Source organism: Promicromonospora thailandica, from assembly GCF_024171955.1.
GTDB classification, from domain to species: Bacteria; Actinomycetota; Actinomycetes; order Actinomycetales; family Cellulomonadaceae; genus Promicromonospora; species Promicromonospora thailandica.
This window is the reverse complement of sequence record NZ_JAMTCS010000002.1, coordinates 346,314-459,557: the sequence shown is the minus strand read 5'-3', so window position 1 is coordinate 459,557 and position 113,244 is coordinate 346,314. Positions and strand designations below refer to the sequence as shown.

Sequence of the window (113,244 nt, the reverse complement as noted above, 5' to 3'; positions counted from 1 at the left end):
CGGCCCGGGCGAGGGCGGTGGTGGTGGTCAGGAGGGTGCGGACGCTCGTCGCCGACCGTTCGGCCTCCGCACGGGCCGCGACCAGCTCACGCTCGAACCGCGACCGTTCCCGGGCCTCGAAGAGCGCGACGCTGATGACGGAGCCGGCGCCGTCGTCCGTCCCGGCGCCGTCGTGCATCTCCGCGGACAGGAGGACGCGCCGGGGTGCGCCGCCCGCGCGCAGCTCGACCGCGATCTCCTCGACCCGGCCCTGCAGCCGGAGCAGCGGCACCAGGTGGGTCTCCCAGTAGATGCGGCCGCCCACGGACAGCAGCGCGCTCAGCCGGGTGCCGCGCAGGTCGTGCGCGGGACGGTCGCCGAGCCAGCGCCGGAAGGTCGCGTTGGCGTCCAGGATCGCGCCCGCGCCGTCGAGCCGGAGGAGCGCGACGGGTGCGGAGTCCCACGAGCGGGCGCGACCGGGGGGCGTCAAGGGGAGAGGTACTCGCGGATCGCGGCGGTCAGGGCGTCGGGCGCGCTGAGGTTGGGGCAGTGGCCGACCGCGTCGATGAGCGTGAACGCGCTGCCGGGGAGGTGCTCGTGCACGTAGCGGCCCACCTCGACGGGTGCGATCGCGTCCTCCCGGCACTGGACCACGAGGCTCGGCGTCCGCACGGCGGCGAGGTCGGCGCGGTTGTCGGAGAGGAACGTCGTGCGGGCGAAGCGCTTGGCGATCGCCGGGTCGGTGCGGCAGAACGCGTTCGTCAGCTCCTCGCCGAGCTGCGGCCGGTCGGGGTTGCCCATGATCACCGGGGCGATGAACTCCGACCACCCGAGGTAGTTGGAGTCCATGGTCTCCAGCAGCTCGTCGATCTCGTCCGCGGCGAACCCTCCGCGGTAGTCCTCGTCGTCGATGTAGCGGGGGCTGGGGCCCACCAGCACGAGCCGGTCGAAGAGCTCCGGACGGCGGCCCGCGGCGAGCAGGCCGATCATCGCGCTCACGGAGTGCCCCACGAAGACGACCGGCCCGAGCGCGAGCTCGTCCAGCAGGTCGACGACGTCGGCCGCATACCCCTCGAGGGACGAGTGCCGGTCGGGGTCGTACGCGGCGAGGTCCGAGCCGCCGGCACCCACGTGGTCGAACGTGACCACGCGGTGGTCGGCCTCGAAGGCGGGGGCGACGAAGCGCCACATGGACTGGTCACAGCCGAATCCATGAGCGAACACCATCGCGGGGGAGCCCTCCGGAGCGCCCGTGATCCTGACGCTGTGGCGGGTGGTGGCGACGGTCATGGCGCCAGTTTAGGTGGCTCCCGGGCACCCGCCGGTCGACGGCACGCGATGTCACCCGCGCCGGAGCGGGCGATCTCGGCCCGTCAGCGGTCGCTGCGAAGCTCCTCGTCCAGGCGCGCGTCCTCGTGGGCGGCGTCGACGTCGACCCGCGCGGCGCGCTCGGCGGCCCGGCGCTCGGCGCGCTCCGCCATCCACCGGGTCGCGGCGTCGCGCGGCCGGGTGAGCGTCAGGTAGGAGAGCGTCAGCGCGACCACCACCGCGACGACCGGCAGCAGCCAGCCCCGCAGCCCGGCCAGGTACAGCACGCCGAGGGCCGCGCCGAAGAGCGCGAGACGGAGCAGGGTGTAGATCACGAGGGGCACCCGTCCATGGTAGGCCGGGCCTGGATCACACCAGACCTCACACCAGACATCGCACAGGACATCGCACCGGACCGCGAAGGACCCGTGGGAACGCGGCGAAGGTCACGCCGAAGGCTGACCGGGAGGGGCCGACCCGCCGTAGGCTGGGGCTATGCCACGCGTACTTCTGATCCTGGCCGTCGTCGGACTCGCCGTCTACGCCCTGGTCGACGTCTGGGGCTCCGAGGAGGACGAGCGCGGCGGGCTGCCCCGCTGGCTCTGGGTGCTGCTCATCGTCCTGCTGCCCCTGCTCGGCGCCATCTCCTGGATCGTGGTGCGGGTGTCCGCGCGCCGGTCGGGGGCGGGACCCGCCTCCGGTCCCGGCGGCAGCCGCCCGCGGCCCCCGCGCCCGGGCTCCGGACCGCGCCGCCCGTCCGGCCCGGTCGCCCCGGACGACGACCCCGAGTTCCTCTGGCGCCTGGAGCAGGAGAAGCGCCGCCAGGAGCGCGAGACCCGCGCCCCGCAGGACGACGACCCGGAGCCCTGAGGGTCCGCTTCGAGAACGACCTCGGGTACCGAATCTGGCGTGATTCGGTACCCGAGGTCGTTTTCGCAAGAGGCCGGGCGTCACAGGCCCGAGTAGCTGTGCTTCCCGTTGAAGATCAGGTTGACGCCCGTGAAGTTGAACAGCACGCACGCGTAGCCGGCGACCACGAACCAGGCCGCCCGGGTGCCCGACCAGCCGCGCGTGGTCCGGGCGTGCAGGTAGGCCGCGTAGACCACCCACACGATGAAGCTCCAGACCTCCTTGGGGTCCCAGCCCCAGTAGCGGCCCCAGGCGTCCTCGGCCCAGATGGCGCCGCCGATGATCGTGAACGTCCACAGCACGAACGCCACGGCGTTGAGCCGGAACGAGAGCGACTCCAGGGCGGCGGGCGCCGGGGTGTGGTCGAGCCAGCCCCACCGGGCGCTGCCGAGCACCGGCGAGCCGTTGTCCCGGGCGTCGCGCAGGAGCTGCAGCACCGAGGTGACGAACGCGACCGTGAAGATGCCGGTGGCCACGATGGCGACGCCCACGTGGATCACGAGCCAGTACTTCTGCAGCGCGGGCTGCACGCCCGTGGCCTCGACGAAGAACCGGGTCTGCGCCGTCACGAGGAACAGCGTGCCCAGGAAGGTCACGAAGGCCCCGAGGAACCGCACGTCGCGGCGGGTGCTCACGATCGCGAACACGGCGACGGCCACGAACGCGCCCACCAGCGTGAACTCGTACATGTTGGCCCAGGGCGTGCGGCCCGCGGCGATGCCCCGCAGCACGATGGCGACCAGCAGCAGCACGGCCGCGAGCCAGGTCACCGACATACCGACCCCGGCGTACCGGCGGTTCACGGGCCCGGGCGCGCCGTCCTCCGGCGTGCCGTCGCGCGGCGCGTCGGCCACCCCACCGGCGGCCACCGCCACGCGCTCGCGCGTCGCGTCCCGCGCCTCGACCCGGGCGCCCGACAGGCGCGACAGGTCGATCGAGAACGCGATCAGCGCGACGGCCAGCGCGGTCGCGGCGCCCCAGACGAGCAGCACGCTCAGGTTTGCCAGCTCCATGTTCAGTCCTTCTCCGATCCGGTCCGGTCGGGCGCGGCCGGTACGGCCGGCACGTCCCGGGTCTCTGGCTCCTGCTCCTGGACCCGCACGGCCGCGGGCACGGCCTCCAGCGCGCGGTCCACCTCGGCCTGCAGGCCTGCGTCGTCCCCGCGGGCGAGGCCCGCGACCTCCACCACCGTTGCCCCGTCCGGCCCCGTGTACGCGCGCGCCCAGACGCGGCGCCGGGGCGTGAACAGCGAGACGGTGAGGCCCGCGAGCGCGAGCAGCGAGAAGACGAGCACGAACGTGAGGGACGGGTCGTGCCGCAGGTCGAGGGCCACGTAGCGCGGCAGGTTCTCGCCCAGGGTCAGGGTGCCGAGCCCGTCCGGGAGGTCGACGGTCTCGCCGGGCCGTGCCAGCACCTTGACGCGTTCGCCCTGCTCGTCGAGGGCGGGGGTGAGCGACGCCGTGTCGAGCTCGTACACGTTCTGCGGCGAGCCGTCGTCGAGGCCGAGGTCGCCCGTGTACACCTCGAGCACGAGCAGCGGGTCGACGGGCTGCGGGAACGCGGAGCGCACCGACCCGTCCTCGTTCGCCTCCGCGGTGGGCAGGAAGTAGCCGACGAGGCCGATCTGGTCGAGCCCGGGCGACACGTCGGGCACCTTCACCACGCCGCGGGACGTGTACATCGTGTCCTCGGGGATGAACGTGACCCGGCCGGCGAAGGCGACCTCGCCCTCGGCGTCGTGCACGGTGATCTCGGGGGCGAAGCCGTTGCCCTGCAGGTAGATCTTGGCGCCGTCGACGACGATCGGGTGGTTCACCTTGATCTGCTCGGGGCGCTGCTCGCCGTCGGGCTCGCTGACGGTCACGTGCGCCGTGAAGTCGCGTGCCTGGGCGAAGGCGACGGTGTCGCTCGCGAACTCCGACTCGAACCGGTCGAGCGTCATGGAGAACGGGACCAGCGACCCGGGCCGGAACCAGGAGCCCTTCTCGAAGGTGTCGTAGTCGACGACAGCGTTCGCGAAGCCGCGGCCCTCGGTGACGATGGCCTGGCCGCGGTAGTGCAGCAGCTGGCCGGTCGCCACGGAGACCAGCAGGCCCACGAGCGCGAGGTGGAACACGAGGTTCCCGGTCTCGCGCAGGTAGCCGCGCTCGGCGCTGACGGTCCGCGTGGCGGGACGGGCGCCGCGGGCGGCCTCCTCGCCCTGGTCCACGCGGAAGGTGGGCAGCCAGGGGAGGGTGCCGCGGAGGCGGGCGGCGACGGCGTCCGCCGCCTCCTGGGGCGAGGCCGTGGTGGTCGCCGTGGCCTTGGCCGGGAACCGGTGGAACCGGGAGGGGACGCGCGGCGGCCGGCCGCGCAGGGCGCGGTAGTGCGCCGCCGACCGCGGCAGGATGCAGCCCACGAGGGACACGAACAGCAGGATGTAGATGGCGGAGAACCAGACCGACGAGTAGACGTCGAAGAAGCCGGCCCGGTCGAGCCACTCCCCCGCGGTCGGGTGCTCGGCCAGGTACGTGATGACGCCGGCGGCGTCCTGGTTGCGCTGCGGCAGCACGGACCCGGGCACGGCGGCCACGGCGAGCAGCATGAGCAGCATGAGCGCCACGCGCATGGACGTGAGCTGGCGCCACATCCAGCGCAGCGTGCCGACCAGCCCCAGCACCGGGGCGCTCGGGCGGCCCGGCCGCGGCTGCTCGCCGGACGACGGCGCGCCCTGCGTGAACTCGTCCGCGATGCCCTCGGGCACGTAGGTGCTGTCACTGCTCGTACGGCCCGCCATCAGAGCACCGTCTCGAATCCGGTGACCCAGAGCTGCATGGCGCCCGTCAGCCGCGTCCACAGGCCGGTGACCAGCAGCAGCCCGACCAGCACGAGCAGCCCGCCGCCGATCCGCAGCGCGGCGAGCCGGTGCCGGCGCAGGAAGTCCATCATGCGCTCGGAGCTCTGCAGCCCGAGGGCCACGAGCAGGAAGGGCACGCCCAGGCCCACGCAGTAGGCGACGCCGAGCAGCGCCCCGCGGCCCGCGGAGGCCTCGTCGATCGCGAGCGCCTGCACGGCGCCGAGGGTGGGACCGATGCAGGGCGTCCAGCCCAGACCGAAGACGACGCCCAGCAGGGGGGCACCCCACAGGCCGGCGCGCGGTGTCAGGTGGAACCGTGCCTCGCGCTGCAGGAAGGGCACGGCGCCGAGGAAGCCGAGGCCGAGCAGGATCACCACGGCGCCGAGCACGCGCGTGATCAGGTCCTCCCAGCGCACCAGGAAGGTGCCCAGGCCGCCGAACGCCGCCCCGAACGAGACGAACACGGCGGTGAAGCCGAGCACGAACAGCGCCACGCCGCCGACGACGCGGCCCCGCGCGGGGCGGGGGCGGGTGGTCACGATCCCGGAGGTGGCCCCGGCCGACGCGGCGGCCATGCTGCTCACGTAGCCGATGTAGCCGGGCACGAGCGGCAGCACGCACGGCGACGCGAACGACACCAGGCCGGCCAGCACGGCGACGGGCACGGCGAGCAGCAGGGAGCCGCTGAACGCGGTGACGGCGAGACCGTCGCCGACGGCCGTCGCGACCGAGCCGGGGACCATCAGGTGGCCTCCGCCAGGACCTCGTCGACCAGCGCCTCCAGCGTGGAGCGCTCGGCCTGGCCGATGACGCGGGCGGCGACCTTGCCCTCCTGGTCCAGCACCACGGTGGTGGGCACGGCCTGCAGCGGCACGACGCCGTTGAGGCCGGCGATCACCGTCCCGGTGCGGTCCTCGATGCTCGGGTAGGGCACCTCGAAGGTGCGCTGGAACGCCTGGGCGGCGCCGGCGTCGTCCTCCGTGTTGATGCCGAGGAACCGCACGCCCTCCTTGCTCGTGGCGAGGTCCACGAGGTCGGGGGCCTCGGCGCGGCACGGCGCGCACGAGGCGTACCAGGTGTTGACGACGACGACGTCGCCCGCCCAGTCGGAGCTGTCGACGGCGTTGCCCTCGAAGTCGGTACCCGCCACGGCGACGGGTCCGCGGCGCTCCCCGGCGTCGTACGTCTGCACGGAACCGTCGCCCGAGACGTACCCCTGGCCCACGACGTCGCCCGCGCCCGACTCCTCGGGTGTGCACGCGGTGAGCGCCGCGACCAGGCCGACGACGATGCCGACGGCCACCACCCACTGCACGACCTTGAAGGTCTTCCCCCGCATCACGCGCCGGCGACCTTGCTCGCGCCGGGGTAGAGCTCCGCGGCGGGCTCCGTGTAGTGCAGGCCCACGAACCGGTCGTCCTCGAAGTGCAGGGACGTCAGGGAGGCGAGGTTGCACTGCCGGTTGCGCGGGTCGTGCCAGAGCGTGCCGCCCTCGAACGACCGGCGCGTGAGCCAGACGGGGAGCTGGTGGCTGACCAGCACGATCTCGTGGCCCTCCGCGGCGCGGCGGGCGTCCTCGACCGCGGCGCGCATGCGCGTGACCTGCTGCGTGTACGGCTCGCCCCACGACGGGCGGAACGGGTTCCACAGCAGGGGCCAGTTGCGGGGGCTGCTGAGCGCGCCGCCGCCGTCCGCGACGCGCTGGCCCTCGAGCCGGTTGTCGGCCTCGATGATGCGGTCGTCCGTGGCCAGCTCCAGGCCGAAGCCCTGGGCCACCGGTGCGGCGGTCTCCTGCGCGCGCTGCAGCGGCGAGGCCACCACGCGGACGACGTCGCGACCGGTGCTGGTGAGGTGGTCGGCGACGATCTTCGCCATCGCCTGGCCGCGGTCGGAGAGGCGGTACCCGGGCAGCCGCCCGTACAGGATGCCGTCGGGGTTGTGCACCTCACCGTGGCGCAGCAGGTGGACCGTCGTGGAGACCATGGCGCCCAGTCTCGCACCCGAGCCTGGGTACCCGTGAAATCGGGCGGTGTGGAGTACGTCTCCCGGCGGGGCGCTCAGTCGCAGAGCACCGTCAGGCCCTCCTCCGTGCCGCCCGCGGCGCGCGACGACGCGGCGACCTTGGCCATGACGCGGCCCAGCATCTCGAACTCCTCCGGTTCCAGCGCCTCGACGAGGATGCGCCGCACCGCGGACACGTGCCCGGGCGCCGCCGCCACCAGCGCCGCGTACCCGGCCTCGGTCATGGCGCAGTTCACGCCGCGCCGGTCACCCTCGGCGGCGCAGCGGGACACGAGCCCCCGCGCCTCCATCCGCGCGACGGTGTGCGTGAGCCGGCTGCGGGACAGCACCAGGCCGTCGGCGAGCGTCGACATCCGCATGGTGCGGTCCGGTGCCTCGGAGAGCTGGACCAGCAGGCTGTACTCCCCGAGGGACAGCGGGAGGGTGCGGTCGTGCACGGACCCCAGCGCCTCGACGAAGCGCGCGGTGCCCTCCAGATAGTGCCGCCAGGCGGCCTGCTGCTCCTCGGTGAGCCAGATATCGCGTTCCTCGACCGTCTGCGCAGCCATGTCACCACCACTTTCGTGCGAACGAGCCCTCTAGGAATACGTTACGGGACCAGTTATGTTGGATGTCACCGTGGGTAGTTGATCCCTCAACTATCCACCCAAACCGCCACATCACCAAGGAGTTCCCCCTCATGGCCACCCCGCTCCCCGCAGGCCTCACCGCAGGCGTGTACGAGATCGACCCCTCCCACACCGCTGCTTCCTTCTCCGTCCGTCACGCCGGTATCGCGAAGGTGCGCGGCAGCATCGCCGTCACCTCCGGCACCATCACGGTCGGTGAGGACCTGGAGTCGTCGAGCGTCACCGCCGAGCTGGACGCGGCCTCGGTGAGCACGGGCGACGCCGGTCGCGACGGCCACCTGAAGAGCGCCGACTTCTGGCACGCCGACGAGAAGCCGACCTGGACCTTCACGTCCACGGGCATCCGCGCCGACGGTGACGACTACCTCATCTCCGGCGACCTCACGATCAACGGCATCACCAAGGGCGTGGAGCTGGAGACCGAGTTCACCGGCACCGCCACGGACCCGTTCGGCAACAACCGCGCCGGCTTCGAGGCCAAGCTCGAGGTCAACCGCAAGGACTTCGGCCTCACGTGGAACGCCACGCTGGAGACCGGCGGCTTCCTGGTGGGCGACAAGGTCAAGATCGAGCTGGACGTCAGCGCCATCGCCAAGGGCTGACCCCGCCGCGCCTGACTGACGTTTCAGCAGGCTCGGGACGACCATGACCCACGTGGTCGTGGCCGCCCCGGGCCTGCTGAGCTGCTCTCCGGGACGGCGGCGTCAGAGCGCCGCGGCGCGGGTCGCCGCGTGGAAGGCCAGGATCTGCAGCTCGCCGCCGACGTCGACCGAGCGCACCACCACGTCGTCCGGCACCTGGAGCGCCACCGGCGCGAAGTTGAGGATCTCCCGGACGCCCGCGCCGACCACGGCGTCCGCCACGTCCTGTGCGCCGTGCGCGGGCAGGGCGAGCACCACCATCGAGACGCGCTCCCGCCGGAGCACCTCGGTCAGGTCGCGCACGTGCTCGACGGGCACGCCGGCCACCCGGGTGCCCACCACCTCCGGCGACGCGTCGAGCAGCGCCACCACCTGGAAGCCGCGCGTCGTGTAGCCGGAGTAGTTCGCGAGGGCGTGCCCGAGGTTGCCGATGCCGACGATGGCCAGCCGGTGCTCGGTCTCCAGCCCCAGGGCGACGGTGATGTAGGAGGCGAGCGACTCGACGTCGTACCCGACACCGCGCGTGCCGAACGAACCCAGGTAGGACAGGTCCTTGCGCAGCTGGGCCGAGCTCACGCCCGACCGCTCGGCCAGCTCCGTCGACGAGGTGAGATCCACCCCCTCCGCCGCGAGGTCGCGCAGGGCGCGCAGGTAGTACGGCAACCGGCCCACGGTTGCCGCCGGAACTGTCCCGTCACTGAGTTCGACCACGTGCTGCTCCCCTCCCCACGACCACCGTGTCGCGGGCGTACGCACACACTGCCTGGACGATCATGCCAGGAGGCGGGCCAGGCGCGCACCGTCCACGCGCCAGAAACCTTGCTGGATCCCGTCCACCTCGAGCACGGGCACGTACTCCCCGTAGCGGTCGCGCAGCCCGGGCGCGCTGTCGATGTCGACCTCCCGCCAGGCGACGCCCGCGTCCTCGCACACGCGCACGACGACGGCACGCGCGTCCTCGCACAGATGGCACGCGTCACGCGTGTACAGGACGACCCGGGGCACGGCAGGAGCTGTCACGCCCCGAGGTTACGACACGGCGGAGCCGTCACCGCGCGTGCGGCGAACGGTCGGTCGCCGGGAGCCGCCCGTCCGCCCACCGCACGCCCCAGGCCAGGACCAGGAAGACGACGGCGACCAGCGCCGCGTTGACGAGGGCGCCCGCGAGCCCGAGCTCGGTGACGTCGAGGAACGGGTACGGGTACCAGCCGGTCACGGCCCCGCGCACGAAGGTCCAGACCAGCCAGGCGACCGGGTAGGCCACGGACCACCACACCGTCCGCGAGGAGACGCGCGGCCGCGGCCCGGCGAGCAGCCAGACGACGACCGCCGCGACCGGTGCCACCCCGTGCAGCAGGGTGTTCGCCACGGGCCCGGCGCCCGCCAGCGGCGTCAGACCGCGCAGCACCGTGTTGTAGACGATGCCGGTCACGGCGATGCACAGGAGCGCGTCGAGCCGCAGCACCCGGAACACCGGGCCGTCCCGGCGCGGATCCCCGGCCAGCGCGAACGAGACACCCGCGATCAGCAGGTTCGACTGGATCGTGAAATAGCTGAACAGGCGGACGAGCCGCTCGGCGTGCGTGGGCGCGAGCCCGGGACCGTCGGTGACCGCCACCACGAGCTCCATCACGACACCGGTCAGGGCGGCCAGGCCGACCAGGAGGTGCAGGGCTCGCACGAGGAGGACGGCCCCCCCGGACCCGCTGTTGAACGTCACGACCCGGTTCTACCAGCGGCTCCGCGTGGGCGCCCGGGGAGAACGTGCGGGCCGTTCCACGCGGATAGAGTGGCCTCCATGCCGTCGACGCACCCCTCGTCCGCCACCGCGGCGTTCTTCGACGTCGACAACACGATCATCCGCGGTGCGAGCGCCTTCCACATCGCCAAGTCGGCGTACCAGCGCAAGTTCTTCGGGACCCGGGACATCCTCAAGTTCGCCCTGGTCCAGGCGCGGTACCTGCTCTGGGGCGAGAACCGGGAAGAGATCGACCAGGTGCGCGACCGTGCCCTCACCCTCATCGCGGGGCGCAGCGTCGCCGAGATCGCCACCCTGGGCGAGGAGGTGTGGGACGCCGTCCTGTCGCTCCGGATCTACCCGGGCACCCGGCGGCTGCTGGACGAGCACATCGCGGCGGGCCACCAGGTGTGGCTCGTGACGGCCACCCCGGTCGAGATCGCGCAGCTCATCGCCCGCCGCCTGGGCGCGACCGGCGCGCTCGGCACGGTGGCCGAGCACAAGGACGGCTTCTACACCGGCCGCCTCAAGGGCGACCTCATGCACGGCCAGGCCAAGGCCGACGCCATCGTCGAGCTCGCCGGCACCGCCGAGATCGACCTGGACGAGAGCTACGCGTACGGCGACTCCCTGAACGACCTGCCGATGATGCGGGTCGTGGGGCACCCCTGCCCCATCAACCCCGACCTGCGCCTGCGCCGGCACGCGCAGGAGGTGGGCTGGCCCATCCGCGAGTTCCGCGGCCGCTCGCAGCGCGCGGCGGGCCGGGGCGTGCGGACGGCGTCGTGGGCGGGTGCGGCCTGGGTCCTGGGCCTGGTCCTGCGCGCCGCCCGCCGCCGCCTCCGCGGCCACTGACCGGGGGCGCTGACCGGGGGGCACTCGACCCGCCGCCACGCGACAGCCACCGGCGCGACTGCGCGCCGGCGCGCCGGCGCGACTGCAGACTTCCTCACGGCTCGACGTCGACTGCAGACTTCGTCACGGCTCGACACCCCAGCGCCGTCAACAACTCTGCAGTCGACGCCCGCCGTGTCAGGAACTCTGCAGTCGACGGCTGGTCCTGGCGCGAGCTGCGAGCCCCGGACGCCCACAGGGACACAGCCACGGCCGGGCGCCGTGCAGCCCCCAACCATGAAGCAGCCGCCGGCACCCGCGACTGCAGACTTCCCCCGGCGACAGCCGTCGACTGCAGAGTTCCCCACGGCTCGACGCCCCAGCGCCGTCAACAACTCTGCAGTCGACGCCCGCCGTGTCAGGAACTCTGCAGTCGGCCGGGCGCGCAGCGGGCGGGGGTGCCGGCGCGGGCATGGAGAAGGCCCGGCCCCTCAAGGGACCGGGCCTGCTCGTCACGCGCCCGACGGCGCGCGCGTCACTTCTTGTTACGACGCTGGTGGCGCGTCTTGCGAAGCAGCTTGCGGTGCTTCTTCTTGGCCATACGCTTGCGGCGCTTCTTGATGACGGAGCCCATAGGTCCTCGCAATGTTCGATCGGTCGGCGGCGGCCCGGCGACGGGCCGCTCGGCGAAATGGTCCACGGTTGGTCCGGGACAGTGACGCCAGAGTGACGATGGCCGACCAACACGAAAAGTAGTCCGCACCTAGGTTACCTGCTTCGCCGCGAGGCCCGTAATCGGCGCGGTGTGAGGTGTGCCGGAGCGGGTTCAGGGCCGGGCCGCGAACCGTTCCAGGAGCTCGGCGTGCCCCGAGCACACGAGGAGGTCGTTGGCGGAGATCCGGGTCTCGGGCGTCGCGTAGACGAAGTCCGCGCCCGGCGACTTCACGCCGATCACCGTGATCCCGTACCGCTTGCGGATGTTCGACTGCGCCAGCGTGAACCCCTGCGCCTCCTTCGGCGGGCGCATCTTCACGATGGTGAACCCGTCCTCGACCTCGATGTAGTCGAGCAGCTTGCCGCTGACCAGGTGCGCCACGCGCTTGCCGGCGTCGGCCTCCGGGAAGACCACGTGGTGGGCGCCGATGCGGGTCAGGATGCGGCCGTGCTCCGCCGAGATGGCCTTGGCCCAGATCTGGGGCGTGCCCATGTCCACGAGGTTGCCGGTGATGAGCACCGACGCCTCGAGCGAGGAGCCCACGCCGACCACCGCGACGCCGAAGTCCCGCGCGCCGAGCTGCTCCAGCGCCTCCGGGTTCGACGCGTCGGCCTCGACCAGCGGCAGCCGGCCCGACCACTGCGCGACGAGCACCGGGTCCTGCTCGACGGCGAGCACGTCCTGACCCAGGCGGTCCAGGGTCGCGCCGATCGCCGACCCGAACCGGCCCAGGCCGATCACCAGCACGCCCGCATCGCGTTCGGGCTTCTTCTCCGGCACGGTCTTCCTCTCTCGCCAGGTCTGTCCGACCACGTCGTCCCAGGTCTGTCCGACCAGGTCGTCTCACCCGATGATCGGGCGCTCCTCGGGGAAGCGTACGATGCGCCGGCGGTCGCGGAGCGCCAGCACCGCCACGACGGTCACGGCGCCCGTGCGGCCCACGAACATGAGCAGCGCCAGGATGTACTTGCCCGAGTCGGGCAGGTCCTGCGTGATGCCCGTCGTCAGCCCGACCGTCGCGAACGCCGACAGCACCTCGAACAGGACACGCGACAGGCTCAGGTCGGTCACCTGGAGCAGCGCCACGCACGAGACGAGCACGATGCTCGCCCCGGTGAACACCACGGCGATCGACAGGCGCAGCACGTCCCGCGGGATCCGGCGGCCGAACGCCTCGATGTCCCGGTCGCCGCGCGCCTCCGCGACGATCGCGAGCAGCATGACGGCGAGCGTCGTCACCTTGATGCCGCCGGCCGTCGACGCCGAGCCGCCGCCCACGAACATCAGCGCGTCCTGGATGAGCCAGCTCGACTCGTGCATCGCCCCGATGTCGACCGTGCTGAACCCGCCCGAGCGCGGCATGATCCCGGCGAAGACCGACGCCAGCACCTTGTCGCCCAGGGCCAGCGGCCCGAAGGTCGCCGGGTTGGACCACTCCAGCACCAGGAGCAGCAGCGCGCCGACGACGAACAGCACCCCGCTGGTCACCACGGTCAGCTTGCTGTGCAGCGACAGCTTCTTGGTCCAGCCGCGCCAGCGCTGCCCGGGGCGCGGCCAGGCGCGCTGGATGTTCAGGATCACGGGAAAGCCGAGCGCGCCGACGAACACACCGAGGGCCAGGGGCAGCACGAGCGTCCAGTCCCCCACGTGCGGCATCAGGCCCTCGGCCGTGGGCACGAACCCCGCGTTGTTGAACGCCGAGATGCCGTAGAACAGGGAGTGCCACGCCGCCGTGCCCACGTTGCCCTCGATGACCACGAACCGGGGGAACAGCAGCAGCGCGATCGACAGCTCGAGCGTGGTCGCGGTGATGATGATGACGCGGACCAGGGAGCCGACGTCGCCCAGCCGGCTCGTCTTGGTCTCCGACGCCGTGAGGAGCTTCTGCGTCAGGCCGATCTTGCGGGACACGATCATGCCGAGCAGCGACGCGACGGTCATGATGCCGAAGCCGCCCACCTTGATGCCCGCGAGGATCACGATCTGCCCGTAGAGCGACCAGTAGGTGGCGGTGTCCTGCACCACCAGACCCGTGACGCACACGGCCGAGACGGCGGTGAAGAGCGCGTCGACCAGGCTGGCGCCCTCGCCGTCCGCCGTCGCGAAGGGCATCAGCAGCAGCACCGCGAACAGGCCGATCACGCACGCGAACACGGTGACGGCGAGCCGCGCCGGGGCCCGGAACGCCAGCTCGTCCACCAGCTCCCGGAGGCTGAACAGCCTGTGCCGCAAGCTCGGCATCCGCCCTGCTCCCTCCGTACCGTGACCCCTCGCGTGTCGACCGACGCCCTACTCTGCCACGCTCCCGGCCCCACGACCGCCCTGGACGCACCCCGCGGACGGGACGGCCCGCCCCGGGCCACGTCCGTTACCGTGGGCGGGTGCACCTCGCCCGTCTGGTCTGGAGCCCGCAGCTCCTCGAGTACGACTTCGGTCCCGGGCACCCCATGGCCCCGGCCCGCCTCGACCTGACCATGCGGCTCGTCGAGGCGCTCGGTCTGCTCGACCGCCTCGACGTGGTCGACGCCGAACCCGCCTCGGACGCCGTCATCGAGACCGTGCACGACGCCGACTACGTGGCCGCCGTCCGCCACGCCGGCACCACGCTGGAACCCGACCTGGCACGCGGGCTCGGCACCGACGACGACCCCCTGTTCCTCGGCATGCACGAGGCCGCCGCCCGGCAGCTCGGCGGTTCGGTCGCGCTGGCCGACGCCCTCTGGCGCGGCGAGATCACGCACGGCGTCAACGTGGCGGGCGGCATGCACCACGCGATGCCCGGCGCGGCGTCCGGCTTCTGCGTGTACAACGACGCGGCGGCGGCGATCCGTCGTCTGCTCGACCTCGGCGCGGAGCGCGTCGCCTACCTGGACTTCGACGCCCACCACGGCGACGGCGTCGAGGCGATCTTCTGGGACGACCCGCGCGTGCTGACCGTCTCGATCCACGAGGACGGCCGCACGCTGTTCCCGGGCACGGGCGCGTCGTCCGACGTCGGGCCACCCGGGCCTGCCGAGGGGACCGCCGTCAACCTGCCGGTGCCGGCACGCACCACGGGGGCCGCCTGGCTGCGGGCCATCGACGCCGTGGTGCCCGCCCTGGTGCGTGAGCACCGCCCGCAGGCGGTCGTCTCGCAGCACGGCTGCGACGCCCACGGCCGCGACCCGCTGTCGAACCTGAACGTCTCGGTCGACGCCCAGACCACGGCGCAGCAGTGGGCGCACGCGCTCGCGCACGAGCACGCCGACGGGCGCTGGCTCGCCCTGGGCGGGGGCGGGTACGCGGTGTCCGACGTCGTCCCGCTCGCCTGGGCGGCGCTCGTCGCCGAGGCCGCGCACACCCCGCTGGACCGCGGGTCGGAGCTGCCCGCGTCGTGGCGCGCCGCCGTGGAGGCGCTGGAGCTGGACGCCGCACGCACTCTCGGCACGGCCGAGGTGCCGTTCCGGAGCTGGCGTGACGGCTACGACCCGGCCGACGCCGTGGACCGAGCGGTCCAGGCGACCCGCCGGGCCGTCTTCCCCCACTGGGGCCTCGACCCGCTCCTGGACTGACCGGACTGATCCCGCCGAGCGTTCCGCCGGAGTTCAGGTCGCCGACACCTCGGTCCGGCAGCCTCGACGCATGCGCCGTCGTCTCGCCGCCCTGTCGGCCACGCTGCTGCTCCTGACCGTGCTCACGCCCGCCTCGGCCGTCGCGGGCGGCCACCGCCCGGGCGGAGGCCCGGTCACGGTGACCACCTCGGTCGAGACTCCCCCGCTGTACGACGACGAGGCCGGCGGCGACGCGTCCGGCGACGACCCGGCGATCTGGGTGCACCCCCGCGACTCGCGCCGCTCGCTCGTCGTCGTGACGGCCAAGGAGGGCGGCCTGCGGGTGTACGGCGTGGACGCGACGGAGCTGCAGTCGGTCCCGGCCACGCCGGCGCCGCGGGCCGACGGGGTGCCCGGCCGGTACAACAACGTGGACATCGCCCACGGCCTGCGCGTCGATGGCCGGACCAGGGACGTCGCCGTCGTCTCGGACCGGTACAACGACCAGGTGCGCTTCTTCGCGATCGACCCGGCTGGATCAGCGGCTGCGACCCCGCTCACCGAGGTCACCGCCCCCGAGCAGGAGTTCCTGTTCAGCCCGGACCGGGAGACGGTCGCCGAGGACCACACCGCGTACGGCCTGGCCGTCTACCAGCCGCGACGTGGCGAGGCCTCCGTGGTGGTCACGCAGGAGGGCGACACCACCGTCGCGACGGCCCGGATCACGACCGGGCCGGACGGCGTGGGCTACACCGACGTCGAGCACCTGGCGCTGCCCGGAGAGTTCCGCCTGCCCGACGGCACCACCTGGGTGCCGTGCGCGGAGCCGGGCGTGGGCCCGCAGCTCGAGGGGGTCGCCGTCGACCGCCGCACCGGCACGCTGTACGCCACGCAGGAGGACGTCGGCCTGTGGCGGCTGCCGCTCCCCCTGGGCTCGGGCGCGCCGCGGCTGGTCGACCGGGTGCGCGACTTCGGCGTGCACGACGTCTACGACCCGGAGACGGAGGAGTGCGCACCGGTGGACCCGGGCGCGCCGTCGTACGGCGGGACGAACCTGACCGCCGACGCCGAGGGGGTCGACATCTGGTACGGACCGGGCCGCACCGGCTCCGTGATCGTGTCCAGCCAGGGCGACGACACGTACGCCGTCTACTCCCTGACGGGCCGGAACCGGTCGCTCGGCACCTTCCGCGTGGCGGGCGACGGCGTGGACGACGTCAACGGGTCGGACGGGCTCGCCGTGTCGAACGCGCCGGTCGGCGGGTACCGGTCTGGCCTGCTGGTCACGCACGACGAGCCCGAGACCGGCCCGGACACCGACCCGGAGCGCGACGCGACGGGCTTCTCGTACGTCGCGTGGGGCGAGGTGGCAAGGGCGCTCCGCCTCCCCTGAACGCGTCAGGGGGTGCGGCGGCGAAGAGTGAGGACGCCGAGCAGCGCCGCGCCCACGATGAACAGGCCGATCACGCCGACGGCGCCGCGGATTCCCGCCCACTCGGCCCCCGCCGCGAGCGACGTCATCGCCTCGATCGCGTAGGTCAGCGGGAAGGCGCGGGACAGCCACTCGAGCACCTGCGGCATCTGGTCCCGGGGCATGAGCAGCCCGCACGTGATGAGCTGCGGGAACAGGACGGCCGGCATCATCTGCACCGCCTGGAACTCGCTCCGGGCCAGCGCCGAGGCGGCCAGGCCCAGGGTGCAGCCGAGGATCGCGTCGAGCAGCGCGACCACGACGACCAGCCCGAGCGGTCCCTCGACGTCCATGCCCACGAGCACGGCGAAGCCGACCACGACGAGCGCCTGGACCAGCGCGAGCGTCGCGAACGCGAGAGCGTAGCCCGCCACGAGGTCGCCCCGGCGGATGGGCGTGGTCATGAGCCGCTCCAGCGTGCCGGACTGCCGTTCGCGCAGCGTCGCCACGCTCGTGACCAGGAACATCACGATCAGCGGGAACAGACCTACGAGCATGGGGCCGAACTGGTCGAGCACCTGGGGCTGGTCGTCGAACATCCACGCGATGAGGCCGATCAGCAGGCACGGCAGCAGCAGGATGAGCGCGACCGTGCGGTGGTCGCCGCGGAGCTGGGCCAGCACGCGGCCCGCGGTGGCGAGGGTCGGGCTCATCGGACGTCCTCCTCGCGTCGGGCGGCCCGGTCGATCAGGGTGAGGAACGCGCGCTCGGCGTCGGGCGCCCCGGTGCCGGCCAGCAGGTCGTCCGGCGTGGTGTCCGCGACGAGCCCGCCCGCGCGCATGAGGAGCAGCCGGTCGCACTGCGTGGCCTCGTCCATGACGTGGCTGGAGACCAGGAGCGTGCGCCCCTCGGCGGCGAGCCGGCGGAACACCGCCCACAGGTCGCGCCGCAGCACCGGGTCCAGACCCACCGTGGGCTCGTCGAGCACGAGCAGCTCAGGGTCGCCGACCAGGGCCGCGGCCAGCGAGACCCGGGACCGTTCGCCCCCGGACAGCGTGCCGACCCGCTGCCTCTCGTGCCCACCCAGGTCGACGGTCGCGACGGCGGCCGCCACGGCCCGGGCGGGTGACGGCACGCCGGCCAGCGCCGCGAAGTACCGGAGGTTCTGGACCACGGTGAGGTCGGTGTAGACGCTCGCGTCCTGCGTCATGTAGCCCACGCGCCGGCGCAGCGCCGGCGTGCCGGCCGTCGCGCCGAGCACCTCGACGGAACCCGTGACACTAGCCTGCACGCCGACGACGCTGCGCATGAGCGTCGTCTTGCCGGACCCGGACGGCCCGAGCAGCCCCACGACGGACCCCGCGGGCACGGACAGGTCCAGGCCGTCGATGACCGGCCGGCCGCCGCGCACCACCCGCAGCCCGGCGATGACGACCGCGTTTTTCCTCATGTGATGAATTGTGCGCCCGCCCGGTGTCAGGACGCAAGGTCTCCGGTGAGGTACCGCTGGAGATTGGGGCCGACGAGCCGCGCGACCTCGCCGGGCGACAGCGACGCGAGAGGTTCCAGCCGCACCAGGTACCGGGTCATGAGCACCCCCGCCATCTGCGAGGCGACCAGCGAGGTGCGCAGCGGGGCGTCGACCGTACCGAGCGCCCGGACCACCGGCCGCAGGATCGCGGCCCCGATGAACTGCGGCAGCAGCCCGCGCAGCTCTGCGTCCGCGATGATCGCCGGCAGCACCACGCGCACGGTGTCGCCGTCGTCGAAGTCCCAGAGGCCGATGACCGCCTCCAGCAGACGCTCGCCGAGCGTCTCGACGGGGCCGTCGGTGACCCGCTCGACGACCGCGGCGGGCTCGATGCCCGCGACGCCGAGGGTCGCCGTGAGCAGGCGCGGCTTGTCGGGGAACCAGTGCCGCACGGTGCCGGGATCGACGCCGGCCCGGCGGGCGACGGAGCGCAGCGAGGCGGCCTCGTAGCCGCGCTCGACGAACTCGTCGCGCGCGGCGGCCAAGATCTCGGCGCGCGCGTCCTGCCCGGCGGGCCTCCTGCCGCGGCGCGGTGCGGGAGCAGCATCAGCCATCCGCCCATTCTCGCCCACCCCCAGAAACGCCGAGATAGAACCGTGGCGAGATAGAACCGTGGCGAGATAGAACTGCAGCGCAAGTCTGCGGTTCTACCTCGCCACGGTTCTATCTCGCCACGGTTCTATCTCGGCGGGGCGAGTGTCAGCGGGTGGCGGCCGCCCGCTTCTTGTTCCAGACGTCGAACGCGACGGCCAGCAGCAGCACGACGCCCTTGACGATCTGCTGCGTGGACTGGTCCACGCCCATGAGCGACATGCCGTTCGACATGACGGCCATGATGAGGCCACCGACCATGGCGCCGGTCACGGTGCCGATACCGCCGGTCACTGCGGCGCCACCGATGAAGCAGGCCGCGATCGCGTCGAGCTCGAACATGTTGCCCGCGCCCGGCTGGGCGGCACTCGACCGCGCGGAGAACACGATGCCCGCGACGGAGGCGAGGAAGCCCATGTTCACGAACATCCAGAAGTTCACGCGCTTGACCCGCACGCCGGACAGCTGCGCCGCGGCGAGGTTGCCGCCGATGGCGTAGACGTGGCGGCCGAACACGCTGTGCTTGGTGACCAGCGTGTAGGCCATCACCAGCACGGCCAGGATGATCAGCACGGCAGGGAGACCGCGGTACGTGGCGAGGTTCCATGCGAACCACATGACGACGGCGGCGATCACCACGATCTTCAGCACGAACAGCGCCGGCGCCTCGACCGTCTGGTTGTAGGCGATCCGGGCCCGGCGGGTGCGCCAGGCGTTGTACGCGAAGCCGAGCACGCCGATCGCGAAGATGACGAGCGTGAAGGTGTCGTAGCCGTAGCCGCCGAGCAGGCCGTTGAAGAAGCCGGTGGCGATGCTCGTGTACTCGCTCGGGAACGGCGAGAGCGAGACGTTGTTCAGCACCTGGAGCGTGAGGCCGCGGAACAGGAGCATGCCGGCCAGCGTCACGATGAACGCTGGGATCCCGACGTACGCCACCCAGAACCCTTGCCAGGCCCCGACCAGCAACCCGGTGCCGAGCGCCGCGAGCACGCCGACCCACCAGGGCATGCCGTTCCGCACGACGACGACGGCGGCGATGGCGCCGGTGAGCGCGACCACCGACCCCACCGACAGGTCGATGTGCCCGCCGATGATGATGATCACCATGCCGATGGCGAGGATCAGGATGTACGAGAACTGCAGCACGAGGCTGGTGAGGTTGCGCGAGCTGAGGAGCAGTCCGTTGGTGAGCACCGAGAACAGCACGATGATCAGCACGAACGCGATGTAGATACCGCTGGTGCGGATGTTCCGGGTGAGCAGGTCCCGGATGTTGGCGATGCCGGTCATGCCTTCGTCTCCTGCGTCTCCTGGGTCATGAGGGCCATGAGTCCTTCCTGGGTGGCGGAGGGCACGTCGACCTCGCCGGTGATGCGGCCGAAGGCCAGGGTGTAGATGCGGTCGCAGATCCCGAGCAGCTCAGGGAGCTCCGAGGAGATGACCAGCACCGCCTTCCCGGCAGCGACCAGCTCGTTGATGATGGTGTAGATCTCGTACTTGGCGCCGACGTCGATGCCGCGGGTGGGCTCGTCGAGGATCAGCACCTCGGGCGCGGTGTACAGCCACTTGGACAGCACGACCTTCTGCTGGTTGCCGCCCGAGAGCTTGCCCACCTCCGTCAGCACGTTGGGGGTGCGGATGTTCATGGACGCGCGGTACTCCTCCGCGACCTTGAGCTCCTCGTTCTCGTCGACGAAGCCGTTCTTCGCCAGCTTGCCGAGGCCCGCGGCGGAGATGTTGCGGCGGATGTCCTCGATGAGGTTGAGCCCGTACTGCTTGCGGTCCTCCGACACGTACGCGATACCCGACCGGATGGCGGCGGGCACGCTGTGCACGTCGATCTCCTTGCCGTGCAGGTACGCCTTGCCGCTGATGTCCCGGCCGTAGGACCGGCCGAACAGCGACATCGCGAGCTCGGTGCGGCCGGCGCCCATCAGCCCGGCGATGCCGACGACCTCGCCGGCCCGGACGTTCAGGCTCGCGTTCTCGACGACGACGCGCCCGGGCTGGGTGGGGTGGTAGACCGTCCAGTCCTCGACGCGGAGCACCTCCTCGCCGGGGTGCGACTCACGGTCGGGGTAGCGGTTGTCGAGGTCACGACCCACCATGCCGCGGATGATGCGGTTCTGGACCGCCTCGGACGACTCGCCGGCCGTGGCCATGTCGAAGGTCTCGATCGACCGGCCGTCGCGGATGATCGTGGTGCGGTCCGCGATCTCGGCGATCTCCGCCAGCTTGTGGGAGATCATGATCGAGGTGATGCCCTGCTCCTTGAACTGCCGGAGCAGGCCGAGCAGGTGCTCGGAGTCGTTGTCGTTCAGCGCCGCCGTCGGCTCGTCCAGGATGAGCAGGCGCACGTCCTTGGAGATCGCCTTGGCGATCTCCACGAGCTGCTGCTTGCCCACGCCGAGCGCGGAGATGGGCGTCGTCGGCGACTCGCTCAGGCCCACCCGCGCCAGCAGCGCGGACGCCTCGGCGTTGGTCTTGTTCCAGTCGATGGCCCCGCCCGTACGGCGGCGCTCGTTGCCGAGGAAGATGTTCTCGGCGATCGACAGGTACGGGACGAGGGCGAGCTCCTGGTGGATGATCACCACGCCCCGCGCCTCGGAGTCGTTGATCGTGCCGAACTGGGCGGTCTCGCCGTCGAGCACGATGTCACCCTCGTAGGAGCCGAACGGGTAGACGCCCGACAGCACCTTCATCAGGGTGGACTTGCCCGCCCCGTTCTCGCCGCAGATCGCGTGGATCTCGCCCCGGCGGACGGTGAGGTTGACGTCCTGGAGCGCCTTGACCCCAGGGAATGTCTTGGTGATGCCGCGCATCTCGAGGATGTCGGTCGGCGCCGAATCGGCCATGCCAGTCCTTGTCGCGTACTTGTCGCCAATAGTGATCTTGCGGGAGCCGACCCGTCGGCCCCGGCCCGGCCGGCCGGTGGTCGCGCGCCCTTGGGAGCGCGACCACCGGCAGGCGGGGCCGGGGCGTCAGCCGGGTCGGCCGGACCTACGAGGCGTCAGGCCTTACTCGTCGACCTGACCCGTCGAGACCTCTTCCTCGGTGAGGTAGCCGGAGTCGATGAGCTCCGCCTCGAGGTTGTCCTTCGTGACGATCACCGTGGGCAGCAGGTACGACGGCACGACCTTCACGCCGTTGTCGTACGTCTCGGTGTCGTTGGCCTCGGGCTCCTCGCCCTGCAGGTAGGACGTGGCCGCGGTGACGGCCTGCTCGGCCAGCAGACGCGTGTCCTTGAAGATGGTCGAGTACTGCACGTCGTCCTGGATCAGCTTGGCCGACGCCGCCTCGGCGTCCTGACCGGTGACGATCGGCATCGCGAGGTCGCCCTTGCCGTAGCCGGAGTTCTCCAGCGCCGTGATGACACCGCGCGAGAGCACGTCGGCCGGGGCGAGCACGCCGTCGACCGTCACGTCACCCTTGGTGTAGGTCGAGGTCAGCAGGTCCTCCATGCGCTTCTGCGCACGCTCCTGCTCCCAGCGCTGGATGGCGACGGTGCCGAAGTCGGTCTGCTCCGACGGCACGACGAGCGTCTCGTCGTCGAGGTACGGCTGGAGCACCGACATGGCGCCGTCGTAGAAGAACCCGGCGTTGTTGTCGTCGGGCGAGCCCGCGAAGATCTCGATGTTGAACGGGCCCTCGGGCGCGTCAGCGGCCTCCTCGCCGTTCTCGTCGAGGATGCCCAGGCCGGTCAGCAGCGAGGTGCCCTGCTGCACGCCCACCTGGTAGTTGTCGAACGTGACGTAGAAGTTCACGTTCTCCGAGTCGCGGATCAGGCGGTCGTAGGAGATCACCGGGATGTCCGCGGCGGCAGCGGCCTCGAGCTGGCTGCCCAGCGCGGTGCCGTCGATCGAGGCGATGATGAGCGCCTCGGCGCCCTTGTTGATCATCGCGTCGATCTGCTGCTGCTGGGTCGGGATGTCGTCGCCCGCGAACTGCAGGTCGACGTCGTACCCGGCCTCCTCCAGACCCGACTTGACGGCGTTGCCGTCCGCGATCCAGCGCTCGTACGTCTGGGTCGGCATGGCGACGCCGACCAGGCCGCCCTCCTCGCCGTCCCCGCCACCGGCACCGGCACCGCCGCCACCGCCGGCACCGCCACCGCCGCACGCAGCGAGCGACACGGCCACAGCGCCCGTCGCCAGCGCGGCCATACCGCGCTTGGCCCACAGCTTCCTTGCCATGACTTCTCCTCTTCGAGTGTGTGCCCGGGCACGTCTCTGCGACCCCGGCCGACTTCACTTTGTGAACGCAACAGATTGTGATCGCTCACAAGGCAGTTGGTCAAAACCGTGCCGGGTGAACGCCGCCACGAGCGATGACGGAGTTCACCGTAGCCGGGGTCGGCGACGAGCATCGGGAACCACTGGGATGGTTACGGCATCGATACCGTCAAGGGCTGGCACCGCCGGCCGGGCAGCGTGGGTCTCACGCCCGGGCGGGCGCGGCCGCCACCGGCTCGGTGCCGCCGTGCTGCACGCCGACGACCGAGCCGTCCTCGCCCGTCGACTCCCTGCCGACGATGCGCGAGTCCGGCACCACCCGCCGGAAGGGCGCCGGGTCGCCCGATGCCCCGATCCGCTCGACGAGCAGGTCGACGGCGGTCTGGGCGATCTGGTCCCGCCCCGGGTCCACCGAGGACAGCGCAGGCACGGCGAAGCGCGCGTCGTCGACGTCGTCGAACCCGATGAGCGCGACCTGCCCCGGCACGTCGACCCGGTGCGCGTGCAGCGCGTGGAGCGCGCCGAGGGCCAGGGCGTCGTTGAGCGCGAAGACGGCGTCGAAGTCGACGCCGTCGTCCAGCATGCGGCCCACGGCCTCCGCGCCGGTCGACCGGTGCCACGGGACGGCCTCGCGCACGAGCGCGGGGTCGTAGGACAGGCCCGCCTCGGCCAGGCCCTCCCGGTAGCCCTCGGTGCGCAGCGCGGCCGACCCGGCCCGCTCCCCCTCGTGCGCCCCGATCACCGCGATCCGGCGGCGGCCCAGCGACGCGAGGTGCAGCGTGGCGGCCTTGGCCGCGGCCACGTTGTTCATGGTCACGTGGTCGGCGGGCGCGCCGAAGACGCGCTCCCCGAGGATCACCAGCGGGAAGTCGACGGAGAACAGCCCGAGGTCGTCGGGGCCGAGCGCTAGCGGCGAGAAGATCAGGCCGTCGGTGAGGTGCCTGCGCCGCCCCGAGAGCACCTCGGTCTCGCGCTCGCGGCTCGCGCTGGTCTGCTCGATGAGCACGGTCCAGCCGGCGGCGTCGGCGGCGGAGATGACGGCGTCGGCCAGCTCCGCGAAGTACGGGAGCGAGAGCTCGGGCACCGCGAGGGTGATCAGCCCCGTGCGCCGGGTGCGCAGGTTTCGCGCGGACATGTTGACGCGGTAGCCGAGCTCCTCGATCGCGGCCTCGACGCGCTCCTTGGTGGCCGCGCGGATGTACGGGTACCCGTTCACCACGTTCGACACGGTCTTGATGGAGACGCCGGCGCGCTGCGCCACGTCGTGCATCGTCACGGCCACGCTGCCTGCCTCCGCTCCGCAAGTTTGTCCACAGGGTAGAGGACGGACCTCGCCGCCGCGTCGGCCATCGGCTACTGTGCAACGTTGTAGAACAGCCCCCACCGACCAGCGAGGAACAATGACGACCTCCCGCACCCGCGTCCTGCTGCACCCCGACTTCACCGTCGGCACCGTGGACCGCCGCCTGTTCGGCTCCTTCGTGGAGCACCTGGGCCGCGCCGTCTACACGGGGATCCACGAGCCGGGGCACCCGGCGTCCGACGAGCACGGGTTCCGCCGTGACGTCGCCGACCTGACCCGCGAGCTCGGCGTGACGACCGTCCGGTATCCCGGCGGCAACTTCGTGTCGAACTACCGCTGGGAGGACGCGGTGGGGCCGGTCGAGCAGCGCAAGCCGTTCCTCGACCTGGCATGGCGCACCGTCGAGCCCAACCTCGTGGGCACGGACGAGTTCCTGCAGTGGGCCGAGCGCGAGGGCATCGAGCCGATGATGGCGGTCAACCTCGGCACGCGGGGCGTCGAGGAGGCCGTCGCGCTGCTGGAGTACTGCAACGGGGAGGCGGGCACGCGCTGGGCCGACCTGCGCATCGCCAACGGCCGCGAGGAGCCGTACGGCGTCAAGCTCTGGTGCCTGGGCAACGAGATGGACGGCCCCTGGCAGATCGGCCACAAGGACGCGCACGAGTACGGCAGGCTGGCCCGCAACACGGGCGCCGCGATGAAGCTGGTCGACCCGACGATCGAGCTGGTCGTGTGCGGCTCGTCGTCCATGCAGATGGAGACGTTCGGCGCGTGGGAACGCACCGTCCTGGAGCACACCTACGACGTGGTGGACCACGTGTCCATGCACGCGTACTACGAGGAGGTCGACGGCGACCGCGCGTCGTTCCTCGGCTCGGGCACCGCGATGGACCGGTTCATCGAGCGGGTCGTGGCCTCGGCCGACGCCGTCGGGGCGCAGCGCCGGTCCGACAAGAAGATCACCGTGAGCTTCGACGAGTGGAACGTCTGGTACCTCACCACGCGGTTCCCGGGCGAGGAGAACCTGCCGATCCAGCGCGACGCTCCCCGCATCATCGAGGACGTCTACTCGGGGCTCGACGCCGTGGTCGTGGGAGACCTGCTGGTCACGCTGCTCAACCACGCCGACCGCGTGCCCGTCGCCTGCCTGGCCCAGCTCGTCAACGTCATCGCGCCGATCATGACCGAGCCGGGCGGTGAGGCCTGGCGGCAGCCCACCTTCCACCCGTTCGCGACGACGGCGCGGCTCGCCCACGGCGAGGCCCTCGACCTGCGCGTGTCCACCCCGGCCATCACCACCGCGGCGCACGGCGACGTGCCCTCCGTGACGGCGGCGGCGACCCTGGCCGACGGAGCCCTCGCCCTGTTCCTGACCAACCGCTCGGCCGAGCCGGTCGAGGTCGAGCTGGCGCACCTGGGCGCGTCGCTCGACGTCGCGGAGGGCTGGACCATGACCGCCGACCACGAGGCCGCCGTCGCCGGGCCGGAGCACGCGCGGAAGGTCGCGGCGGAGCACTGGGGCGCGTTCGACGTCGCGACCCGGGTCGCGACAGGCGACGGCACGACGACCACGGTGACGCTCGCGCCGGAGTCCTGGACGGCGCTGTCGGGCACCCTGGCCTCGCCGAAGTAGAACCTCCGCCGAAGTAGAACTGCAGCGAGATAGAACCAGGGCGAAATAGAACTGCAGCGAAGTAGAACTGCAGCCGGGCTCCGGTTCTATCTCGCTGCAGTTCTACTTCGCTGCAGTTCTACTTCGCTGCAGTTCTACTTCGGCGGAGGGGGTCAGGGTTCGCTGTCGAAGCCGAAACCGCCGTCGGCCTCCGCCGCACGCCAGAAGTCGCGCAGCATCTCCTCCGGCGTGTGCAGGTTGTGCCGGCTCGCCACCGGTTCCTCGTCGCCCGAGATCGCCTTGACCTCGTCGTGGATGCGTTCCATCGAGGTGTCGAGCGACCAGGCGACGTCGGAGGCGAGCTTGAGCGAGTCGGTCAGGTGGCGGGGCACGTCGCCGTCGTACTTGTAGTAGATCTTGTGCTCCAGGCTCGCCCAGAAGTCCATCGCGATGGTGCGCAGCTGGATCTCGACGATGACCTTCTCGACCCGGTCGGACAGGTAGACCGGGATCTGCACGATGAGGTGCAGCGACTTGTACCCGGTGGCCTTCGGGTGCTTGATGTAGTCGCGCTCCTCCAGCAGGGTCAGGTCCGACTGCGCCAGGAGCATGTCGCGCACCAGATAGATGTCGTTGACGAAGCTGCAGGTGATCCGCACCCCGGCGACGTCGAACATCTGCTCGCGCACGCCCTCGGGCGTCAGCGGGATGCCCTTGCGCCGGCACTTCGCGACGATCGACTCGAAGGACTTGAGCCGCGATCCCACGTGCTCCACGGGGTTGTAGTTCTGCATGTGCCGGAACTCGTCCCGCAGGATCGTGATCTTGGTCATGACCTCGTCGATGCCGAACTTGTAGGTCAGCACCAGACGGCGCAGGTCGGCGACCAGCTGGCGCAGCTCGGCGGGATCAGGCACAGGACGTTCCCGGACGTCCTCGGGCAGCTTGCTCACGGGACCACCGTACGGGCTGACGGTGGTCCCGTGGGTGCGAAACCCGCACCCGTGGCGACCCTAGGTGCGGCGCAGGCTCAAGGCCCGCTGGAGCAGCACGAAGACCAGGAGCAGCACGCCGATCACGATGCGGGTCCACCAGGAGCTCAGCGTGCCCTCGAACGTGATGATGGTCTGGATCAGCCCGAGCACGAGCACGCCCAGCACCGAGCCGAGCACGAACCCGGTGCCGCCCGTGAGCAGCGTGCCGCCGATGACCACCGCGGCGATGGCGTCGAGCTCCATGGCCACGCCGGTGAGCGAGTAGCCGGACCGCGAGTACATCGCGAACAGCAGGCCGCCGAGCCCGGCGCACGTGCCGCTCACCACGTAGGCGAGCACCTTGGTGCGGGCAACGGGCAGGCCCATGAGGAGGGCGGACTGCTCGCCCCCGCCGATGGCGTACACGGTGCGCCCGAACCGCGTGAGGTGCAGCACCAGGAAGGCGAGGCCGAGCACGATCAGCGCGATCAGCACGCTGGACGTCATGCGCCACTGGCCCGCGATCTGCACCCAGCTCGCGAGCCCCACGAAGGCCGGGTCGCCGATGGCGATGGACTCGGGCGCGATGAGGAAGCACAGCCCGCGGGCGAAGAACATGCCGGCGAGCGTGGCCACGAACGGCTGCACCTGGAAGTAGTGGATCATCAGGCCGTGCGCCAGGCCGATCACGGTGCCGACGCCGACGGCGAGCGGGAGCACCACGGGTACGGGCCAGCCCGCCTGCAGCAGGGCCGCGGTGACCACGGTGGACAGCGCGAGCACGGCTCCCACCGACAGGTCGATGCCGCCGGTGAGGATGACGAAGGTCATGCCGACCGCGAGCACCACGAGGTGCGCGTTGTTGATGAACAGGTTGGACACCACGGCGGGCGTCAGGAAGTTGTCGTACCGGGTGCCGCCCACGACCAGCATGAGGGCGAGCACCACGAACGTGCCCAGCACGGGCAGGTAGCGCCGGTCGAGGCGCACCGGCAGCGCCGCCGTCCAGCGAGCGGGGGCCGACGTCGTCATCCGGCCGTCACCTCCGTCGGGTCGGGGCGCGCGGCGGGCCGCTGCGCACCGGTGGTGGGCCGCCGGCGCACCGCGGTCAGCCGCTCCCGCATGCGAGGCGACTGCAGCAGCGTCACCGCGATGACGACCAGGGCCATGAACAGGGGCGTGACCAGCGGCGAGATGCCCAGCACGGTCACCGTGCGCTCGAGGGTCGCGATGACCAGCGCACCCACCAGGGTGCCGGACAGGTTGAACTTGCCGCCCGAGAGCGCCGTGCCGCCGATCACCACCGCGAGGATCGCGTCGAGCTCGATGAACAGACCGGCGTTGTTCGCGTCGGCCGCCATGGTGTCGGCGCTGATCAGCAGGCCCGCGAGCCCGGCGAACAGACCCGACGCGGCGTACACGGTCCAGGTCAGGGTCCTGGACCGTACGCCGGACAGTCGGCTCGCGGCCGGGTTGATGCCCGTGGCCTCGAGCAGCATGCCGAGCGCGGTGCGCCGCACCACGTACGCGACGACGGCGAACACACCGAACGCGAGGACGGCGGCCGTGGGCAGCCCCAGCCAGAACCCGGAGCCGAGCACCTTGAACGGCGCACTGTTGACCGTGGTGATCATGCCGCCCGTGATCAGCATGGCGACGCCGCGCCCCGCCGTCATCAGGATGAGCGTGGCGATGATCGGCTGGATGCCGAGCACGGACACCAGGAACCCGTTCCACACGCCCAGCACCAGGCACAGCGCCAGCGCCAGGCCGATCGCGGTGAGCACGGTGCCGGGGGCGGCGGGGTCCGGCGCCGACGCGAGGTGCGACAGCGCGACGGCCCCCGAGACGGCCACCACGGCGCCGACGGACAGGTCGATGCCGCGGGTGGCGATGACCAGGGTCATGCCGAGCGCCACGAGCAGCAGCGGCGCCGTCGTGCGCAGGATGTCGACCGGCGCCCCGAAGAGGTGGCCGTCCCGTACGGTGACCGCGAGGAAGCCGGGGCGGGCGACCGTGTTGGCGACCAGCAGCGCGACCAGGGCGGCCACCGGCCAGAACAGGTGATGCCGCAGCACGTCCCTCATGCCGCACCACCTCCGGCGATGAGGTCGACCACCCGGTCCATCGAGGCGCCGTCCCCGTCGATCTCGGCCACCTTGCGCCGGTCGCGCAGCACCGCGATGCGGTGCGAGATGCGCAGCACCTCCTCCAGCTCGGCGGAGATGAAGACGACGGACATGCCGTCCGCCGCCAGCTCCGCCACGAGCTTCTGGATCTCGGCCTTGGCCCCGACGTCGATACCGCGCGTCGGCTCGTCCAGCACGAGCAGCCTCGGGGCGGTGGCGAGCCACCGGGCGAGCAGCACCTTCTGCTGGTTGCCGCCCGACAGGTTGCGCAGCAGCGCCTCCGGGTCGGCGGGCCGGATGCCGAGCCGCTCGATGTACCCCGCGACCAGCTCGTCCACCTGGCGGCGGGGCAGCGGCCGCATCCAGCCGCGCTCGGCCTGGAGCGCGAGCACGATGTTCTCCCGCACGGTGAGGCCGTCCACGACGCCCTCCCCCTTGCGGTCCTCCGACGTGTACGCGATGCCGTGGCCCATCGCCACGCGCGGGTTCCGCAGCCGGGTCGGCCGCCCGGACACGCGGGCCTGTCCGACGTCGGCCCGGTCGGCGCCCGTGAGCAGGCGCGCCAGCTCGGTGCGCCCCGAGCCGAGCAGGCCGGCGAGCCCCACCACCTCACCCTCGTACAGGTCGAGGTCGAAGGGCTGGACCGATCCCTTGCGCCCGAGGCCCACCACCTGCAGCAGCGGCGTGGCGCCCGCCGGGCGCTCGGCGCGCTCGGCTGCCTCCTCGGCGGCCTCCAGGACGTCCATGGACCGGCCGATCATGTGCTGCACGAGCTCGGCGGCCGGCAGGTCGGCGGTGACGAACTCGCCGACCAGGCCGCCGTTGCGCAGCACCGTCATCCGGTCGGACACCTCGTAGACCTGGTCCAGGAAGTGGCTCACGAACAGGATCGCCACGCCCTCGTCCCGCAGGGAGCGCATGACGGCGAACAGGTGCGCCACCTCGTCGGCGTCGAGGCTGGAGGTGGGCTCGTCGAGGATGAGCACCTTGCAGTCCCCGACCGTGGCCCGGCAGATGGCGACGAGCTGCTGCACCGCGAGCGAGTGCGACCCGAGCGAGGACGCCGGGTCGATGTCGAGGCCCATCCGTCGCAGGTGCGCCGCCGCCTGGCGGCGCATCGCCCGCCAGTTCAGACCACCCAGCACGCGCGGCTCCGCGCCGAGCATGATGTTCTCCGCGACGGTGAGGTTCTCGCAGAGGTTGACCTCCTGGTACACGGTGCTGATGCCGTGGGCCCGCGCGTCCGCCGGCCCGCTGAACCGGTGCTCCGCGCCGTCGACCAGGATGGTCCCCGCGGTCGGGGAGTACACGCCGGTGAGGGCCTTGATGAGGGTGGACTTGCCCGCGCCGTTCTCGCCCATGAGGGCGTGGATCTCGCCGGGGCGCAGGTGGAGATCGACCCCGTCGAGGGCCGTCACCGGCGGGAACTCCACGGTGACGCCGGTCATCTCGACGACGGGCGGTGGTGTCTGCTGGGTCATCCTCGACCTTCTGTCAGCCGGGCGAGTCGGGACGGCACGCGCACGCGGAGCGCGCCGCCCCGGCCCTCGGGTCTGTGCGTCAGTACTCGCGGGTGGGCAGCGCTTCCTTCGCGGCCTCCTGGTCGAACGCCTGGTCCTCGACCACGATCCGCTTCTCGACCTCCTCGCCCGCGACGACCTTCTTGGCGATCTCCGCCAGGTCCGGCCCGAGCAGCGGGTTGCACTCGACGATGTAGTTGATCTTGCCGTCGACGAGCGCCTGCATGCCGTCCTTCACGGCGTCGACGGTGACGATCTTGATGTCCTCGCCCGGGGTCATGCCCGCGGCCTCGATGGCCTCGATGGCGCCCAGCCCCATGTCGTCGTTGTGCGCGTAGACGAGGTCGATGTCGTCGTGCTTGTTGAGGAAGCCCTCCATGACGGTCTTGCCCTCGGCCCGCGTGAAGTTGCCGGTCTGGCTGTCGATGATCTCGAGGTCCGAGCCCTCGATGGCCGACTCGAAGCCCTCCTTGCGGTCGATCGCCGGTGCCGCACCCGTGGTGCCCTGCAGCTCGACGACCTTGTAGCCCTCGCCGTCGTACTGGTCGACGACCCACTCGCCGGCCATCTGACCCTCCTTGACGAAGTCGGAGCCGATGAACGACTCGTACAGGCTCTCGTCCTCGGAGTCGACGGCGCGGTCCGTGAGGATCACGGGGATGCCGGCGTCCTTGGCCTCCTGGAGCACCGCGTCCCACCCGGTCTCGACCACCGGGGAGAAGGCGATGACGTCCACGCCCTGGGTGATGTAGGAGCGGATCGCCTGGATCTGGTTCTCCTGCTTCTGCTGCGCGTCGGAGAACTTCAGGTCGAAGCCGTTGTCCGCGGTCAGCGTGTCCTGGATGGACTTGGTGTTGGCGGCGCGCCAGCCGGACTCCGCGCCCACCTGGGAGAAACCGAGCGTGATGACGCCGTCGTCGGCCCCGCCACCACCACCGCCCCCGGTGCCGGACCCGGCGTCGGAGGCGCACGCGCCGAGCGTGAACAGGGCTGCCGCCGACACCGCCGCGAGGACGGAACGGGTGAGGGTAGTGCGTGCCATGTCTCCTCCTTGAGATCCCCGCACGGCGTCGTGCGGGTGCGAGCTGCGTGGTACCCACCTGGAATGTTAGCGCTCACAAAGTGCCAACAGATAGTGCGCGGCGTCACATTCGGGTAACGAGTGTGCCCCTTTTTCGCCCGCACGGGAACAGGATCACCACAACCGGTTCAACGTTGCGTCGATCCGCCGCGCAGGGGAGCCGGTTCATCCCGGGGGCGGATGTCCCGCACGGCCATCGATGGTCTGCTGGAGGCACGACGACGCGCCACAGGAGGACCCGTGCAGCTCAGCCTCGCCGAGGAGTACCTGCTCCTCGCCCTCGACGACACCTCCGGCCGCCCGCTGCTCAGCACGCAGTACCTTCAGCTCGGGCTGGCGGGGGCCGCCGCGGCCGACCTCGCGCTGCACGGCGTGCTGACCGTGTCGGACGGCACGGACGGCGGCCGCAAGGGCCGGTTCCGGTCGACCGGCCGCGCCGCGCCCGCCGACCCGGTGCTGCGTGACGTGCTCACGACCACGGAGGGCCGCACGCCGCAGGACGCCGTGGGGAAGGCCGGGCAGGGCACGACGGGCCGGCGCGTGCGCGAGACCCTGCTGGACCGGCTGGCCGCCGGCGGGGTGCTGCGCGCCGAGCAGGCGAAGGTCCTCGGGCTCTTCCCGACGACCAGGTGGCCCGCGCATGACGCGGCGCCGGAGGCCGCCGTCCGCGCCCGCCTGCTCGACGCGCTCATCGGCCGGACGGCGCCGGACGAACGGACCGCCGCCCTGGTCTCGCTCCTGCTGGCGACCGACCTGGTGCGCAAGGTCTACCCGGACCAGGACCGCAGGGCGCTGCGGCGGCGCGCCAAGGAGATCGCGGACTCGCAGTGGGCGGGTGCCGCCGTCAAGAAGGCGGTCGACGCTCTGACGGCGGCCACGACGGCGGTCCTGGTCGCCACCACCTCGGCCACGAGCTGACCCAGCCTCACCCCGCCGACTCACCCCGCCGAGGGTCAGAGGGGCTGGGCCAGGCGGTAGTACGCCGCGTTGTGCCGCACCTGGTCCGCGAACCCGCGGCGCGTGGTGTCCTCGTCGATGACCAGCAGCTCGGTGCGCGCGATGTTCGCGAACACCTCGAACGCCTCGAGGCCGGCGGCCGTCGACATGACCGTGTGGTGCGCGCCGCCCGCCGTCAGCCACGACTCGGCCGAGACCTCGAACGACGGCCGCGGCGCCCACACGGCGCGCGCCACGGGCAGGTTCGGCAGGTCGTGCGGCGGCGTGACGACGTCGACGACGTTCGCCGTGAGCCGGAACCGGTCGCGCATGTCGGCGAGCGAGACGACGACGGCGCCCTCGACGGCGTCCGCCGAGAAGACCATGCGCACCGGGTCCTCCTTGCCGCCGATGCCGAGCGGGTGGATCTCGATGCGCGGCGTCGACGTGGTGAGCGTCGGGCAGATCTCGAGCATGTGCGCGCCGAGGATCAGCTCGCGGCCCGGCGTGAGGTCGTAGGTGTAGTCCTCCATGAGGGACGCGCCACCCGGCAGGCCGAGCCCCATGACCTTGGCCGCGCGCACGAGCACCGCCGTCTTCCAGTCACCCTCGGCGCCGAAGCCGTAGCCCTGCTCCATGAGGCGCTGCACCGCGAGGCCGGGGAGCTGGCGCAGCGCGCCGAGGTCCTCGAAGTTGGTCGTGAACGCCTTGGCGCCCACGCCCTCGAGGAAGCCGCGCAGCGCGACCTCCTGGCGTGCGGCGTACCGCAGGGAGTCGTGCCGCTCGGCGCCCGCGCGCAGCTCGGGGGCGACGTCGTACCGCTCCTCGTACTCCGCGACGAGGGCGTCGATCGCGCTCTCCTCGACCGCCTCGACGGCCGCGACCAGGTCGTTCACGCCGTAGGTGTTCACCGAGACGCCGAACCGCAGCTCGGCCTCGGTCTTGTCGCCCTCGGTGACGGCGACGTTGCGCATGTTGTCGCCGAACCGGACCAGCCGGAGCTCGTGCGTCGCGGCCCAGCCGGCCGCGCCGCGCACCCAGGTGCCCACCCGGCGCGTGACGGCCGGGTTCGAGACGTGCCCCACGACCGTCGTCCGCGCGACGCCCAGGCGGGTGGCCAGGTAGGCGTACTCGCGGTCGCCGTGCGCGGCCTGGTTGAGGTTCATGAAGTCCATGTCGATGCTGTCCCACGGCAGCTCGACGTTCGCCTGGGTGTGCAGGTGCAGCAGCGGCTTGCGCAGCGCGTCCAGGCCCGCGATCCACATCTTGGCGGGGCTGAACGTGTGCATCCACGTGATCACACCCAGCACGCGGTCGTCGCCGTTGGCGTCGAGCATGGCCCGGCGGATCGCGGCGGAGTCCTTCAGCACGGGCTTCCACACCACGTTCACCGGCACGTCGGACGACGCGTCCAGCGCGCGGGCGACCTCCTGGGACTGCTCCGCCACCTGGGCGAGGGTCTCCTCGCCGTAGAGGTCCTGGCTCCCGGTGAGGAACCAGACCTCACGGTCCGCGTAGGGCTTGGTGCTCATGCCTGTCCTTCCGTGGTGGCGGGCTGCTGCCCGTAGACGTTCTGGTAGCGGTCGTAGAGGGAGTCGATGTGCTGCTGCTCGATGGGCACGGGCTCGCCGAGCTGGCGGGAGACGTGCACGGTGCGCGCGACCTCCTCGACCATCGCGGCGGCCTTGACGGCGGCCCGAGCGTCCTTGCCGATCGTGAAGGGGCCGTGGTTGCGCATGAGGACGGCGGGGCTGCGGTGCCCGCGCAGGGTCTCGACGATGCCGCGGCCGATCGAGTCGTCGCCGATGATCGCGAACGGTCCGACGGGCACGGGGCCGCCGAACTCGTCGGCCATCATCGTCAGCACGCACGGGATCTCCTCGCCGCGCGCGGCCCAGGCCGTCGCGTACGTGGAGTGCGTGTGCACGACGCCGCCCACCTCGGGCAGGTGCCGGTACACGTAGGCGTGCGCCGCGGTGTCCGACGACGGCGCGCGGGTGCCGTCCACGAGCGCGCCGTCGAGGTCGCACACGACCATGTCGGCGGGCGTCAGGGCGTCGTAGGAGACGCCGGACGGCTTGATGACGAACAGGTCCGCGCTGCCGTCGGGCACGGCGGGGTTCGGCACCCGCTGGGACACGTTGCCCGCCGTCCAGACCACCAGGCCCCAGCGCGGCAGCTCGGCGTGCAGGTCGGAGACGACGGCGCGCACGCGCGCCACCTCCTCCTGGACCTCGGGTGCGTAGTCGGTCAGGGTGGTGCCGCTCATCGGTCGCTCTCCTGCGTGTCTCGGGTGGGGAGCGCGGCGACGGCGGCCCGCTCGACCGCCAGGCCTGCCTCGTAGCGCTCCAGGAAGGCGGTGTAGCCCGCCACGTCGGCGGCGTCCGGCTCGACGACGTCGAGCTCGGCGTCGGCGAACACCTCGGCGGCCAGCCAGGTGCCCAGGTCACGGTCCGGGGCCTCGGCCCCGGCGGCGGACGCCCGGTACGCGGCCAGGACCGCGATGCCCCAGGCCCCGCCCTCGCCCGCCGTCCGGCCGACGGCGACCGGGGCGCCGAGCGCCGCGGCCAGCAGCCGCTGCGCCACGCCCTGCGTCTTGAACATGCCGCCGTGCGCGAACATGGTGTCCAGCCCCACCTGCTCCTGCGCGAGCACGCGCATGCCGAGGCTCAGGGTGCCGAACGCGCCGTACACCTGGGTGCGTGCGAAGTTGGCCAGGGTGAGGCGGCTGTCCGGCGTGCGCGTGACCAGGGGGCGCCCGGCCTCCAGGCCCGTGATCGGCTCGCCCGACAGGTAGTTGTAGGCGAGCAGCCCGCCGCCGTCGGCGTCGCCGTCCAACGCGGACCGCAGGAACGCCTCGAAGACGGCGCCCGGCTCGGCCGGGCGGCCCAGCGCGGCCGCGAACTGGCCGAACACGTCCGCCCAGGCGGCCAGCTCGCTGGCGCCGTTGTTGCAGTGCACCATCGCGACGAGGTCCCCCGCCGGGGTCGTGACGAGGTCGAGCTCCTCGTGCACGTGCTCCAGCGGGCGCTCCAGCACGACCATGGCGAAGATGCTGGTGCCGGCGCTGACGTTCCCGGTGCGGGGCGCCACCGAGCTGGTGGCGACCATGCCGGTGCCCGCGTCGCCCTCGGGCGGGCACAGCGGGATGCCCGGCCGGAGCGTGCCGGTCGGGTCGAGGAACGCCGCGCCCTCGGCCGTGAGCTCACCGGCGTCCGCGCCGGCCGGCAGGACGGCGGGGAGCAGGCCGGCGAGCGCCGGGACCCGGCCGGCCGCGCGCTCGTCGAAGGCGGCGAGCATCCGCTGGTCGTAGTCGGTGGTGGCCACGTCGATCGGGAACATGCCGGAGGCGTCGCCGACGCCGAGCACGTGCCGGCCCGTGAGCTGCCGGTGCACGTACCCGGCCAGCGTGGTCAGGTGCCGCACGCGCGGCACGTGCGGCTCCTCGTCGAGGACCGCCTGGTAGAGGTGGGCGACCGACCACCGCTGCGGGACGTTGTGCCCGAACAGCGCTGTCAGCTCGGCGGCGGCCCGCTCGGTGCTCGTGTTGCGCCAGGTGCGGAACGGCACGAGCAGCTCGCCGGCCTCGTCGAACGCGAGGTAGCCGTGCATCATGGCCGACACGCCGAGCGCCCCGACCGTGGTGAGCCGCACGCCGTACCGGCTCTCGACGTCGGCGAGCAGCGTGGCGACGGCCTCCTGCAGCCCGGTCCGGACGGCGTCGAGCGAGTACGTCCAGACGCCGTCGGCCAGCTGGTTCTCCCAGTCGTGGCTGCCGCTCGCCAGCGGGGCGTTGTCCGGACCCACCAGGCACGCCTTGATGCGGGTGGACCCGAGCTCGATGCCGAGGGCGGTGCGGCCCTGCGCTATCGCTTCCTGGAGCCCGCCGTGCGCCGCGCTGTCGTCCTGCCGCTGCACCATCGCCTGCCGCTCCGTCCTGCCCGCACCGTCGCGGGGCGTTGCTCGTACTCGATCTCGTGGATGTTAGCGCTCACACGATACCTGACTGCGCGGCTGCCACGAGTCGCCCTCGAGAACGACCTGCGGGACGGATCCGCACCGGAATCCGTCCCGCAGGTCGTTCTCGAGGAGGCCCCTCGGGCCCCTCGGCCTGTCAGCCGTTGACCGTGAAGCCCTGGTCGGTGCCGTAGGCGACGTTCTCCTCCTGCCAGGCGGCCAGGCCGTCCAGCAGCGAGCTGCGGTCGAGCCACGCCTGACCCACCGTGTCCGCGAAGATGCTGTTGGCGTACGACTGCCAGGGCAGGTACTGCCAGCCCTCGTTGACGTCGGCGGCGCCCGCGGCCAGCACCTCGTTGATCTTCTGGCCGCCGAAGTACTCGGACTCGTAGCCCAGGAACTCCTCCGACTCCAGGTGCTCGACCGTGGCCGGGAAGCCACCGGTCTCCATGAAGGCCTGGATGGACTCGTCGCTGGCGTTGAGCCACTTCAGGAAGCCCGCGGCGAGCAGCTTGTTCTCCGACGCCTCCGGGATCGACTCGGTGCTGCCGCCGTTCTCGGCGTTGGTCGGCGGGCCGTCGTAGGTCGGCATCGGGGCCACGCGCCACTTGCCGGCGCCGTCGGGCACGCCGTCCTCCAGGATGCCGGGCATCCATGCGCCCAGCGCCACCGACGCGATCGTGCCGTCGTTCAGCGCCGCGTACCACTCGTCGCTCCAGCCCGGGAGCTGGCAGAGCAGCTCGTCGTCGATGAGCGGCTGGTACATCTCGGCGAACCGGGTGGTGCCCTCGTCGGCCAGGTCGATGGTCACGGACTCGCCGTCGTTCTGGAACGGGGTACCGCCCGCCTGCCAGATCATGCTCGTCGTGAAGCCGGGGTCACCGGAGTCGTTGGCGAGGCACGTGTCGGCGTCGTGCTCCTTGATGGTGCGCGCCGCCTCGACGTACTCGTCCCACGTGGCCGGCACCTCGACCCCCGCGGCGTCGAACACCTCCTGGTTGTAGAAGAACGCCATGGGGCCGGAGTCCTGCGGCAAGCCCCAGATGCCGCCGTTCTGCGAGACCGAGCCCCAGGTCGAGGCCGTGTACAGGCTCTCGAGCTCGGCGAACCCGTACTGCGTGAGGTCCGTGAGCTGGCCGGGGAGCTGGAACTGCGGGATCGACTGGTACTCGATCTGCACCACGTCGGGCACGCCGTCACCCGCCGCGATCGCGTTCTGCAGCTTCGTGTTGGCGTCGCCGGCACCCACGGTGTCCACGAGCGTCACGTCGACGTCCGGGTACGCCTTCTCGAACTCCTCGATCTGCTTCTCGGCCTGCGGGGTCCACGTCCAGTAGGTGAGGCTGCCGCCCTCCTGGAGGGCCGCCTCGATCTCCTCGGCGCTCGCGCCCTCGCCGCCACCGCCGCCGCCGTCCCCGCCGCCCGAGCAGGCGGTGAGCGAGGCGGCGAGCAGCGCGGTCATGGCGCCGAGCGCGACACGGCGGTTGCGGGTGATGGTCATGGTCTTTCCCTCTTCCACGTCGTCGTAGTTCAGGTCTTCGAAGGTCGGGTCAGGCCTTCACGCCGCCCGCGCTCAGCCCGGACTGCCAGTACCGCTGCAGCAGGAGGAACGCGATGACGATCGGCACGATGGTCAGGAACGATCCTGTGATGACCAGGTTGAACACGGGCTGGGCCCCGATGCCGGAGGCGTCCGCGAGCCACTGGTACAGGCCCAGCGTGAGCGGGTACAGGTCCGGGTCGTTGAGCATGATGAGCGGGAGGAAGTAGTTGTTCCACGTGGCGACGATCGCGAACAGCGCCACCGTGACGATCCCCGGGGCGAGCAGCCGCAGGGAGATCGTGAAGAAGGTGCGCCACTCGCCGGAGCCGTCCACGCGCGCCGCCTCGAGGATCTCGGTGGGCACCGCCTCCGCCGAGAACACCCACATGAGGTACAGGCCGAACGGCGAGACCAGGGAGGGCAGGATGATCGCCCACACCGTGTTGGTCAGGCCCACCTGGCTGAACAGCAGGAACGTGGGGACCGCGAGCGCCGTCCCCGGCACGGCGATCGCCCCGAGGATGGTGGCGAACACCGCGTTGCGGCCGCGGAACCGGTACTTGGCGAGCCCGTAGCCGGCCGCCGTCGCGAGGATGGTCGCGCCGCCGGCGCCCACCACCACGTAGAGGAGCGTGTTGGCGAACCATCGCACGAAGATCCCGTCGTCGTGGGTGAGGACCTGCTGGATGTTGTCGAAGAGCGCGAACGGCCCGGAGAACCAGAGACCGAACGAGCTCAGCAGCTCCCCCTGGGTCTTGGTGATGCTGAAGAACATCCAGACCAGCGGCAGCAGCGAGTACACGATGAGGAAGCCCAGCAGCACCGTCAGCGTCACCGACTTGCGCGGCCGCAGGTACGAATAGCCCGCCATCACGCCTCCCTCCGGGTCCCGCGGAGCTGCACGATGTACGCGATCACGGCGGTGACCAGGCCCATCACGATGGCGACCGTGGCCGCGTAGCTCACCTGGTTGCCCACGAACGTGAGGTTGTAGGCGTAGATGTTGGGGGTGTAGTACGACGAGATCAGGGCCGGCTGGATCTCCTTGAGGATGTTGGGCTCGTTGAAGAGCTGGAAGCTGCCCAGGATCGAGAAGATCGTCGCGATCACCAGCGCCCCGCGGACCGCCGGCAGCTTGATGGAGCGCACGATGCGGAACTGGCCGGCGCCGTCGATGGCCGCCGCCTCGTAGATCTCGGTCGGCACCGTCTTGAGCGCCGAGTACAGGATCAGCATGTTGTAGCCGACGAACTCCCAGGTCACGATGTTGCCGATGGCCGTGAGGATCCATCGCTTCGTGTAGGGGTCCAGGAGCGCGAAGCCCACCAGGTCGTTGACGCTCGCCGTGAGGCCCAGCCGGTCGTCGTACATGTAGCCCCACATCAGCACGGCCACGACGCCGGGCACCGCGTAGGGCAGGAACAGGCCCACGCGGAAGAAGCTCCGGCCGTGCAGCCGGCCGCTGTCGATGGCCAGGGCCGCGACGAGCGCGAGGGCCAGCATGATCGGCACCTGCACCAGCAGGAACAGGCCCACGCGGCCCGCGCCGTCCCACAGCTTGGGGTCGGTCAGGGCGGTGACGTAGTTGGCGAACCCCGCGAACGTCGTCCCGCCCATGAGCTGGTTGCGGAACAGGCTCAGGTACATCGAGTAGACGAGCGGGGTCACGATCATCAGCGCGAACACCACGAGGAACGGCGTCACGAAGCTCCAGCCGGCCGCGGAGACGCGGCGGCTCGGTGGGCGGCGGCCTGGCACGGGCACACCCCTTCCCCCGGACGGCGTCGTCCGGACTCACCTGGACGTCGATGTCCCGGAAACACTGTCGCGCGGCACCGCACGACGACAGAATGTGAACGTGAACATCCTGTGCGCGGCGACTCTGCCATCCGCCGCGGACGGCTGTCAACGCCCTGTTCGGGACCGGCGCTACCGGCGCGGCGCCGCCGCGCTGCGGCGGACCACCAGCTCGGGTGCGATGAGCTCGGCCGCCGGGCCACCGCCGTCCACCGCCGCCAGCAGCAGCGCCACGCTGCGCCGGCCGAGGGCCACGAAGGGCTGCCGCACGGTGGTCAGCGGCGGGATGAAGTGGCCGGAGCCGTCGATGTCGTCGAACCCGACCACCGACACGTCGTCCGGCACGGACAGACCGCACTCCCAGAGGGCGCGCAGCAGCCCGAGGGCGAGCTGGTCGTTGGCCGTGAAGACCGCCGTCGGGCCGTCGCCCGCCTTGATCCGCTGCGCGAGGTCGAGGCCCACCGTGTAGCCGCTGTCCGCGGTCCAGCTCGCGACCACGGGGTCCGGCACGGGGAGGCGGTGCTCGGCGAGCACCGCGCGCCAGGCCTCCTCGCGCTCGACGGCGTCCAGCCAGTCCGGTGGTCCGGCGACGTGCAGGATGTGCCGGTGCCCGAGCTCGACGAGGTGCTCGACGGCGAGCCGCGCCCCGGCCCGCTGGTCCACGGACAGGGGGATGACCGGCACGTCGGGCCGCAGCTCGCGGGCCGCGATGAGGACGACGGGCACCGGCGCGCGGAACGACTCGACGGCGTCGGCCACGTCGGTGTGCGGCGCGATCACCACGATGCCCTCGACCGCCTGGTCCATGAAGTGCTCCAGGGCGTCGTGCAGGGTCTCGGCGTCGTAGCGGCGCAGCGTGGCGACGCTGACGTACCAGCCCTGCTCGCGCGCGGCCTCCTCGACGGCGATGAGCGTGCTCGACGGGCCGAACAGCGGCGACCCCGTGGTCACCACGCCCACCGTGGCCGACCGCGCCGTGACGAGGGCCCGCGCCGCGCTGTTGCGGCGGTAGCCGAGCTCGGCGATGGCCTCCAGCACCTTCTCGCGCGTGGCCGGGCGCACGCTGCGGTGGCCGTTGAGCACGCGGGAGACGGTCTGGTGGGACACGCCGGCGAGCGCCGCCACGTCGGCCATGGCCGGCGGCCGCGCCGTCGCGGGTCGGGAGATCGTCACCGGGAGATCATCCACCCAGCTGCACGGCCCGGTCGCGCGCGGCCGTCGCGGCGGCGAGGAACGCGGCCCGCACGCTGCCCTCGTCCAGCGCCCGCAGCGCGGCCGCCGTCGTGCCGCCCGGCGAGGTGACCTTCTCCCGCAGGAGCACGGGGTGCTCGCCCGACTCGTCCATCAGGCGGGAGGCGCCGAGCAGCGTCTGGGTCGCGAGGCGGCGGGCGACGTCGCGCGTCAGCCCGAGCAGCACGCCGGCCTCGGCGAGCGCGTCCGCCACGTAGAAGACGTAGGCGGGCCCCGAGCCGGAGATCGCCGAGACGGCGTCGAGGTCCTTCTCGGCGGCCCGCACGACCGCGCCCGTGCCGGCGAGCAGGTGCTCCACCGCGGCGAGGTGCGCCTCGGTCGCGGCCGCCCCTGGTGCGATCGCCGTGATGCCCGCACCGATCGCCGCCGGCGTGTTGGGCACGGTCCGCACGACGGGGGTCCCGGCGGGCAGGCGGTCCTCGTAGAACGACGTCGGGTGCCCGGCGGCGACCGTGACGACGACCGCCTGCGGGTCGACCGCCGGGGCGATCTCGTCGAGCAGCGCGCCGACGTCCTTGGGCTTGACGCCCACCAGGACGAGGCCCGCGCCCCGGACCGCGGCGGCGTTGTCGCTCGTCGTGGCCACCTGGTAGGTCTCGCGCAGGTGCTGGGCCTTCGTCTCGGTACGGATGGTGGCCACCACGTCGGACGCCGCCCAGCCCGCGGAGAGCGCACCCGCGAGCACCGCCTCGCCCATGTTGCCGGCGCCGAGCACCGCAAGTCGCTGGTTCACGCGGACATTGTCCCCCGCGGCGAGGTCACAGCGGGAACGCCGCGTAGAAGTCCTCCATCGCGTCGGCGGGACCGGTGGCCTGCAGCACCGCGGTGCCGTTCTGCCAGACGACGACCGCCGTGCCGGCGTCGCCGGGCACGATCGCGTAGCGGCCCACGACCTTGTTGCCGACCTTCACGTCCCCCTCCTTGTCGGCCTCGCCGGCGGCCTTGGTCCAGGCCGTGGCGGCGGTCGCGGCCTCGTCGGCCGTCGCCCACTGGCCCGCGCGGAGCGTGACCTCGCCCGGGCCACCGTCCGCGTACCCGGCGTCCCACGCCTCGAGCGCGCCCTGCTCCTTGGCCTCCTTCGCCGCCTCGAGCGAGCCGAGCGCGTACTGCAGCACCGAGGACGGCAGCGCCTTCTGGAACGCCGTCTCGTCCTCCGCGCGCTCCATCGCCTTCACGGTCGGCGTGGGCGCGGGGGCCGTGACCGTCACGGTGGGCACGGGCTCGGGCGTGCTCGCGGCGCGCCAGAACCCGGGCCAGACGAAGCCTCCGACGAGGACCGCCGCGAGCACCACGAGGAGCAGTCCGACGAGGACGACGAGGCGCCGCCTGCGGTACACGGCGGGCGACGTCTTCCTCGGCGCGACCGATGCGGTGGCACCGGTGCGCGGCGACCTCACACGCTGGTCCGACATGTCTGGCTCCCCTGGACTCCTGCCGCTGTGCTCCTGCTGCCGGGTACGGCGCGGCGGCTCAGTCGGCACCTTATGTCGCGCCACCGACATTCGCGCGGAGGCACGCGGCCTGGCCGCCCGTCCCGGTCCCGCGTGTCAGTGGTGGCACGTAGCGTGACGCCCGTGACCTCATCGACCTCCAAGCGGGCCCGGCCCGCCTACCGCTGCGCCGAGTGCGGCTGGACCACCGTGAAGTGGGTCGGCCGCTGCGGGGAGTGCCAGGCGTGGGGCACGGTCAGCGAGGACGGGGCGCCGGCCGCCGGCCCCCGCACGGCCGCCGTGTCCCCCGCCCGCGAGCCCGCGCGCCCCATCGCCGAGATCGACGTGGAGTCGGCCCGCGCCAACCCCACAGGCGTCGGGGAGCTGGACCGCGTGCTCGGCGGCGGCCTCGTGCCGGGCGCCGTCATCCTGCTGGCGGGCGAGCCGGGCGTGGGCAAGTCGACGCTCCTGCTCGCCGTCGCGAGCAACGTGGCGGACGGCGCGCTGGGGCCGGACGGCTTCGAGTCGCCGCGCACCGTGCTGTACGTGACCGGCGAGGAGTCCGCCGGCCAGGTGCGGCTGCGCGCCGAGCGCATCGGGGCGCTGTCGCCCACGCTGCTGCTCGCCGCCGAGACCGACCTCGGCACGGTGCTCGGCCACCTGGAGGCCAACCAGCCCGACATGCTCATCGTGGACTCGGTGCAGACCGTCGCGTCCGCCCAGGTGGACGGCGCCCCGGGCGGCGTCTCGCAGGTGCGGGAGGTCGCCGCGGCGCTGATCGCCGTGGCCAAGGAGCGGCAGATCCCGACGATCCTCGTCGGGCACGTGACCAAGGACGGCTCCGTGGCCGGGCCGCGCACGCTGGAGCACCTGGTCGACGTGGTCTGCCAGTTCGAGGGCGACCGGCACTCCCGGCTGCGGATGATCCGGGCGGTGAAGAACCGGTACGGGCCCACCGACGAGGTGGGCTGCTTCGACCTGTCGGAGGACGGCATCGTCGGCCTGCCCGACCCGTCCGGCCTGTTCCTGTCGCACGCCGGCTCCGGCGTGGCCGGGTCCTGCATCACCGTGACCCTGGAAGGACGACGGCCGCTCGCCGTCGAGGTCCAGGGCCTCGTGGCGCCCAGCCCGCTGAACAACCCGCGCCGCGCCACCAGCGGCGTCGACTCCAGCCGGCTCGCCATGATCCTGGCCGTGCTGCACCGGCACGGCGGGCTCCGGCTCGCGGACCAGGACGTCTACGCGTCCACGGTGGGCGGGGCGCGGATCACCGAGCCGGCGTCGGACCTCGCGGCCGCGCTCGCCCTGGTGTCGGCACGGACGGGCCGGCCCCTGCCCGGCGCGACGGTCGCCATCGGCGAGGTGGGCCTGGCCGGCGACCTGCGCCCGGTCACCGGGCTCGACCGCCGTCTGGGCGAGGCGGCACGGCTCGGTTTCGAGCACGCCGTCGTACCGCACGGCACGGGGGTCAAGGCGCCCGACGGGCTCACGCTGATCGAGGCGGCGCACATCCGGGAGGCCGTGGAGTGGGCGCAGTCGGCCGGGCAGGGGACCGACCGCGGGGGCGACGCGGCAGGCCGGCCGGGGAGCTGACGCGAGGATGGACACCGAATGACCGGTTCGTGAAACGAACGACTTGTGACCCGGCGCACAGCGTAGGATTTCTTCGTGGCCACGACCTCCTCGCACCCTGACGAGCTGCTCCGGGAGACCCTGGCCGCCGTCGCGCCCGGCACCGAGCTCCGCGACGGCCTGGAGCGCATCCTGCGCGGCCGTACCGGCGCGCTCATCGTGCTCGGCCTGGACCAGACCGTCGAGCAGATCTGCTCGGGCGGGTTCGCGCTCGACGTCGACTTCTCGGCGACGCGGCTGCGCGAGCTGTCCAAGATGGACGGTGCCGTCGTGCTCGACCGGGGCGCCACCCGCATCCGGCGCGCCGCCGTCCAGCTGCTGCCCGACCCGACCATCGAGACCACCGAGTCCGGCACCCGGCACCGCACCGCCGAGCGGGTGGCCAAGCAGACCGGCTTCCCGGTCATCTCCGTGAGCCAGTCCATGCGGATAGTGGCGCTCTACGTGGGCGGGCAGCGGCACGTCCTGGAGGACTCGGACACGATCCTCGGCCGCGCCAACCAGGCCCTCGCGACGCTCGAGCGCTACCGCGCGCGCCTCGACGAGGTGTCCGGCACGCTGTCCGCGCTGGAGATCGAGGACCTGGTCACGGTGCGCGACGTGTGCTCCGTGGTGCAGCGTCTGGAGATGGTGGGCCGTATCTCGGACGAGATCGCGGGCTACGTGATCGAGCTCGGCGTGGACGGCCGTCTGCTCGCCCTCCAGCTCGACGAGCTCATCGGCGACGTCGGCTCCGACCGCGAGTTCGTGATCCGCGACTACGTGCTGGGCCGCAAGGACCGCACGCTCGCGGACGTCCAGTCCGAGCTGTCGGACCTCACGTCCCAGCAGCTGCTGGACATGAGCCAGATCGGCCGCATCCTCGACCTGCCCGGCGGCGGTGACGCGCTCGACGCAGCCGTGGCCCCGCACGGCTACCGGCTGCTGTCGAAGGTGCCGCGCCTGCCCAGCACGACGATAGAGCGCCTCGTGGGCCACTTCAGCAGCCTGCAGAAGCTGCTCGCCGCCAGCGTGGACGACCTGATGTCGGTCGAGGGCGTCGGCGAGCAGCGCGCCCGGACCATCCGCGAGGGGCTGTCCCGGCTCGCCGAGTCGAGCATCCTCGAGCGCTACGTCTGACGGGGCCGGCCCGTCGCCGCGTGACCACCTCGGCGGGCTCGGTCAGGGGGTGGGCCCGGTCGGAGAAGCGGATGGAGACGGCGTCGGGGTGGCAGTCGGCGTCGGAGACGGCGTCGGCTCCGGGATCGTGTACGTCAGCCGCACCACGTCGCTCGCCGCGCCCTCGACCTCCGCGAGCGTGACCTGCGCCGTGTACGCGCCCGCCACGAGCCGCGGCTGCCCGGGCTCGCAGCCCGGCACGGACCGGGCGTCGGACCATCTCGCCTCGGTGACGTCGACGTCGCCCGGGCCGAGCAGCAGCAGCCGCTCCTCCTCCTGGTCCGCGCAGTCGGCCGAGGACCACACCCGTTCGGCCGTCGCCTCGCCGGCCTCCCCCTGGTAGACGGTCACGGCCAGGCTCCGGCGGGGAGCCTCCACGAGGCACTGCACCTCGCTCTCGTTGCGCACCGAGACGGTGAACCGCACCGGCACACCGGGCGTGACGGCGAGCCGGTCGGCGGCCAGGCCGACGTCCAGGTCCTCGGCCGTGCACGACGCCGCGGCGGCGTTCGGGTCCACGGGTGCCGGCGGCTCGATCTTGTCGGACACGATGGACGGCTCCGCCCGCGGCCACGTCACAGCCACCCCGGCGGCGCCGAGCGCGAGCACGACCAGCACGGCGATCGCCCGCCCGCGGCGCGGGCGCGGTGCGGCCGGCACCTCGTCCGGGCCCAGGGACCTGTCGGTTCGCTCCGGTGCACTGACCACCTGCTGATCCCCCTGGTGAAACGGTCCGGCGAGACGGCCTGACGTGCGGCGACGTCTCGCGCACCCAAAATACGACGTACCGCACCGCCCGGACGGCAGCCGCGCCGCCGAGTCGGTCACGTGTCCTGGTTCACCCCGCCGTCCCCTTCGGGCCGGGCCGCGTGCGCGGTGGGGCAGGATGGTGCCCCGTGACAGTGGTGGAGGCGGCACGGCGCAGCGAGGTGCGCTCCGTGGTCGTGGACTGGTTCGAGGGCGCCGCACGCGACCTGCCCTGGCGCGCGCCGGACCGGACGCCGTGGGGTGTGCTGGTCAGCGAGGTCATGCTGCAGCAGACGCCGGTGGTGCGCGTGGAGCCCGCCTGGCGGGCCTGGCAGGAGCAGTGGCCCACGCCCGCCGACCTCGCCCAGGCCCCGACCGCCGACGTGCTGCGCGCCTGGGGCCGCCTCGGCTACCCGCGGCGGGCGCTCCGGCTCCAGGAGTGCGCGCGGGCGGTCGTCGAGCGGCACGACGGCGTCGTCCCGCGCACCGAGGCCGAGCTGCGGGCCCTGCCCGGGGTCGGGGAGTACACGGCGGCCGCCGTGCTGGCGTTCGCCTACGGCAGGCGGTCCGTCGTGGTGGACACCAACGTGCGCCGGGTCCTGGCCCGGGCGATCGGCGGGGTGGCCCTGCCCGCGCCGTCGTACACGGCCGCCGAGCGCGCGCTGGCGACGGCCCTCGCCCCCGAGGACGACGCGGCGGCGGCGCGCTGGGCCGCCGCCTCGATGGAGCTCGGTGCGCTGGTCTGCACGGCGAAGGCGCCGCGGTGCGGCGCCTGCCCGGTCGCGGAGCTGTGCGCGTGGCGCCGGGCCGGGTCGCCCCCGGACGCGCACGCGGGCAAGCGGCGCACGCAGGCCTGGGCGGGCACCGACCGGCAGGTGCGCGGCCGGGTCATGGCACAGCTCCGGCAGGCGGACGAACCGACCCACCCCGCCGTGCTGGCCGGCCTGTGGGCCGACCGGGCCCAGCTCGACCGCGCCGTCGCCGGCCTGGTCGAGGACGGGCTGGCCGAGCAGGACGACGCGGGCCGCCTGCACCTGCCGCGGTAGCCCGCGGCGGGCCTACAGCTCCAGCAGCATCCGCGAGTTGCCGAGCGTGTTCGGCTTGACCCGGGCCAGGTCGAGGAACTCGGCCACGCCCTCGTCGTAGGAGCGCAGCAGCTCGGCGTACACCTCGGGGGTCACCGGCGTGCCGTCGATCTCGCGGAACCCGTGCGCGCCGAAGAACTCGACCTCGAAGGTCAGGCAGAACACCCGGCGGAGGCCCAGCGCACGGGCCCGCTCGACGAGCGCCTCCAGGAGCGCGTGACCCACGTGCCGGCCGCGCCAGTCGGGGTGCACGGCGAGCGTGCGCACCTCGGCGAGGTCGTCCCACATCACGTGCAGCGCCCCGCAGCCGACGGCGGGCGCGTCGGCCGGGGCGCCGGGGTCGGTCGCCACCAGGAACTCCTGCACGGCCTCGAAGTACCCGACCATCTCGTACGGCCGCAGGATGCGTTGGCGGCTGAGCGGCTCGACGAGGTCGCGGATGGTGCGCACGTCCGCGGGCAGGGCGGGCCGGATGACGGGCGCGGCGGGCGCCCCGGGTGTCGTCACGGCGCCACACTACGGCCACACCACCCGCCGGTGCGCCCGCGCCCGCCCCACGCGCGCGAGTCTTCCGTCGACCCACACCTTTCGCACGCCGAAAAGGGCAAATTGCCTGACCGAATCCCGGCGGAACGGGAAGTGAGCAAAAGAACATCCCGACACACCCCACGACACAGGGCAAAGGTCTTGCCAAGCAGCGGAATGCGTGGTGAGTTTGGCGCATGGCATCCACACGCCTGACCGCAGACGCACGGGCCCAAGCGCTGGCGGCCCTCGAGGCCAGCGTGAGCCCTTCGGCAGAGCTCGACGTGCTGGTGATCGGGGGTGGTGTCACGGGCGCGGGGACAGCGCTCGACGCGGTGACGCGCGGGTTGTCCACCGCAGTCGTCGAGGCGCAGGACTGGGCGCAGGGCACCTCCAGCCGCAGCAGCAAGCTGGTCCACGGCGGGCTCCGGTACCTGCAGATGCTCGACTTCGAGCTCGTGCACGAGGCGCTCACCGAGCGCGACCTGCTCCTGCGAGACCTCGCACCGCACCTGGTGCGACCGGTCCCGTTCCTGTATCCGCTGGAGCACCGTGTCTGGGAGCGGGCCTACGTCGGCACGGGCATCGCGCTCTACGACGTGCTCGCGACGCTCACCCCCGGCCGCCGTCCGATGCCCTTCCACCGGCACCTGAGCAAGAGCCAGATGGAGGCGAAGTTCCCCGACCTGGCGCACGACGCCGCCGTCGGAGCCGTCCAGTACTGGGACGCGTCGGTCGACGACGCCCGCCTGGTCGCCACCCTGATCCGCACCGCCGCGAGCTACGGCGCGCACGCCGCGAGCCGCACCCAGGTCGTGAGCCTGACGCAGGGTGCGACGGGCGCGGTGAACGGCGCGGTGGTGGTGGACCTGGAGACGGGCAAGGAGATCACCGTGCGGGCGCGGTCGGTCATCAACGCGACCGGCGTCTGGACCGAGGAGACCGAGGCCCTGGCCGGCTCGGAGGGCGGCCTGCGGGTGCTGGCCAGCAAGGGCGTGCACCTCGTCGTCCCTCGCGAGCGCATCCGCGGCAACGCGGGCCTGATCCTGCAGACCGAGAAGTCGGTGCTGTTCGTCATCCCCTGGAGCCGGTACTGGATCATCGGCACCACGGACACCCCGTGGGACCTCGACCCGACCCATCCGGTCGCCACGAGCGCCGACATCGACTACGTGCTCGACCACGCCAACGCCGTCCTGGCACACCCGCTGAGCCGGGAGGACATCATCGGCACCTACGCCGGGCTGCGGCCGCTGCTGCAGCCGGGCACCAAGGCGGGCACGAGCAGCGCCAAGGTGAGCCGCGAGCACACCGTCGCCTCGCCGACACCCGGCCTGACCGTGATCGCGGGCGGCAAGCTCACCACCTACCGGGTCATGGCCAAGGACGCGGTCGACTTCGCGATCGGCCAGCGGGCCGCCGCGCTGCCGTCGATCACGCACCAGATCCCGCTGACGGGCGCCGTCGGGCTGCGGGCCGTGCAGCGCCAGGCGCGCACGTGGGGCAAGCGGTTCGGCTGGTCTCCCCCGCTGCTCGACCACCTGCTGCACCGGTACGGCGCGAACCTGACCGAGATCGTCGAGCTGTGCGACGCCGACCCGTCGCTCGCCGTACCGCTCGAGCACGCCCCCGCCTACCTACGGGCCGAGGTGCACTACGCGGTGAGCCACGAGGGCGCCCTCCACCTGGAGGACGTCCTGGCGCACCGCACCCGCCTGGTCTACGAGGTGCCGGACCGCGGCACGGGCGCAGCCGAGGAGGTGGCCGCCCTCGTGGCGCCGCTGCTCGGCTGGGACGCGTCGGACACGGAGCGCGAGCTCCGGTCCTGGCAGGCCCGCATCGACGCCGAGCGCCACGCTGAGCAGGCTCCCGACGACGAGACCGCTGAACAGGCCCGCCTGACCACCCCTGACGTGGCGGCCATGCAGCCGCTCCGGAGCTGAGGAAAGACCCACACCGACCGACCGAACACGACCGCCGACGAGCTACCGCCCGCGGAGCCGCCGGGTTCACCCCCGTACGCCGACAGCGTTGTCGGCAGAAAGCGAGTCAGCGATGAACGCATTCTCGGACATCCTGGTCCCCGAGCTCCTCGGCACCATGATCCTGATCCTCGGTGGAGCCGGCGTGGTGGCCAACGCGATCCTGCCCAGGAACAAGGGGTTCAACGGCGGCTGGCTGATGATCAACTTCGGCTGGGGCCTGGCGGTCTTCGCCGGCGTGTTCGTGTCCATGCGGTCCGGCGCGCACATCAACCCGGCCGTCACGCTCGGCATCCTGTCCAGCGGCGCGGAGGAGTTCGCCGAGGGCGTGCCCGCCACGTTCGGCAACCTGCTGCTGTACTGGGTCGCCCAGCTCGTCGGCGCCTTCGTCGGCGCGGTCCTGGCGTACCTGGCCTACAAGCGGCACTTCGACCTGGACGCGGACCCGGCCGTCAAGCTCGGCGTCTTCTCCACGGGCCCGGAGATCCGCTCGTACGCGTGGAACTTCGTGACCGAGGTCATCGCGACCTTCATGCTCGTCTTCGTCATCCTGTCGTTCGCGAACTGGCCGGGCGACCTCGGCCCGCTGGCCGCCGCGCTGCTCGTGGTCGGCATCGGCGCCAGCCTCGGTGGCCCGACCGGGTACGCGATCAACCCGGCGCGCGACTTCGGCCCGCGCATCGCGCACTTCGTCCTGCCGATCCCCGGCAAGGGGTCCAGCGACTGGGGATACTCGTGGGTCCCGGTGGTCGGCCCGCTGGTGGGTGGCGCGCTCGGCGGTCTGCTCGCCGCCGCCGTCGCCTGACGCCCCGGCCACCACCCCCAGACCTCGACACAGACAAGGGAGTCAACACCGATGGCTGACTACGTACTCGCGATCGACCAGGGCACCACCAGCACCCGGGCGATCGTGTTCAACCACTCCGGGACCATCGTGTCCACCGGCCAGCTCGAGCACGACCAGATCTTCCCCAAGGCCGGCTGGGTGGAGCACAACCCGGAGCAGATCTGGGACAACACGCGTCAGGTGGTCGGCCTCGCGCTGACCAAGGCCAACCTGAACCACACCGACCTCGCCGCGGTGGGCATCACCAACCAGCGCGAGACCACCGTGGTGTGGGACAAGACCACCGGGAAGCCCGTCTACAACGCGATCGTCTGGCAGGACACCCGGACGCAGGCCATCGTCGACGAGCTGGGCGGCTCCGAGGGAGCGGACAAGTACAAGGCCGTCGTGGGCCTCCCGCTGGCCACCTACTTCTCGGGCCCCAAGGTGAAGTGGATCCTGGACAACGTCGAGGGCGCCCGCGAGGCGGCGGAGCGCGGCGACCTGCTCTTCGGCAACACGGACTCGTGGGTGCTGTGGAACATGACGGGCGGTCCCGAGGGCGGCGTGCACGTCACCGACGTGACCAACGCGTCGCGCACCATGCTCATGGACCTCGACACGCTGTCCTGGCGCGAGGACATCGCGGCGGACATGGGCATCCCGCTGTCGATGCTGCCCGAGATCCGCTCCTCCTCCGAGGTGTACGGCAACGGCCGCCCCCGCGGGATGGTGCCCGGCGTGCCCATCGCGGGCATCCTCGGCGACCAGCAGGCCGCGACGTTCGGCCAGGCGTGCTTCGACGTCGGCACCGCGAAGAACACCTACGGCACCGGCAACTTCATGCTGCTCAACACGGGCACCGAGAAGGTGCCGTCCGAGAACGGGCTGCTCACCACGGTCTGCTACAAGATCGGCGACTCCGCTCCCGTCTACGCGCTGGAGGGGTCGATCGCCGTCACGGGGTCGCTGGTGCAGTGGCTGCGCGACAACCTGGGCCTGTTCCACGACGCGCCCGACGTCGAGTGGTACGCCCGCAAGGTCGAGGACAACGGCGGGGCGTACTTCGTGCCGGCCTTCTCCGGCCTGTTCGCGCCGTACTGGCGGCCGGACGCACGCGGCGCGCTCGTAGGCCTGACGCGCTACGTCAACCGCAACCACATCGCGCGAGCGGCCCTGGAGGCGACGGCGTTCCAGACCCGCGAGGTCATGGACGCCATGAAGGCCGACTCCGGTGTGGACCTCACCGAGCTCAAGGTCGACGGCGGCATGGTCGCCAACGAGCTGCTCATGCAGTTCCAGGCCGACCAGCTCGGCGTGCCCGTGGTGCGGCCCGTGGTCGCGGAGACGACGGCGCTCGGCGCCGCCTACGCCGCGGGGATTGCCGTCGGCTTCTGGAAGGGCGAGGAGGACGTGGTCGCGAACTGGGCGGAGGACCGCCGCTGGGAGCCGTCGATGGACGAGACCGAGCGGGACCGCCTCTACCGGAGCTGGAAGAAGGCCGTGACCAAGACGTTCGACTGGGTCGACGAGGACGTCCAGTAACCCACCCGTCGCACATGTCGGACGCCCAGGTCGCCCCGGCGGCCTGGGCGTCCGGCACGTGCGGGGTCAGGGGGCCAGGAAGCGGCGGGCCGTGTCCACCAGCGTCTCGGTCTCCGCCACGACGGAGAACGCCTCCTCGGACGCCGCCCGGCCCAGGAACCCGTCGGTCAGCAGGTAGAGCCACGAGGTGATGCGGCCGGGGTCGAGGTCGGTCCGGATCTCCCCCGCCCGCTGCGCCCGTTCCACCCACGGAAGCATGAGGTCGCGCTGGGCCCGGGTGTCCTCGTCCAGCTTCTCCGCGACGTCCGGCTGCTGCATGATGCCGCCCACCGCGCGCACGAACCCGGGCATGCGGGGGTCGGCAGCGTCCTCGGCGCCGCTCCGGACGATGTCCAGGAGCACGCCGAGGGCGTCGGTGCGCCCGGCGTACCGCTCCGCGCGGTCCCGCACGTCGCCCACGCCGAGCGTCAGGATCGCCAGCAGCACGTCGCGCTTGGTCGGGAAGTAGTGGAAGAACGTGCCCGAGCCGATGCCCGCCTGCCGGCAGATCGCAGCGGTGGTCGCGCCGTCGTAGCCGTGCTGCGCGAAGACGGTCAGTGCGGCGTCGATGATGACCAGCCGGCGCGCCTCGTGCCGGGCCGGGTCAACGGTCCGTGCCACGCGCACCCTCGGTGGCCCGCCCGGTGGCCGACGCCGACCGGCGCACCTGGAGCCGGTCGTCCCGGACCCGGGCCACGAGCCCGAGCGCGTCCAGCTCCTCGTCCGCGCGCCGCCGCGCGGCGGCGTCCTTGCGCTCGGCGAGCCGACGGCGGAGCACCTCGTTCTCGCCCGCCGTGAGACCCGGTCGCCCGTCGATCCAGCGCTCGAACTCCCCCTCGTGCGGGTCGCCCTCGGACCAGGGCCAGTGGTGTGCCGTCAGCGCGTCGCGCACCCGCGCGCCGGACAGGGTGTCGACGTCGAGCCGGGCACGCAGCCCGCCGCCGGGCCGGAGCAGCACGAGGTCGTTCCCGTCGCGGAACGCGGCGCCGACGTCGGACCGCTCCACCCAGACCGCCCGCTCCTCCTGCTCGTGCTCCAGGTGGTCGCCGGCCACCGTCAGCACGGGGGCCTCGCCCACGACGACGACCGCGAGGAAGGCACCGCCGAGCAGGCCGAGGCCGCCCAGGATGCCGAGGGTCCACGGCAGCTCCAGGGTGCCGACCAGGCGTACCACGCCGGGCACCGGCAGCGGTGTGGCCCCGATGACGTCGGCCAGGCCGCGGGCGAGCGCGGGCGCGAACCAGCCCAGCACGAGGCCGACCGCGAGCGTGCCCACGCCGATCAGGACGGGGAGCGCGGCGGGCTGCCGCACCTGGGTGGAGGTCATGGACTCATTATTGGAGTAGCGACTCCAGGAAAACAAGACAACCTTCAGGGAGACCCACGCATAGTGAAGGCTACCGTTGTACCCTTCAACAATGCGGACGAGGACTGAAGGATGACCGCACACCCGACCCAGGTGTGGCCGGCGATCACGACCGAACCGCGCGAGTGGACCGCCGCCAGAGGCGACGGGCACCTCGACGTCTGGCAGCGCCACCGGTTCTCGCGGCCGTACCAGGCTGCGGTACTGCCGCGCATCGCGCACCTTCTCCCTGCCCTCTCCGGCGCCGCGAGCACCGCCGCCGAGGAGGCGACGGCGGACATCGCCAGGTTCGACGTGCAGATGGCCGCACTGCCCGTGGCGATGCCGGCCGTGCTTCTGCGCTCGGAGTCGTCGTCCAGCTCGCAGATCGAGCACCTGACCGCGGACGCACGCAACCTCGCCATGGCGAGTCTCGGTGTGGGCGCGAAGCAGAATGCCGAGCTGGTGGCAGCCAACGTCCGCGCGATGACCGAGGCGCTCACGATCGGTGACGACGTGACACCCGAGGCGATCCTCGCGATCCACCGGGCACTGCTGTCGTCGTCGGATCCCGACGTGGCCGGCCACTGGCGGACCGAACAGGTGTGGGTGGGCTCGAGTGCCCTGAGCCCGCACGACGCCGACTTCATCCCACCGCACCACGACCGGCTCGCCGACACGATCGACGACCTGGTCGCGTTCGCCGCCCGAGACGACCTTCCCGCGCTCGTCCACGCCGCGCTCGTCCACGCCCAGTTCGAGACGATCCACCCCTTCGTGGACGGGAACGGCCGAACCGGACGCGTGCTGCTGCAGTCCGTCCTGCGCAGGCACGGACTCATCCGCACCACCACCGTGCCGGTGTCCGCGGGGCTCCTGCGCGACCCCGAACGTTACTTCGACGCCCTGACGGCGTACCGGGCGGGCGACCCGGACCGCATAGTGGTCCAGGTCGCCGAGGCCGCACTGCTGGCCACGAACAACGGGCGGAGGCTTGCCGAGGACGTCGTCGAGCTCCGGACGGCCTGGCTCTCGCGGATCACGGCGCGCTCCGACTCCACCGCCTGGCGTCTCGCGGACGCGCTGTTCGAGCAACCGGTCGTCAACGCCGAGTACGTCGCGTCCACGCTCGGCGTCACCGATCGCGCCGCGCGGAACGCGATCGCCGTCCTCGAACGAGACGGCGTCCTGGCCCCGAGCACGTCCCAGCGTCGGCACCGCGTCTGGCAGGCGTCGTCCGTCCTCGCTGCCATGGACGACTTCGCGCGGCGTGCGGGCCGACGAGCCTGACCGATAGCGTTGGCCCGTGCCCATCAGCTACTCCCTTCCCGGGGTCCACGTCACCGACCACTCCGTCGACGTGCCGCTCGACTGGTCCCAACCCGACGGATCGCCCGCGATCTCCGTCTTCGCCCGCGAGCTGGTCGACCCGGCCCGCCGCACCGAGGACCTGCCGCTCCTCGTGTTCCTGCAGGGTGGCCCCGGCGGCAAGGGCCCGCGCCCGACCGGCCCGGACGGCTGGGTGGGTGCCGCACTCGAACGGTTCCGCGTGATCCTGCTGGACCAGCGCGGCACCGGCCGGTCCACCCCGGTCCGGGCCTCCGCGCTCCGTGCCCTCGGCACCGCGCAGCAGCAGGCCGAGTACCTGTCCCACTTCCGCGCGGACAACATCGTGCACGACGCCGAGCACGTGCGGCAGACGCTCTTCGAGGGCCGCCGCTGGACGTCGCTCGGGCAGTCGTACGGCGGCTTCATCACCATGACGTACCTGTCGTTCGCCCCGGAGGGCCTGAACGCGAGCCTGGTCACCGGCGGCCTGCCCGGGCTGACGGCGTCGGCCCGGGAGGTCTACGAGCGCACCCAGCCGCGCGTGGCGGCCAAGAACGAGCGGTTCCGCGCGCGCTATCCCCATGCCGTGAAGACGCTCGGGCAGATCGCCGACCGGCTGGCGTCCGGCGGGGTGACCGAGCCCGGCGGCGACGTGCTGACCACGCGCCGGTTCCAGACGCTCGGCATGGACTTCGGCATGAAGCCGGGGTTCGAGCGCGTGCACTGGATCGTCGACGAGGCGTTCGACTCCCCGCACGGCGGCCCGCTCAGCGACACCTTCCTCGCCACCGTCGCCGCCGAGACCTCGTTCGCGACCAACCCGCTGTACGCGGTGCTGCACGAGTCCATCTACGCCCAGTCCCACACGGGCCCCACGGCGTGGGCCGCCCAGTCGGTGCGCGACTCCGACCCCGCCTTCGCGGAGACCGCCCGCCCGCTGCTGCTGACCGGCGAGATGATCTACCCCTGGATGTTCTCGGAGATCCGGGCCCTGCGGCCGTTCGAGGGCGCCGCGCACGCACTGGCGGAGCGGCAGGACTGGCGCGACCTGTACGACCTGCACCGGCTCGCGGAGAACGAGGTGCCCGTCGAGGCCGCCGTGTACTTCGACGACATGTTCGTCGACGCGTCGCTCTCGCTCGAGACCGCCGCGCACGTGGGCAACGTCGAGCCGTGGGTCACCAACGAGTTCGAGCACGACGGCCTGCGGCTCGGCGACGTCCTGCCGAAGCTGCTGGACCGCCTGGACGCCCGCGGCGGCCCGCTCCCCTCGCCGAGGTAGAACCAGGGCGAGGTAGAACCAGGGCGAAGTAGAACCAGGGCGAAGTAGAACCGCAGCTCCCGCTGCGGTTCTACCTCGCTGGGGTTCTACCTCGCTGCGGTTCTATCTCGCTGCGGTTCTATCTCGCCCTGGTTCTACTTCGGCGCGGCGGGGTCAGTAGGTGTACGTGTTCAGCGTGCGCAGCGCCGCGAACGGGTCGCCGACGTCGTAGCGGTCGACCGCGAGGAAGTTCGGCTTCTTGCGGGCCGCCGGCTGGCAGAACCGCTGGGTCCGGTCCAGCAGCCGCTCGTTGTCCGTCCGCGCCGTCACCTCGACCGGCACGTCGCGGAAGTGGTTCATCACGAACAGCGGACGGAACCCGGTGCCGGGCTCCGTCAGCGGGATGTTCGTGCCCGCGTCGTACCAGCGGCTCCAGCACGACCAGTCGGAGGTGCCGATGCCCGGACCCATCGACCAGTAGTTCTCCACCGTCCACTCCCGCTGGTACAGCACGCCGAAGCTCTCCCGGGTCAGCCCCGCGGCCTCGTCGGCCGACCGGCTGTGGTCGCTGAGGATCAGCAGGCGGTCGTTCTCCGCGACGAGCTGCGCCATGGTGGGCCAGCCCTGCTCGCGGACGCCGGTGCGGTCGGGCCGGTAGAGCACGTCCGCCAGGCCGGTCACGCGGTCGAGCTCGGCGCGCAGCACCGCCGGCTCGACGTAGTCCTCCAGGAACACCGTGACGAACTGGTCGGGGTGTGCCCGCAGGAAGTCGACGATGCGCTGGAGGTCCACCCACAGCGCCACGGGCCGGCTGACCAGGGTGCAGCTGTTGTGGCAGAGGATGGCGCCGTCGGGCGTCTGGTGGATGTCGAGCTGGAACCCGCGCACGCCGTCCGCGAGCTGCTGCTCGATGCCGCGCACCTGGTTGGGCGCGAGGTTCACGAACGGCGGCGCGAAGCCGCCGTCCACCCCGTTCGCGTACGCGTTGTGCGCCGTGAGGAACGACATCTGGTCGAGCGTGCGGCGGTCGGCGGGCGGCATCGGGCGGGTCACCGGGCCCACCGGGGTCAGGTACCACGCCGCGAGCCCGTCGCCGCCGCCGAGCACCAGCCGGTCCGGGTAGTTCGCCCCGCCCGGCCGCGGCCCGACGGCGAGGTAGCGCTCGGTTCCCGGCACCTGGACCCGGTACCGGTCGGCACCGAGGTCGACGAGCTCCCAGGCCGCGCCCGGCTCCCCGCACCCGACGGTCACCGCCTGGTCGCCGGAGCGACCCAGGCAGCGGCCCGCGGTGTCCGTGCTCTCCAGCACGGTGGTCGCCCCCGTGCGCAGCGACCACTGCTGGTGGTCCTCGTCGCCCTGGGGCCGGTGCTGCTCGACGGCGCCCCCGGCGTCGGCCGCGTTCAGGCCGGTCGTGGCGCTCTGCAGGTAGTAGACCCCGGCGGGCGGCAGCTCCTGCCCGGCGGACGCGGCCAGGGCCGGCGGTGCGCCGACGGCGGCCGCCGTCAGCATGCCGGCGACCACGGAGGCGACGACGGCGGACGGACGTCGGGAGGCTCTCATCGGCGGGACCTTCCTCGGGGCGATCCGGACCGGCCGTGGTCGTGCGGGCCGGACGCCATCACACCAGCGCGCCGCGCCCCCTGTCATCAGTGATTCCCGCAGCCCTGCGGTCGGGGCCCGCGGCTCAGCGCAGCGACGGGATGGACCCCACGACGTAGCCCTCGACGTCGACGACGTCGCCCGCCGCGAGGTGCGGTTCCCCGGCCGGGACGCAGAGGGTGACCTGGAAGCCGTCGGTCTGCACGCGCGCGGCCGTGAAGCCCTGGCCGGTGCGGCCGACGGTGCGCTCCTCGACGGCCACCACCACGCCGGTCAGGTGCGCGGTCGCGTCGGTCGAGGCGGCGTAGGCCCCGACGGGCTCGAAGACCAGGCCGGGCGGGACGCCGTCGGACCGGCCGGTGACGCGGACGGCGTTGCCGAGCACCACCACCGACACGGGCGCCTCGATGGGCGGCACCGCCGCCCCGAGCAGGGAGAGCTCCTCGAGCTGGCAGGCGATCTCGGTGATCACCTCGTCCTGGTCGTTGACGAGCTCGGCGAGCACGAGGCCGCCGTCGACCGCCTGCGGCTCGGACATGACGGCGCCGGGCGCGGCGTAGAACGTGGGCGTGACGACGCGCACCAGGTCGCCCTCGGTGGTGATGACCAGGCGCGCGCCGGACGGGTCGGTCCAGATGTGCACGCCGACCTCGCCGTCCTTCGCGATGGTCTCCGCCTCCGAGCGGGCCGCCGCGACCATGTCGCGGAAGTCGCTGCGTCGCCAGACGTTCAGTCCGATGCAAGCCAGATTCGATGCCACGGTTGCCTACGCTAACCCGGAGCCGGGCCGACGACGCGGCGACAGCGTGCTGGGGTCAGTCCGGGGCGTGCTTGTCGAGGAAGGCGTAGACCTCGGCGTCGTCCACGCCCGGGAAGGCGCCGCGCGGCAGGGCCGCGAGGATCTGCTGGTGCATGCGCCCCGACGGCCAGGCCTCACCGGACCAGCGCTCGGTGAGCTGGGGCGCCGGGCGCTGGCAGCACGCCGGGTCCGGGCAGGTGGACGTGCGCCGCACCTGCGTGTCCCGCCCGCGGAACCACTTGGCGTGCGCGTACGGGACGCCGACCGTGATGGAGAACGCGCCCGACCCGCCGTCCGGCCCGCCAGACGGCGACATCGACCCCGTCTGCGTGGAGCACCAGAACGTGCCCGCGGGGGTGTCGGTGTACTGGTAGAACTCGGTGGCCCGGTCGCGCCGCTCGAAGGCCTCGCGCGCCGCCCAGCGGCGGCAGATGAGCTGCCCCTCGATGGCGCCCGTGACGTCCTGCGGGAACGGCAGGCCGTCGTTGGCGTAGCCGCGGAACAGCGCGCCGTCGGCCCCGACGCGCAGGAAGTGCAGCGGGATGCCGAGGTGGTGCGTGGCCAGGTTGGTGAGCCGCATGGCGGCGGCCTCGTGCGTGATGCCGAAGGCGTCCCGGAAGTCCTCGACGGCGAGGTCGCGGTCGCGCTTGCGCTCCTGGAGGAACGGCACGGCCACGAACTGGGGCGCGAGGCAGGCGGCGGCGAAGTAGGTGATCTCGACGCGCTGCCGCAGGAACTCCCCGTAGGACCGCGGCCGGTCGTGCTCCAGCACCCGGTGGGCCAGCGCCTGCAGCGCGAGCGACCGCAGCCCGTGCCCGCCCGGGGTCGACGCCGGGGGCAGGTAGATGCGCCCGTTGCGCAGGTCCGTCACCGAGCGCGCGGACCGGGGCAGGTCGTCCACGTGCAGCAGCGTGAACCCCATCTGCTCCGCCATCCGGGCCACCGTGCGGTGGGTCAGGGCCCCGCCCGTGTACCCGGCGGCCCGCACCAGATGCTCCGCCACGGCCTCGAACTGCGGGTAGTGGTTGTCGCGGGCCTCGCGCTCCAGGCGCAGCTCGGTGTTCGCCCGGCGCGCCTCCTCCGGCGTGGCGATGGCGAGCTGCTCGCGGCGCGCCAGCTCCTCGTGCAGGCCCACGAGCTGCTCCAGCACCGGCATCGGCAGCTTCTGGCTCGGCTTCACGGCCGGCACGCCGAGGGTGGTGAACAGGGGCGCGCGCTGCGCGCGGTCGAGCGCGATCTCCAGGGCCGCGCGGCGCGACGGCGGCTCGGGGCTGAGCAGCTCGCTCACCGGCACGTCGAGCGCCTCGGCGATGGAGCGCAGCAGTCCCAGGCGCGGCTCGCGGCGGCCGTTCTCCACGAGCGACAGCAGGCTGGGGGCCGAGCTCACCCGCTCCCCGAGCGCGTCCAGCGTGAGCCCGCGCGCCGTGCGCAGGTGCCGGATACGCCGGCCCAGCGTGATCAGGTCGGTCTCGAGGCCCGAGCTCGGCACGTCGCCCTCCGTCCGGTGGTGTGACGGCCGTCACCCGGGCGCACCCGGGACGGCCCAGCAGGAATCCGCTCCTTCACAATACGTGAAGATTCGCGATTCTTGACAGACCTAGCGCTGGAAATCGGGCGGATCTGCGCACCAGAGTGGAAACAGGCCCGCAAACGTGCCGCGCAGTCTGACGATCGGAGCGAACATGTCCGTCCTCGCGAACCCCCGCCGCACCCGGCTCGTCGCCGAGCTCGTCTCGGACGTGACCGACCAGACCACCGCGCACGCCGCGCCGGGTGCCGCACCGCGCACCGCACAGGACGTGCGTGCCTGGGTGGCAAGCATCGCGGAGCTCACGCAGCCGGACGAGATCGTGTGGTGCGACGGCTCGGCCGCCGAGAAGCAGCGCCTGATCGACCAGATGCTCGCGGCCGGCACGCTCGTCGCGCTGAACCAGGAGAAGCGACCCGGCTCGTACCTGGCGCGCTCGAACCCCGACGACGTGGCCCGCGTGGAGTCCCGCACCTTCATCTGCTCCGAGCAGGAGGAGGACGCGGGCCCGACCAACAACTGGGCGGACCCCACCGAGATGCGCGCCGAGCTGAAGGGCGTCTTCGCCGGCTCCATGAAGGGCCGCACCATGTACGTGGTGCCGTTCTCGATGGGGCCCGTGGGCGGCCCGATCTCGCAGGTGGGCATCGAGATCACCGACTCGCCGTACGTCGTCGTCTCCATGCACGTCATGACCCGGGTGTCGGACGAGGTGCTGCGCCTGATCGACAGGGGCCGGCAGTGGGTCCCGGCCGTGCACTCGGTGGGCGCGCCGCTGGCCGAGGGCGAGGCCGACGTCGCCTGGCCCTGCAACGACACCAAGTACATCGTGCACTACCCGGAGACCCGGGAGATCTGGTCGTACGGCTCCGGCTACGGCGGCAACGCCCTGCTCGGCAAGAAGTGCTTCGCGCTGCGCATCGCCTCCGCGATGGCGCGCGACGAGGGCTGGCTCGCGGAGCACATGCTGCTCGTCCGCATCACGTCGCCCGAGCAGCGGCAGTACCACCTCGCGGCCGCCTTCCCGAGCGCGTGCGGCAAGACGAACCTGGCGATGCTGCAGCCCACCATCCCGGGCTGGAAGGTCGAGACGCTGGGCGACGACATCGTCTGGATGCGCCCGGGCCCCGACGGCACGCTGCGCGCCATCAACCCCGAGGCGGGGTTCTTCGGCGTCGCGCCGGGCACCGGCGTCGACACCAACCCCACCGCCGTCGCGACCTTCGACCGCGACACCATCTTCACCAACGTCGCCCTGACCGACGACGGCGACGTCTGGTGGGAGGGTCTGACGTCCGAGCCGCCGGCGCACCTGGTCGACTGGCAGGGCAACGACTGGACGCCGGACTGCGACACCCCGGCGGCCCACCCGAACTCGCGGTTCACCGTGGCCGCCGCCCAGTGCCCCACGATCGCGGACACCTGGGAGGACCCGGCCGGCGTGCCGGTCGACGCCATCGTGTTCGGCGGCCGCCGCGCCACCAACGTGCCGCTCGTCGCGCAGTCCTTCGACTGGGAGCACGGCGTGTTCATGGGCGCCACCATCTCGTCGGAGCGCACCGCCGCCGCCGAGGGCGCCCTCGGGGAGCTGCGCCGCGACCCGTTCGCGATGCTCCCGTTCTGCGGCTACAACATGGCCGACCACTGGGCGCACTGGCTGGAGGTCGGGGCCGGCATCGAGGAGTCGAAGCGCCCGCGCGTCTTCCAGGTGAACTGGTTCCGCAAGGGCGACGACGGCGGCTTCCTCTGGCCCGGGTTCGGCGAGAACTCGCGCGTGGTCGAGTGGATCGTGCGCCAGGTCGAGGCCGGCCGCGGACTCCGCCCGGACGCCTCGGTCGCCTCCCCCGTCGGCGGCCTCCCGGCCCCGGGCGCCCTGAACCTGGACGGCATCGAGGTGCCGGACGCCGACCTGGCCGCCCTCTTCGACGTCCCCGCCGAGCCGTGGCGGGCCGAGGCGGACCTGACCGAGGAGTTCTTCGGGCAGTTCGGCGACCACACGCCCGCGGCCCTGCGCGCCCAGCTCGACGCGCTGCGGGAGCGGCTGGCGCGGTGACTTCGGCCGGCCGGCAGCGCGACCTCCTCGGGTGGCTACCCGTCGCGCCGCCGGCCGTCCGGACAGGTTTCCCCGGCCGGGTCGAGGCAGCCCGGCCGGGGATCTCTTCTGTCCCGGGCCTCTTCCGGCACCTCAGCCGCAGAGCATGCGCGCCGTGACCACCCGAGCCTTCCCGGCCCACGTGATGGTGCCCCGCGCACCGACGCACACGCCGTTCGCGCCGCCGATCGAGGCGGGGCCGGTGCGGTACCGGTAGTCGCCGCTCACGCCGGACGAGCCGTTCTTCGTCCAGATGTCGACCTTGGTGTAGGCCCACTTGCCCCAGCTCTGCCCCGCGTGCGAGGTCACCGCGCACTTCCGGCCCGAGCCGCGGTCGTGGTACACGTTCAGCCAGGCGACGGTGTGCGTGCCCGACTTGATCGCCTTCTTCACGATCCGCGTGCCGGGACAGGCCGAGGCCGCCGGCGCCACGGCCTTCGGGGTGGGCAGCGCCCGGACCGCGGCGGTCCGTGCCACCGGCGACGCGCTCGCGGGCGCCGCCACGGCAGCGGCGCCGGGCAGCGCCACCGCCAGCGCCGTGACCAGCGTCAGGGCTCGCCGCCCCCACGTCCTGTGCAGTGTGCTCATCATGTCTCCCCCGGGTCTGTTCCGATCCCTGTGCGTGCGGGTCGCACGCCCGGCCACCGTAGGGACGCGACCCCGGGACCGGTCCCGGCCCGACGACGGGCGACAATGGGCCCGTGCCGCACTCCGCTGACGCCCCCATGCCGCCCCCGCTCGCCCACGTCGTGTACTTCGAGCCCCGCATCCCGGGGAACACCGGGTCGGCGATCCGGCTCGCGGCCGTCACGGGCGCGCGGCTGCACCTGGTCGAACCCCTCGGGTTCGACCTCTCGGAGGCCAAGCTCAAGCGCGCAGGGCTGGACTACCACGACCTCGCCGTCATGGACGTGCACCCCTCGCTCGACGTGGCGCTCGATGCGCTGCCGGACGCCCGGGTCTTCGCCTTCACGACCCGCGCAACCACACGGTTCACCGACGTGGAGTACCGGCCGGGCGACGTGCTGCTCTTCGGACCGGAGCCCACCGGCCTGCCGCCGGAGGCCCTGGCGCACCCGCGCGTCACGGACGAGCTGCGCATCCCGATGCTGCCGGGCCGACGGTCGCTCAACCTCACGAACGCGGCGTCGATCGCGGTCTACGAGGTGTGGCGGCAGCTCGGCTTCCCCGAGGGCGCCTGACCCGCGCGGTCCCGTCGTCGTCCGCCGCTCGCTCCCCTTCGAGACCGAGGTCTCGAAGGGGAGTGGCTACGGGCGGACGACGAGGACGCGACCCGGGGCCAGCTCGTACCGCCCCGGGACCACGCCGGGGCTCGCCGGACCCGCCTGCGCCACGACCGTCACGGGCGGTTCGCCCACCACACGGTCCGACGTCGGGAACCACGCCCGCCCGGGGCTGACCAGGATGAGCATGCCATCGACCTGACCCGACGGCGTGAACGTGGGCGACCCGTCGGGGTACCGGCCGATGCCCGCCGCGGCGAGGCGGTCGGCGGTGGCCACGACGTCGGGCACGGCGACCCCCACCTCGCTCACCGCCAGCAGGTCGTCGGGGCCGAACGGGAGGGGCTGAGCCCCGGGGCCGGCCGGGCTCGAGGCCTTCGCCCCCGGCACGGTCCCGGCGCCCAGCGTCTGGGGCAGGTCACGGCGCGCGATGAGCTCCAGGACCGACCGGTCCGGTCCCGGGAAGTACAGCGACCGCGCGTTCCAGGCGGGCTGCGCCTCGAACTCGGTGCGGTCGCCGTCCGCGAGCAGGCCGGGCCCCGTCTCGAGGAACCGGCGCGCGGCGTCGAACCGGGCGTCGTCGACGAGGAACGCGAGGTGCTGGTCGCCCGGGGCGTCCACGTCCTCCCGGAACCGGACGACCGACGCCCCGACGGACACCTCCACCGCCCTGATCTCCGTGCGCACCGGGAGTCCGAGCACGGTCTCGTAGTACGCGGCGGTGTCCGCCAGGGACCGGGTGACCGTGTCGACGCTCGTGATCTGCATGCGGCCAGCCAACAACCTGAACAACGGTTGAGGTCAACCTACCGCCCACTCGAGTTCGGTCCCCTGCCTCGCCCCCGGCCGTGAGATCGGTCGGTTGCCTCGAGATCGGTCCATTGATGGACCGATCTCGAGGCAACTGACCGAAGTGGGCCCGGGCCGCGGCGCAACGGACCGAGCTCAGCGCAGGCAACCTAGGACAGCAGCCAGGACGCCGACCGGCGCAGCAGCGCCTGGTGTCCCTCCGCCGCGAACGAGCGGCTGTCGTGGCCCAGTGCCGAGTACACGGTGCGACCGCCGTGCGCCTCGTCGACCCAGAGGACCGGGTGCTCGGCGCCGTCGTCGTCCGTGGTGGTGCCCAGCACCCGCGCGGTCGGGCCCACCCGTAGCCGGCAGTACCGCTCGTCGAAGGCCTCGACCGCGTCCAGGCCCTCCGTGACCGGGTGTCCCTGCGCCAGCTCGAACCGTGCGGGGCCGATCGGCGGGTGCATCGACTCGCCGGGGATCCACCGGCCGCCCAGCACGGACTCCCACTCCGGGGCGTCGTAGAACGTGTTCACCGCCTGGTGCAGCCCGAGCACCGCGCCGCCCGCGCGCGCCCAGGCCGCGAGCCGGTCGTGGAAGGGGCGCCAGTCGTCGTCGGACCCGTCGAAGTCCGCGTCCCGCCGGCCCGTGCCGCTGTTGACCACCAGGAGGTCGTGCGCACCGAGGTCGTCCAGCGCGTCGCGGAACAGTCCGCGCACCTCGACCACGCCCAGGGCGCCGAGCACGCCGGCCACCGCGTGCGACGTCGCCGCGTGGTCGTGCCAGGGGTCCTCGTACCGCCCGCGCCCGGCGAGCACCACGATCCGTCGTGTCATGCCGCCGATCCTCCCATCCCGCAGCCGACGCCGAACGTAGGGTTCGTCGGCCGAACGCGCCTCATGCGCCGACGAACCCTACGTTCGACCCGGCGCTCGCCGAGTGTGTCGTCAGGGGACGATCAGGAGCTTGCCGCGGGGCGTGCCCGCCGCCAGCGCGCGGAACGCGTCGGGCGCCTCGGCCAGGGGGTACGTACGGTCGACCCGCGGGCGGACCGCGCCCGAGGCCAGGAGCCCGGCCAGCTCGTCGAGGTCGGCCCGCTGGTTGGGCCGCCAGGCGAACGTACCCGTGCGGACGCCCGCGAGGGCGCCCACCGGCGGCCCGAGCAGGGCGGTACCGAGGAACGAGCCGAGCCGGCGCGCGACGAGCACGTACCGGCCGCCCGGAGCGAGGCAGCGGCGGAACGCCAGGAAGGGGCGCGTGTCGGCGATGTCGACCACGACGTCGAACCGGCGCCCGCCCCGCGTGACGTCCTGGTGCGTGTGGTCGACGGTCTCGTCGGCGCCGAGCTCGCGCAGGAACGCGAGCTTGCCCCCGTGGTCGACGGCCGTGACGACGGCGCCACGGGCCTTCGCCAGCTGCACCACGAACGGCCCGACGCACCCGCCCGCCCCGTTGACCAGCACCCGCTCCCCCTCGCGGACCGGCCCGACGGAACGCAGGCTCTGCAGCGCGAGCGTCCCGGAGTGCGGCACGGTCGCGGCCGCCTCGAACGCGACGTCGTCCGGCAACGGCGTGAGGGCCGACGCCGGCACCCGCACCCGGTCGGCGAACGCCCCGTGGCCGCTGTCGAACAGGTCGGCCCAGACGCGGTCGCCCGGCCGGAGCGTCGTGACGTCGGACCCGACCGCCTCGACCGTGCCGGTCAGGTCGAGACCGACCCGGCGGTGGGCGGGACGGACCAGGCCCGTGGCGACCCGCGCCGCCCACGGCATGCCGAGCAGGTGGTCCAGGTCGGCCGTGTTCAGCGACGCCGCCGCCACCCGGACCACCGCGTCGCCCGGCCCCGGGACCGGGTCGTCGACCGTCGCGACGCGCAGCACGTCCGCGGTGCCGTACCGGTCGCGGACGAGCGCCCTCACGGCGTCCCCTCCACGTCGGCACGGACCCGCTCCAGGACCAGGAAGTCCGTGACGCCGAAGAGCCGCACCACCCGCCGGTCCCACGCCGACAGGTACGGCTGCGCCTCGGCGGGTTCGGCCAGGCGCGGCCTGACCTGGTGGGTCTCCCCGCCGGTCCGCAGCTCGGCGGCGCCCGCGGCCAGCACGTTGCGCAGCCAGTCGACGTCCGGGCCGTACGGGAGGAAGACGAGGAAGTCGCCGTCCATCGGGTAGACCCCGATCGGCGTCGAGTACGCCGTGCCGGAGCGTCGTCCGACGTGGTGGATCACCGACGTCCGCGTGCCGGGCTCCCCCGCGCCCGCGCGCAGTGCCGACGGACGGCCGAACCGGCCGAGCCGCCGGACGACGGCGAGGCCACGCCGGTTCTTGGTCCGCATGGACACGACCAGCCCGGTGAGCGCGACGAGCACGAGCACCACCAGCCCGCCGACCACCCCGAGGATCCACATCCACATGGCGTACCACCTTCCGGTCGACCTTACGCTGTAAGCCTTACGCCGTAAGGTAGGCCCGGGGGCGGGGGCCGTCAAGGGTGAGACCGACGTAGGATCGCGAGACGATGAGCACCCCGCAGACGAGCACCTCGCAGACCGCGCGCAGCACGCTGACGCGCGCCCGGGTGCTCGCGTCCGCCGTCGCGCTGGCCGACCGGGAGGGCGTCGGGGCGCTCACGATGCGCAGCCTGGCCCGCGAGCTCGGGATCGAGGCGATGTCGCTGTACCACCACGTCGCCAGCAAGGAGGACCTGCTCGACGGGGTGACCGACCTCGTCGTGCAGGAGATCCAGGCGGCCGTCGCCGGGATCGAGCCGGCGCCGGAGGACACACCGCCGTCGGACTGGAAGCACGCGCTGCGCCGCCGCATCCTCACGGCGCGCTCCGTGCTGCTGCGCCATCCGTGGGCGCCGGCGGTGCTCGAGACACGCACGGGCTTCAGCCCGCACGTCGTGCGCTACCACGACGCGCTCGTCGCGCTCCTGCGCCGCGGCGGGCTGTCGTACGACCTGGTGCACCACGCCATGCACGCCCTGGGCAGCCGGGCGCTCGGCTTCTCCCAGGAGCTCTTCGACCCGAGCGGGCCCGGCGGCGACCCGGCCCCCACCGCCGACGACGAGGCCCTGCTCGCCCGGATGGCGGACGAGGCCCCGCACATCGTGGCGATGCTCGCGGAGGTCGCGCACGAGGACCCGGAATCGACCCTGGGCTGGTGCGACGACCAGACCGAGTTCGAGTTCGGCCTCGATCTCATCCTGGACGGGCTCGAGCGGCTGGCGCAGCGCGAGGCGCGCTGAGCGTCAGCGCAGCGGGTCGAAGGGCAGGATCTCGCGCGGCGTGTGCCCCGTGGTGATCTGCTCGGCGAGCGCGCGTCCCGTCGCCGGCCCCAGCACGATGCCCCACATGCCGTGCCCGCCCGCCACGAAGACGCCGGGTGCGGCGGTGCGGCCCACCAACGGCAGGCCGTCGGGCGTGACCGGCCGCGAGCCGACCCACTCGTCGGCACGGTCGTCCAGGTCGACGCCCTCGAACAGCCCACGCACGGAGCTCACGATGGCGCGGACCCGGCCGGGCTGGAAGGGTTCGTCGGGACCGCGGAACTCCATGGTGCCCGCGACCCGCAGCCGCCCCTGGTACGGGGTGCAGGCCACACGCCGGGCCGGGAAGTACACCGGGTGGTCGATGGGCGGACCGTCGACCGGCACGCTGAACGAGTAGCCGCGCCCGGCCTGCACCCGGGTGCGGACGCCCAGCGGGCGCACCAGGTCGGGGAGCCAGGCGCCCGTGGCGACCACGACGGCGTCGGCCCGCAGGGTGTCGTGGCCCTGCACCTCGACCTCGGTGCCGCCGGGCACGGCGCGGACTGCCGTGACCCGGGCGTCGGTGAGCACCTTGGCGCCCCGCGCGCTGACCGACGTCGCGAGCGCCTCGACGTACGGGCCGGGCTCGATGTACCGCTGCCCGCCGAGCTCCCAGGTGGACCGCACGGCCGGGGAGAGGTGCGGCACGCGGACGCCGTCGGGCAGGCGCCTGAGACTGATCTCCTGGCCGGCCTTGGCGACGTTGCGCAGCTCGTGGACGAACGGGACCGACTCCCGCTCCTTCTCGAAGCCGATCACCCAGCGGCTGGGGTACGACGTGGCGTGCACGCCGCCGGCCTCGAGCTCGTCGTAGGCCTCGAGCGCCACCCGGTCGATCGGGGTGAGCGCGTCCATGGCCCGCCGCCAGGCGCTCGGCGTCGCGTGCGCCATGAACCGCGCGACGAAGGCCCACAGGGCGCCGTCGAAGCGGAAGGGGACGCTGAGGGCGGCGTCGGGGTCGAGCATCGCCTTCGGGCCGTAGGCCCAGAGGGACGGGTCGGCCAGCGGCATCGCCATGCCGGGGGTGAGCCATCCCGCGTTGCCCCACGAGGCCCCGGCGGCGACGCCGCGCCGGTCGAGGATCGTCACCTCCACCCCGCGCTCCTGCAGGTGCCACGCGGTGGCGAGGCCGACCATGCCGGCCCCGACGATGACGACGTTCTTCGTGTCTGGCACGTTGTTGCTCCCTCTCGCGCGCGTGCAGCCCCTTCCCGCGCCTCTCCCCGTCGAGCGGCGATGTGCCCATCGTCCGCCCGCCGGGGGGATTCGGCGCGACCTCCTCGTGAAATGACTGCGAACTCAGGGTGTGGGATCCGTCACTCCCGGGGCGTCAGCCGAGCGGACGCGCCAGGGGCTCGATCGCGGCGATCTCGTCGTCGCTCAGCGGGCCTGCCGCGAGCGCCGCGACGTTGTCCTCGAGCTGGGCGACGGAGGAGGCGCCGACGAGGGCGGAGGTGACGCGCTCGTCGCGCAGCACCCAGGCGAGGGCGAGCTGAGCGAGGGTCTGCCCGCGGCCGGCCGCGATCTCGTCGAGCGCCCTGGCCCGCCGCAGGTAGTCGTCGGTGAGGGCGGCCGACGAGAGGAAGGGCGAGTCGGAGCGGGCCGCCCGGGACCCCTCGGGGACCGCGCCGGCGAGGTACTTGCTGGTGAGCAGGCCCTGCTGCAGGGGCGAGAAGACGATGGTGCCGATCCCGAGCTCGCCGACGACGTCGAGCAGGGACTCGCTCTGGGGTCCGTCGTAGGCGTCGTCGTGCGCGGGGTCCTCGATGTGCCGGTTGAACATCGAGTAGGAGGGCTGGTGGATGAGCAGCGGCACGCCGAGGTCGGCCAGGATCCGGGCGGCGTCCCGTGTGCGGGCGGGCGAGTAGTTCGAGACGCCCGCGTAGAGGGCCTTGCCCTGCCGGACCGCGGTGGCCAGCGCACCCATGGTCTCCTCGAGCGGTGTCGAGGGGTCGGGACGGTGGTGGTAGAAGATGTCGACGTAGTCGAGGCCCATGCGGCCGAGCGACTGGTCGAGCGAGGCGAGCAGGTACTTGCGCGACCCGTGGTCGCCGTAGGGGCCGGGCCACATGTCGTAGCCGGCCTTCGTGGACAGCACGAGCTCGTCCCGGTAGGGCCGCAGGTCCGCGGCGAGGTGCCGCCCGAAGTTCTGCTCGGCGGAGCCGTACGGCGGGCCGTAGTTGTTGGCCAGGTCGAGGTGCGTCACGCCCAGGTCGAGGGCGCGACGCAGGACGGCGCGCTGGGTGTCGAACGGGCTGGTGTCGCCGAAGTTGTGCCAGAGGCCGAGGGACAGCGCGGGGAGGTCGAGCCCCGACCGGCCGGTGCGGCGGTACTGCATGGAGTCGTAACGGTCCTCGGCGGCGAGGTACCGGGGTGCGAGAGGCATGGCGCCATCGTGGCACGCCCGGCACGGCGCTCCGGACACCGCCCGCGACCCGCCGGTCGCCAGAGAGTCCGACATGTCCGTTCTGCGGCTCTCCTGTGCCACGATGCGCCTCATGTCTCAGCAGATCTTCGACCTGGTGGTGCGCCGGACGTGGCGTGTGCCGCTCACCGAGGTCTCGGCCGGCGACGCGGCGTCCGTCGCACGCCGGTTCGACGGCGTGCTCCTCCGCTCCGGGTTCGCCGCGTCGGGCCGGCTGCTGGGCTACGTCGGCTCCCTGGCTCCGCAGGACGCCCGGCTGGTCGCCGTCCGGGTGCTCGGCGTCGTGCGCGAGGCCGTCGGGGACCACGTGCAGCACACCGCCTACTTCGAGAGCTTCCCCGACAACGTGCCCGACACCCTCGACTTCTGGGTCTCGTGCCTCCGGGACGCGCTGCGCGGCACGCCGTCCGCCGAGCGGGCCGAGGAGGTCCTCGCGCGCGGGGCGACGAACCTGCTCAGCCTGCCGCGCTACGGCCGCTACCAGCACACCTACGAGGAGATGGTCGCGGCGCACGACGAGCTCCTGCCCGCCCTCACCGACCGGCGCACCGTGCTGGACGTGGGCGGCACGCTCGACGAGGAGGCCCACCGGCTCTACCTGCACCTGGCCGGTAGCACCACGCCCCTGTCGGACGACGACCTCGCGGCCCTCACGCTGCTGGCCGGCCACTGCGGGTCCATGGAGCAGCCCGCGGCGGTCCCGGTGCGGACGGCCCGCGCCGTCGTCAACGCGGCCCACGTGCTGTACGGGCGCGAGCCGCAGGTGGACACGGTGACCGACGTGCTGCGGCTGGCGTGCGCGCTGTCCGGCGGGGACGTCACCCTGGAGACGCCCACCCGGTTCCGCTCGCTGCCCCGGCCCGTGCGCCGCACCCTGCTCGGCGCCCTGGACCGCGTGGTCGGCGACTCCCCCGCCAGGCTGGGCGACGTCGCGCGGCACCGCGAGGCGTGGAAGCGGCTGGGTGAGCGGCTCCACCCGCACGAGCACCCGGGGACGCCGTCGGCCGCGCGTGTGTTCGCCGTGGCCCGCGGCGCGGAGGGGGCGGCGTCGCTCGCGGCCCGCGTCGAGCGGTCGCTCGCGACGGGCGCGCGCGACGAGGCGCTGGGCCTGCTCACGGTCGCGCCCGGGATGCTGGTGCGCCGCGTGGACCACCTGCTGCGCACGGCGGCCGACGACGCCGAGGCCGCCGCCGTGGTCGCCGCCGTCGAGAAGGCCCTGCCCGACGTCGCCGGCCGCGTGGTGCTGGGGCTCCGCGAGCATCTCGGCGACCGGGCCCGGCTCGGGTCCGCCGGCCGGCGGCTGTTCGTCAACCGGGCCGGCGGCGGGTGGAGCGCTCCCGACACCCGCGCGCCCCTGCCCGACGGCGCGCTCGCCGACCTGGTGGGGGCCTGCGACGCCGAGGTGCTCCGGCGCCTGCCCCGGCCGGGCGAGCTCGTCGTCGACCCGGACCTCCTGGGCGTGGCGCTGCCGCTGTCCGGTCGCGCCCGTCCGGGCGGCGTCGGCCTGCTGCCGCGCGGGTCGCGCACCCCCGTGACGGGCGACAGCCTGCGGTTCTTCGTGCACTGGCGGCAGGCGAGCCGGGACACGGACCTCGACCTGTCCTGCCTGCTCCTCGACCGCGGGCTGACGACCGCCGAGCACGTGTCCTGGACGCGGCTGCGGGGCGAGGGGTTCGTGCACTCCGGCGACCTCACCGAGGCCCCCGACGGCGCGACCGAGCTCGTGGACGTGCGGATCTCCGCGATCCGCCGGGACGTGGTGGTGCCCCAGGTACACGTGTACTCCGGCGAGACCTTCGACCAGCTCGCCGAGGGCTTCTTCGGGTTCATGTCCCGCGACCGCGCGCAGGCGGGCCTGCCGTTCGAGCCCGCGACGGTGCGCATGAAGTCGGACCTGGGCGGTGCGGGCCGTGTGCTGATCCCGATGGCGTTCCTGCGCGGGCCCGCGGGATGGGAGGCGCTCTGGCTGCACCTCAACCCGCGCGGTGCCTCGGGCCTCAACACGGTCGAGGGCCACCGGGTCACCACGCGCACGCTGCTGCGGGACGCGATCGCGCGCCGCCATGTGACCGTGCGGTACCTGGCGGACCTGCTCGAGACCGACGGCGTGCCGGTGCACGACGGCGTGCCCACCGGCCCGGGTCCGGTGACCTACCTCGGGTTCGCCGCCCCGGAGGGCCTGCCCGAGGGCTCCCGCGTCGTGACGCCCGAGAACCTGCTCGACCTCGTGCCCTCCTGACGCTAGGGTCGGGGCCGGGCGAGGCCATGCGGCGGCTTCCTTCTCACCCTCTCTGGATGAACCTAGTCGCCGCGCTCTCCTTGCCCACCGACATGCCCACGGACCTGCCGTTCCCTGGTGCGCCACGCGCACCAGGGAACGGCCCGGCTCAGCAGTACAGGTTGCCGCCGGGGTCCACACCCAGCGCGCTCGTGAAGCGCAGGTAGGTGTCGACGCGGCTCTGCACCTGGGCGGGGTTGCCGCCGTTGCACTCGATCGAGCCGTTGATGCTGCGGATCGTCTCGCCGAACCCGGCACCGTTCACGATGGCGTTGTGCGGCGTCATGGTGCCCGGACCGTTCTGGGTGTTCCAGTACCAGAGGCCGGTCTTCCAGGCGATGGCCGAGTTGGTCGCGACCAGGCTCGGGTTGTTCAGCAGGTCGATGCCGAGGGCGTCACCCGCCGCCTTGTAGTTGAAGTTCCAGCTGAGCTGGACAGGGCCGCGGCCGTAGTACTGGTCCTGGCCCGCCGGGCAGCCGTACGGCTGGTTCCGGTCGCAGTAGTGCGGGTAGTTGGCCGTGTTCTGCTCGACGATGTGGACGAGCCCGCCGGTCTCGTGGGAGACGTTGGCGAGGAAGGCCGCGGCCTCCCGCTTCTGCACGGTCTCGCTGCCGCTGTTCGCGAAGCCGGGGTAGGCGCTCAGCGCGTCGATCAGCCCCTGGTAGGTGTAGAACGAGTTCCGGTTCGGGAAGAACTGGTTGAACTGCGCCTGGCTCACCGGGAAGTCCTCGGTGCCGGGCGGGTCCGTCGGGTCGGTCGGGCCGCCGCCGCACGTGCCGACCCGCTCCCACACCCCCCACTCGCCGGTGGTACCGGGCGTCTCGCCCTGGGTCCACCACTTGGCCCGCCAGGAGGCACCCGCGTGGGTGACCAGGTTGCCGCCCACGTACACGGCGGTGCTGCTCCACGCGGGGGCGCTGCAGTCGGCGACGGCGGCCGGCGCCACCGGGGCGACGGGCGCGGCCGCACCGGGGACGGCCACGGCACCTGTGGTCAGGAGGGCAGCGACAAGGCTTGCGACGAAGAGCGGTATGCGACGAGATCTCATGGGGAACCACCTCGCTTCGGGTCCTGGGCCGCCGGACTCCGCGGCCGATTTGTTCAGGAACCTAGCAAGGTGCGTCGCCCCAGGGAGTGAGGGATTTCCACACGCACGACCCGTACGGGATGGCCTCTGCCTCGAGCCCGGGGAAGCGTCCGCAGCGCGACGTGTTAGATTTTCGCGCTTTTTTTAACACGTCCGCAGGACGTGTTAAGTCATCGAACATGTCCGGCTGACCCCGTCAGGCCGAGTCGCGCACCACCAGAACCGGCTCGAAGATCGACGAGCGCACCGCCGGCTCGTCGGCGTCGATCTGCTCCAGCAGCATGCGCGCCATCTCCTGGGCCATCTGCTCCACAGGCTGGCGCACGGTCGTCAGCCGTGGCCGGGTCTGCAGCGCGACGGGGCTGTCGTCGAAGCCGACGATCGCGACGTCGTCGGGCACGCGCCGCCCGTGCTCCTGGAGCACATGGATCGCCCCCTGCGCCATGAGGTCGTTCGAGACGAACACACCGTCGAGGTCCGGGGTGGCGGCGAGCAGCTCGGTCATCGCCGTCTCGCCGCTCTCGAACGTGAACGATCCCGCCACGCTCGGCACGAACGCGTGCCCCCGGCGGGCGGCGGCGTCGCGGAAGCCGTCGAGCCGGTCGCGCGCGGAGGGCACGTCGAGCGGACCCGAGATCACGCCGAGCGTGCGGCAGCCGCGGTCGAGCAGGTGGTTGGCGGCCAGGCGGGCGCCGTCCGCGTTGGCGAGGTCCACGTAGCTCGCCGGGATCGGGTGGCTCGGCCGGGCGAAGAGCACGATGGGGCTGCCGGTGCCGATGAGCGCCTCGGGCAGCGGGTCGTCGGCGTAGGTGGACACCAGGAGCGCCCCGTCCGCGTTGCCGAACCGCAGGTAGGAGACGACCTGGGCGCGGGTCTGCTCGTCGTCGGCGAACATCAGCACGGGGTGCACGTCGTGCGGCCGCAGGGTGCGCACGAGCGACCCGACCACCCGGCCGAAGAACGGGTCCGAGAAGACGCCGGACAGGTCGAGCTCGCCGTCGGGGTCGGCGTCGGCACCCGAGATGACGACGGCGACCGTGCCCGTGCGCCGCGTGACGAGGGACCGCGCGGCCCGGTTGGGCACGTAGCCCGTCTCGGCCACCGCCTCCAGCACGACCTCCTGGACCGCGGGCGCGACCTTGCGCTTGCCGTTGATCACGCGGGACACGGTCGCGCGCGAGACGCCGGCGACCTTCGCCACGTCCTCCAGGGTCGGCGCAGCGCGCCGCAGGTCCTTGCTCACAGAGCGACGGTAACAGAGTGAGAGCGCTCTCCACAGGGTGGTCGCGGGGTGAGGCGGAAGCAGATTCGCCCGAGCACACCCGCACGGCCAAACAGCCTGAAATCCCTGGAAAAACGATTGGCGAGCATCAAGAGTGGGTGCCCCGACACGGTCCGGACCCTTGACGCTGGCCTCGGCGCAGGTCGAGGATGAGGCGGGTAAGAGCGCTCTCCCAACTCGCGACGCACCGGAGCGCCGCGAGCGCAGGCTCAACGACGAACCGCGCCCCGGCCCTCGCACGGGCCGACGAGCGGACGGAGAGGAACACCATGACCACCACCGGACCCACCGGACCCACCGGCGCCCGGGCCGTGCGGCGCAGGCGTGGCAGGCGCGCCGGCGCCGCCACCCTGGCGGCCGGCCTCCTGGCCGCGGCGGCGCTCGTCGTGCCGGCCACCACCGCACAGGCGGAGCCGGTCCTGCTGTCGCAGGGCCGCACCGCCACCGCCTCCTCCGAGGAGAACCCCGACTACACGCCCGCGAGCGCCGCCGTCGACGGCGACCTCGGCACGCGCTGGGCGAGCGAGTTCAGCGACCCGCAGTGGATCCGGGTCGACCTGGGCCGGGCCGCGACGCTGGACCGCGTCGAGCTGGTCTGGGAGTCGGCGTACTCGACCACGTACCAGTTCCAGGTCTCGGCCGACGGATCGTCGTGGGAGACGGTGTACTCGACGAGCTCGGGCGACGGCGGTACGGACACGTTCGACGTGGAGGCGACGGCCCGCCACGTGCGCCTGCTGTCCACCGCGCGGTCGGGCGGCTACGGCAACTCGCTGTGGGAGCTGCGCGTGTTCGGCGAGGCCGGCGGCAGCACCGACCCGGGCGACCCCGGCGATCCGGGCGGCCCGGACTACGTGGACCCCGGGCACCCGAACGTCCCCGTGCGCGACTCGGGCGCCAGCACGGTCGAGGTGGTGGGCGGCAACGGCGACTGGGACCTGCGCGTCGACGGGCAGCCGTACACCGTGCGCGGGTTCACGTGGGGTCCGGCGTTCAGCGCGGCGGACCACTACCTGCCGACCCTGACGGCGATGAACGCCAACACGATCCGCACGTGGGGCACCGGCGCGGACACCCGCGAGCTGCTCGACGCGGCGGCCGAGCACGACGTCCGCGTGGTGATGGGCTTCTGGCTGCTGCCCGGTGGCGGGCCCGGGTCGGGCGGCTGCATCGACTACCGCACGGACGAGACGTACAAGGCGAACACCAAGGCGGACATCCTGAGCCAGGTCGCTGCCTACAAGGACCACCCGGGCGTGCTCCTGTGGAACATCGGCAACGAGTCGCTGCTGGGCCTGCAGAACTGCTACTCCGGCACCGAGCTGGAGGAGATCCGCAACGCCTACGCGGCGTTCGTCAACGAGGTGAGCGTGGCCGTGCACCAGGCCGACCCGAACCACCCGACCACGAGCACCGACGCGTGGGTGGGCGCCTGGCCGTACTTCGAGCGCAACGCCCCGGACCTGGACCTGCTGTCGGTCAACGCGTACGGCGACCTGTGCAACGTGCCCACGGCGTGGGAACAGGGCGGCTACGACCGGCCGTACCTGATCACCGAGGGCGGCGCGGCCGGTGAGTGGGAGGTGCCGGACGACGCGAACGGCGTGCCCGAGGAGCCGTCCGACCTGGAGAAGGAGCAGGCGTACGTGGACTCGTGGCGGTGCCTGCGCGAGCACGACGGCGTCGCGCTGGGCGCCACGTTCTTCCACTTCGGTATCGAGGGCGACTTCGGCGGCGTGTGGTTCAACGTCATCCCGGGGGACAACCGGCGGCTCGGCTACTACTCGATCGCGCGCGCCTGGGGCGTGGACACGTCGGGGATGAACACCCCGCCGCGGATCACGTCGATGACCGTGCCCGGCTCGACGTCGGTGGCGGCGGGCGGGGAGTTCACCGTCGACGTCGCGGTGAGCGACCCGGACGGCGACGCGATCGACGCGAACGTCATGCTGAACAGCAAGTACGTCAACGGCGCGGGCGGCATCGCGCAGGCGCAGTTCACGCAGACCGGGCCCGGGACGTTCCGGGTCACCGCGCCGGAGATGCTCGGCGTCTGGAAGGTCTACGTCTTCGCGGAGGACGGCAACGGGAACGTGGGCGTGGAGACACGCTCGTTCCGCGTCGTCGCGCCGCCGGTCGACGGGACGAACATCGCCCGCGGGAAGACGGCGACGGCGTCGAGCTTCGACCCGTGGAACGGCGACTGGACGCCGGGCCGCGCCGTCGACGGCGACGCGACCTCGCGGTGGGCCAGCGAGTGGGGGCCGTCCGCCTGGTGGCAGGTGGACCTGGGCTCCGTCCAGTCCTTCGACCACGTCCAGCTCGTGTGGGAGACGGCCTACGGCAAGGCCTACGAGGTCCAGGTCTCCGACGACGGGAGCAGCTGGACCACGGTGCGCACGGTGACGGGCGGCAACGGCGGCGTCGACAGCCTCGACGTCGACGCCCGCGGGCGGTACGTGCGCCTGAACCTCACCGAGCGCGGCACCGAGTGGGGCTACTCCCTGTACGAGGTCGGGATCTACCAGCGGTGACCGGGTCAGCACGGCACACCACCACTATCGAAGGAGGAACCATGCGCACAGCACTCAGCACTGCCCGCGCCGTCAGACCGCGTGACCACCGGCCCCGCGTCCTCGCGGCGGCCCTTGCCACGGCCCTGCTCGCCTCGACCCTGAGCGCGGCGAGCACCCTGGGCGCCACGACGGCGTCCGCCGAACCGAACACGCTCCTGTCCCAGGGCGCGCTCACGGCGGCGTCCAGCTCCGAGTCCGGCGGGCTGGGCCCGCGCTTCGCCGTCGACGGCGACCGCGGCACGCGCTGGGCCAGCAACCCCACGGACGACGAGTGGATCCGCATCGACCTGGGGCGGTCCTACACCCTGGACCACATCGCCCTGGAGTGGGAGGCCGCCTACGGCGCGGCGTTCACGCTGCAGGTCTCGCAGGACGCCCAGAGCTGGACGACGGTGGCCACCGAGGGGGCCGGCAACGGTGGCACGGAGGTGTACGACGTCACCGCGACCGGCCGGTACGTGCAGATGGTCGGCACGGCGCGCGGCACGGGCTACGGCTACTCGCTCCTGGAGCTCCAGGTGTTCGGCGACGGCGAGGCGGGCGGCCCGGAAGACCCGCCGCCCTTCCCGGACGACGAGGTGACGCACCACGAGTTCCAGGCCAACTGCACCTTCTCGCACTTCCTGCCGGACGACTCGATCGTGTACCCCAACCAGCCCGGCCGGTCGCACCTGCACACGTTCATCGGCAACCGGTCGACGGACGCGTTCACGACGCCGACGAGCCTGCACGCCATGCCCGAGAGCACCTGCACAGTGCCGCAGGACCACTCGGCCTACTGGTTCCCGGCGATCACCAAGGCCGGTGTACCCGTGGAGCCGAACATCCCGATGACCGTGTACTACAAGTCCGGGATCGACGACTACACCGACGTGGTGCCCTTCCCGGAGGGGCTCCAGTTCGTGACCGGAGACATGATGGCCACGGTCGACGAGTTCCGGACCGCGCCGGGCGCCGTCGAGGGCTGGGAGTGCGGCGACATCTCCAAGAGCTGGGAGATCCCGGCTTACTGCCCCGAGGGCACGCAGCTCAACATCCGCTACCAGGCGCCGAGCTGCTGGGACGGGATGCACCTGACGCCCGAGGAGTCGGCGCACATGGGTCATGGCTCGCACATGGCCTACCCCGTCGACGGCCAGTGCCCCATGAGCCACCCGGTCGCCGTGCCGATGCTGGAGTTCAAGATCGCGTGGCCGGTCAGCGGTGACATGTCCGACGTCGCGCTCGTGAGCGGCTCCGACCAGTCGTGGCACTACGACTTCGTCAACGCCTGGGACCCCGAGGTGCTGCGCCGGCTGGTGGAGCACTGCATCAACGGCGGCCTGCAGTGCAACCCGCGCGGCTACGACCTGTACAAGCCGCACCGGGGCACGGTGCTCGACCAGAACTACGAGCTCGTGCCCGAGCCCGCCGCCCGCGAGGAGGTGGCTTCGTGAGGACGGCCCCGTCCACGGCCGGCCGTGCCTGGCTGGCCGTCGCGGCGGTCACCGCCTGCGTGGCGGCGCCGCTGACGGCGGCGGCAGCGGCGCCGTCGGCGGTGTCGGCGGCGGCAGCGGCGCCGTCGGGCGCGGCGGCCGCGGTCGCCGCGTGCGGCACCGCGAACGCGGCGCTCGGGCGGACGGCGACCGCGTCGTCCACCGAGGGCCCGTTCGGCGCGGCGCTGGCGGTCGACGGCGACCCGGGCACGCGCTGGGGCAGCGAGCACTCGGACCCCCAGTGGATCCGGGTGGACCTCGGCTCCGTGCAGGACCTGTGCGGCGTCGAGCTCGTGTGGGAGGCCGCGTACGGCAAGGCTTTCCGGGTCGAGGCGTCCGACGACGGCGCCACGTGGCGCACGCTCGCGACCGTCACGAACGGCACGGGCGGTACGCAGTCGCTCGACGTCGGGGGCTCCGGCCGGCACGTGCGGCTGACCGGCACCGAGCGCGGCACGGGGTACGGCTACTCGCTGTTCGAGCTGAAGGTGTTCACGGGTCAGGGCTCCACCGACCCCGGCGACCCGATCCCGGGCGGCGGTGACCTCGGGCCCAACGTGCACGTGTTCGGCCCGGACACGCCGGCCGACCAGGTCCAGGCCACCGTCGACGCCGTCTACGACCAGCAGGAGGCCGACCAGTTCGGCGACGGGCGGCACCAGCTCCTGTTCGAGCCCGGTACCTACCCCGTGCACGTCAACGCCGGGTTCCACACCGCGATCTCCGGCCTCGGTGCGCGACCCGACGACGTGAACATCACGGGCGGCGTCTGGGCCGACGCCGAGTGGTTCGAGGGCAACGCCACGCAGAACTTCTGGCGTTCGGTCGAGAACCTCGCGGTGACGCCGTCGGGCGGCGACATGCGGTGGGCGGTCTCCCAGGCCGCGCCGATGCGCCGCGTGCACGTGCGCGGCAATCTCATGCTGCACTCGTCGCGGTACGGCTGGGCGTCGGGCGGGTACATCGCCGACTCCGTGGTCGACGGCGAGGTCCGCGCCTGGACGCAGCAGCAGTGGTACACCCGCGACTCGACGCTCACGGGCGGCTGGGCCGGGACCCTGTGGAACATGGTGTTCTCCGGCACCGAGAACGCGCCGCCGACGTCGTTCCCCGAACCCGCCGTGACCACGCTCGACACCACGGGCACCATCCGGGAGAAGCCGTACCTGTACCTCGACGGGGACGACTACGCGGTGTTCGTACCGTCGGCACGGTCCGGGACGCGGGGTGCGACGTGGGACGGCGGGACGACGTCGGGCACCTCGATCCCGCTGGACCGGTTCTACGTGGCCCGCCCCGGCGACTCCGCCGAGCGGATCAACGCGGCACTGGACCAGGGCCTGCACCTGCTGCTCACGCCGGGCGTCTACGAGACGACGGGGACCATCGAGGTGGACCGCGCCGACACCGTCGTGCTCGGGCTCGGTTACGCCACGATCGTGCCGACGGCCGGGCAGACGGCGATGCGGGTGGGCGACGTCGACGGCGTCCGTGTGGCGGGCGTGCTGTTCGACGCCGGCGCCACGGAGTCGCCCTCGATGCTCACCGTGGGCACGGCGGGGTCGACGGCGGACCACGCGGACGACCCGATCTCGCTGCACGACGTGTTCGTGCGCGTGGGCGGGGCGCACGTCGGCCGGGTGGACCAGGCGATCGTCGTGAACGCGGACGACACGATCGTCGACCACATCTGGTCATGGCGCGGCGACCACGGCGACGGCGTCGGCTGGGACGTGAACCGGGCGCGCAACGGCCTGGTCGTGAACGGCGACGACGTGGACGGGTACGGCCTCTTCGTCGAGCACTACCAGCAGTACAACACCCTGTGGACCGGGGAGCGCGGCCGCACGATCTTCTACCAGAACGAGCTGCCGTACGACCCGCCGAACCAGGCGGCGTGGAACCACGACGGGATCCGCGGGTGGGCCGCCTACAAGGTCGCGGACGGTGTGACGCAGCACGAGGCCTGGGGTCTGGGGTCGTACTGCGTGTTCACGTCGGACGCGTCGATCACCTCCGACAACGGCTTCGAGGTGCCGGTCACGCCCGGCGTGCGGATGCACTCGCTGCTCACGGTGTCGCTGGGCGGCGTGGGCACGTACGAGCACGTCATCAACGGCGTCGGCCCGCGGGCAAGCGGGACGGAAACGATCCCGGCAAAGGTGGTGACCTACCCATAACCCCACCCCCGCGAAGTAGAACCAGGGCGAGATAGAACCGCAGCGAGATAGAACCGCAGCTACCTGCGGTTCTATCTCGCTACGGTTCTACTTCGCGGGGGTTCTACTTCGCCCTGGTTCTATCTCGCCACAGTTCTATCTCGCGGGGTCAGGTGACCGCGCCCAGGTGCCACGGGATGAACTCCTCGGCACCGATCTCGAGCTCCTCGCTGACCGTCCGCTCCCCCGAGGCGACCGCGAGGATGCGGTCGAAGATCTGCCGGCCCACCTCGGCCACGGTCGCCGTGCCGTCCACGATCACGCCCGCGTTCAGGTCCATGTCCTCGGACATCACCGAGTACATCGGCGTGTTGGTCGCGACCTTGATCGACGGCGTGGGGCGGCACCCGAAGACCGACCCGCGGCCCGTGGTGAAGACGACGACGTTGGCGCCGCCCGCCACCAGCCCCGTCACCGACACGGGGTCGTAGCCCGGGGTGTCCATGAAGCCGAACCCGCGCTCGGTGATCGGTTCGGCGTACTCGTACACGGCGCCGAGGTCGGCCTGGCCGCCCTTGGCAACCGCGCCGAGGGACTTCTCCAGGATGGTCGTCAGGCCGCCGGCCTTGTTGCCGGGCGACGGGTTGTTGTCCAGCGTGCCCCCGCCCGCGCGGACGTAGTCGCGCCACCAGTCGATGCGGTCCAGCAGCTTCTTGGCCACCGCCGGCCCGGTCGCGCGGGCCGTGAGCAGGTGCTCGGCTCCGTAGACCTCGGGCGTCTCGGCCAGCACGGACGTGGCGCCGTAGGCGACCAGCCGGTCCGAGGCCCAGCCGAGGGCGGGGTTGGCGGTGATGCCGGAGTAGCCGTCCGACCCGCCGCAGTTCAGGGCGAGCACCAGCTCGGACACGTCGCACTCGACCCGCTCGCGCGCGTTCACCAACGGCAGCATCTCGCGGACGGCGGCGACGCCGGCCCGCACCGAGGCCCGCACGCCGCCGGTCTCCTGGATGGTCAGGCTCCGCACGACCGTGTCGTCGGGGATCGCGGCGAGCAGGCCCTGCTTCGCGTCGTCGGGCGGGCCGACCGTGGGCATGCCGAGGTCGGCCACCTGGCCCGAGCGCGCCGACAGCGCCGCGCCCGGCACCATCTCGCAGCCCAGGCCCAGCACGAGGAGGCCGGCGACGTTCGGGTGGGCGGCGTACCCGCGCAGGGTGCGGAGCAGCACCTGGCCGCCCTCGGAGTCGGGCACCAGGCCGCAGCCCGAGGTATGGGTCAGGGCGATGACGCCGTCGACGTTCTCGAACTCGTCCAGGACCGTGCCCCGGAACTGGTCGGCGATCATCTTCGCGGTGGACGCCGAGCAGTTCACGCTGGTCAGGATCGCGACGACGTTGCGGGTGCCCACCCGCCCGTCGGCCCTGCGGTAGCCGCGGAAGGTGGGCCGGGGCTCGTCGTCGGGCACCGTGAGGTCGGTGTGCGTGCCGCCGAGCGGCGCCTCACGGTCGCCCTCCTCGAAGCCCAGGTTGTGCGCGTGCACGTGGTCGCCGGGCGCGATGTCGGCGGTGGCGACCCCGATGACCTGCCCGTACTTGTGCACCTGCCCGCCGGCGGGGACGGCCCGCAGGGCGACCTTGTGCCCGCGTGGCACCGGCTGCCCGACGGCGACCGGGCCGGCGCCGGGGACCGTGGCCTGGTCCCCCGGGCCGAGGTCCCGCGTGGCGACGGCGACGTCGTCGCCCTCCCGGAGCACGAGCAGATCCTGTGTCACCTCTGGCACCTCTCCTCTTTGAACCGTTTCATCCTACGACCCCCCTGCGCCGAGGGGCGCAAGGGGGTCGGACGGGGTCAGGAGGACGTGGCCGCCGTGACCTCCTCGATGAGCTGGGTCGCGGCCTCCTGCGGGGTGATGCGCTCGAAGAGCACCTCGGTGTTGATGCGCTCCATGATGTCGGCCAGCTCGGCCGAGCCGTGCGGCGGCACCGGCGGGGTGTCCACGATCTCGTCCTCGATGTCCGCCATGAAGTCGGCCACCTTCTGGTCGGTCGGCGAGAGGTCGTCCAGGATCGCCTCGCGCACCTCGGTGTTCGCCGGGAGGCCGCGGTCGGTCAGCATGATCTTCGCCGCCTCCTCGGAGTTCAGCAGGAAGTCCACGAACTTCGCCGCGGCCTGCGGGTACTGCGTGTCCGCCGAGACGGAGTAGAACATCGCCGGCTTGTAGTACATGCCGGTACGCTCGCCCTCCGCCTCGCCGGGCAGGCGCAGCAGCTCGAGCTCGTGGCCCGACGACTCGGTCAGCGCGCCGAGCTGGTTGGTCCACCAGATGCCCATGGCGCCCTGGTTGGTGCCGAGCAGGCCGCCCTCCGGCCCGGCCGCCTGGTACTCCACGGTGCGCGCGGCGTCGGGCTGGCCCCCACCCGCCATCAGGTCGAGCGAGACCTGGAAGAAGTCGGCCACGGTCTCCTCGGAGACGCCGAGCTCGCCCTCGGGCGTGAAGAGCGTCTCGCCGCGCTGGCGCGCCAGCACGTTGAGGCCCGCCTCGTTGAAGCCGTAGTCCTGCGTGCCCCAGACGCCGTCGCCTGCACCCTTCGCGACGGCGTTCGCCGTGCTGACGTAGTCCTCCCACGTCCAGGTCGCGTCGTCCGGCACGTCGACGCCGGCCTCCGCGAACAGCTCCGGGTCCGCGACCATGGCGTACGCGTTGATGCCCGTGGGGATGCCGTACTGCGTGCCGTCGATCTGGCCGCCACCCAGCACGCCGTCGTCGATCTTCGACGTGTCGATGTCGAGGGCGCCCAGGTCGGCCAGCACGTTCTTGGTCGAGTAGTCCGAGATGTAGCGCTCCTCCTGGGTGATGACGTCCGGGGTGTCGCCGGCGGCCACGGAGGTCGCGAGCTTGTCCCAGTAGCCGTCCCAGTCGGTGAAGTCCGGCACCACGGTGATGTCCGGGTTCTCGGCCTCGAACGCCTCGATGATCTGCTGCGTGGACTCGTGGCGGGTGTCGGACCCCCACCACGCGAACCGGATCTCGCAGGGGCACTCCTGCGCGGCGGGCGGCTCGTCGCCGCCCCCGCCCAGGCCCGAGTCCCCGCCGCCGCAGGCGGCGAGGGTGAGGGCGAGCGCGGCGACGCCCGCGGCCGGGGCGACGAGCCTCCTGCCACGCCCTGAGGGTCGTCCGGTACGGGTGATGCGCATGTGCTTCTCCTTCGGGTGACGTCGTTGTCGCGGGGCGTTACTTGATGCCGGTCGTGGCAATGCCCTTGACCAGGTATTTCTGGCCGAACAGGAAGGCGATGAAGACGGGGACGAGCGACACGATCGACATCGCGAACAGCGACCCCCACGAGCTCTCGCCCGTGGCGTCGACGAACGTGCGCAACGCGATCGGCACGGTGTACATCTCGGGCCGCGTGAGGAAGATGAGCTGGCTGAAGAAGTCGTTCCACGTCCAGATGAACGTGAAGATCGCCGTGGTGGCGAGGGCCGGCAGCGACAGCGGCAGCATGATCTGCAGGTAGACGCGCAGGTGGTTGGCGCCGTCGAGCGTGGCCGCCTCGTCGAGCTCCCGGGGGATGCCCCGGAAGAACTGGACCATGAGGAAGATGAAGAACGCGTCCGTGGCCAGCAGCTTCGGCACGATCAGCGGCAGGAACGTGTTGATCCACTCGAGCTGGGAGAACAGCACGTACTGCGGCACGATCACCACGTGGATCGGCAGCATGATCGACATCAGCATGACGGCGAACCACAACCGCCGGCCGCGGAACTCCAGCCGCGCGAAGGCGTACGCCGCCATCGAGCACGACAGCAGGTTGCCGAGCAGCGACCCCAGCACCACGATCGCCGAGTTGATCAGGTAGTGGCTGAACGGGTGCAGCAGCGCGTTCCAGCCGTCGGTGTAGTTGGTCAGGTCGATCTCGGTGGGGATCAGCCCGGGCTCGCGGAAGATCAGCGCGTTCGGCTTGAACGAGCTGGCCACCATCCACAGCAGCGGGTAGAGCATCACGAACCCGAGGGCGATGAGGCCCGCGTGCTTGAGCACGCTGCCGATCCGGGCGCGCAGCCGCGGCCCCCGCGGCCGCACGGGCCGCGGTTCCCCTGGCGCACGGCGGGCCGACGACGGCGTCGCCGTCCGTACCGCCGGCGCGGGCCGGGACGTCGAGGCGGTCTGTGTCGAGGCGTCAGTCATCGTAGAAGACCCAGTACTTGGAGGCGAGGAAGTTGACGACCGTCATGCCGCCGATGATCAGCAGCAGGAACCAGGCCATCGCCGAGGCGTAGCCCATGTCGAGGGAGCCGAACCCCTTGAGGTAGAGGTACAGCGTGTAGAGCAGCGTCGAGTCGGACGGTCCGCCGTTGCCCCCGCTGACGACGAACGCCCGCGTGAACGACTGGAACGCCTCGATGAGCTGCAGCACGAGGTTGAAGAACACGATCGGCGTGAGCAGGGGCAGCGTGATGGAACGGAACTGCCGCCACCGGCCCGCGCCGTCGATCGCCGCCGCCTCGTAGTACATGCGCGGGATCTGGCGCAGGCCCGCCAGGAAGATCACCATCGGCGCGCCGAACGTCCAGACGTTGAGCGCCATGAGGGTGCCGAGCGCGTAGTCGGGGTGCGACACCCAGCCCTGGCCCTGCACGCCGAACAGCGCCAGGACCTGGTTGACCAGGCCGTCCGCGCCGAAGATCTGCCGCCACAGGATGGCGATGGCGACCGACCCGCCGAGCAGGGAGGGCAGGTAGTACACGGACCGGTACAGGGCCAGGCCGCGCATGCCCTTGTCGAGCAGCAGCGCCAGGCCCAGCGCCGCGGCGAGCTGCAGCGGCACCGACACGAACACGTAGGTGAACGTGACGCCCAGGGAGCCGAGGAAGCGCGGGTCCTCGAACATCCGGGTGAAGTTCTCGAACCCCACCCACTGCGGTGCGGAGAGCAGGTCGTAGTCCGTGAACGACAGGTACAGCGACGCGCCCATGGGCCCGGCCGTGATGAGCACCAGCCCCACGAACCAGGGCGCGAGGAAGAACAGCGCCCAGCGCCCGTCGCCCTTTCTGCGCGGGCTGACGCCCTGGTCACGGGACCGGCGGTCGCGGGACAGCTCCTGGATCACCGACACGGGTGCACCCCCGTCCGGACGGGCGGGGGCGCGGACCACCAGGGTCCGGGCTCGCGGTTCGGCTGGCGCATCGCGGTGTCCTCCGGATCGTCGTCGATCCCCGGCCTCGTCCATGAGAAACCGGTCTCTGGGGCAGGAACGTACCACAGGAGGAACCGGTTTCCCATGGTGTACGGTCACCTCGGGAAACCGGTACCGCCGGCCGCCGCGCCAACGAGGGCGCGAGGCCTGCCCGGGTACCGGGTCAGGTGACGGACGGAGTGCGAATGGTGAGCCGCAGCCCACGGGACGGTCAGCGCGCGGGGCAGCGCCGCGCCGTCGCCACGATCGGGGACGTCGCCGCAGCGGCCGGGGTGTCGCGCGCGACCGTCTCCCGCGTCATGAACGGCCGGAGCACCGTCGACGCCGCCATCGCGGAACGCGTGCGCGACGTGGCGGCGGAGCTGAGCTACCGCCCCAGCAACGCGGCGCGCAGCCTGGCGCTCGGCCGCACCCAGACGGTGGCCCTCGTGGTGCCCGACCTGGGCAATCCCGTGTTCCAGCAGATCCTGCGCGGCGTCATGGCCGGCGCTGCCGAGGACGGGTACCGCGTGCTCGTCGCCGACACCGTCGAGGACGACCAGCAGGAGGGCGCCATCGCGCTGGAGGCCCGGCTGCGCTGCGACGCCCTCGTGCTGGTCTCGCCCCGCATCGGGGACGCCGAGCTGAGCGCGCTCGTGGCCGACGTCGAGCCGGTCGTGCTGGTCAACCGCGACGCCGGTGGCGCCGCGCCCAGCCTCGTCGTCGACTACGAGGACGCCGCGCTCCAGGTGGTCGAGCACCTCGTGGCGCTCGGGCACCGGCGCATCGTGTACCTCGGCGGGCCCGTGCGCAGCGCGTCCGACGAGCTGCGCCGCGCCGGGCTGGCCCGCGCCCGCGCGCAGCACCCCGACCTGGAGATCCTCGACCTGCCCGCCGGGCCGGACATCCAGGCGGGCCACGCCGCGGCGCCCGCCGTCCTGGCGACACGCGCCACCGCCGCGGTGGCCTTCAACGACCTGGTCGCGTTCGGCCTGCTCGCGGGCCTGAACGAGGCAGGGGTCGCCGTACCCGCCGACATCTCGGTCGCGGGGTTCGACGACATCGAGCTGTCCCGCTACGCCACACCCGCCCTGACGACCGTGGCCGTACCCCAGGCCGAGCTCGGCCGGCACGCCTGGAGGGAGCTGCACGCCGTGATCGACGACGACGCCCACCCCGCACGCTCCGCGCGGTTCACCCCGAGCCTGGAGGTGCGCGGCAGCACCGGCCCCGTGCCCCAGGGCCCGGAACGCGTGCACGTGACCGACGACGACGCCGTCGTCCCCCCACCGGAGGAGATCCCCGCCGCGGCACCCACCTGGGTGCTCCCTACCGGCACCGGGGCCGACGCGATTGTGCTGACCTGCGGCGACGGGCTCGAGCTGGCCCGCCACGACACCGGCGACCGCATGCCCCAGGTGCACGCCCGCCGGCCCTACCTGCACCCCGTGCACACGCTCGCGGGGGTACCGCTCACGGACGTGAGCCCGGTGGACCACCGGCACCACTACGGCGTCGGCATCGCGGTGCCGGACGTGAACGGCACCAGCTACTGGGGTGGCCGCACCTTCATCGAGGACGTGGGCCCGACGCTGCTCAAGAACCACGGCCGGCAGACCTCCACGGGGGTGCGCATCGAGGGCACCGACGACCCCGGGGCGGGCCGGACGCTCGTCGAGGACGTGATCTGGTCCGACGAGCACGGCGCTCCGCAGCTCCGCGAGGAACGGCGCGTGACCGCCCGGCTGCTCCCCCCGAGGCCCGGGTCCGACGCCGCCCCCGGCTGGGTGCTCGACTGGCGCTCCACGCTGCACGCCGACCACGGCCCCCTGGAGATCCGCTCCCCCGCCACGAACGGCCGTCCGGGCGCGGGCTACGGCGGGCTGTTCTGGCGGCTGCCGATCGCCGAGAGCACCACCGTCCTGTCCGCGGCGGGCACGGGCGAGACCCGGGCGCACGGCAGCACCTCGCCGTGGGTGGCGTTCGTGCAGCGGCAGGGCGGCCGGTCCACGACGCTCCTGCTCGTGCAGCCGGGGCAGGTGCGACCCTGGTTCCTGCGCTCCGCGGAGTACCCGGGCGCCTGCCCGGCGCTCGCCTGGGACGCACCGCTCCTCGTGCCCGACGGCGGCGCCACGCGGCTCGACCTCGTGGCCGTGCTGCTCGACAGCGCGCTGACCGCCACGGCGGCGACGGAGCTCGCAGCGGGTCTCACCGACGGCGGCCTGCCGGACGAGGGCGTGGCCGCGGGCGGGGACGCGTCAGGCGGTGTACGCCGGTGACACCCGCGCGGGTCGCCGTGGTCGGCATCCACGGGCACGGCGGGTCGCACCTGCGCGCGGTCGCCGAGCTGGAGCAGCGGGGACTGGCGCGGCTGAGCGCCGTCGTCGACCCGAGGGAGCCGGCCGCCGCCCCGGCGCCGTGGTTCGCGAGCCTCGGCGACCTGCTCTCGGCGGACACGGGGCTGCCCGACGTCGTCGTGCTCGCCACACCGATCCACACGCACCTGCCGCTGGCACGGGCCGCCCTGGAGGCCGGCATCGACGTGCTGCTGGAGAAGCCGACCACGGCCTCGCTCGCGGAGCACGCCGAGCTCGTCGCCGTGACGGAGCGGACGGGGAGGCTGTGCCAGGTGGGCTTCCAGACCTTCGGGTCGCACGCGCTGCCCACCGTCGCCGACCTGGTCGCACGCGGTGAGATCGGGCAGGTGACCGGCATCGGCGCCGTCGGCACGTGGGTGCGGACCGCCGCGTACTGGACCCGCTCGCCCTGGGCGGGCCGGCGGCGCCTGGGCGACCGTGCGGTGGTCGACGGCGTGGTGACCAACCCCCTTGCGCACGCCGTCGCCTCCGCGCTCCGGGTGGGCGGCGCGCGCACCGCGGACGACGTCGCCTCCGTGCACCCGGACCTGTGGCGCGCCAACCCGATCGAGGCGGACGACACCTCGTCGCTGCGGGTGGTCGGCACGGACGGGACCCGGTACGGGTTCGGGCTCACCCTCTGCGCCGCGGAGCGCACCCCCGCCCGGGTGGTGGTGCGGGGCACCGCGGGCGAGATCGAGCTGGAGTACGAGAACGACGTGGTGCGGCTGCGTACCGGGCGGGGCACGGCCGAGAAGCGCTACGGGCGCACGGGCCTGCTGGAGAACCTGCTGCGGGCGCGCACGGGCGAGCCGTTGCTGTGCGACGTGCGCGACACCGGGGCGTTCATGCGCGTGCTCGAGGCGGTCCGGACGGCGCCCGACCCGGCTCCGATCGCCGACGAGTTCGTGCGGTGGGCCGAGGCCGGCGTCGGGCAAGGTAATCCCGAGGGCGACACGCGGCACCCGGTGGTCCGGGACGTGGCCGCGTGGTGCGAGCGCGCCGCGTGCGAGCAGCGCACGTTCACCGAGCTGGGCGCTCCGTGGACAGCCCCGCCCCGGTGACCCGCACCGTGGGAGGGTGCTGAGGTGCTGCCCGTCCTGACCGCCATCGGATCCATGGCCTGTGTGGTCGCGCTCGGCTGGGTGGTCCAGCGGACGGGGCTCCTGGCGGGCCGCGGCCTGCCGCGCCCGGCACGGCCCGGCGGGGGCGACGGCGGGGCCGGGGCGCGCCAGGTGCTGGCCACGCTGTCGTTCACGATCTGCGCCCCGGCCCTGATGTTCAGCACGCTCGCCTCGACGGACCTGGCGCACGTGCTGTCGCGCGGCGCCGTGGTCACGTGGGTCACGACCGCGGTGCTCGGCCTGGCCAGTGCCGTCGTGGCGCGGTGGCTCCTGCGCCTGCCAGGCGGTCCCGCGGCCGTGACCACGCTGGCCGCGGTCTACGTGAACGGCGGCAACATCGGTATCCCGCTGGCCGTCTACTTGTTCGACGACGCGCTCGCCGTGGTGCCGACCCTCCTCTTCCAGCTCCTGGTGCTGGCGCCGCTGGCCCTCTCGGCGCTGGACCGCGCGACCGGTGCGGCTCCGGGCGGGCACGCGCCGTCGGGGTGGCGGTCGATGGGGCAGGTGTTCCTCGCGGCGTTCCGCAACCCGATCACCGTCGGCACCGTGGCCGGCCTGCTCGTCGCGGTCGTGAGCGAGCTGACGGGGGCGCGCCTGCCCGACGTCGTGCTGCTGCCCTTCGACCTGATCGGCGCCGCCGCACCGCCCCTGGGCCTGCTGACGTTCGGCATGACGCTCGCGGTGCCGCTGCCGCCCGCCGACGCCGACCTCGGCACCGCCGCATCCCGGGGCCGGGGCCTGGTGGGCCGGGTGATCGTGCTCGCGGTGCTGGTGCGCAACCTGCTGCACCCGCTGGGGGCGTGGGCGCTGGGCTCGGCCCTGGGCCTGGACGGCACGGCGCTGGCCCTCGTGGTGACGATGGCGGCGCTGCCCACGGCGGTGAACGTCACCACGTACGCGACGCGCTACGGGGTGTTCGACGGGGTCGCGGCGCGGGCGACGGTCTGGACGACGGCGCTGTGCGTGCCGGTGCTGGTCACGATCGGCGCCCTGCTGGCATGACGCAGCCGCTGTCGCCGTGCCGAAGTAGAACTGCAGCGAGATAGAACCGCAGCTCGGCTGCAGTTCTATCTCGCTGCAGTTCTATCTCGCTGCGGTTCTACTTCGGCGGGCGGGTCAGATGCCCAGGGTTAGGTCCTCGATGCGGACCGGGTCACCCGTCTCCAGCGAGCGGTTGCCCGCGTAGCCCACCGCCGACGCGCGGACCCCGTCGACGTAGCCGGCCGCCCGGGCCAGCGGGTCGGGGTCCGCGGACGGTGCGAAGACGTCGGCGAGCAGCAGCGCGTCGCCGCCACCGTGCCCGCCCCCGCCGCGCACGATCTGCCGCTCCTCGGCCCGCTCCCAGTGCCGCTGCACCACGAGGCGCTCGCCCGTGGGCCGCACCGGGTCGCGCTCGAACACCTCGGTGGCGCTCGGGTCCAGGATCGCCACGCCGTCCTCGCCGAACTCGACCGAGCCGCGCTCGGTGACCTCCAGCTCGGCGCGGCCCCGCGTGCCGTTGACCACCACGCGGTAGCCCTCCCACGGCGAGTGGGCGGTGAGCGAGTAGGTGAGCAGTGCGCCACCGGCGTACTCGACCACGAGCCCGAGCGTGTCCTCGGTGGTGATGCCCGGGTCGAACACGGACCGGTTGCGCACATAGCCGTCCACGGCCTGGGCCTGCGGCCCGTACAGCGTGGAGAGCCACTCGTTCTTCTCGACCGAGAGCGCCCACGGGTCGACCCCGCGCCCGGTCAGGGCGCGCTCGCCCGCGGTGGGCTCGTAGTCGGACTCGTGCGCGCCGTCGTCGCCGTAGAAGCGTCGGCCGCCGGTGGCGAAGACGCGCTCCGGGACACCGTCGATCCACCAGTTGACCAGGTCGAAGTGGTGACTGGACTTGTGCACCAGCAGGCCGCCGTTGTTGACCTTCTCGCGGTGCCAGCGCCGGAAGTAGTCGGCGCCGTGCACGGTGTCCAGCGCCCAGTCGAAGTGGACCGAGAGCACCCGGCCGATCTCGCCGCTCGCGATCACCTCGCGCAGCGCGCTGTTGCGGGGCGAGTAGCGGTAGTTGAACGTCATGACCAGGTCGCGGCCGGTCTCCGCCACGGCGTCCACGATCTGCCGGGCCTGGTCGGGGTGCGCCGCGATGGGCTTCTCCACCACCACGTCCGCGCCGGCACGCAGCGCGCGGGTGACCAGGTCGGCGTGCGTGCGGTCGACGGACGTGACGATGACGCGGTCCACGGACTGCTCCGCGATCGCCTTCTCCAGGTCGTCCGGCGCGTACACGGGCCGGACCCCGCCCAGCGCGGCGGCGACACGCGCCTCGTAGGCCGCTGCGCGCACGGGGTTGGGCTCGACCCAGGCGACGATCTCGCCGTCGGGCGCGTGCGTACCGATGAGCGCGTCGACGTACATCGAGGCACGGTGGCCGGTGCCGACCACGGCGTACCGGCGGCGCTGCTCGGGGAGCGGGCCAGCCGGCGGCACGGGCGCCGAGGTGGGACCGGTGATGGGCTCGGTGGTGGGGCCAGGGGTCGGCTCGGGCATCGGTGGTGAGCTCCTTCGGTCGTCGTCGACGTCGCCGCAACGATACGACGGCCGGAAAGCGCTGTCCACGAGCCCGGGCGGCTGGAACCGCCGACCAGCCGGCTACCTCGGGCTCAGCGCTCCGGGGTGAGCACCACCTGGCCGGCCCAGGCGAAGCCGCCGCCGAACCCGAACAGCAGCGCGGGGGCACCCGCCGGGATCTTGCCGGCGTGCCACCACTTCGACAGCCCCAGCGGGATCGACGCGGCGGACGTGTTGCCCGACTCCGTGATGTCCGTGACCACGACCTTGCCCTCCAGGCCGAGCGCCTTGGCCAGCGGCTCGATGATCCGCAGGTTCGCCTGGTGCGCCACGAGCACCTCGATGTCGTCGAGGCTCAGCCCGGACCGCGCCACGACGTCCCGCGCCCGGTCCGCGGCCCGCGTGATGGCCCACTTGAACACCGCCCGGCCGTCCTGCTGGAACTTCACCTCGGGCACCTCGATCCGCACCGCGGGCGTGAGCTCGGGCTCCGTGCCCCACGCGACCGGGCCGACGGCGGGCGTGTCGGCGGCCTGCAGCACCGCCGCGCCGGCGCCGTCGGCCGTGAGGATGCAGGTCGAGCGGTCCGTCCAGTCGGTGTAGGCGGTGAGCTTCTCGGCACCGATCACGACCGCCGTCCGCGCCGAGCCCGCGCGGATCGCCTGGTCGGCCAGGGCCACGCCGTGCGCGAACCCCGAGCAGGCCACGTTGACGTCGATGGCTGCCGGGCCGACGATGTCGCGCAGGTCCGGCGCCTCCTCGCCCTCGGGCGTGGAGGCGCCGGGCTGCACGCCGGTGCGCAGGGCGTAGGCGACCCGGCCCGCCGTGTTGGGCGACCGGTCGTCCGCCGTGGCGGTCGCGACCACCACGAGGTCGACCGCGTCGGAGCCCACGCCCGCGTCGGCGAGCGCGTGCTCCGCGGCGGCGGTCGCCATGTCGGCCACCGTGACGTCGTCCGCGGCCATGTGCCGCGTCACGATGCCGGTGCGCGACCGGATCCACTCGTCGTTGGTCTCGACCAGCCGGGCGATGTCCTCGTTCGTGAGCGTCTTCGGCGGCTGGTGGTGGCCCAGGCCGATGATGCGGGAGCCGGCAGCGCCGGTGGGGAGTGTCAGTGCGGGCGACGTAGCCATGAGGTCAACGTAGCGCGCCCAGGTCGAACGGTTCGACGCTCAGGCCCGGAACCCGCTCCCGGGCCGCCCGGGAGATCCGCTCCTCGGCCCCCGGTCCCGTGCGCGGCACCTCGCCCACCTCTCGGGACGCGCCGAGCAGCTGCGCGTCGTACCGCTCCCCCATGGCCGCGTTGCGGCCCTTGTAGGTCCACGCGACGAGGTGCGCGAGCGCGAACCGCGGTGCGCACCGGCGGCAGGACATGAGGCCGCCGGGCCGGCGGAACCGCGTGGTGCGGTGACCCGCCGGGCAGACCCCGACCCACGGGCCGTCGATGGACGGGGCGGACGGGTCCACGCACCGGCGCCCCGAGCTGCCGATCCGCACGGCCACCTCGCGCCACGCGGGGCCGTGCTTCGCGGCCGGCCCCGCCAGGGCGTGCGCCACCTCGTGCAGGATCGTCTCGCGCACCTCCTGCTCGTCGTGGATCCGGGTCAGCGGCGCGGACAGACTGATGCGCCGTGCGGTGTAGCTGCACATCCCGGCGCGCCGTACGGCGTCGTCGAACTCGAACGTCCAGGCCTTCAGGCCGTGCTGGTCCATGAGCTCACGCGCGAGGCGCGAGGCGGCGACAAGGTTCATGCGTCCCCCTGCTGTGGTCGTGACGGTGGTGCCAACGCGTCGAACCTACGGGCCGCCACCGACAACCCCGCGGAGTTTTCCACAGGCCCGTGGACGGTCAGCTCTCGGCCGGCGGGATCGGGAAGTTCGTCCGGAACACGTTCGAGGGATCGTAGACCGCCTTCACCGCCCGCAGCCGCGAGAACGTCGGCTCGGGGAACGCCTCCAGCAGCCGTTCGGGCCGGCTGTCGGTGTCGAACGACAGGTACGAACCGTCCATCACGGGGCCGATCTCGGCGTCCCAGGCCTGGTTGAGCCGGCCCTGGTCGCCGCCGAGGGCCGAGAGCGCGAAGTTCTGGTGCCGGTGCGGGTACGCCGTGGCGTCGGGCGCGACGTCGTTCGTGGCCCCGCCGGTCGCCCGGATCGCGGTGAAGTACGACTCGCCCGAGCCGAGCAGCCGTTCGACCGCGCGGCTCGTGTCCTGGTCCAGGTGGGCCAGCAGGCCGGAGCGCGCCGACGGGTCGCCGCCGCCGGAGTGGTGGGCGTCCTCCCGGCGCACCACACCCGAGTAGGGCAGGAGCTGCGCCTGGTGCCCCAGCAGCGGCCCGGCGTCGGCCAGCAGCTCGAGCTGGGCGATCGCCTCGTCCGGGTCAGCGTCCGCGCCCTCGGCCGCGAACACCGTCAGGAGCTGCGCCATCGGAGTCTGACCGCGCCGCGTGGGCGGCAGGATCATGAACGACGTGAGCCCGCGCGGCGCCGCCTCGACCGTGGCGCCCCACGTCTCCAGGAGTCCGGCCGTGTCGGTCGCGTCGAGCGTCATCTGCGAGAAGACGACGTCGCCCACGGCCCCCGCCTCGACCTCCAGCCAGGTGACCACGCCCATGTTGCCGCCCGCGCCGCGCAGCGCCCAGAAGAGGTCCGGGTGCTCGTCGCGGGACGCGTGCAGCACGCGCCCGTCGGCCGTGACCACCTCGGCGGCCACCACGTGGTCGATGGTCAGGCCCTGCAGCCGCCCGAGGAAGCCGATGCCGCCGGTGGTCGCGAGGCCGCCGACGCCCACGCCGCCGTAGTCGCCCGAGGTGATGGCCCAGCCGCGCGGTGCCAGGACCTCCGCGACCTCGCCCCAGGTGGCACCCGCGCCGATCCGCACGCGACGCGTGGCCTCGTCCACCACCTCGACGGAACGCAGGCCGCGCATGCTGAGCACCACGCCGCCGTCGTTCGTGGAGCGGCCGGAGATGCCGTGGCCGGCGGAGCGGACCGCGAGCTCGACGTCCTGCTTCTGCACCCAGGCCAGCCCGGCGGCGACCTCGTCGACGTCCTGCGGGCGCAGCACCAGGCCCGGCGCCCCGGACCGCAGGTAGTTGTGCCGCACGGAGCCGTACTCCCGGTCGCCCGGCTCGACGGCCCGGGCGGCCAGCTCGGGCGGCAGCGAGTCGTAGTCGATGCCCGGCCGCCGGGCGGCCAGGGCGGCGGCGCCCCGGCGGGCCGCGGCCGGCACCGTGCCGGCGGACCGGCGCTCGGCCGCCACGGCCTCGCGGACGGCGGGTGCGACCTCCAGGGCGAAGGCGCGCATCTGGTCGGGGTCGTCGCTCGTGGCGATGAACCCGCTGACGCCGTCGTCCAGCGCCATGCGCGTGAGCTCCTCGACCCACTGGCTCACGGGGCCCTGCATCGGGCCGGACGACCGGTCGGTGATGGCCCCGCCCAGGTTGAGCAGGCGACGCACGGCGCTCGGTGACCGGCCGGCCTCCTGGGCCGCCTCGTCGATGATCGCGTTGGCCCGCGCCAGGTCGCCCTCCTTGAAGTAGGGCAGCGAGGGCAGCCAGCCGTCGGCCTGGGCGCCGGTGATCCGCAGCATCCGCGGCTTGTAGGCACCGAGCCAGATCGGCATGTCGTGCGCCGGGGCCGGGCCCCGCTTGGCGCCGTCGACCTGGTGGAACTCGCCGTGCACGCGCAGCGGCGCGCGGTTGTCCGCGTCCCAGACGCCGCGGATGATCTCGAGGGCCTCCTCGAGGGCGGTGACGCTCTGGGCCGGCGTGCGGCGCTCCGCGCCCATCGCGACAGCCGCGTCGTTGAACCCGCCGGACCCGAGGCCCAGCTCGAACCGGCCACCGCTGAGCAGGTCGAGCGACGCCGCGCTCCGGGCCACGTGCGCGGGCATGCGGATGCCCATGTTCAGCACGTTCGCCGAGATGTGGATGCGCTGGGTCTGCGCGGCCACCCACGTCATGAGCGTCCACGTGTCCAGGAACGCGGGCTGGTAGGGGTGGTCCTGGAACGTGACCAGGTCCAGGCCGAGCTCCTCCGAGAGCCGGGCCAGCCGGACAGGGCCCTGCGGGTCGCTGTTCGACGGGGTGATGAAGGTGCCGAAGAGCAGGTCGTGCCCGTAGTCGGTCATGCGCCAGCCGTCCCTTGGATCGTCAAATCGTCTGTTTCGCAGATGATCTTATCCACAACTCTTCTGGACCACCGCACATTCCCGTAGGATGGCGGCATGAGCACCACGGCGGGGACGCGGACCGGCGAGCACTCCCTCTTCGGCTGGTCGCTCGCCACGCTCCTGCGCGAGTGGAGCGCCCGGGTGGACGCCGCGGCCGACGACCTGCCGCAGGGCACGCGCGGCTACCAGCTCCTCACGGCCGTGGTGCACGGCAACCTGCCGAGCCAGGCGGCGCTCGCCACGTCGCTCGGCATCGACCGCACCGTGATGACCTACCTGCTGGACGCGTTCGTGGACTGCGGGCTCGTCGAGCGCCGGCTCGACCCCGCCGACCGGCGTGCGCGCCGCATCGTGGCCACCGACCGCGGGCGGGCGGTGCTCGCCGCGGCGGAGGCCCGCGTCGTGGCGGCGGAGGACGAGCTGCTGACCGGCCTGGACCCCGAGCAGCGCGCGCTGTTCCGCACGCTGCTGGAGCAGGCCGCGGTGGGTACCGGGCCGGACGCCGACCCGTGCCGCACCGTCGTCGAGGCGACGACGCCGGCCCCGGACGCCCCGCGCCCTCAGCGGTCGCCCAGGCCCGCCTCGCGGTAGAACCCCTCGATGTGCTCGCGGGTCAGGCGGGCGGCCTCGTCGCCGTCGTGCCGCGCGACGGCGCCCACGATCGCCTCGTGCTCCGCACACAGCCGGGCCGCCGTCCGCGGCCAGTCCGGGACCGCCTCCGCGCCCGCCGTGACGTAGGAGGCGACGGCGGCCCGCATGCCGCTCAGGACCGCCTCGACGAGCTGGTTGCCGCCCAGCCGGGCCAGGCCCAGGTGCAGGTCCTGGTCACGCTCGAGGAACTCGGCGACGCCGATGCCGGGCCGGGCCATGGTGGCCAGGTGCCCGCGCAGGGGCTCGAGGGCGGCGGCGTCCGGTGCGGCAGCCGCCGCGTCCCGCACCGCGCCGGACTCCAGCAGCACGCGGGTGGCGACGACGTCGGACACGGGCAGGGTGCCGGACACCACGTGCAGCCGTACCGCGGCACCCAGGCCCGCGGCGGGCCGGTCGATCACGGTGGCGCCCGCGCTGGGCCCGGAGCCCACGGCGGTGCGCACGATGCCCATCGCCTCCAGGATGCGGATGGCCTCGCGGACCGAGGGGCGCGAGACGCCGAGCTCCTCCGCGAGCGCCCGCTCGGGCGGGAGGCGGTCCCCGAGGGACCACGTGCCCGCGGCGAGGCCCTGCTCGATGCGGGCCAGGACGCGCTCGTGGGTTCTCACCGCGCCATCGTACGTGTGTGGTCTGTCCACAGTGGGCTAGGGTGAGGTCAGACCTCGAAGGAGAGAGCCCATGCGCATCGCCCTGGCCGCCACCTGCATCGCGGACGCCATGTTCCCGCAGGCTCCGCGCGCCGTCGTCACGCTGCTCGAGCGGCTCGGCCACGAGGTGGTGTTCCCACCGGCGCAGGCGTGCTGCGGCCAGATGCACGTGAACACCGGCTACCTCGCCGACGCCGTACCCGTGGTCCGCAACCACGTGCGCACCTTCGCCCCGGTGGCGGACGGCGAGTGGGACGCCGTCGTGGTGCCGTCCGGCTCCTGCACGGGCTCCATCCGGCACCAGCAGCGCATGGTCCTGGAGCGGGCCGGGCTCGACCAGGAGGCGCGGGCCGCCACCGCCGTGGCCGAGCGCACCTACGAGCTGTCCGAGCTGCTGGTCGACGTGCTCGGCGTGACCGACGTCGGCGCCTGGTTCCCGCACCGCGTCACCTACCACCCCACCTGCCACTCCTTGCGGATGCTCGGCGTGGGCGACAAGCCGGAGCGGCTGCTGCGCGCCGTCGACGGGCTGGAGCTGGTGCCGCTGGAGCAGGCGGAGGGCTGCTGCGGGTTCGGGGGCACGTTCTCGCTCAAGAACGCCGACACCTCCGCGGCGATGCTGCAGGACAAGGTGGGGCACGTGGTCGGCACCGGCGCCGAGGTGCTGACCGCGGGCGACTGGTCCTGCCTCATGCACATCGGCGGCGGGCTCTCGCGCGGGGGCACGGGCGTGCGGCCGATGCACCTGGCGGAGATCCTCGTCTCGACCCGCGAGGCGCCGGTGGTGCCCGGCGAGCGCCAGGAGGTGGCGCGATGAGCACGTTCCTCGGCATGCCGGCCGCGCGTGGCGGGTCCGCGCCGGACGCGGCGGCGCCGGACACCCTCGCGGGCGTCGGCCGCCCGGACGACCCGCTGCACTGGGGCGCCTCGTTCCCCGACGCCGCCCGGACGGCCCTCGCGAACCAGCAGCTCCGGCGCAACCTGGGCAACGCGACGTCCACGATCCGCGCCAAGCGTGCCCGCGTGGTGGGCGAGGTCCCGGACTGGGAGGAGCTGCGCGACGCCGGGTCGGCGCTCAAGGCCGACGTGCTGGCCCGGCTCCCGGAGCTCCTGGAGCAGCTCGAGCGGAACGTGACGGCGCGCGGCGGCGTCGTGCACTGGGCCCGCGACGCCGCCGAGGCCAACCGCATCGTCGCGGACCTCGTGCGGGCCAAGGGCACCGACGAGGTCGTCAAGGTCAAGTCCATGGCGACCCAGGAGATCGGGCTGAACGAGGCGCTGGCCGAGGACGGGATCGCGGCCGTCGAGACCGACCTCGCGGAGCTCATCGTGCAGCTCGCCGACGACATGCCCTCGCACATCCTGGTGCCCGCCATCCATCGCAACCGCACGGAGATCCGCGACATCTTCCTGGAGCGGATGGGCGACGCCCCGCCCGACCTCACCGACGTGCCGCGCGAGCTCGCCATGGCGGCCCGCGCGCACCTGCGGCGCAAGTTCCTCTCGGCGAAGGTGGCGATCAGCGGCGCCAACTTCGCCGTCGCGGACACGGGGACGCTGGCCGTGGTGGAGTCGGAGGGCAACGGCCGGATGTGCCTCACGCTGCCGGAGACGCTGATCACCGTGATGGGCATCGAGAAGCTCGTGCCCACGTTCGACGACCTGGAGGTGTTCCTCCAGCTGCTGCCCCGCTCCTCGACGGGCGAGCGGATGAACCCGTACACGTCGATGTGGACGGGCGTGACCCCTGGCGACGGGCCGCAGGAGTTCCACCTGGTGCTCCTGGACAACGGCCGCACCACGGTGCTGGCCGACGAGGCCGGGCGCTCGGCCCTGCACTGCATCCGCTGCTCGGCGTGCCTCAACGTGTGCCCCGTGTACGAGCGGGTGGGCGGGCACGCCTACGGCTCGGTCTACCCCGGCCCGATCGGCGCGATCCTCACCCCGCAGCTCACGGGCGAGAAGTCCGACCTGCCGTACGCCTCCACGCTGTGCGGCGCGTGCTACGAGGTCTGCCCGGTCAAGATCGACATCCCGTCCATCCTCGTGGAGCTGCGGGCCCGGGAGGTGGAGCTCGGCGGCGCCGCGCCCGACACCTCGGACCGCGTCTGGCAGGCCGCCATGAAGGCGGCCTCGTTCGCGATGGCCGACGGCGACCGCTTCCGCCGGGCGGCCCGGGTGCCGCGGGTGCTGCGCGCGATCTCGCGGCACGGCGTGATCCGCCGGCTGCCGTTCCCCGGCTCGCTCTGGACCCGCTCGCGGGACCTGCCGGAACCACCGCGGCAGACGTTCCACGACTGGTGGGAGCGGCGGGCACGGCAGGCACGGCAGGAGGACGAGCGATGAGCGACGCGAGGTCCGAGATCCTGTCCCGGGTCCGCGACGCGCTGGGCGCCGCGGCACCCACGCCCGCCCGGATCCCGCGCGCCTACCGGCCCGCGGGCGAGCACGCCGCCGGGTCGGACGAGGTCCTGGACCTGCTGGTGGACCGGCTCGAGGACTACAGGGCGCACGTGCACCGGGTCACCGCGGCCGGGCTTCCGGGCCTGCTCGCGGACCTGCTCGGCGGGACGCCGGGCAGGGTTTCGGGCAGGGTTCCGGGCGCCGCACCCGCCCGGGGCGCGCGGAGCGCCGTCGTCGTACCGCCCGGACTGGACCCCGCCTGGCTCGCCGGCCTGGCCGACGTCGACGTGCGCGCCGACACGCGCGACGCACCCCTGGCGGCGACGGAGCTCGACGAGGTCGGCGCCGTGGTGACGGCCGCGCGGGTGGCCGTGGCCGAGACCGGCACGATCGTGCTGGACGGCGAGCCCGACCAGGGCCGCCGCGCGATCTCCCTGGTGCCCGACGTGCACGTGTGCGTGGTGCGGACGAGCCAGGTGGTACAGACCGTGCCGGAGGCCGTGCGCCTGCTCGACGCCCACCCGGAACGCCCCCTGACCTGGATCAGCGGGCCGAGCGCGACGAGCGACATCGAGCTCGACCGGGTCGAGGGCGTGCACGGCCCGCGGACGCTGCACGTGGTGCTCGTGCGCTGACGTCAGGGGTGCAGGCGTGCGCCCTTGACCACCTTGTCCACCACGCGCCGCTCACCCGCGACCGCGACGCCGACCAGGTCGAGCTTCTCCGTGGCGACCCCCGCGACGGTGGCCCGGTTGTCGACGTCGTTCCCCGTGGCGAACAGGTCCGCCGTGTACACGCCGATGCGCAGCCCGCGCGTCGCGGCGCGCTCACGGATCGTGCCGAGCCGGTCGCCGTCGGCGACCATGACCATCACCGGGGTGCCGAGCATCGCGAGGTACTCCTGGCCGTCGGCGTCACGGTAGGTGTCGCCCACGAGCTCCGGGTAGGCGGCCGTCACGGCACTGGACAGGAAGGCGGTGACGTTGTTCTCCTGCCAGCCGAGCAGGTCGTCGCGCAGGACGATCACGATCTTGGGTTGTTCGAAGGTCATGCCCCCCAGCGTGCGAGCGCGGCCCGGCCCCGGTCTTGTACGTTCTTGACATGGGTCCGGACGTGGTGCGCGCGTGGCGGCCGGGAGTGACCGGCGTCGCCGAGGTGCTGCACGCCGCGTGGCACGAGCACGCCTACCCGTCGCACACGCACGACACCTGGACGGTGCTGATCGTCGACCGGGGGCTGATCGGGTACGGCCTGGGCGGGCAGGAGCACGCGGCGGAGCACACCGGCGTGACGGTGCTGCCGCCCGGCGTCGTGCACGACGGGCGGTCCGTGACCGCCGCGGGCTTCCGCAAGCGTGTCCTGTACCTGGAGCCCACGGTGCTGGACCCCGCGCTGACCGGGCGCGCTGTCGACGCGCCGCTCGTGCCCGACGACACGCTCCGCGCGCGCTTCGCGGGCCTCGACCGCGCCCTCACGGTGCGCGAGGACGTCGCGGCCGAGGGGCTGCTCGCCCTGGTCACGGAAGGTCTGGCCTGGCACCTCTCGGGGCGCCCGACGCCGCCGCGCGAACCGTCCGCCGCGACGACCGCCCGGCGGGCCCGCGACCTGCTCGACGCCGACCCCGCCCGCCCGGTCCGGCTGGCCGAGGTCGCCGCCGAGCTCGACGTGACCGTGCCGCACCTGGTCCGGGCGTTCACCCGGGAGCTCGGCCTGCCGCCGCACCGGTACCTCGTGGGGCGGCGGCTGGACCTGGCGCGCCGCCGCCTGCTGGCGGGCGAGCCGGCGGCCGACGTCGCGGTGGCGACGGGCTTCCACGACCAGGCCCACCTGACCCGCCACTTCCGCCGTCTCCTGCGCACCACGCCGGGTCGCTACCAGCGCGGCGCCACCCCCGCGCCGACCGCCGGCCTCCTTTGAGACCGAGGTTGCTTCGCTGTGCGGGCCGTCACAGCGAAGCAACCTCGGTCTCGAAGGTGATCCGGGCGGGATGGGTTCGTCGCGGGCCCCGGCGCCCGGCCCGCGGCACGGACCACGGCGTCGTGCGGGAGAATGGCCTCTCGTGACCGAACCGACCCTCTTCGAGCTGCCCCCCGGTGCCCGCCGACCCCGCGCCCGGGTGGTGCTCCTGACCGGGCCGTCGGGCTCCGGGAAGACGTCGCTCACGCGGCGGCTCGGGCTGCCGGTGGTGCAGCTCGACGACTTCTACCTGGACATCGACCACCCGGGCCTGCCGCAGCGGTACGGCAGCGTGGACTGGGACAGCCCGGAGACGTGGGACGCCGAGGGGGCGCTCGCCGCGCTCCAGGAGCTGACCACGGAGGGCCGCGCGGACGTGCCGGTGTACGACATCCCGACGTCGCGCCGCACCGGGATCCGCCGGCTCGACATCGGCGACGCCCCGCTCGTCCTGGCCGAAGGCATCTTCGCCGCCCACCTGGTCGACGCCTGCCGGGCCGAGGGGCTGCTCGCCGACGCGATCTGCCTGTCGCGGCCCCGCCTGGTCACCTTCTGGTTCCGGTTCCTGCGGGACGTCGCCGAGGCGCGCAAGCCGCTGGGCACCCTGCTGCGCCGGGGCACGTCGCTGCTGCGGGCCGAGCCCGGGATGATCCGCCGCTGGGTGGCGCTCGGCTGCCGGGAGGTCTCACCCGCACAGGCCGAGCGGGACATCCGAAACCTCCTTGTGCAGAAGTCCTCGGATACGTAATCCTCGTGTAACCGAACTGCCATGTCTCGCACATCCGCGGGGCTCACTCTGTGCGCAGGAGGTGGTGTCTGTGATCCAGCGCAACGGTTTGCGTGTGCTCTCGCTCTACGAGGGATTCTTCAGCGGTGGGGCTCGTGTCCTGCACTCGACGGTGGTCGCCGGACTGCATCAGGGCGGCCGGCAGCAGCATTCCGTGCTGAGCCTGCACCACGAGGTCCGGCGCGAGGCCACCCTCCAGCGGATGGAGGACGACCCCCGCTACCGTGCCCTGCGCGCCGCGGGGGTGCGGATCGGGTCGCTGGGCCGGAGCACCGACGCGGGCCACGACCCGCGCGTCTTCTCCGCGGCGGAGCTCGAGACGGCGGCCCGCGAGGCCGCCGGCGCGCAGGTGGTGCTCTCGCTCAAGGAACAGCCGCTGCGGCTCGTGAACCAGGACGTGTTCGGCGGCCGGCCGGTGATCGCCTGCCTGCACCGCTCCGACCCCGAGCACCAGGGGGACGCCCTCGGCGACCTGCTCACGGCGGCCGACCGCGGCAGGCTGGCCGCCGTCGTCTGCTGCGCGGAGTCCACCCGGGACGCGTACCGCGAGGCGGGCGTGCCCGCCGACCTGCTGCGCGTGGTGCCGAACGGCATCAACCTGGCCCGGTTCCGGCCGGTGCAGGGCGCGCGCCGCCTGGCCCTGCGCGGTGCCGCGGGCATCCCGGCCGACGCGACGGTCGTGGTGTACGCCGCGCGGTACGACGAGATGAAGAACCCGGAGCTGTTCCTGCGGTCGGCGCGCGCGTTCCTCGAGGTCGAGCCGAAGGGCCACGTGCTCATGTGCGGCGCGGGCATGACGGCGGCCAACCCCGACCTGCGCGACGACCTCGCCCGCATCTTCGGCGACCGGCCGGACCTGCTGACGCGGCTGGACCTGCTGGGCGTGCGGCACGACATGGAGCTCGTGTACGCGACGGCGGACGTCGTCGCCCTCACCTCGGCGTTCGGCGAGGCCGCGCCGCTGTGCCTCATCGAGGGCTCCATGTGCGGCGCGGTGCCGGTCACGACCCCCGTGGGCGACGCGCCGTCGATCGTGGAGCGCATCGGCTTCGTGACCTCGTACGAGCCGGCGGAGATCGCCACGACGTGGATCGAGGCCGCCGCGCGGCGCGAGGAGCTCGAGTCGGCGCGGACCGCCGTCCGGCCCCGGTTCAGCCACGTGCGGATGATCGCCGGCTACTCGAGCATCATCGAGCGCACCCACCGCGACGCGGCCTTACGCGTGGCCCGGGTCTGACACATCCGCCCGGGGGCGGGGCCGGGGCCCGGCCCCGCCCCCGGGCGGTCGGCACGCTCCGGTGACCACGGACCGTCCGGACACGGCAGGATGACCTCATGTCCGACGCCCCCGTCACCCTGAGCCACGTCGCCCGCGAGGCCGGCGTCTCGCTCGCCACGGCGTCGCGCGCGATCAACGGGAGCGCGACCCGCAGCGTCCGCGAGGACCTGCGCGAGCGCGTCCTGGAGACCGCCCGGCGCCTCGGCTACTCGCCCGACCCCAGCGCCCAGGCGATGGCCCGCGGCCGCACCACGGCGCTCGGCCTGGTGGTGCACGACATCGCCGACCCGTACTTCTCCACCATCGCGGCGGGCGTGGCCCGGGCCGCCGAGCGCGAGGGCCTGATCGTCACGCTCGCCTCCACCGAGCAGCGGCGGGACCGCGAGCTGGCCTTCGTCGAGCTGGCCCGGCGGCAGCGGTCGCGCGCGATCATCCTGGCGGGCAGCCGCCTGGTGCCGTTGCGCGACGTCCCCGAGGAGGCCTCGGCCGAGGCGCTCGCACAACGCCAGGCCGAGGACACCGCCCTGGAGTCGGCGCTGACGGCCTTCCGGGACGCGGGCGGCGGCGTGGCCACCATCGGCCAGGCCGTGGGCGACCTGCCGGTCGTCGAGATCGACAACGCGGGCGGCGCGGGAGCCCTCGCCCGGGCCCTGCACGACCGCGGGTACCGCCGGTTCGGGGTGCTCGCCGGGCCGCCCGGGCTGCGCACGGCCGCCGACCGGACCACGGGGTTCCTCGACACGCTCGACGCACTGGGCTGCCCGGTGCCCGCCGGCTCCGTGGTGCCCGGCGACTTCACGCGCGACGGCGGCTACACCGCGATGGCCCGGCTCCTGTCCGCCCGGGCAGACCTCCCGCAGGTGGTGTTCGCGGTCAACGACGTGATGGCGGTGGGCGCCATGGCCGCCGTCCGCGAGGCGGGCCTGAGCGTGCCGGACGACGTCGCCGTGGCCGGGTTCGACGACATCCACACCCTGCGCGACGTGTCGCCCGGTCTGACGACGGTGCGCATCCCGCTGGCGGAGATCGGCTCGCTGGCCACGGCGCTCGCCCTGGGCCGGGCCGAGGGGTCGCGCGCACCGGTGCACGGCGAGGTCGTGCTCCGCGACTCGACGCCACCGCGCTGACGGGCCGGACGACCGGCATGTACGCGAGGCCGTCGGGTGCGCTACGCTCCGTGGGAAAGCGCATTCCCACGACGATGGAGTCCCGCCGTGACCACACTTCGCATCGCCATGAACGGCGTCACCGGCCGCATGGGGTACCGCCAGCACCTCGTCCGCTCGATCCTGCCGATCCGTGACCAGGGCGGCGTCACGCTCGCCGACGGTTCCCGGGTCCAGGTCGAGCCGGTGCTGGTGGGCCGCAACGCCGACAAGCTCAAGGAGCTCGCGGACCGGCACGGCGTCGAGCACTGGACCACCGACCTCGACGCCGCGATCGCCGACGCCGACATCGTGTTCGACGCCGCCATGACCAACCTGCGGGCCGCGACCCTGACCCGGGCGATGAAGCAGGGCAAGCACATCTTCACCGAGAAGCCGACGGCGGAGACGCTCGCCGAGGCGATCGAGCTCGCCCGGCTGCAGTCCACCACGGGGGTGACCGTCGGCGTCGTGCACGACAAGCTGTACCTGCCGGGCCTGGTCAAGCTTCGCCGGCTGGTGGACGAGGGCTTCTTCGGCCGCATCCTGTCGCTGCGCGGCGAGTTCGGCTACTGGGTGTTCGAGGGCGACTCGCAGCCCGCCCAGCGCCCGTCGTGGAACTACCGCGCCGAGGACGGCGGCGGCATCACCACCGACATGTTCTGCCACTGGAACTACGTGCTGGAGGGCATCCTCGGCCAGGTCAGGACGGTCACCGCGAAGACGGCGACGCACATCCCGACCCGCTGGGACGAGCAGGGCCGCGAGTACGCGGCGACCGCCGACGACGCCGCGTACGGCATCTTCGACGTGACCACGCCCGCCGGCGACGACGTCGTGGCGCAGATCAACTCGTCGTGGGCCACACGCGTGTTCCGCGACGAGCTCGTCGAGTTCCAGGTGGACGGCACGCACGGGTCGGCGGTGGCGGGCCTGCGCCGGTGCCGGGCGCAGCACCGCGCGCACACCCCCAAGCCCGTGTGGAACCCGGACCTGCCCGTCACCGAGCCGTTCCGCGAGCAGTGGCTCGACGTCCCCGCGAACGCCGACCTCGACAACGGCTTCAAGCTGCAGTGGGAGGAGTTCCTGCGCGACGTCGTGGCCGGGCGCCCGCACCGCTACGACCTGCTCTCGGCGGCCCGCGGCGTGCAGCTCGCGGAGCTGGGGCTGCGCTCGTCCGCGGAGGGCCGGCGCCTCGACGTCCCGGAGATCACGCTGTGAGCGGGGCGCCCGTCGCCCTGCCCGTGTTCGACGACGAGGGCCGGGTCACCGGTTCCGAGGCCGTCGAGCTGAACGCCCCCGGCCCGTGGACGACGCCGTCGGGCCCGATCACGTCCCGCATCGCCTTCGCGGCCGCCCACGTGGTGCCGCAGGTGGGCGCCGAGAACGTGCCGGGCGCGCCCGCCGTCGTCGACTGGGACGCGACGCTCGCCTACCGGCACCGCATCTGGGCGCACGGGCTCGGCGTGGCCGACGCCATGGACACCGCCCAGCGGGGCATGGGCCTGGACTGGGCCGCGACCCAGGAGCTGGTGCGGCGCTCGGCGGCCGAGGCCGCCTCGGTGGGCGCGCGGATCGCGTGCGGCGCGGGCACCGACCAGCTCGCGCCGGAGGCCGTCGCGGCGCTCGATCCGGGTGACGCGGCGCTGAAGATCGTGACCGACGCGTACCGCGAGCAGGTGCACGTGGTGCAGGACGCCGGCGCGCAGGTGATCGTCATGGCGTCCCGGGCGCTGGCCCGCGTGGCCCGGGGCCCGGAGGACTACGCGCGGGTCTACGACGCCGTGCTCGCCGAAGCTGACCGGCCGGTCATCCTGCACTGGCTGGGCACCATGTTCGACCCGGCCCTCGCGGGCTACTGGGGGTCCGACGCCGTGGACGAAGCGACCGCGACGTTCCTCGACCTGATCCGCGCGCACCAGCCGCGGGTCGACGGCGTCAAGGTCTCGCTGCTCGACGCCGCGCACGAGGTGGGGCTGCGCCGGTCCCTCGCCGCGCTGCCCGGCAGCCCGGTGCGGCTCTACACGGGCGACGACTTCAACTACCCCGAGCTCATCGCGGGCGACGGGCAGGGCCACTCGGACGCGCTGCTCGGCATCTTCGCCGCGATCTACCCCGCCGCCTCGACGGCGCTGCAGGCGTTCGACGCCGGGGACGCCGCGCGCGGCCACGAGATCCTGGCCTCGACCGAGGCGCTCGGCCGGCACATCTTCGCCGCGCCGACGTACTACTACAAGACCGGCATCGCGTTCCTGTCCTGGCTCAACGGCTTCCAGCCCGGGTTCTCGCTGGTGGGCGGGCTGCACTCCGGCCGGTCGCTGCGGCACCTGGTCGAGCTCGCGCGTCTGGCCGACGGCTGCGGCATGCTGCTCGACCCGCCCCTGGCCGCCGCCCGGCTGCGGGCGTTCCTCACGACGAACGGGGTGGCCGCATGAGCCGGGCGTCGCTGAACACCGCGACCGTGAAGCACGCGTCGCTGGCCGAGGCGTGCGAGGTGGCGGCGCGGGCCGGGTTCGGTGCGGTCGGGCCGTGGCGCGACGTGGTCCAGGCCGTCGGCGCGCCGCAGGCGGCCCGCATCATCGCGGACGCCGGGCTGCGCGCCTCGTCGCTGTGCCGCGGCGGCTTCCTCACCACGGCAGACGACGCCGGCGTCCGCGCCGCGCTCGACGACAACAGACTGGCGATCGAGGAGGCCGCGACGATCGGCACCGCCGAGCTGGTGTTCGTCGTGGGCGGGCTGCCGGGGTCGACGCCGGGCGGCGCACCGTCGTCCGGCGTGGACCGGGACCTGGTGGCGACGCGCGGCCGGGTGGCCGACCGCATCGCCGACCTGGTGCCGTTCGCCGCCGAGCACGGCGTGCGGATCGTGCTCGAGCCTCTGCACCCGATCTTCGCCGCCGACCGGGCCGTGATCTCGACGCTGGCGCAGGCGCTCGACCTGGCTGCGCCGTTCGCGCCGACCGAGGTGGGCGTCGTCGTCGACACGTACCACGTGTGGTGGGACCCGGCGCTGCGCTCGTCGATCGCCCGGGCCGGCCGGGAGGACCGGATCGCGTCGTACCAGGTGTGCGACTGGGTGCTGCCGCTGGCGGCGGAGCCGCTGAACTCGCGGGGGCACGTGGGCGACGGGTACGTCGACTTCGCGACGATCACGGGCTGGGTGCGCGACGCCGGGTACGTGGGCGACGTCGAGACCGAGATCTTCAACGAGGAGATCTGGGCGCGTCCTCCGGCCGAGACGGCAACCACGGTCTTGTCCCGCTACGAGCAGCACGTCGCCCCGCACCTCTGACCCGCTCCCCCCTGCCGAAGTAGAACTGCAGCGAAGTAGAACCAGGGCGAGGTAGAACTCCAGCTCCGTCGTGGAGCTGGAGTTCTATCTCGCTGCAGTTCTACTTCGCTGGGGTTCTACTTCGGCGGGGGTGGGCGGAGGGCGAAGCGGCACGCGCCCCAGGCCGCGAACAGCAGCGGGGCCGCCGCGAACCCCAGGCCCACCGCGGGACGCGTCGCCACCACGGAGGTCAGCAGGCCGAGCACGACGAGCACCCCGACCGAGACGTACCAGCGCCGGGCGCCGAGCACGAGGGCCGCGAGCAGCATGTCGCGCAGGCGGGCGTCCGGCATCTCGGGCACGGCGGCCAGGGCCAGGACGGCGGTCGCGACCGCCCCCGCCGCCAGCGTGACCAGCACCGGGATCGCGGCCGCACCCGCAGTCCGCCCCCAGAAGAACGCCACGTCGACGACGGCGACGACGACGGCGCCCGTACCCAGCGCCCCGATCGCCAGGCCACGGCGCAGGTGCCGCCACCAGGCGCCGGCGAAGGTGCGGACCACGGCCGTCGACCCGTCCGCGCTGAACCGGGCGAACACCGTGAAGGCCGCCACCAGGGCCGGGCCGAGCAGCGGCGCGGTCAGGGCGGCGAGCGGCCAGGTCGAGGCCAGGTCGGTCGCGGCGACGAGGACCGCGAGCGGCAGGCAGGCGAGCGCCAGCAGCAGGTTGGTCATCAGGCCCGTGTAGACGGTGCCGAACACGAGCTCGTAGGTCTCGGGCCCGAGGAGCATCCGGCGGCGCCGCGCGGGAGCCGCCACCCCCACCGCACTCATCCCTTTACGCCTGTCGTCGCGATGCCCTCGACGAAGTACCGCTGACCGAGCAGGAAGATCAGGGCGATCGGCAGCACGGACAGCACCGAGCCGGTCATGATGAGCGCGTGCTCGGCGTTGTACTCGCCGATGAACGACTGCAGGCCGAGCTGGATCGTCCACAGCGAGCGGTCACGCAGGTAGATCAGCGGGCCGAGGTAGTCGTTCCAGGTCGAGACGAACGTGATGATCGTCAGCGACGCGAGCGCGGGCACCGACAGGGGCATGATGATGCGCCACCAGATGCCGTACTCGGAGAGCCCGTCGATGCGCGCCGCCTCCGAGAGCGAGTCGGGGATCGACTCGTAGTACTGCTTCATGAGGAACACGCCGAAGGCCCCGAACGCCTGGAGCAGCATGATCGCCCACAGGGTGTTGTTCAGGCCCCAGCTCGAGAGCATCTGGAACTGCGGGATCATGTACGACTGCCAGGGCACCGCGATGGTGCCGATGTAGAGCAGGAACAGCGCGTCCCGGCCGGGGAATCGCATCTTGGCGAAGCCGTAGGCGGCGAAGCTGCCGGTCAGCACCTGCAGCAGCGTCACGGCGACGGACAGCACGAGGGTGTTGCGCACCCACGTGACCATGTCGGCCTTGACCCAGATGTCGAGGTAGTTGCGCCACTGCACCGGGGCCGGGATCCACTGCACCGGCGCGGTGAACACCTGGTTGTTCTGCTTCAGGGACGAGATGACCATCCAGGCGAACGGCAGCATGATGCCCGCCGCGGCGACGATCATCACCACGTAGAGGAGCACCCGGCCGGACCTGCGGAGTGCGGACGGGCGGGCGGCCATCACGCCTCCTTCCGCTTGTTGTACAGGAACTGCACCACGGTCACGAGGATGCAGATGAGGAACAGGACGACGGCGACGGACGAGGCGTACCCGAACTCGAACTGCTCGAAGCCCTTCTGGTAGATGTACTGGCTCAGCACCAGCGTCGCCTGGCCGGGTCCGCCGTCGGTCATGACGAGGATCAGGTCGAAGACCTTGAAGCTCTGGATGGTGACCATGACGGTCACGAAGAACATCGTGGGGCGCAGGCACGGCAGCGTGACGTTCCAGAACCGCTGCCAGGCGTTCGCGCCGTCGATCCGCGCGGCCTCGTGCAGCTCGCCGGGCACCGTCTGCAGCCCGGCCAGGAACAGGAGCATGTAGTAGCCCATGTCCTTCCAGGTGCCGACGATGATCACCGCGGGCATCGCCCAGTCCTTGGAGACCGTCCAGCCCGGCAGGTCGCCGTCGACGAACAGGCTCAGGAACTGGTTGATGGGCCCGAACTCCGGGCTGAACAGCATGTTCCACACCACGGCCACCGCGACGATGGACGTGATGTACGGGAAGAAGGCGACGGTGCGGAAGAAGGCGGCGCCACGCAGCTTCTGGTTGAGCAGCAGCGCCAGGCTCAGCGACACGACGATGGTGATCGGGATGTGCAGCGCCGCGTAGTAGAAGGTGTTGCCCAGCGCGGTGTGGAAGCTCTTGTCGCCGATGAGGCGCGCGAAGTTGTCGAGGCCCACCCACTGGGCGGCGCCGAAGATGTTCCAGCTCGTGAGCGAGATGTAGAACAGCGTGGCCACCGGTGCGAGCGTGAGCACCGCGAAGCCGAGGAAGTTCGGCAGGATGAACGTCCAGCCGATCAGCGCGTTGCGCAGCCTGAGGGACGTGCGGGGCGCCCGGAGCTGCGGACGCTCGGGCTGCGTGAACCCGAGCGTCCGCTGCTCGTGGGCGACGGGTGTCGCCATCAGCCGACCTCGTTGGCGACGCGCTCCTCGGCCTCGGCGAGCGCCTCGTCCACCGGCGTGGACTCGGACATGATCGCCGAGTGCGCCTCACCCAGGATGGTCTGGATCGCGGCCGTCTTCTGGCCCACCGGGTTCTCCGGCAGCGTCTCGTGCGTGGCGTAGGCGAAGCGGGACAGGTCGTCCTGCGGCACGCCCTCCAGCCCGAAGATCGCGTCGGCGACCGCGTCGTCGATCAGGGCGGGCGTGATGCCGATGCCGGCGAGCGCCGCGGCGCCGTCCGGGCCGGCGGCGAACGTCAGGAAGTCCTTGGCGGTCTCGATCTTCGCCTCGTCGATGCCGGCGTTGATGCCCATGGTCGTCGGGTCGCCGAACGTGACGGGCGTGCTCTCGGTGCCGGTGGTCGACTCGTCGAGCTGCGGGATGGGCGCGATGCCCCACTCGAACGTGTCGGCCGCGCCCGACTCCTGCTCGGCGACGAGCGTGCCGATGTACCAGGAGCCCATGGGGAGCATCGCCGACTTCTGGGTGCCGAACTGCGCCTGGTAGGTGAGCTCGTTGGTGGTGACCGTGGCGTACGAGGGCTGGGCGCCCGCGTCCTGCATCGCCAGCACACGCTCGTAGTAGGGGGCGAGGAAGGAGAAGTCGCCGCCGTCGAGCGAGGCGCCCTCGCTCTGCGCGAGCGCGAAGCCCTGCACGGTCGACTGCCAGCTGTGCAGGTAGGTGCCGGTGACCTGCTTCTCGCCGATGCCCTCGGTCAGCTGCTCCGCGGCCTCGGCGTAGTCGTCCCAGGTCCAGGAGCCGTCGGGCAGGTCGACGCCGGCCTTCTCGAACAGCTCCTTGTTGTAGTACAGGAGCCACGAGTCCTGACGGTAGGGCACGGCGTAGGTGACGCCGTCGATCGCCATCGGCTCGAGGCCGCCGGTGGCGGGGTCGAGCTCGGCGGCCACGTCCGAGATGTCGAGCAGCGTGCCGCCCTCGGTGAACGTGACGTAGTTCTTCAGGTTCTTGACGATGAAGACGTCGGGCGCGGCACCCGCGGCCAGGTCCGCCGTCAGGGCGGTGTCGTAGTCGTCGCCCGCCGGGTACTCCTTGAGCTCGACGGTGACGTCCGGGTTCGCCTCGTGGTAGGCGTCCGCGAGGGTCTGGAACTCCGGCGTGGACGCGAAGTCCCAGCCGGCGAGGGTCAGGGTGACGGGGCCGTCCGCCGCCGCGGGCTCGGACTCGCCGCCGCACCCCGTCAGGGTCAGCGCCGCGGCGGCTGCGACGCCGACCGCGCTCATGATCTTGCGGTTCATTCCTACTCTCCTTCGAGTAATCCCGTCCCGCGACGTCCTGGTCGCGGGCGCGGAGGGTGTGGTCAGGGCAGGGTTGCCGTGGTCTGTCCGCCGTCCGGCCACGTCACGACGACGCGGCCGGGGACGAGGTCGAGCTGCGGCCGCCGTCCGGCGGCCGGGCCGGTGCGTTCGAGGTGGACGCCGACGGCGAGCCAGCCCTCGGGCACGGGGGCGTAGCGCAGCCAGGGCGTGGTCGTGGGGCCCGCGAGCGGTGTGGCGTCGGCGGCGGTGGTCTCGCCGCTCACCGGTGCGACCTCGCCGAGCAGGGGAACCAGCGTAGAGGCGAGGCCGGGACCGGCGGCCCAGCCGCCGATCCGCAGCGCCGCCGCGGCGCCGGCCGGCTCCTCGACCCGCACCAGCCGGACCTCCCACGCCCCGCGGACGACGGAGACGGTGGTGATCCGCCCCGCCGCGATCGCGGTGCCGGGCCGGCCGGAGCCGTGGTCGGGCACGGTCGGGTCCTGGTCGACCCAGTGGGCCTCGGCGACCGAACCGAGGGCCACACCGGTGCCGACGGCCGGGACGTCGAGCGGGACGAAGCCCGTGCGGTGGGTCGCCCGGTCCGCTGCGTCCAGCAGCACCACCGACTGGTCGAGCGGTGCCGCCCAGCCCGTCGCGTCCAGGAGCGGGGAGGTCGCGGTCGAGTAGCCCAGCCGCGCGTAGAGCGGCGAGTCGGCGACGTCGGACCCCGGCAGCGCGTGGTCGGTGCCGTGGTTGATCACGCGCACGATGCCGTCCTCGCGCGTGGCGCTGATCGCCCAGCCCGGCCCGGTCGCGACGGCGAGCACGTCGCCGTCGTCCACCGGGAGCGGCTCGGCGGGCGCCGTCCACACGTCGTGCGACGCGGGCAGGGCCAGCCCGAGCAGGCCCTTGCTGGCCCAGTACGGCGATCCGGTGCCGCTGTACCGCTGCGCGATCGGGCGCCACGGGTGGTGCCAGCCCAGGGTCAGCAGGCCGTCGTCACCCGGGACGCCGTGGGACGCGAAGTGCCGCACGACGCGCATCGCGGCCGCGCGGAGCTGCCCCGGCCGGCCGACACCCGCGACGGCACCGGCCCAGAAGGGCGCTGCGGCCGCGAAGCGGTAGGTGAGGCTGCGCCCCTGCAGCAGCGGGGAGCCGTCGGAGCCGACCAGCGCCAGGGCGTCGTCCAGGAAGCGGGCCAGGTGCTCGCGGTCGGTCGCCGCGCGGGCGGCCAGGTCGTCACCCGCCGCCGAC

General features: G+C 72.9%; 102 protein-coding genes and 1 pseudogene (2 of these 103 running past the window's edge). 36 read left to right on the top strand and 67 right to left on the bottom strand.

What is annotated here, in order from left to right:
- From APR03_RS05200 to APR03_RS05190, 3 genes are all read right to left on the bottom strand, one after another.
- Positions 1-469, bottom strand: the 5' portion of a protein-coding gene (locus APR03_RS05200) for a SpoIIE family protein phosphatase (protein ID WP_253833391.1). The gene continues 1,157 nt to the left of window position 1, outside the view; only the first 469 of its 1,626 coding nucleotides appear in the window; it begins with the start codon at positions 467-469; its stop codon lies beyond the left edge, outside the window.
- Positions 466-1,269 carry an alpha/beta fold hydrolase gene (locus tag APR03_RS05195; protein WP_253833388.1) on the bottom strand — a complete coding sequence of 268 codons (804 nt, stop codon included), beginning with the start codon at positions 1,267-1,269 and terminating at the stop codon, positions 466-468. Before APR03_RS05195 ends, APR03_RS05200 begins: the two co-directional genes overlap by 4 nt.
- Positions 1,270-1,352: 83 nt before the next feature.
- Positions 1,353-1,631 (bottom strand): DUF4229 domain-containing protein, encoded by a 279-nt coding sequence (locus APR03_RS05190; protein WP_253833386.1) that lies wholly within the window; start codon positions 1,629-1,631, stop codon positions 1,353-1,355.
- Between the two features lie 151 nt (positions 1,632-1,782).
- Here APR03_RS05190 and APR03_RS05185 point away from each other — a divergent pair, with 151 nt between their 5' ends.
- Positions 1,783-2,157 (top strand): PLDc N-terminal domain-containing protein, encoded by a 375-nt coding sequence (locus tag APR03_RS05185; protein ID WP_253833384.1) that lies wholly within the window; start codon positions 1,783-1,785, stop codon positions 2,155-2,157.
- Between the two features lie 80 nt (positions 2,158-2,237).
- Here the strand turns inward: APR03_RS05185 and ccsB are convergent, their stop codons facing one another.
- The 6 genes from ccsB to APR03_RS05155 all read right to left on the bottom strand — a co-directional run bounded on the left by ccsB (position 2,238) and on the right by APR03_RS05155 (position 7,602).
- A complete protein-coding gene (ccsB, locus tag APR03_RS05180; protein WP_253833382.1) occupies positions 2,238-3,209 on the bottom strand; it encodes a c-type cytochrome biogenesis protein CcsB in 972 nt (323 codons plus the stop codon).
- A gap of 2 nt (positions 3,210-3,211) precedes the next feature.
- Positions 3,212-4,972 carry a cytochrome c biogenesis protein ResB gene (resB, locus tag APR03_RS05175; RefSeq protein WP_253833380.1) on the bottom strand — a complete coding sequence of 587 codons (1,761 nt, stop codon included), beginning with the start codon at positions 4,970-4,972 and terminating at the stop codon, positions 3,212-3,214.
- A complete protein-coding gene (locus APR03_RS05170; RefSeq protein WP_253833378.1) occupies positions 4,972-5,775 on the bottom strand; it encodes a cytochrome c biogenesis CcdA family protein in 804 nt (267 codons plus the stop codon). The genes resB and APR03_RS05170 overlap by 1 nt, the downstream gene beginning before the upstream one ends.
- Entirely contained in the window at positions 5,775-6,371 is a 597-nt protein-coding gene (locus APR03_RS05165; protein WP_253833479.1) for a TlpA family protein disulfide reductase, read from the bottom strand. The genes APR03_RS05170 and APR03_RS05165 overlap by 1 nt, the downstream gene beginning before the upstream one ends.
- Positions 6,371-7,015 carry a histidine phosphatase family protein gene (locus APR03_RS05160; protein WP_253833376.1) on the bottom strand — a complete coding sequence of 215 codons (645 nt, stop codon included), beginning with the start codon at positions 7,013-7,015 and terminating at the stop codon, positions 6,371-6,373. Before APR03_RS05160 ends, APR03_RS05165 begins: the two co-directional genes overlap by 1 nt.
- 74 nt (positions 7,016-7,089) lie before the next feature.
- Positions 7,090-7,602, bottom strand: coding sequence for a MarR family winged helix-turn-helix transcriptional regulator (locus tag APR03_RS05155; RefSeq protein WP_253833375.1), 513 nt, complete (start codon positions 7,600-7,602; stop codon positions 7,090-7,092).
- A gap of 131 nt (positions 7,603-7,733) precedes the next feature.
- Here APR03_RS05155 and APR03_RS05150 point away from each other — a divergent pair, with 131 nt between their 5' ends.
- On the top strand, positions 7,734-8,285 hold the full coding sequence (locus tag APR03_RS05150; protein WP_253833374.1) for a YceI family protein: 552 nt from the start codon (positions 7,734-7,736) through the stop codon (positions 8,283-8,285).
- A gap of 102 nt (positions 8,286-8,387) precedes the next feature.
- Here APR03_RS05150 and APR03_RS05145 read toward each other — a convergent pair whose 3' ends face one another.
- Genes APR03_RS05145 through APR03_RS05135 form a run of 3 tightly spaced genes read right to left on the bottom strand, consistent with a single transcriptional unit; the run spans position 8,388 to position 10,044 of the window.
- A complete protein-coding gene (locus APR03_RS05145; protein ID WP_253833373.1) occupies positions 8,388-9,035 on the bottom strand; it encodes a redox-sensing transcriptional repressor Rex in 648 nt (215 codons plus the stop codon).
- A 60-nt stretch (positions 9,036-9,095) separates the two neighbouring features.
- Entirely contained in the window at positions 9,096-9,344 is a 249-nt protein-coding gene (locus APR03_RS05140) for a glutaredoxin family protein (protein WP_253833372.1), read from the bottom strand.
- Positions 9,345-9,372: 28 nt separating this feature from the next.
- Positions 9,373-10,044 carry a Pr6Pr family membrane protein gene (locus APR03_RS05135; RefSeq protein ID WP_253833371.1) on the bottom strand — a complete coding sequence of 224 codons (672 nt, stop codon included), beginning with the start codon at positions 10,042-10,044 and terminating at the stop codon, positions 9,373-9,375.
- 78 nt (positions 10,045-10,122) lie between these two features.
- Between APR03_RS05135 and APR03_RS05130 the strand changes: the two genes are divergently transcribed.
- Positions 10,123-10,917, top strand: coding sequence for an HAD family hydrolase (locus APR03_RS05130; protein WP_253833370.1), 795 nt, complete (start codon positions 10,123-10,125; stop codon positions 10,915-10,917).
- Between the two features lie 514 nt (positions 10,918-11,431).
- Here APR03_RS05130 and APR03_RS05125 read toward each other — a convergent pair.
- The 3 genes from APR03_RS05125 to APR03_RS05115 form a co-directional block, all read right to left on the bottom strand.
- Entirely contained in the window at positions 11,432-11,530 is a 99-nt protein-coding gene (locus APR03_RS05125) for a 30S ribosomal protein bS22 (protein ID WP_003792170.1), read from the bottom strand.
- A 192-nt stretch (positions 11,531-11,722) separates the two neighbouring features.
- Positions 11,723-12,391, bottom strand: a complete 669-nt coding sequence (locus APR03_RS05120) for a potassium channel family protein (protein ID WP_253833369.1) — start codon at positions 12,389-12,391, stop codon at positions 11,723-11,725.
- A 63-nt stretch (positions 12,392-12,454) separates the two neighbouring features.
- The gene (locus APR03_RS05115; protein WP_253833368.1) at positions 12,455-13,852 is read right to left on the bottom strand and encodes a TrkH family potassium uptake protein; all 1,398 of its coding nucleotides are present in this window, start codon (positions 13,850-13,852) and stop codon (positions 12,455-12,457) included.
- A 140-nt stretch (positions 13,853-13,992) separates the two neighbouring features.
- Here APR03_RS05115 and APR03_RS05110 point away from each other — a divergent pair, with 140 nt between their 5' ends.
- Both APR03_RS05110 and APR03_RS05105 read left to right on the top strand, forming a co-directional pair.
- Positions 13,993-15,162 carry an acetoin utilization protein AcuC gene (locus tag APR03_RS05110; protein ID WP_253833367.1) on the top strand — a complete coding sequence of 390 codons (1,170 nt, stop codon included), beginning with the start codon at positions 13,993-13,995 and terminating at the stop codon, positions 15,160-15,162.
- Positions 15,163-15,232: 70 nt separating this feature from the next.
- On the top strand, positions 15,233-16,534 hold the full coding sequence (locus APR03_RS05105) for a phytase (RefSeq protein ID WP_253833366.1): 1,302 nt from the start codon (positions 15,233-15,235) through the stop codon (positions 16,532-16,534).
- A 5-nt stretch (positions 16,535-16,539) separates the two neighbouring features.
- Here APR03_RS05105 and APR03_RS05100 read toward each other — a convergent pair whose 3' ends face one another.
- From APR03_RS05100 to APR03_RS05070, 7 genes and pseudogenes are all read right to left on the bottom strand, one after another.
- A complete protein-coding gene (locus APR03_RS05100) occupies positions 16,540-17,265 on the bottom strand; it encodes an ABC transporter permease (protein WP_253833365.1) in 726 nt (241 codons plus the stop codon).
- Positions 17,266-17,510: 245 nt separating this feature from the next.
- Positions 17,511-18,002, bottom strand: a pseudogene (locus APR03_RS05095) (ATP-binding cassette domain-containing protein); the annotation flags it as partial.
- Positions 18,003-18,028: 26 nt separating this feature from the next.
- On the bottom strand, positions 18,029-18,637 hold the full coding sequence (locus APR03_RS05090) for a TetR/AcrR family transcriptional regulator (protein ID WP_253833363.1): 609 nt from the start codon (positions 18,635-18,637) through the stop codon (positions 18,029-18,031).
- A gap of 145 nt (positions 18,638-18,782) precedes the next feature.
- Complete coding sequence (gene mmsB / locus APR03_RS05085) at positions 18,783-19,964, bottom strand: multiple monosaccharide ABC transporter permease (protein WP_253833362.1); 1,182 nt, start codon at positions 19,962-19,964, stop codon at positions 18,783-18,785.
- On the bottom strand, positions 19,961-21,529 hold the full coding sequence (mmsA, locus tag APR03_RS05080; RefSeq protein WP_253833361.1) for a multiple monosaccharide ABC transporter ATP-binding protein: 1,569 nt from the start codon (positions 21,527-21,529) through the stop codon (positions 19,961-19,963). Before mmsA ends, mmsB begins: the two co-directional genes overlap by 4 nt.
- Before the next feature lie 162 nt (positions 21,530-21,691).
- Positions 21,692-22,867 carry a multiple monosaccharide ABC transporter substrate-binding protein gene (gene chvE, locus APR03_RS05075; protein ID WP_253833360.1) on the bottom strand — a complete coding sequence of 392 codons (1,176 nt, stop codon included), beginning with the start codon at positions 22,865-22,867 and terminating at the stop codon, positions 21,692-21,694.
- 244 nt (positions 22,868-23,111) lie between these two features.
- Positions 23,112-24,188, bottom strand: coding sequence for a LacI family DNA-binding transcriptional regulator (locus APR03_RS05070; RefSeq protein WP_253833359.1), 1,077 nt, complete (start codon positions 24,186-24,188; stop codon positions 23,112-23,114).
- A gap of 118 nt (positions 24,189-24,306) precedes the next feature.
- Between APR03_RS05070 and arfA the strand changes: the two genes are divergently transcribed.
- Positions 24,307-25,842 (top strand): arabinosylfuranosidase ArfA, encoded by a 1,536-nt coding sequence (gene arfA / locus APR03_RS05065; protein ID WP_253833355.1) that lies wholly within the window; start codon positions 24,307-24,309, stop codon positions 25,840-25,842.
- Positions 25,843-25,994: 152 nt separating this feature from the next.
- Here the strand turns inward: arfA and APR03_RS05060 are convergent, their stop codons facing one another.
- The 5 genes from APR03_RS05060 to APR03_RS05040 all read right to left on the bottom strand — a co-directional run bounded on the left by APR03_RS05060 (position 25,995) and on the right by APR03_RS05040 (position 31,486).
- Positions 25,995-26,774 (bottom strand): GTP pyrophosphokinase, encoded by a 780-nt coding sequence (locus APR03_RS05060; RefSeq protein ID WP_253833353.1) that lies wholly within the window; start codon positions 26,772-26,774, stop codon positions 25,995-25,997.
- A 60-nt stretch (positions 26,775-26,834) separates the two neighbouring features.
- Complete coding sequence (yjfF, locus tag APR03_RS05055; protein ID WP_253833351.1) at positions 26,835-27,827, bottom strand: galactofuranose ABC transporter, permease protein YjfF; 993 nt, start codon at positions 27,825-27,827, stop codon at positions 26,835-26,837.
- Positions 27,824-28,882 (bottom strand): ABC transporter permease, encoded by a 1,059-nt coding sequence (locus tag APR03_RS05050; protein WP_253833349.1) that lies wholly within the window; start codon positions 28,880-28,882, stop codon positions 27,824-27,826. The genes yjfF and APR03_RS05050 overlap by 4 nt, the downstream gene beginning before the upstream one ends.
- Positions 28,879-30,405, bottom strand: coding sequence for a sugar ABC transporter ATP-binding protein (locus APR03_RS05045; RefSeq protein WP_253833347.1), 1,527 nt, complete (start codon positions 30,403-30,405; stop codon positions 28,879-28,881). The genes APR03_RS05050 and APR03_RS05045 overlap by 4 nt, the downstream gene beginning before the upstream one ends.
- A gap of 79 nt (positions 30,406-30,484) precedes the next feature.
- Entirely contained in the window at positions 30,485-31,486 is a 1,002-nt protein-coding gene (locus APR03_RS05040) for an ABC transporter substrate-binding protein (protein ID WP_253833345.1), read from the bottom strand.
- A gap of 279 nt (positions 31,487-31,765) precedes the next feature.
- On the opposite strand from APR03_RS05040, the gene APR03_RS05035 reads away from it, so the two are divergent.
- The gene (locus APR03_RS05035; RefSeq protein ID WP_253833343.1) at positions 31,766-32,443 is read left to right on the top strand and encodes a GOLPH3/VPS74 family protein; all 678 of its coding nucleotides are present in this window, start codon (positions 31,766-31,768) and stop codon (positions 32,441-32,443) included.
- Positions 32,444-32,478: 35 nt separating this feature from the next.
- Here APR03_RS05035 and araA read toward each other — a convergent pair whose 3' ends face one another.
- The 9 genes from araA to APR03_RS04990 form a co-directional block, all read right to left on the bottom strand.
- Positions 32,479-33,993: an L-arabinose isomerase gene (gene araA, locus APR03_RS05030; protein WP_253833341.1), complete on the bottom strand. Its 1,515-nt coding sequence runs from the start codon at positions 33,991-33,993 to the stop codon at positions 32,479-32,481.
- Complete coding sequence (locus APR03_RS05025) at positions 33,990-34,730, bottom strand: L-ribulose-5-phosphate 4-epimerase (RefSeq protein ID WP_253833339.1); 741 nt, start codon at positions 34,728-34,730, stop codon at positions 33,990-33,992. Before APR03_RS05025 ends, araA begins: the two co-directional genes overlap by 4 nt.
- On the bottom strand, positions 34,727-36,382 hold the full coding sequence (locus APR03_RS05020; RefSeq protein ID WP_253833337.1) for a xylulokinase: 1,656 nt from the start codon (positions 36,380-36,382) through the stop codon (positions 34,727-34,729). Before APR03_RS05020 ends, APR03_RS05025 begins: the two co-directional genes overlap by 4 nt.
- Positions 36,383-36,575: 193 nt before the next feature.
- The gene (locus tag APR03_RS05015) at positions 36,576-37,919 is read right to left on the bottom strand and encodes an ABC transporter substrate-binding protein (RefSeq protein WP_253833335.1); all 1,344 of its coding nucleotides are present in this window, start codon (positions 37,917-37,919) and stop codon (positions 36,576-36,578) included.
- 49 nt (positions 37,920-37,968) lie between these two features.
- Entirely contained in the window at positions 37,969-38,832 is an 864-nt protein-coding gene (locus tag APR03_RS05010) for a carbohydrate ABC transporter permease (protein ID WP_253833333.1), read from the bottom strand.
- Positions 38,832-39,725, bottom strand: a complete 894-nt coding sequence (locus APR03_RS05005; protein WP_253833331.1) for a carbohydrate ABC transporter permease — start codon at positions 39,723-39,725, stop codon at positions 38,832-38,834. The genes APR03_RS05010 and APR03_RS05005 overlap by 1 nt, the downstream gene beginning before the upstream one ends.
- A gap of 165 nt (positions 39,726-39,890) precedes the next feature.
- Positions 39,891-40,892 carry a LacI family DNA-binding transcriptional regulator gene (locus APR03_RS05000; RefSeq protein ID WP_253833478.1) on the bottom strand — a complete coding sequence of 334 codons (1,002 nt, stop codon included), beginning with the start codon at positions 40,890-40,892 and terminating at the stop codon, positions 39,891-39,893.
- 46 nt (positions 40,893-40,938) lie between these two features.
- Complete coding sequence (gene proC / locus APR03_RS04995; protein ID WP_372494760.1) at positions 40,939-41,742, bottom strand: pyrroline-5-carboxylate reductase; 804 nt, start codon at positions 41,740-41,742, stop codon at positions 40,939-40,941.
- Positions 41,743-41,767: 25 nt separating this feature from the next.
- Positions 41,768-42,421 carry a hypothetical protein gene (locus APR03_RS04990; protein ID WP_253833329.1) on the bottom strand — a complete coding sequence of 218 codons (654 nt, stop codon included), beginning with the start codon at positions 42,419-42,421 and terminating at the stop codon, positions 41,768-41,770.
- 162 nt (positions 42,422-42,583) lie between these two features.
- Here APR03_RS04990 and radA point away from each other — a divergent pair, with 162 nt between their 5' ends.
- Together radA and disA are read left to right on the top strand one after the other, a co-directional pair.
- Positions 42,584-44,032 carry a DNA repair protein RadA gene (radA, locus tag APR03_RS04985; protein WP_253833327.1) on the top strand — a complete coding sequence of 483 codons (1,449 nt, stop codon included), beginning with the start codon at positions 42,584-42,586 and terminating at the stop codon, positions 44,030-44,032.
- Between the two features lie 75 nt (positions 44,033-44,107).
- The gene (disA, locus tag APR03_RS04980; protein ID WP_253833325.1) at positions 44,108-45,190 is read left to right on the top strand and encodes a DNA integrity scanning diadenylate cyclase DisA; all 1,083 of its coding nucleotides are present in this window, start codon (positions 44,108-44,110) and stop codon (positions 45,188-45,190) included.
- Positions 45,191-45,232: 42 nt separating this feature from the next.
- Here disA and APR03_RS04975 read toward each other — a convergent pair whose 3' ends face one another.
- Positions 45,233-45,937, bottom strand: a complete 705-nt coding sequence (locus APR03_RS04975; RefSeq protein ID WP_253833322.1) for a hypothetical protein — start codon at positions 45,935-45,937, stop codon at positions 45,233-45,235.
- A 197-nt stretch (positions 45,938-46,134) separates the two neighbouring features.
- Between APR03_RS04975 and APR03_RS04970 the strand changes: the two genes are divergently transcribed.
- Entirely contained in the window at positions 46,135-47,022 is an 888-nt protein-coding gene (locus APR03_RS04970; RefSeq protein WP_253833475.1) for an iron-sulfur binding domain-containing protein, read from the top strand.
- A 12-nt stretch (positions 47,023-47,034) separates the two neighbouring features.
- On the opposite strand, the gene APR03_RS04965 is transcribed toward APR03_RS04970, so the two are convergent.
- Positions 47,035-47,568: an amino-acid N-acetyltransferase gene (locus APR03_RS04965; protein WP_253833320.1), complete on the bottom strand. Its 534-nt coding sequence runs from the start codon at positions 47,566-47,568 to the stop codon at positions 47,035-47,037.
- 215 nt (positions 47,569-47,783) lie between these two features.
- On the opposite strand from APR03_RS04965, the gene APR03_RS04960 reads away from it, so the two are divergent.
- From APR03_RS04960 to glpK, 3 genes are all read left to right on the top strand, one after another.
- Positions 47,784-49,529 (top strand): glycerol-3-phosphate dehydrogenase/oxidase, encoded by a 1,746-nt coding sequence (locus APR03_RS04960; protein ID WP_253833318.1) that lies wholly within the window; start codon positions 47,784-47,786, stop codon positions 49,527-49,529.
- Between the two features lie 112 nt (positions 49,530-49,641).
- Positions 49,642-50,373, top strand: coding sequence for an MIP/aquaporin family protein (locus APR03_RS04955; protein WP_253833316.1), 732 nt, complete (start codon positions 49,642-49,644; stop codon positions 50,371-50,373).
- A gap of 51 nt (positions 50,374-50,424) precedes the next feature.
- Complete coding sequence (gene glpK, locus APR03_RS04950; RefSeq protein ID WP_253833314.1) at positions 50,425-51,939, top strand: glycerol kinase GlpK; 1,515 nt, start codon at positions 50,425-50,427, stop codon at positions 51,937-51,939.
- A 66-nt stretch (positions 51,940-52,005) separates the two neighbouring features.
- On the opposite strand, the gene APR03_RS04945 is transcribed toward glpK, so the two are convergent.
- Both APR03_RS04945 and APR03_RS04940 read right to left on the bottom strand, forming a co-directional pair.
- Positions 52,006-52,599, bottom strand: coding sequence for a TetR/AcrR family transcriptional regulator (locus APR03_RS04945; protein WP_253833312.1), 594 nt, complete (start codon positions 52,597-52,599; stop codon positions 52,006-52,008).
- Positions 52,583-53,305 carry a YqeB family protein gene (locus tag APR03_RS04940; RefSeq protein ID WP_253833310.1) on the bottom strand — a complete coding sequence of 241 codons (723 nt, stop codon included), beginning with the start codon at positions 53,303-53,305 and terminating at the stop codon, positions 52,583-52,585. The genes APR03_RS04945 and APR03_RS04940 overlap by 17 nt, the downstream gene beginning before the upstream one ends.
- Positions 53,306-53,416: 111 nt before the next feature.
- On the opposite strand from APR03_RS04940, the gene APR03_RS04935 reads away from it, so the two are divergent.
- Together APR03_RS04935 and APR03_RS04930 are read left to right on the top strand one after the other, a co-directional pair.
- Positions 53,417-54,613: a Fic family protein gene (locus APR03_RS04935; RefSeq protein ID WP_253833308.1), complete on the top strand. Its 1,197-nt coding sequence runs from the start codon at positions 53,417-53,419 to the stop codon at positions 54,611-54,613.
- A gap of 16 nt (positions 54,614-54,629) precedes the next feature.
- Entirely contained in the window at positions 54,630-55,934 is a 1,305-nt protein-coding gene (locus APR03_RS04930) for an alpha/beta fold hydrolase (RefSeq protein ID WP_253833306.1), read from the top strand.
- Between the two features lie 153 nt (positions 55,935-56,087).
- Here the strand turns inward: APR03_RS04930 and APR03_RS04925 are convergent, their stop codons facing one another.
- The 3 genes from APR03_RS04925 to APR03_RS04915 form a co-directional block, all read right to left on the bottom strand.
- On the bottom strand, positions 56,088-57,473 hold the full coding sequence (locus APR03_RS04925) for a PI-PLC domain-containing protein (protein ID WP_253833304.1): 1,386 nt from the start codon (positions 57,471-57,473) through the stop codon (positions 56,088-56,090).
- A gap of 124 nt (positions 57,474-57,597) precedes the next feature.
- Positions 57,598-58,272: a hypothetical protein gene (locus APR03_RS04920; protein WP_253833302.1), complete on the bottom strand. Its 675-nt coding sequence runs from the start codon at positions 58,270-58,272 to the stop codon at positions 57,598-57,600.
- A 55-nt stretch (positions 58,273-58,327) separates the two neighbouring features.
- On the bottom strand, positions 58,328-59,800 hold the full coding sequence (locus APR03_RS04915) for an XRE family transcriptional regulator (protein WP_253833300.1): 1,473 nt from the start codon (positions 59,798-59,800) through the stop codon (positions 58,328-58,330).
- Positions 59,801-59,993: 193 nt separating this feature from the next.
- On the opposite strand from APR03_RS04915, the gene APR03_RS04910 reads away from it, so the two are divergent.
- A complete protein-coding gene (locus APR03_RS04910) occupies positions 59,994-61,892 on the top strand; it encodes a phosphoenolpyruvate carboxykinase (GTP) (protein ID WP_253833298.1) in 1,899 nt (632 codons plus the stop codon).
- 132 nt (positions 61,893-62,024) lie between these two features.
- On the opposite strand, the gene APR03_RS04905 is transcribed toward APR03_RS04910, so the two are convergent.
- On the bottom strand, positions 62,025-62,519 hold the full coding sequence (locus tag APR03_RS04905) for a hypothetical protein (protein ID WP_253833297.1): 495 nt from the start codon (positions 62,517-62,519) through the stop codon (positions 62,025-62,027).
- Between the two features lie 137 nt (positions 62,520-62,656).
- Between APR03_RS04905 and APR03_RS04900 the strand changes: the two genes are divergently transcribed.
- Positions 62,657-63,133 (top strand): tRNA (cytidine(34)-2'-O)-methyltransferase, encoded by a 477-nt coding sequence (locus tag APR03_RS04900; RefSeq protein WP_253833473.1) that lies wholly within the window; start codon positions 62,657-62,659, stop codon positions 63,131-63,133.
- A gap of 66 nt (positions 63,134-63,199) precedes the next feature.
- Here the strand turns inward: APR03_RS04900 and APR03_RS04895 are convergent, their stop codons facing one another.
- From APR03_RS04895 to APR03_RS04880, 4 genes are all read right to left on the bottom strand, one after another.
- Positions 63,200-63,943, bottom strand: a complete 744-nt coding sequence (locus APR03_RS04895; RefSeq protein ID WP_253833295.1) for a VOC family protein — start codon at positions 63,941-63,943, stop codon at positions 63,200-63,202.
- Between the two features lie 191 nt (positions 63,944-64,134).
- The gene (locus APR03_RS04890) at positions 64,135-64,800 is read right to left on the bottom strand and encodes a ThuA domain-containing protein (protein ID WP_253833293.1); all 666 of its coding nucleotides are present in this window, start codon (positions 64,798-64,800) and stop codon (positions 64,135-64,137) included.
- Positions 64,801-64,911: 111 nt separating this feature from the next.
- A complete protein-coding gene (locus APR03_RS04885) occupies positions 64,912-65,883 on the bottom strand; it encodes an NAD(P)-dependent alcohol dehydrogenase (protein WP_253833291.1) in 972 nt (323 codons plus the stop codon).
- A complete protein-coding gene (locus APR03_RS04880) occupies positions 65,880-66,377 on the bottom strand; it encodes a nitroreductase family deazaflavin-dependent oxidoreductase (RefSeq protein ID WP_253833289.1) in 498 nt (165 codons plus the stop codon). The genes APR03_RS04885 and APR03_RS04880 overlap by 4 nt, the downstream gene beginning before the upstream one ends.
- Positions 66,378-66,481: 104 nt before the next feature.
- Between APR03_RS04880 and APR03_RS04875 the strand changes: the two genes are divergently transcribed.
- Positions 66,482-67,213 (top strand): TetR/AcrR family transcriptional regulator, encoded by a 732-nt coding sequence (locus tag APR03_RS04875; protein ID WP_253833288.1) that lies wholly within the window; start codon positions 66,482-66,484, stop codon positions 67,211-67,213.
- Between the two features lie 3 nt (positions 67,214-67,216).
- On the opposite strand, the gene APR03_RS04870 is transcribed toward APR03_RS04875, so the two are convergent.
- Together APR03_RS04870 and APR03_RS04865 are read right to left on the bottom strand one after the other, a co-directional pair.
- Positions 67,217-68,542 (bottom strand): NAD(P)/FAD-dependent oxidoreductase, encoded by a 1,326-nt coding sequence (locus APR03_RS04870; protein ID WP_372494767.1) that lies wholly within the window; start codon positions 68,540-68,542, stop codon positions 67,217-67,219.
- A 64-nt stretch (positions 68,543-68,606) separates the two neighbouring features.
- A complete protein-coding gene (locus APR03_RS04865; RefSeq protein WP_253833287.1) occupies positions 68,607-69,662 on the bottom strand; it encodes an aldo/keto reductase in 1,056 nt (351 codons plus the stop codon).
- A 112-nt stretch (positions 69,663-69,774) separates the two neighbouring features.
- Between APR03_RS04865 and APR03_RS04860 the strand changes: the two genes are divergently transcribed.
- Positions 69,775-71,940, top strand: coding sequence for a hypothetical protein (locus APR03_RS04860; protein WP_253833286.1), 2,166 nt, complete (start codon positions 69,775-69,777; stop codon positions 71,938-71,940).
- A 148-nt stretch (positions 71,941-72,088) separates the two neighbouring features.
- Here APR03_RS04860 and APR03_RS24765 read toward each other — a convergent pair whose 3' ends face one another.
- Positions 72,089-73,027 (bottom strand): glycoside hydrolase family 19 protein, encoded by a 939-nt coding sequence (locus APR03_RS24765; RefSeq protein WP_275977090.1) that lies wholly within the window; start codon positions 73,025-73,027, stop codon positions 72,089-72,091.
- 235 nt (positions 73,028-73,262) lie between these two features.
- Complete coding sequence (locus tag APR03_RS04845; RefSeq protein WP_253833285.1) at positions 73,263-74,309, bottom strand: LacI family DNA-binding transcriptional regulator; 1,047 nt, start codon at positions 74,307-74,309, stop codon at positions 73,263-73,265.
- Between the two features lie 308 nt (positions 74,310-74,617).
- Between APR03_RS04845 and APR03_RS04840 the strand changes: the two genes are divergently transcribed.
- The 3 genes from APR03_RS04840 to APR03_RS04830 are packed head-to-tail and all read left to right on the top strand — an operon-like array spanning position 74,618 to position 80,579.
- Positions 74,618-76,882 carry a discoidin domain-containing protein gene (locus tag APR03_RS04840; RefSeq protein WP_253833284.1) on the top strand — a complete coding sequence of 755 codons (2,265 nt, stop codon included), beginning with the start codon at positions 74,618-74,620 and terminating at the stop codon, positions 76,880-76,882.
- A gap of 41 nt (positions 76,883-76,923) precedes the next feature.
- On the top strand, positions 76,924-78,360 hold the full coding sequence (locus tag APR03_RS04835) for a DUF1996 domain-containing protein (protein WP_253833283.1): 1,437 nt from the start codon (positions 76,924-76,926) through the stop codon (positions 78,358-78,360).
- On the top strand, positions 78,357-80,579 hold the full coding sequence (locus APR03_RS04830) for a discoidin domain-containing protein (protein ID WP_253833281.1): 2,223 nt from the start codon (positions 78,357-78,359) through the stop codon (positions 80,577-80,579). The genes APR03_RS04835 and APR03_RS04830 overlap by 4 nt, the downstream gene beginning before the upstream one ends.
- 148 nt (positions 80,580-80,727) lie before the next feature.
- Here APR03_RS04830 and APR03_RS04825 read toward each other — a convergent pair whose 3' ends face one another.
- The 4 genes from APR03_RS04825 to APR03_RS04810 form a co-directional block, all read right to left on the bottom strand.
- Positions 80,728-82,326, bottom strand: coding sequence for a UxaA family hydrolase (locus tag APR03_RS04825; protein WP_253833280.1), 1,599 nt, complete (start codon positions 82,324-82,326; stop codon positions 80,728-80,730).
- Between the two features lie 77 nt (positions 82,327-82,403).
- Complete coding sequence (locus APR03_RS04820; RefSeq protein WP_253833279.1) at positions 82,404-83,750, bottom strand: ABC transporter substrate-binding protein; 1,347 nt, start codon at positions 83,748-83,750, stop codon at positions 82,404-82,406.
- A 37-nt stretch (positions 83,751-83,787) separates the two neighbouring features.
- Positions 83,788-84,744: a carbohydrate ABC transporter permease gene (locus tag APR03_RS04815; RefSeq protein ID WP_253833278.1), complete on the bottom strand. Its 957-nt coding sequence runs from the start codon at positions 84,742-84,744 to the stop codon at positions 83,788-83,790.
- Positions 84,737-85,672 carry a carbohydrate ABC transporter permease gene (locus APR03_RS04810; protein WP_253833277.1) on the bottom strand — a complete coding sequence of 312 codons (936 nt, stop codon included), beginning with the start codon at positions 85,670-85,672 and terminating at the stop codon, positions 84,737-84,739. Before APR03_RS04810 ends, APR03_RS04815 begins: the two co-directional genes overlap by 8 nt.
- A gap of 269 nt (positions 85,673-85,941) precedes the next feature.
- On the opposite strand from APR03_RS04810, the gene APR03_RS04805 reads away from it, so the two are divergent.
- Genes APR03_RS04805 through APR03_RS04795 form a run of 3 tightly spaced genes read left to right on the top strand, consistent with a single transcriptional unit; the run spans position 85,942 to position 90,215 of the window.
- Positions 85,942-88,011, top strand: coding sequence for a DUF6807 family protein (locus APR03_RS04805; RefSeq protein WP_253833276.1), 2,070 nt, complete (start codon positions 85,942-85,944; stop codon positions 88,009-88,011).
- Positions 88,008-89,153: a Gfo/Idh/MocA family protein gene (locus tag APR03_RS04800; protein ID WP_253833275.1), complete on the top strand. Its 1,146-nt coding sequence runs from the start codon at positions 88,008-88,010 to the stop codon at positions 89,151-89,153. Before APR03_RS04805 ends, APR03_RS04800 begins: the two co-directional genes overlap by 4 nt.
- A gap of 24 nt (positions 89,154-89,177) precedes the next feature.
- On the top strand, positions 89,178-90,215 hold the full coding sequence (locus APR03_RS04795; RefSeq protein ID WP_253833273.1) for an AEC family transporter: 1,038 nt from the start codon (positions 89,178-89,180) through the stop codon (positions 90,213-90,215).
- 114 nt (positions 90,216-90,329) lie between these two features.
- Here APR03_RS04795 and APR03_RS04790 read toward each other — a convergent pair whose 3' ends face one another.
- The 4 genes from APR03_RS04790 to APR03_RS04775 form a co-directional block, all read right to left on the bottom strand.
- Positions 90,330-91,742, bottom strand: a complete 1,413-nt coding sequence (locus APR03_RS04790) for a Gfo/Idh/MocA family protein (RefSeq protein ID WP_253833271.1) — start codon at positions 91,740-91,742, stop codon at positions 90,330-90,332.
- 113 nt (positions 91,743-91,855) lie between these two features.
- Positions 91,856-92,896, bottom strand: coding sequence for a 3-oxoacyl-[acyl-carrier-protein] synthase III C-terminal domain-containing protein (locus APR03_RS04785; protein WP_253833270.1), 1,041 nt, complete (start codon positions 92,894-92,896; stop codon positions 91,856-91,858).
- A gap of 4 nt (positions 92,897-92,900) precedes the next feature.
- Positions 92,901-93,515, bottom strand: coding sequence for a SprT-like domain-containing protein (locus tag APR03_RS04780; RefSeq protein WP_253833268.1), 615 nt, complete (start codon positions 93,513-93,515; stop codon positions 92,901-92,903).
- A 97-nt stretch (positions 93,516-93,612) separates the two neighbouring features.
- Entirely contained in the window at positions 93,613-95,895 is a 2,283-nt protein-coding gene (locus tag APR03_RS04775; protein ID WP_253833266.1) for an LLM class flavin-dependent oxidoreductase, read from the bottom strand.
- Between the two features lie 96 nt (positions 95,896-95,991).
- Between APR03_RS04775 and APR03_RS04770 the strand changes: the two genes are divergently transcribed.
- Positions 95,992-96,528, top strand: coding sequence for a MarR family winged helix-turn-helix transcriptional regulator (locus APR03_RS04770; protein ID WP_253833263.1), 537 nt, complete (start codon positions 95,992-95,994; stop codon positions 96,526-96,528).
- Here the strand turns inward: APR03_RS04770 and APR03_RS04765 are convergent.
- Positions 96,498-97,196 (bottom strand): FadR/GntR family transcriptional regulator, encoded by a 699-nt coding sequence (locus APR03_RS04765; protein WP_308216438.1) that lies wholly within the window; start codon positions 97,194-97,196, stop codon positions 96,498-96,500. The genes APR03_RS04770 and APR03_RS04765 overlap by 31 nt on opposite strands.
- Before the next feature lie 70 nt (positions 97,197-97,266).
- Here APR03_RS04765 and APR03_RS04760 point away from each other — a divergent pair, with 70 nt between their 5' ends.
- Genes APR03_RS04760 through APR03_RS04750 form a run of 3 tightly spaced genes read left to right on the top strand, consistent with a single transcriptional unit; the run spans position 97,267 to position 100,273 of the window.
- Positions 97,267-98,052 (top strand): (Fe-S)-binding protein, encoded by a 786-nt coding sequence (locus APR03_RS04760; RefSeq protein WP_253833261.1) that lies wholly within the window; start codon positions 97,267-97,269, stop codon positions 98,050-98,052.
- A complete protein-coding gene (locus APR03_RS04755) occupies positions 98,049-99,581 on the top strand; it encodes a LutB/LldF family L-lactate oxidation iron-sulfur protein (RefSeq protein WP_253833259.1) in 1,533 nt (510 codons plus the stop codon). The genes APR03_RS04760 and APR03_RS04755 overlap by 4 nt, the downstream gene beginning before the upstream one ends.
- Positions 99,578-100,273 carry a LutC/YkgG family protein gene (locus tag APR03_RS04750; RefSeq protein ID WP_253833256.1) on the top strand — a complete coding sequence of 232 codons (696 nt, stop codon included), beginning with the start codon at positions 99,578-99,580 and terminating at the stop codon, positions 100,271-100,273. Before APR03_RS04755 ends, APR03_RS04750 begins: the two co-directional genes overlap by 4 nt.
- A gap of 2 nt (positions 100,274-100,275) precedes the next feature.
- Here the strand turns inward: APR03_RS04750 and APR03_RS04745 are convergent, their stop codons facing one another.
- Positions 100,276-100,689 carry a DUF2000 domain-containing protein gene (locus APR03_RS04745; protein ID WP_253833254.1) on the bottom strand — a complete coding sequence of 138 codons (414 nt, stop codon included), beginning with the start codon at positions 100,687-100,689 and terminating at the stop codon, positions 100,276-100,278.
- A gap of 50 nt (positions 100,690-100,739) precedes the next feature.
- On the opposite strand from APR03_RS04745, the gene APR03_RS04740 reads away from it, so the two are divergent.
- From APR03_RS04740 to APR03_RS04710, 7 genes are all read left to right on the top strand, one after another.
- Positions 100,740-101,555: a helix-turn-helix domain-containing protein gene (locus APR03_RS04740; RefSeq protein WP_253833252.1), complete on the top strand. Its 816-nt coding sequence runs from the start codon at positions 100,740-100,742 to the stop codon at positions 101,553-101,555.
- 142 nt (positions 101,556-101,697) lie between these two features.
- Positions 101,698-102,342, top strand: coding sequence for a uridine kinase family protein (locus APR03_RS04735; RefSeq protein WP_253833250.1), 645 nt, complete (start codon positions 101,698-101,700; stop codon positions 102,340-102,342).
- Between the two features lie 193 nt (positions 102,343-102,535).
- Entirely contained in the window at positions 102,536-103,618 is a 1,083-nt protein-coding gene (locus APR03_RS04730) for a glycosyltransferase (RefSeq protein ID WP_253833248.1), read from the top strand.
- Between the two features lie 98 nt (positions 103,619-103,716).
- Positions 103,717-104,787 (top strand): LacI family DNA-binding transcriptional regulator, encoded by a 1,071-nt coding sequence (locus APR03_RS04725; RefSeq protein WP_253833246.1) that lies wholly within the window; start codon positions 103,717-103,719, stop codon positions 104,785-104,787.
- A 108-nt stretch (positions 104,788-104,895) separates the two neighbouring features.
- Positions 104,896-106,026 carry a Gfo/Idh/MocA family protein gene (locus APR03_RS04720; RefSeq protein WP_253833466.1) on the top strand — a complete coding sequence of 377 codons (1,131 nt, stop codon included), beginning with the start codon at positions 104,896-104,898 and terminating at the stop codon, positions 106,024-106,026.
- Entirely contained in the window at positions 106,023-107,240 is a 1,218-nt protein-coding gene (locus APR03_RS04715; protein ID WP_372494757.1) for a dihydrodipicolinate synthase family protein, read from the top strand. The genes APR03_RS04720 and APR03_RS04715 overlap by 4 nt, the downstream gene beginning before the upstream one ends.
- A complete protein-coding gene (locus APR03_RS04710; protein WP_253833244.1) occupies positions 107,237-108,097 on the top strand; it encodes a sugar phosphate isomerase/epimerase family protein in 861 nt (286 codons plus the stop codon). Before APR03_RS04715 ends, APR03_RS04710 begins: the two co-directional genes overlap by 4 nt.
- A gap of 116 nt (positions 108,098-108,213) precedes the next feature.
- Here APR03_RS04710 and APR03_RS04705 read toward each other — a convergent pair whose 3' ends face one another.
- From APR03_RS04705 to APR03_RS04685, 5 genes are all read right to left on the bottom strand, one after another.
- Complete coding sequence (locus APR03_RS04705; RefSeq protein ID WP_253833242.1) at positions 108,214-108,909, bottom strand: ferredoxin-NADPH reductase; 696 nt, start codon at positions 108,907-108,909, stop codon at positions 108,214-108,216.
- Positions 108,906-109,745, bottom strand: coding sequence for a carbohydrate ABC transporter permease (locus APR03_RS04700; protein ID WP_253833240.1), 840 nt, complete (start codon positions 109,743-109,745; stop codon positions 108,906-108,908). The genes APR03_RS04705 and APR03_RS04700 overlap by 4 nt, the downstream gene beginning before the upstream one ends.
- Positions 109,745-110,695: a carbohydrate ABC transporter permease gene (locus tag APR03_RS04695; RefSeq protein WP_253833238.1), complete on the bottom strand. Its 951-nt coding sequence runs from the start codon at positions 110,693-110,695 to the stop codon at positions 109,745-109,747. The genes APR03_RS04700 and APR03_RS04695 overlap by 1 nt, the downstream gene beginning before the upstream one ends.
- The gene (locus tag APR03_RS04690; RefSeq protein WP_253833236.1) at positions 110,695-111,990 is read right to left on the bottom strand and encodes an extracellular solute-binding protein; all 1,296 of its coding nucleotides are present in this window, start codon (positions 111,988-111,990) and stop codon (positions 110,695-110,697) included. The genes APR03_RS04695 and APR03_RS04690 overlap by 1 nt, the downstream gene beginning before the upstream one ends.
- A 62-nt stretch (positions 111,991-112,052) precedes the next feature.
- Positions 112,053-113,244, bottom strand: the 3' portion of a protein-coding gene (locus APR03_RS04685) for a DUF2264 domain-containing protein (protein WP_253833234.1). It continues 662 nt past the right edge of the window; 1,192 of the gene's 1,854 nt are visible here — the last part of the coding sequence; its start codon lies off the right edge, out of view; its stop codon occupies positions 112,053-112,055.

What these genes read in the sequence shown, in the direction of transcription:
- APR03_RS05195 (WP_253833388.1), bottom strand. Translation starts at nt 1,269, where the DNA reads ATGACCGTCGCCACCACCCGCCACAGCGTCAGGATCACGGGCGCTCCG.
- APR03_RS05185 (WP_253833384.1), top strand. Translation starts at nt 1,783, where the DNA reads ATGCCACGCGTACTTCTGATCCTGGCCGTCGTCGGACTCGCCGTCTAC.
- ccsB (WP_253833382.1), bottom strand. Translation starts at nt 3,209, where the DNA reads ATGGAGCTGGCAAACCTGAGCGTGCTGCTCGTCTGGGGCGCCGCGACC.
- resB (WP_253833380.1), bottom strand. Translation starts at nt 4,972, where the DNA reads ATGGCGGGCCGTACGAGCAGTGACAGCACCTACGTGCCCGAGGGCATC.
- APR03_RS05170 (WP_253833378.1), bottom strand. Translation starts at nt 5,775, where the DNA reads ATGGTCCCCGGCTCGGTCGCGACGGCCGTCGGCGACGGTCTCGCCGTC.
- APR03_RS05165 (WP_253833479.1), bottom strand. Translation starts at nt 6,371, where the DNA reads ATGCGGGGGAAGACCTTCAAGGTCGTGCAGTGGGTGGTGGCCGTCGGC.
- APR03_RS05160 (WP_253833376.1), bottom strand. Translation starts at nt 7,015, where the DNA reads ATGGTCTCCACGACGGTCCACCTGCTGCGCCACGGTGAGGTGCACAAC.
- APR03_RS05155 (WP_253833375.1), bottom strand. Translation starts at nt 7,602, where the DNA reads ATGGCTGCGCAGACGGTCGAGGAACGCGATATCTGGCTCACCGAGGAG.
- APR03_RS05150 (WP_253833374.1), top strand. Translation starts at nt 7,734, where the DNA reads ATGGCCACCCCGCTCCCCGCAGGCCTCACCGCAGGCGTGTACGAGATC.
- APR03_RS05130 (WP_253833370.1), top strand. Translation starts at nt 10,123, where the DNA reads ATGCCGTCGACGCACCCCTCGTCCGCCACCGCGGCGTTCTTCGACGTC.
- APR03_RS05125 (WP_003792170.1), bottom strand. Translation starts at nt 11,530, where the DNA reads ATGGGCTCCGTCATCAAGAAGCGCCGCAAGCGTATGGCCAAGAAGAAG.
- APR03_RS05115 (WP_253833368.1), bottom strand. Translation starts at nt 13,852, where the DNA reads ATGCCGAGCTTGCGGCACAGGCTGTTCAGCCTCCGGGAGCTGGTGGAC.
- APR03_RS05105 (WP_253833366.1), top strand. Translation starts at nt 15,233, where the DNA reads ATGCGCCGTCGTCTCGCCGCCCTGTCGGCCACGCTGCTGCTCCTGACC.
- APR03_RS05100 (WP_253833365.1), bottom strand. Translation starts at nt 17,265, where the DNA reads ATGAGCCCGACCCTCGCCACCGCGGGCCGCGTGCTGGCCCAGCTCCGC.
- APR03_RS05090 (WP_253833363.1), bottom strand. Translation starts at nt 18,637, where the DNA reads ATGGCTGATGCTGCTCCCGCACCGCGCCGCGGCAGGAGGCCCGCCGGG.
- mmsB (WP_253833362.1), bottom strand. Translation starts at nt 19,964, where the DNA reads ATGACCGGCATCGCCAACATCCGGGACCTGCTCACCCGGAACATCCGC.
- mmsA (WP_253833361.1), bottom strand. Translation starts at nt 21,529, where the DNA reads ATGGCCGATTCGGCGCCGACCGACATCCTCGAGATGCGCGGCATCACC.
- chvE (WP_253833360.1), bottom strand. Translation starts at nt 22,867, where the DNA reads ATGGCAAGGAAGCTGTGGGCCAAGCGCGGTATGGCCGCGCTGGCGACG.
- arfA (WP_253833355.1), top strand. Translation starts at nt 24,307, where the DNA reads ATGACGACCTCCCGCACCCGCGTCCTGCTGCACCCCGACTTCACCGTC.
- yjfF (WP_253833351.1), bottom strand. Translation starts at nt 27,827, where the DNA reads ATGACGACGTCGGCCCCCGCTCGCTGGACGGCGGCGCTGCCGGTGCGC.
- APR03_RS05050 (WP_253833349.1), bottom strand. Translation starts at nt 28,882, where the DNA reads ATGAGGGACGTGCTGCGGCATCACCTGTTCTGGCCGGTGGCCGCCCTG.
- APR03_RS05045 (WP_253833347.1), bottom strand. Translation starts at nt 30,405, where the DNA reads ATGACCCAGCAGACACCACCGCCCGTCGTCGAGATGACCGGCGTCACC.
- APR03_RS05040 (WP_253833345.1), bottom strand. Translation starts at nt 31,486, where the DNA reads ATGGCACGCACTACCCTCACCCGTTCCGTCCTCGCGGCGGTGTCGGCG.
- araA (WP_253833341.1), bottom strand. Translation starts at nt 33,993, where the DNA reads ATGAGCACCAAGCCCTACGCGGACCGTGAGGTCTGGTTCCTCACCGGG.
- APR03_RS05025 (WP_253833339.1), bottom strand. Translation starts at nt 34,730, where the DNA reads ATGAGCGGCACCACCCTGACCGACTACGCACCCGAGGTCCAGGAGGAG.
- APR03_RS05020 (WP_253833337.1), bottom strand. Translation starts at nt 36,382, where the DNA reads ATGGTGCAGCGGCAGGACGACAGCGCGGCGCACGGCGGGCTCCAGGAA.
- APR03_RS05015 (WP_253833335.1), bottom strand. Translation starts at nt 37,919, where the DNA reads ATGACCATCACCCGCAACCGCCGTGTCGCGCTCGGCGCCATGACCGCG.
- APR03_RS05010 (WP_253833333.1), bottom strand. Translation starts at nt 38,832, where the DNA reads ATGGCGGGCTATTCGTACCTGCGGCCGCGCAAGTCGGTGACGCTGACG.
- APR03_RS05000 (WP_253833478.1), bottom strand. Translation starts at nt 40,892, where the DNA reads ATGGCCGACGTGGCGGCGCTCGCCGGCGTGTCCCACCAGACCGTCTCC.
- APR03_RS04990 (WP_253833329.1), bottom strand. Translation starts at nt 42,421, where the DNA reads ATGTCGGACCAGCGTGTGAGGTCGCCGCGCACCGGTGCCACCGCATCG.
- APR03_RS04960 (WP_253833318.1), top strand. Translation starts at nt 47,784, where the DNA reads ATGGCATCCACACGCCTGACCGCAGACGCACGGGCCCAAGCGCTGGCG.
- APR03_RS04955 (WP_253833316.1), top strand. Translation starts at nt 49,642, where the DNA reads ATGAACGCATTCTCGGACATCCTGGTCCCCGAGCTCCTCGGCACCATG.
- glpK (WP_253833314.1), top strand. Translation starts at nt 50,425, where the DNA reads ATGGCTGACTACGTACTCGCGATCGACCAGGGCACCACCAGCACCCGG.
- APR03_RS04940 (WP_253833310.1), bottom strand. Translation starts at nt 53,305, where the DNA reads ATGACCTCCACCCAGGTGCGGCAGCCCGCCGCGCTCCCCGTCCTGATC.
- APR03_RS04935 (WP_253833308.1), top strand. Translation starts at nt 53,417, where the DNA reads ATGACCGCACACCCGACCCAGGTGTGGCCGGCGATCACGACCGAACCG.
- APR03_RS04925 (WP_253833304.1), bottom strand. Translation starts at nt 57,473, where the DNA reads ATGAGAGCCTCCCGACGTCCGTCCGCCGTCGTCGCCTCCGTGGTCGCC.
- APR03_RS04910 (WP_253833298.1), top strand. Translation starts at nt 59,994, where the DNA reads ATGTCCGTCCTCGCGAACCCCCGCCGCACCCGGCTCGTCGCCGAGCTC.
- APR03_RS04905 (WP_253833297.1), bottom strand. Translation starts at nt 62,519, where the DNA reads ATGAGCACACTGCACAGGACGTGGGGGCGGCGAGCCCTGACGCTGGTC.
- APR03_RS04900 (WP_253833473.1), top strand. Translation starts at nt 62,657, where the DNA reads ATGCCGCCCCCGCTCGCCCACGTCGTGTACTTCGAGCCCCGCATCCCG.
- APR03_RS04895 (WP_253833295.1), bottom strand. Translation starts at nt 63,943, where the DNA reads ATGCAGATCACGAGCGTCGACACGGTCACCCGGTCCCTGGCGGACACC.
- APR03_RS04890 (WP_253833293.1), bottom strand. Translation starts at nt 64,800, where the DNA reads ATGACACGACGGATCGTGGTGCTCGCCGGGCGCGGGCGGTACGAGGAC.
- APR03_RS04880 (WP_253833289.1), bottom strand. Translation starts at nt 66,377, where the DNA reads ATGTGGATGTGGATCCTCGGGGTGGTCGGCGGGCTGGTGGTGCTCGTG.
- APR03_RS04875 (WP_253833288.1), top strand. Translation starts at nt 66,482, where the DNA reads ATGAGCACCCCGCAGACGAGCACCTCGCAGACCGCGCGCAGCACGCTG.
- APR03_RS04865 (WP_253833287.1), bottom strand. Translation starts at nt 69,662, where the DNA reads ATGCCTCTCGCACCCCGGTACCTCGCCGCCGAGGACCGTTACGACTCC.
- APR03_RS04860 (WP_253833286.1), top strand. Translation starts at nt 69,775, where the DNA reads ATGTCTCAGCAGATCTTCGACCTGGTGGTGCGCCGGACGTGGCGTGTG.
- APR03_RS24765 (WP_275977090.1), bottom strand. Translation starts at nt 73,027, where the DNA reads ATGAGATCTCGTCGCATACCGCTCTTCGTCGCAAGCCTTGTCGCTGCC.
- APR03_RS04840 (WP_253833284.1), top strand. Translation starts at nt 74,618, where the DNA reads ATGACCACCACCGGACCCACCGGACCCACCGGCGCCCGGGCCGTGCGG.
- APR03_RS04835 (WP_253833283.1), top strand. Translation starts at nt 76,924, where the DNA reads ATGCGCACAGCACTCAGCACTGCCCGCGCCGTCAGACCGCGTGACCAC.
- APR03_RS04820 (WP_253833279.1), bottom strand. Translation starts at nt 83,750, where the DNA reads ATGCGCATCACCCGTACCGGACGACCCTCAGGGCGTGGCAGGAGGCTC.
- APR03_RS04815 (WP_253833278.1), bottom strand. Translation starts at nt 84,744, where the DNA reads ATGACTGACGCCTCGACACAGACCGCCTCGACGTCCCGGCCCGCGCCG.
- APR03_RS04790 (WP_253833271.1), bottom strand. Translation starts at nt 91,742, where the DNA reads ATGCCCGAGCCGACCCCTGGCCCCACCACCGAGCCCATCACCGGTCCC.
- APR03_RS04785 (WP_253833270.1), bottom strand. Translation starts at nt 92,896, where the DNA reads ATGGCTACGTCGCCCGCACTGACACTCCCCACCGGCGCTGCCGGCTCC.
- APR03_RS04780 (WP_253833268.1), bottom strand. Translation starts at nt 93,515, where the DNA reads ATGAACCTTGTCGCCGCCTCGCGCCTCGCGCGTGAGCTCATGGACCAG.
- APR03_RS04775 (WP_253833266.1), bottom strand. Translation starts at nt 95,895, where the DNA reads ATGACCGACTACGGGCACGACCTGCTCTTCGGCACCTTCATCACCCCG.
- APR03_RS04770 (WP_253833263.1), top strand. Translation starts at nt 95,992, where the DNA reads ATGAGCACCACGGCGGGGACGCGGACCGGCGAGCACTCCCTCTTCGGC.
- APR03_RS04760 (WP_253833261.1), top strand. Translation starts at nt 97,267, where the DNA reads ATGCGCATCGCCCTGGCCGCCACCTGCATCGCGGACGCCATGTTCCCG.
- APR03_RS04755 (WP_253833259.1), top strand. Translation starts at nt 98,049, where the DNA reads ATGAGCACGTTCCTCGGCATGCCGGCCGCGCGTGGCGGGTCCGCGCCG.
- APR03_RS04750 (WP_253833256.1), top strand. Translation starts at nt 99,578, where the DNA reads ATGAGCGACGCGAGGTCCGAGATCCTGTCCCGGGTCCGCGACGCGCTG.
- APR03_RS04745 (WP_253833254.1), bottom strand. Translation starts at nt 100,689, where the DNA reads ATGACCTTCGAACAACCCAAGATCGTGATCGTCCTGCGCGACGACCTG.
- APR03_RS04740 (WP_253833252.1), top strand. Translation starts at nt 100,740, where the DNA reads ATGGGTCCGGACGTGGTGCGCGCGTGGCGGCCGGGAGTGACCGGCGTC.
- APR03_RS04725 (WP_253833246.1), top strand. Translation starts at nt 103,717, where the DNA reads ATGTCCGACGCCCCCGTCACCCTGAGCCACGTCGCCCGCGAGGCCGGC.
- APR03_RS04720 (WP_253833466.1), top strand. Translation starts at nt 104,896, where the DNA reads ATGAACGGCGTCACCGGCCGCATGGGGTACCGCCAGCACCTCGTCCGC.
- APR03_RS04710 (WP_253833244.1), top strand. Translation starts at nt 107,237, where the DNA reads ATGAGCCGGGCGTCGCTGAACACCGCGACCGTGAAGCACGCGTCGCTG.
- APR03_RS04705 (WP_253833242.1), bottom strand. Translation starts at nt 108,909, where the DNA reads ATGAGTGCGGTGGGGGTGGCGGCTCCCGCGCGGCGCCGCCGGATGCTC.
- APR03_RS04700 (WP_253833240.1), bottom strand. Translation starts at nt 109,745, where the DNA reads ATGGCCGCCCGCCCGTCCGCACTCCGCAGGTCCGGCCGGGTGCTCCTC.
- APR03_RS04695 (WP_253833238.1), bottom strand. Translation starts at nt 110,695, where the DNA reads ATGGCGACACCCGTCGCCCACGAGCAGCGGACGCTCGGGTTCACGCAG.
- APR03_RS04690 (WP_253833236.1), bottom strand. Translation starts at nt 111,990, where the DNA reads ATGAACCGCAAGATCATGAGCGCGGTCGGCGTCGCAGCCGCCGCGGCG.